112 protein-coding genes, 2 pseudogenes and 1 riboswitch (2 of these 115 running past the window's edge) are annotated in these 110,499 nt (G+C 67.7%); of the genes and pseudogenes, 56 read left to right on the top strand and 58 right to left on the bottom strand.

What is annotated here, in order from left to right; all coding sequences use genetic code 11:
• Positions 1–2,277 carry the 3' portion of a M20/M25/M40 family metallo-hydrolase gene (locus ACW17V_RS01905; protein WP_492107211.1) on the top strand. Its footprint begins 141 nt before the window's first position, so the window shows 2,277 of its 2,418 coding nt (coding positions 142–2,418); its start codon lies beyond the left edge, outside the window; it ends in the stop codon at positions 2,275–2,277.
• A 3-nt stretch (positions 2,278–2,280) separates the two neighbouring features.
• Here the strand turns inward: ACW17V_RS01905 and ACW17V_RS01900 are convergent, their stop codons facing one another.
• Positions 2,281–4,149, bottom strand: coding sequence for an AMP-binding protein (locus ACW17V_RS01900; RefSeq protein ID WP_492107210.1), 1,869 nt, complete (start codon positions 4,147–4,149; stop codon positions 2,281–2,283).
• 243 nt (positions 4,150–4,392) lie between these two features.
• Here ACW17V_RS01900 and ACW17V_RS01895 point away from each other — a divergent pair, with 243 nt between their 5' ends.
• The 3 genes from ACW17V_RS01895 (at position 4,393) to ACW17V_RS01885 (ending at position 7,313) form a co-directional block, all read left to right on the top strand.
• Positions 4,393–5,325 (top strand): CPBP family intramembrane glutamic endopeptidase, encoded by a 933-nt coding sequence (locus tag ACW17V_RS01895; protein ID WP_492107209.1) that lies wholly within the window; start codon positions 4,393–4,395, stop codon positions 5,323–5,325.
• A gap of 239 nt (positions 5,326–5,564) precedes the next feature.
• Positions 5,565–6,035, top strand: coding sequence for a GNAT family N-acetyltransferase (locus ACW17V_RS01890; RefSeq protein ID WP_492107208.1), 471 nt, complete (start codon positions 5,565–5,567; stop codon positions 6,033–6,035).
• 372 nt (positions 6,036–6,407) lie between these two features.
• Positions 6,408–7,313 carry a hypothetical protein gene (locus ACW17V_RS01885; RefSeq protein WP_492107207.1) on the top strand — a complete coding sequence of 302 codons (906 nt, stop codon included), beginning with the start codon at positions 6,408–6,410 and terminating at the stop codon, positions 7,311–7,313.
• Between the two features lie 63 nt (positions 7,314–7,376).
• Here the strand turns inward: ACW17V_RS01885 and ACW17V_RS01880 are convergent, their stop codons facing one another.
• Together ACW17V_RS01880 and ACW17V_RS01875 are read right to left on the bottom strand one after the other, a co-directional pair.
• A complete protein-coding gene (locus ACW17V_RS01880; RefSeq protein WP_492107206.1) occupies positions 7,377–8,831 on the bottom strand; it encodes an aldehyde dehydrogenase family protein in 1,455 nt (484 codons plus the stop codon).
• 104 nt (positions 8,832–8,935) lie between these two features.
• On the bottom strand, positions 8,936–9,406 hold the full coding sequence (locus tag ACW17V_RS01875) for an NUDIX domain-containing protein (protein ID WP_492107205.1): 471 nt from the start codon (positions 9,404–9,406) through the stop codon (positions 8,936–8,938).
• A 176-nt stretch (positions 9,407–9,582) separates the two neighbouring features.
• On the opposite strand from ACW17V_RS01875, the gene ACW17V_RS01870 reads away from it, so the two are divergent.
• The 12 genes from ACW17V_RS01870 to ACW17V_RS01815 all read left to right on the top strand — a co-directional run bounded on the left by ACW17V_RS01870 (position 9,583) and on the right by ACW17V_RS01815 (position 21,617).
• Positions 9,583–10,335 carry an SDR family oxidoreductase gene (locus ACW17V_RS01870; RefSeq protein ID WP_492107204.1) on the top strand — a complete coding sequence of 251 codons (753 nt, stop codon included), beginning with the start codon at positions 9,583–9,585 and terminating at the stop codon, positions 10,333–10,335.
• 13 nt (positions 10,336–10,348) lie between these two features.
• Positions 10,349–10,756, top strand: a complete 408-nt coding sequence (gene folB, locus ACW17V_RS01865) for a dihydroneopterin aldolase (protein WP_492107203.1) — start codon at positions 10,349–10,351, stop codon at positions 10,754–10,756.
• Between the two features lies 1 nt (position 10,757).
• Positions 10,758–11,309 (top strand): hypothetical protein, encoded by a 552-nt coding sequence (locus tag ACW17V_RS01860; protein WP_492107202.1) that lies wholly within the window; start codon positions 10,758–10,760, stop codon positions 11,307–11,309.
• 440 nt (positions 11,310–11,749) lie between these two features.
• Complete coding sequence (locus tag ACW17V_RS01855; RefSeq protein ID WP_492107201.1) at positions 11,750–12,280, top strand: hypothetical protein; 531 nt, start codon at positions 11,750–11,752, stop codon at positions 12,278–12,280.
• A gap of 26 nt (positions 12,281–12,306) precedes the next feature.
• Positions 12,307–14,319 (top strand): TonB-dependent receptor plug domain-containing protein, encoded by a 2,013-nt coding sequence (locus ACW17V_RS01850; protein ID WP_492107200.1) that lies wholly within the window; start codon positions 12,307–12,309, stop codon positions 14,317–14,319.
• A 146-nt stretch (positions 14,320–14,465) separates the two neighbouring features.
• Complete coding sequence (locus ACW17V_RS01845; RefSeq protein WP_492107199.1) at positions 14,466–14,831, top strand: DUF4870 family protein; 366 nt, start codon at positions 14,466–14,468, stop codon at positions 14,829–14,831.
• Between the two features lie 3 nt (positions 14,832–14,834).
• Positions 14,835–15,251, top strand: a complete 417-nt coding sequence (locus ACW17V_RS01840; RefSeq protein ID WP_492107198.1) for a DUF4870 family protein — start codon at positions 14,835–14,837, stop codon at positions 15,249–15,251.
• Between the two features lie 139 nt (positions 15,252–15,390).
• Entirely contained in the window at positions 15,391–16,386 is a 996-nt protein-coding gene (locus ACW17V_RS01835) for a tetratricopeptide repeat protein (protein WP_492107197.1), read from the top strand.
• A gap of 396 nt (positions 16,387–16,782) precedes the next feature.
• Positions 16,783–18,831 carry a TonB-dependent receptor plug domain-containing protein gene (locus ACW17V_RS01830; RefSeq protein WP_492107196.1) on the top strand — a complete coding sequence of 683 codons (2,049 nt, stop codon included), beginning with the start codon at positions 16,783–16,785 and terminating at the stop codon, positions 18,829–18,831.
• A gap of 241 nt (positions 18,832–19,072) precedes the next feature.
• Positions 19,073–19,579, top strand: coding sequence for a MarR family winged helix-turn-helix transcriptional regulator (locus ACW17V_RS01825; protein ID WP_492108721.1), 507 nt, complete (start codon positions 19,073–19,075; stop codon positions 19,577–19,579).
• Positions 19,576–20,277 carry a response regulator gene (locus ACW17V_RS01820; protein ID WP_492107195.1) on the top strand — a complete coding sequence of 234 codons (702 nt, stop codon included), beginning with the start codon at positions 19,576–19,578 and terminating at the stop codon, positions 20,275–20,277. The genes ACW17V_RS01825 and ACW17V_RS01820 overlap by 4 nt, the downstream gene beginning before the upstream one ends.
• A complete protein-coding gene (locus ACW17V_RS01815) occupies positions 20,277–21,617 on the top strand; it encodes an ATP-binding protein (RefSeq protein ID WP_492107194.1) in 1,341 nt (446 codons plus the stop codon). The genes ACW17V_RS01820 and ACW17V_RS01815 overlap by 1 nt, the downstream gene beginning before the upstream one ends.
• Positions 21,618–21,801: 184 nt before the next feature.
• Here the strand turns inward: ACW17V_RS01815 and ACW17V_RS01810 are convergent, their stop codons facing one another.
• From ACW17V_RS01810 to ACW17V_RS01795, 4 genes are all read right to left on the bottom strand, one after another.
• Complete coding sequence (locus ACW17V_RS01810; protein WP_492107193.1) at positions 21,802–22,344, bottom strand: TetR family transcriptional regulator; 543 nt, start codon at positions 22,342–22,344, stop codon at positions 21,802–21,804.
• Positions 22,345–22,410: 66 nt separating this feature from the next.
• Complete coding sequence (proC, locus tag ACW17V_RS01805) at positions 22,411–23,193, bottom strand: pyrroline-5-carboxylate reductase (protein ID WP_492107192.1); 783 nt, start codon at positions 23,191–23,193, stop codon at positions 22,411–22,413.
• 127 nt (positions 23,194–23,320) lie between these two features.
• Complete coding sequence (locus ACW17V_RS01800; protein ID WP_492107191.1) at positions 23,321–23,827, bottom strand: type III secretion system chaperone family protein; 507 nt, start codon at positions 23,825–23,827, stop codon at positions 23,321–23,323.
• Between the two features lie 131 nt (positions 23,828–23,958).
• Positions 23,959–24,225, bottom strand: a complete 267-nt coding sequence (locus ACW17V_RS01795) for an accessory factor UbiK family protein (protein WP_492107190.1) — start codon at positions 24,223–24,225, stop codon at positions 23,959–23,961.
• A 115-nt stretch (positions 24,226–24,340) separates the two neighbouring features.
• Here ACW17V_RS01795 and lgt point away from each other — a divergent pair, with 115 nt between their 5' ends.
• The 3 genes from lgt to pgeF are packed head-to-tail and all read left to right on the top strand — an operon-like array spanning position 24,341 to position 27,195.
• Positions 24,341–25,237, top strand: coding sequence for a prolipoprotein diacylglyceryl transferase (lgt, locus tag ACW17V_RS01790; protein WP_492107189.1), 897 nt, complete (start codon positions 24,341–24,343; stop codon positions 25,235–25,237).
• A complete protein-coding gene (locus ACW17V_RS01785; RefSeq protein ID WP_492107188.1) occupies positions 25,224–26,408 on the top strand; it encodes a class I SAM-dependent methyltransferase in 1,185 nt (394 codons plus the stop codon). Before lgt ends, ACW17V_RS01785 begins: the two co-directional genes overlap by 14 nt.
• Before the next feature lies 1 nt (position 26,409).
• Positions 26,410–27,195, top strand: a complete 786-nt coding sequence (gene pgeF / locus ACW17V_RS01780) for a peptidoglycan editing factor PgeF (RefSeq protein ID WP_492107187.1) — start codon at positions 26,410–26,412, stop codon at positions 27,193–27,195.
• Between the two features lie 82 nt (positions 27,196–27,277).
• Here the strand turns inward: pgeF and ACW17V_RS01775 are convergent, their stop codons facing one another.
• On the bottom strand, positions 27,278–27,916 hold the full coding sequence (locus tag ACW17V_RS01775; protein WP_492107186.1) for a glutathione S-transferase family protein: 639 nt from the start codon (positions 27,914–27,916) through the stop codon (positions 27,278–27,280).
• 266 nt (positions 27,917–28,182) lie between these two features.
• On the opposite strand from ACW17V_RS01775, the gene ACW17V_RS01770 reads away from it, so the two are divergent.
• The 6 genes from ACW17V_RS01770 (at position 28,183) to pth (ending at position 32,481) form a co-directional block, all read left to right on the top strand.
• On the top strand, positions 28,183–28,479 hold the full coding sequence (locus tag ACW17V_RS01770) for a BrnT family toxin (protein ID WP_492108720.1): 297 nt from the start codon (positions 28,183–28,185) through the stop codon (positions 28,477–28,479).
• Complete coding sequence (locus ACW17V_RS01765) at positions 28,460–28,711, top strand: CopG family antitoxin (RefSeq protein WP_492107185.1); 252 nt, start codon at positions 28,460–28,462, stop codon at positions 28,709–28,711. The genes ACW17V_RS01770 and ACW17V_RS01765 overlap by 20 nt, the downstream gene beginning before the upstream one ends.
• Before the next feature lie 140 nt (positions 28,712–28,851).
• On the top strand, positions 28,852–29,790 hold the full coding sequence (locus tag ACW17V_RS01760; RefSeq protein ID WP_062143447.1) for a ribose-phosphate pyrophosphokinase: 939 nt from the start codon (positions 28,852–28,854) through the stop codon (positions 29,788–29,790).
• 172 nt (positions 29,791–29,962) lie between these two features.
• A complete protein-coding gene (locus tag ACW17V_RS01755) occupies positions 29,963–31,015 on the top strand; it encodes a hypothetical protein (RefSeq protein WP_492107184.1) in 1,053 nt (350 codons plus the stop codon).
• 154 nt (positions 31,016–31,169) lie between these two features.
• Positions 31,170–31,766: a 50S ribosomal protein L25/general stress protein Ctc gene (locus ACW17V_RS01750; RefSeq protein ID WP_492107183.1), complete on the top strand. Its 597-nt coding sequence runs from the start codon at positions 31,170–31,172 to the stop codon at positions 31,764–31,766.
• 94 nt (positions 31,767–31,860) lie between these two features.
• Positions 31,861–32,481, top strand: coding sequence for an aminoacyl-tRNA hydrolase (gene pth, locus ACW17V_RS01745; protein WP_492107182.1), 621 nt, complete (start codon positions 31,861–31,863; stop codon positions 32,479–32,481).
• Between the two features lie 3 nt (positions 32,482–32,484).
• Here pth and ACW17V_RS01740 read toward each other — a convergent pair whose 3' ends face one another.
• The 4 genes from ACW17V_RS01740 to ACW17V_RS01725 form a co-directional block, all read right to left on the bottom strand.
• Entirely contained in the window at positions 32,485–33,657 is a 1,173-nt protein-coding gene (locus ACW17V_RS01740) for a carboxynorspermidine decarboxylase (protein ID WP_492107181.1), read from the bottom strand.
• A gap of 2 nt (positions 33,658–33,659) precedes the next feature.
• The gene (locus tag ACW17V_RS01735; RefSeq protein WP_492107180.1) at positions 33,660–34,865 is read right to left on the bottom strand and encodes a saccharopine dehydrogenase family protein; all 1,206 of its coding nucleotides are present in this window, start codon (positions 34,863–34,865) and stop codon (positions 33,660–33,662) included.
• 124 nt (positions 34,866–34,989) lie between these two features.
• The gene (locus ACW17V_RS01730; protein WP_492107179.1) at positions 34,990–36,897 is read right to left on the bottom strand and encodes a glycoside hydrolase family 2 protein; all 1,908 of its coding nucleotides are present in this window, start codon (positions 36,895–36,897) and stop codon (positions 34,990–34,992) included.
• Between the two features lie 67 nt (positions 36,898–36,964).
• A complete protein-coding gene (locus ACW17V_RS01725) occupies positions 36,965–37,795 on the bottom strand; it encodes a pirin family protein (RefSeq protein WP_492107178.1) in 831 nt (276 codons plus the stop codon).
• A gap of 119 nt (positions 37,796–37,914) precedes the next feature.
• Here ACW17V_RS01725 and ychF point away from each other — a divergent pair, with 119 nt between their 5' ends.
• The 3 genes from ychF to ACW17V_RS01710 all read left to right on the top strand — a co-directional run bounded on the left by ychF (position 37,915) and on the right by ACW17V_RS01710 (position 40,442).
• On the top strand, positions 37,915–39,015 hold the full coding sequence (gene ychF / locus ACW17V_RS01720) for a redox-regulated ATPase YchF (protein ID WP_492107177.1): 1,101 nt from the start codon (positions 37,915–37,917) through the stop codon (positions 39,013–39,015).
• A 66-nt stretch (positions 39,016–39,081) separates the two neighbouring features.
• On the top strand, positions 39,082–39,765 hold the full coding sequence (locus ACW17V_RS01715; protein ID WP_492108719.1) for a dienelactone hydrolase family protein: 684 nt from the start codon (positions 39,082–39,084) through the stop codon (positions 39,763–39,765).
• Positions 39,765–40,442 (top strand): dienelactone hydrolase family protein, encoded by a 678-nt coding sequence (locus ACW17V_RS01710; RefSeq protein ID WP_492107176.1) that lies wholly within the window; start codon positions 39,765–39,767, stop codon positions 40,440–40,442. The genes ACW17V_RS01715 and ACW17V_RS01710 overlap by 1 nt, the downstream gene beginning before the upstream one ends.
• Before the next feature lie 58 nt (positions 40,443–40,500).
• Here ACW17V_RS01710 and ACW17V_RS01705 read toward each other — a convergent pair.
• From ACW17V_RS01705 to ACW17V_RS01695, 3 genes and pseudogenes are all read right to left on the bottom strand, one after another.
• Positions 40,501–41,838: pseudogene (locus ACW17V_RS01705) on the bottom strand (methyl-accepting chemotaxis protein); the annotation flags it as partial.
• Positions 41,839–41,955: 117 nt separating this feature from the next.
• A pseudogene (locus ACW17V_RS01700) lies at positions 41,956–42,381 on the bottom strand (MCP four helix bundle domain-containing protein); the annotation flags it as partial.
• Positions 42,382–42,806: 425 nt separating this feature from the next.
• Complete coding sequence (locus tag ACW17V_RS01695) at positions 42,807–43,385, bottom strand: DUF1579 domain-containing protein (protein ID WP_492107175.1); 579 nt, start codon at positions 43,383–43,385, stop codon at positions 42,807–42,809.
• 160 nt (positions 43,386–43,545) lie between these two features.
• On the opposite strand from ACW17V_RS01695, the gene ACW17V_RS01690 reads away from it, so the two are divergent.
• A complete protein-coding gene (locus ACW17V_RS01690; RefSeq protein WP_492107174.1) occupies positions 43,546–44,343 on the top strand; it encodes a hypothetical protein in 798 nt (265 codons plus the stop codon).
• A 22-nt stretch (positions 44,344–44,365) separates the two neighbouring features.
• On the opposite strand, the gene ACW17V_RS01685 is transcribed toward ACW17V_RS01690, so the two are convergent.
• The 3 genes from ACW17V_RS01685 to petA are packed head-to-tail and all read right to left on the bottom strand — an operon-like array spanning position 44,366 to position 47,051.
• Positions 44,366–45,211 carry a cytochrome c1 gene (locus ACW17V_RS01685; RefSeq protein ID WP_492107173.1) on the bottom strand — a complete coding sequence of 282 codons (846 nt, stop codon included), beginning with the start codon at positions 45,209–45,211 and terminating at the stop codon, positions 44,366–44,368.
• A gap of 5 nt (positions 45,212–45,216) precedes the next feature.
• Positions 45,217–46,494: a cytochrome b gene (locus ACW17V_RS01680; RefSeq protein WP_492107172.1), complete on the bottom strand. Its 1,278-nt coding sequence runs from the start codon at positions 46,492–46,494 to the stop codon at positions 45,217–45,219.
• Positions 46,495–46,499: 5 nt separating this feature from the next.
• On the bottom strand, positions 46,500–47,051 hold the full coding sequence (petA, locus tag ACW17V_RS01675; RefSeq protein WP_492107171.1) for a ubiquinol-cytochrome c reductase iron-sulfur subunit: 552 nt from the start codon (positions 47,049–47,051) through the stop codon (positions 46,500–46,502).
• 201 nt (positions 47,052–47,252) lie between these two features.
• Here petA and ACW17V_RS01670 point away from each other — a divergent pair, with 201 nt between their 5' ends.
• Together ACW17V_RS01670 and hemF are read left to right on the top strand one after the other, a co-directional pair.
• Positions 47,253–47,714, top strand: a complete 462-nt coding sequence (locus tag ACW17V_RS01670; protein ID WP_492107170.1) for a tRNA (cytidine(34)-2'-O)-methyltransferase — start codon at positions 47,253–47,255, stop codon at positions 47,712–47,714.
• 58 nt (positions 47,715–47,772) lie between these two features.
• Positions 47,773–48,645, top strand: coding sequence for an oxygen-dependent coproporphyrinogen oxidase (gene hemF / locus ACW17V_RS01665; protein ID WP_492107169.1), 873 nt, complete (start codon positions 47,773–47,775; stop codon positions 48,643–48,645).
• 7 nt (positions 48,646–48,652) lie between these two features.
• Here the strand turns inward: hemF and ACW17V_RS01660 are convergent, their stop codons facing one another.
• The 6 genes from ACW17V_RS01660 to ACW17V_RS01635 all read right to left on the bottom strand — a co-directional run bounded on the left by ACW17V_RS01660 (position 48,653) and on the right by ACW17V_RS01635 (position 53,202).
• Positions 48,653–49,294, bottom strand: coding sequence for an Isoquinoline 1-oxidoreductase subunit (locus ACW17V_RS01660; RefSeq protein WP_492107168.1), 642 nt, complete (start codon positions 49,292–49,294; stop codon positions 48,653–48,655).
• Between the two features lie 33 nt (positions 49,295–49,327).
• Positions 49,328–50,059, bottom strand: coding sequence for a type 1 glutamine amidotransferase (locus tag ACW17V_RS01655; RefSeq protein ID WP_492107167.1), 732 nt, complete (start codon positions 50,057–50,059; stop codon positions 49,328–49,330).
• Positions 50,059–51,312 carry a CCA tRNA nucleotidyltransferase gene (locus ACW17V_RS01650; protein WP_492107166.1) on the bottom strand — a complete coding sequence of 418 codons (1,254 nt, stop codon included), beginning with the start codon at positions 51,310–51,312 and terminating at the stop codon, positions 50,059–50,061. Before ACW17V_RS01650 ends, ACW17V_RS01655 begins: the two co-directional genes overlap by 1 nt.
• Before the next feature lie 94 nt (positions 51,313–51,406).
• The gene (locus tag ACW17V_RS01645) at positions 51,407–52,057 is read right to left on the bottom strand and encodes a CoA pyrophosphatase (protein ID WP_492107165.1); all 651 of its coding nucleotides are present in this window, start codon (positions 52,055–52,057) and stop codon (positions 51,407–51,409) included.
• Positions 52,054–52,629, bottom strand: a complete 576-nt coding sequence (locus tag ACW17V_RS01640; protein ID WP_492108718.1) for a DUF1285 domain-containing protein — start codon at positions 52,627–52,629, stop codon at positions 52,054–52,056. Before ACW17V_RS01640 ends, ACW17V_RS01645 begins: the two co-directional genes overlap by 4 nt.
• Before the next feature lie 48 nt (positions 52,630–52,677).
• Entirely contained in the window at positions 52,678–53,202 is a 525-nt protein-coding gene (locus ACW17V_RS01635; RefSeq protein WP_492107164.1) for a GNAT family N-acetyltransferase, read from the bottom strand.
• A 197-nt stretch (positions 53,203–53,399) separates the two neighbouring features.
• Here ACW17V_RS01635 and ACW17V_RS01630 point away from each other — a divergent pair, with 197 nt between their 5' ends.
• A complete protein-coding gene (locus ACW17V_RS01630) occupies positions 53,400–54,668 on the top strand; it encodes an MFS transporter (protein WP_492107163.1) in 1,269 nt (422 codons plus the stop codon).
• On the opposite strand, the gene ACW17V_RS01625 is transcribed toward ACW17V_RS01630, so the two are convergent.
• From ACW17V_RS01625 to ACW17V_RS01590, 8 genes are read right to left on the bottom strand one after another with little or no spacing between them, the layout of a single operon-like run.
• Entirely contained in the window at positions 54,665–55,144 is a 480-nt protein-coding gene (locus ACW17V_RS01625) for a GNAT family N-acetyltransferase (RefSeq protein ID WP_492107162.1), read from the bottom strand. The two genes, ACW17V_RS01630 and ACW17V_RS01625, sit on opposite strands and share 4 nt — an antisense overlap.
• A 52-nt stretch (positions 55,145–55,196) precedes the next feature.
• Positions 55,197–56,054 carry an SDR family oxidoreductase gene (locus ACW17V_RS01620; protein ID WP_492107161.1) on the bottom strand — a complete coding sequence of 286 codons (858 nt, stop codon included), beginning with the start codon at positions 56,052–56,054 and terminating at the stop codon, positions 55,197–55,199.
• Positions 56,051–56,569, bottom strand: a complete 519-nt coding sequence (locus tag ACW17V_RS01615; protein WP_492107160.1) for a hypothetical protein — start codon at positions 56,567–56,569, stop codon at positions 56,051–56,053. Before ACW17V_RS01615 ends, ACW17V_RS01620 begins: the two co-directional genes overlap by 4 nt.
• Complete coding sequence (locus ACW17V_RS01610) at positions 56,569–57,540, bottom strand: SDR family NAD(P)-dependent oxidoreductase (RefSeq protein WP_492107159.1); 972 nt, start codon at positions 57,538–57,540, stop codon at positions 56,569–56,571. The genes ACW17V_RS01615 and ACW17V_RS01610 overlap by 1 nt, the downstream gene beginning before the upstream one ends.
• A 37-nt stretch (positions 57,541–57,577) precedes the next feature.
• Complete coding sequence (locus ACW17V_RS01605; RefSeq protein ID WP_492107158.1) at positions 57,578–57,994, bottom strand: DUF3995 domain-containing protein; 417 nt, start codon at positions 57,992–57,994, stop codon at positions 57,578–57,580.
• 4 nt (positions 57,995–57,998) lie between these two features.
• A complete protein-coding gene (locus ACW17V_RS01600) occupies positions 57,999–58,769 on the bottom strand; it encodes an enoyl-CoA hydratase (protein ID WP_492108717.1) in 771 nt (256 codons plus the stop codon).
• 8 nt (positions 58,770–58,777) lie between these two features.
• Positions 58,778–59,221, bottom strand: coding sequence for a MarR family winged helix-turn-helix transcriptional regulator (locus tag ACW17V_RS01595; RefSeq protein ID WP_492107157.1), 444 nt, complete (start codon positions 59,219–59,221; stop codon positions 58,778–58,780).
• A 31-nt stretch (positions 59,222–59,252) separates the two neighbouring features.
• Positions 59,253–60,344 (bottom strand): MBL fold metallo-hydrolase, encoded by a 1,092-nt coding sequence (locus tag ACW17V_RS01590; RefSeq protein ID WP_492107156.1) that lies wholly within the window; start codon positions 60,342–60,344, stop codon positions 59,253–59,255.
• A 108-nt stretch (positions 60,345–60,452) separates the two neighbouring features.
• Here ACW17V_RS01590 and ACW17V_RS01585 point away from each other — a divergent pair, with 108 nt between their 5' ends.
• Positions 60,453–61,796, top strand: coding sequence for a hypothetical protein (locus ACW17V_RS01585; RefSeq protein ID WP_492107155.1), 1,344 nt, complete (start codon positions 60,453–60,455; stop codon positions 61,794–61,796).
• Between the two features lie 82 nt (positions 61,797–61,878).
• Here the strand turns inward: ACW17V_RS01585 and ACW17V_RS01580 are convergent, their stop codons facing one another.
• A complete protein-coding gene (locus tag ACW17V_RS01580) occupies positions 61,879–62,556 on the bottom strand; it encodes a nitroreductase family protein (RefSeq protein ID WP_492107154.1) in 678 nt (225 codons plus the stop codon).
• 6 nt (positions 62,557–62,562) lie between these two features.
• A complete protein-coding gene (locus ACW17V_RS01575) occupies positions 62,563–64,104 on the bottom strand; it encodes an acetolactate synthase large subunit (protein WP_492107153.1) in 1,542 nt (513 codons plus the stop codon).
• A 138-nt stretch (positions 64,105–64,242) separates the two neighbouring features.
• On the opposite strand from ACW17V_RS01575, the gene ACW17V_RS01570 reads away from it, so the two are divergent.
• Positions 64,243–64,932 (top strand): lysoplasmalogenase, encoded by a 690-nt coding sequence (locus ACW17V_RS01570; RefSeq protein WP_492107152.1) that lies wholly within the window; start codon positions 64,243–64,245, stop codon positions 64,930–64,932.
• A 121-nt stretch (positions 64,933–65,053) separates the two neighbouring features.
• Here ACW17V_RS01570 and ACW17V_RS01565 read toward each other — a convergent pair whose 3' ends face one another.
• Genes ACW17V_RS01565 through ACW17V_RS01555 form a run of 3 tightly spaced genes read right to left on the bottom strand, consistent with a single transcriptional unit; the run spans position 65,054 to position 68,465 of the window.
• Complete coding sequence (locus tag ACW17V_RS01565; RefSeq protein WP_492107151.1) at positions 65,054–66,850, bottom strand: feruloyl-CoA synthase; 1,797 nt, start codon at positions 66,848–66,850, stop codon at positions 65,054–65,056.
• A 32-nt stretch (positions 66,851–66,882) separates the two neighbouring features.
• Entirely contained in the window at positions 66,883–68,115 is a 1,233-nt protein-coding gene (locus tag ACW17V_RS01560; RefSeq protein ID WP_492107150.1) for an RNA polymerase sigma factor, read from the bottom strand.
• A 5-nt stretch (positions 68,116–68,120) separates the two neighbouring features.
• Entirely contained in the window at positions 68,121–68,465 is a 345-nt protein-coding gene (locus tag ACW17V_RS01555) for a YciI family protein (RefSeq protein WP_492107149.1), read from the bottom strand.
• A gap of 180 nt (positions 68,466–68,645) precedes the next feature.
• Between ACW17V_RS01555 and ACW17V_RS01550 the strand changes: the two genes are divergently transcribed.
• Positions 68,646–70,115 carry a T6SS phospholipase effector Tle1-like catalytic domain-containing protein gene (locus ACW17V_RS01550; RefSeq protein WP_492107148.1) on the top strand — a complete coding sequence of 490 codons (1,470 nt, stop codon included), beginning with the start codon at positions 68,646–68,648 and terminating at the stop codon, positions 70,113–70,115.
• Here ACW17V_RS01550 and ACW17V_RS01545 read toward each other — a convergent pair.
• Together ACW17V_RS01545 and ACW17V_RS01540 are read right to left on the bottom strand one after the other, a co-directional pair.
• A complete protein-coding gene (locus tag ACW17V_RS01545) occupies positions 70,112–71,446 on the bottom strand; it encodes a dihydroorotase (RefSeq protein WP_492107147.1) in 1,335 nt (444 codons plus the stop codon). The genes ACW17V_RS01550 and ACW17V_RS01545 overlap by 4 nt on opposite strands.
• Before the next feature lie 65 nt (positions 71,447–71,511).
• A complete protein-coding gene (locus tag ACW17V_RS01540; RefSeq protein ID WP_492107146.1) occupies positions 71,512–72,654 on the bottom strand; it encodes a glycosyltransferase family 9 protein in 1,143 nt (380 codons plus the stop codon).
• 109 nt (positions 72,655–72,763) lie between these two features.
• Between ACW17V_RS01540 and ygfZ the strand changes: the two genes are divergently transcribed.
• From ygfZ to ACW17V_RS01520, 4 genes are all read left to right on the top strand, one after another.
• Positions 72,764–73,573, top strand: coding sequence for a CAF17-like 4Fe-4S cluster assembly/insertion protein YgfZ (gene ygfZ, locus ACW17V_RS01535; protein ID WP_492108716.1), 810 nt, complete (start codon positions 72,764–72,766; stop codon positions 73,571–73,573).
• Positions 73,574–73,681: 108 nt separating this feature from the next.
• A complete protein-coding gene (locus ACW17V_RS01530) occupies positions 73,682–74,272 on the top strand; it encodes a DNA-3-methyladenine glycosylase I (RefSeq protein ID WP_492107145.1) in 591 nt (196 codons plus the stop codon).
• 37 nt (positions 74,273–74,309) lie between these two features.
• Positions 74,310–74,543, top strand: coding sequence for a ribbon-helix-helix domain-containing protein (locus ACW17V_RS01525; protein ID WP_492107144.1), 234 nt, complete (start codon positions 74,310–74,312; stop codon positions 74,541–74,543).
• On the top strand, positions 74,540–74,866 hold the full coding sequence (locus tag ACW17V_RS01520; RefSeq protein ID WP_492107143.1) for a type II toxin-antitoxin system RelE/ParE family toxin: 327 nt from the start codon (positions 74,540–74,542) through the stop codon (positions 74,864–74,866). Before ACW17V_RS01525 ends, ACW17V_RS01520 begins: the two co-directional genes overlap by 4 nt.
• 572 nt (positions 74,867–75,438) lie before the next feature.
• Here ACW17V_RS01520 and ACW17V_RS01515 read toward each other — a convergent pair.
• Complete coding sequence (locus ACW17V_RS01515; RefSeq protein WP_492107142.1) at positions 75,439–76,797, bottom strand: MFS transporter; 1,359 nt, start codon at positions 76,795–76,797, stop codon at positions 75,439–75,441.
• 801 nt (positions 76,798–77,598) lie between these two features.
• A complete protein-coding gene (locus ACW17V_RS01510) occupies positions 77,599–78,504 on the bottom strand; it encodes a glycoside hydrolase family 16 protein (RefSeq protein ID WP_492107141.1) in 906 nt (301 codons plus the stop codon).
• Positions 78,505–78,589: 85 nt separating this feature from the next.
• On the opposite strand from ACW17V_RS01510, the gene rnhB reads away from it, so the two are divergent.
• Both rnhB and ACW17V_RS01500 read left to right on the top strand, forming a co-directional pair.
• Positions 78,590–79,237 carry a ribonuclease HII gene (gene rnhB, locus ACW17V_RS01505; protein WP_492107140.1) on the top strand — a complete coding sequence of 216 codons (648 nt, stop codon included), beginning with the start codon at positions 78,590–78,592 and terminating at the stop codon, positions 79,235–79,237.
• A 127-nt stretch (positions 79,238–79,364) separates the two neighbouring features.
• The gene (locus ACW17V_RS01500) at positions 79,365–80,441 is read left to right on the top strand and encodes a site-specific DNA-methyltransferase (protein ID WP_492107139.1); all 1,077 of its coding nucleotides are present in this window, start codon (positions 79,365–79,367) and stop codon (positions 80,439–80,441) included.
• Positions 80,442–80,445: 4 nt separating this feature from the next.
• Here the strand turns inward: ACW17V_RS01500 and ACW17V_RS01495 are convergent, their stop codons facing one another.
• Both ACW17V_RS01495 and mutY read right to left on the bottom strand, forming a co-directional pair.
• Positions 80,446–81,048, bottom strand: coding sequence for a hypothetical protein (locus ACW17V_RS01495; protein WP_492107138.1), 603 nt, complete (start codon positions 81,046–81,048; stop codon positions 80,446–80,448).
• Between the two features lie 59 nt (positions 81,049–81,107).
• The gene (gene mutY / locus ACW17V_RS01490; RefSeq protein WP_492107137.1) at positions 81,108–82,172 is read right to left on the bottom strand and encodes an A/G-specific adenine glycosylase; all 1,065 of its coding nucleotides are present in this window, start codon (positions 82,170–82,172) and stop codon (positions 81,108–81,110) included.
• Positions 82,173–82,229: 57 nt separating this feature from the next.
• Between mutY and ACW17V_RS01485 the strand changes: the two genes are divergently transcribed.
• The 4 genes from ACW17V_RS01485 to smc all read left to right on the top strand — a co-directional run bounded on the left by ACW17V_RS01485 (position 82,230) and on the right by smc (position 87,610).
• The gene (locus ACW17V_RS01485; RefSeq protein ID WP_492107136.1) at positions 82,230–82,775 is read left to right on the top strand and encodes a DUF721 domain-containing protein; all 546 of its coding nucleotides are present in this window, start codon (positions 82,230–82,232) and stop codon (positions 82,773–82,775) included.
• A gap of 120 nt (positions 82,776–82,895) precedes the next feature.
• Positions 82,896–83,522 carry a DsbA family protein gene (locus ACW17V_RS01480; protein WP_492107135.1) on the top strand — a complete coding sequence of 209 codons (627 nt, stop codon included), beginning with the start codon at positions 82,896–82,898 and terminating at the stop codon, positions 83,520–83,522.
• A 10-nt stretch (positions 83,523–83,532) separates the two neighbouring features.
• Positions 83,533–84,144, top strand: a complete 612-nt coding sequence (locus ACW17V_RS01475) for a thioredoxin domain-containing protein (protein WP_492107134.1) — start codon at positions 83,533–83,535, stop codon at positions 84,142–84,144.
• A gap of 19 nt (positions 84,145–84,163) precedes the next feature.
• Positions 84,164–87,610, top strand: a complete 3,447-nt coding sequence (gene smc / locus ACW17V_RS01470) for a chromosome segregation protein SMC (RefSeq protein WP_492107133.1) — start codon at positions 84,164–84,166, stop codon at positions 87,608–87,610.
• 4 nt (positions 87,611–87,614) lie between these two features.
• Here the strand turns inward: smc and ACW17V_RS01465 are convergent, their stop codons facing one another.
• Together ACW17V_RS01465 and ACW17V_RS01460 are read right to left on the bottom strand one after the other, a co-directional pair.
• Positions 87,615–88,412 carry a TSUP family transporter gene (locus tag ACW17V_RS01465; protein WP_492107132.1) on the bottom strand — a complete coding sequence of 266 codons (798 nt, stop codon included), beginning with the start codon at positions 88,410–88,412 and terminating at the stop codon, positions 87,615–87,617.
• A gap of 100 nt (positions 88,413–88,512) precedes the next feature.
• Entirely contained in the window at positions 88,513–88,896 is a 384-nt protein-coding gene (locus tag ACW17V_RS01460; protein ID WP_492107131.1) for a DUF6481 family protein, read from the bottom strand.
• Positions 88,897–89,291: 395 nt separating this feature from the next.
• Here ACW17V_RS01460 and ACW17V_RS01455 point away from each other — a divergent pair, with 395 nt between their 5' ends.
• From ACW17V_RS01455 to ACW17V_RS01435, 5 genes are all read left to right on the top strand, one after another.
• On the top strand, positions 89,292–89,675 hold the full coding sequence (locus tag ACW17V_RS01455) for an AtpZ/AtpI family protein (RefSeq protein WP_492107130.1): 384 nt from the start codon (positions 89,292–89,294) through the stop codon (positions 89,673–89,675).
• A gap of 5 nt (positions 89,676–89,680) precedes the next feature.
• A complete protein-coding gene (locus tag ACW17V_RS01450; protein WP_492107129.1) occupies positions 89,681–90,442 on the top strand; it encodes a F0F1 ATP synthase subunit A in 762 nt (253 codons plus the stop codon).
• Between the two features lie 45 nt (positions 90,443–90,487).
• The gene (locus ACW17V_RS01445; RefSeq protein WP_108505567.1) at positions 90,488–90,712 is read left to right on the top strand and encodes a F0F1 ATP synthase subunit C; all 225 of its coding nucleotides are present in this window, start codon (positions 90,488–90,490) and stop codon (positions 90,710–90,712) included.
• A gap of 76 nt (positions 90,713–90,788) precedes the next feature.
• Positions 90,789–91,325 (top strand): F0F1 ATP synthase subunit B family protein, encoded by a 537-nt coding sequence (locus ACW17V_RS01440; protein ID WP_492107128.1) that lies wholly within the window; start codon positions 90,789–90,791, stop codon positions 91,323–91,325.
• Between the two features lie 13 nt (positions 91,326–91,338).
• Positions 91,339–91,848: a F0F1 ATP synthase subunit B gene (locus tag ACW17V_RS01435; RefSeq protein ID WP_492107127.1), complete on the top strand. Its 510-nt coding sequence runs from the start codon at positions 91,339–91,341 to the stop codon at positions 91,846–91,848.
• 37 nt (positions 91,849–91,885) lie between these two features.
• On the opposite strand, the gene ACW17V_RS01430 is transcribed toward ACW17V_RS01435, so the two are convergent.
• From ACW17V_RS01430 to gcvT, 6 genes are all read right to left on the bottom strand, one after another.
• Positions 91,886–92,332 carry a hypothetical protein gene (locus ACW17V_RS01430; protein WP_492107126.1) on the bottom strand — a complete coding sequence of 149 codons (447 nt, stop codon included), beginning with the start codon at positions 92,330–92,332 and terminating at the stop codon, positions 91,886–91,888.
• Complete coding sequence (locus ACW17V_RS01425; RefSeq protein ID WP_492107125.1) at positions 92,329–92,739, bottom strand: hypothetical protein; 411 nt, start codon at positions 92,737–92,739, stop codon at positions 92,329–92,331. Before ACW17V_RS01425 ends, ACW17V_RS01430 begins: the two co-directional genes overlap by 4 nt.
• A 133-nt stretch (positions 92,740–92,872) precedes the next feature.
• On the bottom strand, positions 92,873–94,450 hold the full coding sequence (gcvPB, locus tag ACW17V_RS01420; protein ID WP_492107124.1) for an aminomethyl-transferring glycine dehydrogenase subunit GcvPB: 1,578 nt from the start codon (positions 94,448–94,450) through the stop codon (positions 92,873–92,875).
• Positions 94,447–95,793, bottom strand: a complete 1,347-nt coding sequence (gcvPA, locus tag ACW17V_RS01415; protein WP_492107123.1) for an aminomethyl-transferring glycine dehydrogenase subunit GcvPA — start codon at positions 95,791–95,793, stop codon at positions 94,447–94,449. The genes gcvPB and gcvPA overlap by 4 nt, the downstream gene beginning before the upstream one ends.
• A 65-nt stretch (positions 95,794–95,858) precedes the next feature.
• On the bottom strand, positions 95,859–96,224 hold the full coding sequence (gene gcvH / locus ACW17V_RS01410) for a glycine cleavage system protein GcvH (RefSeq protein WP_492107122.1): 366 nt from the start codon (positions 96,222–96,224) through the stop codon (positions 95,859–95,861).
• Between the two features lie 72 nt (positions 96,225–96,296).
• Positions 96,297–97,346 (bottom strand): glycine cleavage system aminomethyltransferase GcvT, encoded by a 1,050-nt coding sequence (gene gcvT, locus ACW17V_RS01405; RefSeq protein ID WP_492108715.1) that lies wholly within the window; start codon positions 97,344–97,346, stop codon positions 96,297–96,299.
• Between the two features lie 217 nt (positions 97,347–97,563).
• A riboswitch (glycine riboswitch) is annotated at positions 97,564–97,655 on the bottom strand.
• A gap of 183 nt (positions 97,656–97,838) precedes the next feature.
• Between gcvT and ACW17V_RS01400 the strand changes: the two genes are divergently transcribed.
• The gene (locus tag ACW17V_RS01400) at positions 97,839–99,638 is read left to right on the top strand and encodes a methyl-accepting chemotaxis protein (RefSeq protein WP_492107121.1); all 1,800 of its coding nucleotides are present in this window, start codon (positions 97,839–97,841) and stop codon (positions 99,636–99,638) included.
• A gap of 46 nt (positions 99,639–99,684) precedes the next feature.
• Here the strand turns inward: ACW17V_RS01400 and ACW17V_RS01395 are convergent, their stop codons facing one another.
• The 3 genes from ACW17V_RS01395 to ACW17V_RS01385 all read right to left on the bottom strand — a co-directional run bounded on the left by ACW17V_RS01395 (position 99,685) and on the right by ACW17V_RS01385 (position 104,054).
• Entirely contained in the window at positions 99,685–101,220 is a 1,536-nt protein-coding gene (locus tag ACW17V_RS01395; protein WP_492107120.1) for an ATP-binding protein, read from the bottom strand.
• Between the two features lie 339 nt (positions 101,221–101,559).
• Positions 101,560–103,362: an arginine--tRNA ligase gene (gene argS, locus ACW17V_RS01390; protein ID WP_492107119.1), complete on the bottom strand. Its 1,803-nt coding sequence runs from the start codon at positions 103,360–103,362 to the stop codon at positions 101,560–101,562.
• Positions 103,359–104,054 carry a Tat pathway signal sequence domain protein gene (locus ACW17V_RS01385; RefSeq protein ID WP_492107118.1) on the bottom strand — a complete coding sequence of 232 codons (696 nt, stop codon included), beginning with the start codon at positions 104,052–104,054 and terminating at the stop codon, positions 103,359–103,361. Before ACW17V_RS01385 ends, argS begins: the two co-directional genes overlap by 4 nt.
• Positions 104,055–104,217: 163 nt before the next feature.
• On the opposite strand from ACW17V_RS01385, the gene ispH reads away from it, so the two are divergent.
• From ispH to ACW17V_RS01360, 5 genes are all read left to right on the top strand, one after another.
• On the top strand, positions 104,218–105,177 hold the full coding sequence (gene ispH, locus ACW17V_RS01380; protein ID WP_492107117.1) for a 4-hydroxy-3-methylbut-2-enyl diphosphate reductase: 960 nt from the start codon (positions 104,218–104,220) through the stop codon (positions 105,175–105,177).
• Between the two features lie 43 nt (positions 105,178–105,220).
• A complete protein-coding gene (thrB, locus tag ACW17V_RS01375; RefSeq protein WP_492107116.1) occupies positions 105,221–106,183 on the top strand; it encodes a homoserine kinase in 963 nt (320 codons plus the stop codon).
• Positions 106,180–106,620, top strand: coding sequence for a ribonuclease HI (gene rnhA, locus ACW17V_RS01370; protein ID WP_492107115.1), 441 nt, complete (start codon positions 106,180–106,182; stop codon positions 106,618–106,620). The genes thrB and rnhA overlap by 4 nt, the downstream gene beginning before the upstream one ends.
• Positions 106,621–106,659: 39 nt before the next feature.
• On the top strand, positions 106,660–107,154 hold the full coding sequence (locus ACW17V_RS01365) for a nuclear transport factor 2 family protein (protein ID WP_492107114.1): 495 nt from the start codon (positions 106,660–106,662) through the stop codon (positions 107,152–107,154).
• A gap of 74 nt (positions 107,155–107,228) precedes the next feature.
• The gene (locus ACW17V_RS01360; protein ID WP_492107113.1) at positions 107,229–107,654 is read left to right on the top strand and encodes a recombinase family protein; all 426 of its coding nucleotides are present in this window, start codon (positions 107,229–107,231) and stop codon (positions 107,652–107,654) included.
• A 12-nt stretch (positions 107,655–107,666) separates the two neighbouring features.
• Here the strand turns inward: ACW17V_RS01360 and ACW17V_RS01355 are convergent, their stop codons facing one another.
• The 4 genes from ACW17V_RS01355 to ACW17V_RS01340 form a co-directional block, all read right to left on the bottom strand.
• On the bottom strand, positions 107,667–108,428 hold the full coding sequence (locus tag ACW17V_RS01355; RefSeq protein WP_492107112.1) for an ABC transporter permease: 762 nt from the start codon (positions 108,426–108,428) through the stop codon (positions 107,667–107,669).
• The gene (locus ACW17V_RS01350; RefSeq protein ID WP_492108714.1) at positions 108,425–109,378 is read right to left on the bottom strand and encodes an ABC transporter ATP-binding protein; all 954 of its coding nucleotides are present in this window, start codon (positions 109,376–109,378) and stop codon (positions 108,425–108,427) included. Before ACW17V_RS01350 ends, ACW17V_RS01355 begins: the two co-directional genes overlap by 4 nt.
• A 70-nt stretch (positions 109,379–109,448) precedes the next feature.
• Positions 109,449–109,904 (bottom strand): NfeD family protein, encoded by a 456-nt coding sequence (locus tag ACW17V_RS01345; RefSeq protein ID WP_492107111.1) that lies wholly within the window; start codon positions 109,902–109,904, stop codon positions 109,449–109,451.
• Between the two features lie 4 nt (positions 109,905–109,908).
• Positions 109,909–110,499, bottom strand: the 3' portion of a protein-coding gene (locus tag ACW17V_RS01340) for an SPFH domain-containing protein (protein ID WP_492108713.1). Its footprint extends 366 nt past the window's final position; only the last 591 of its 957 coding nucleotides appear in the window; its start codon lies off the right edge, out of view; it ends in the stop codon at positions 109,909–109,911.

The raw sequence follows: 110,499 nt of genomic DNA, 5'->3' as shown, positions 1-110,499 counted from the left end.
GTGCGGGCCATCGCCCAGCGTCCCCACCCGACCGGCTCGGCCGACATCGTGCGGGTTCGCGATCATCTGCTGACCCGGATCGGCGAGCTGGGCCTGGAGGTTTCGGTCCGGCCCGGCGAGGGCTTCCGCCCCTATTCCAGGAACGGCCGGTCGCTGGGCGTGGCGGCGGTGCAGAACGTGATCGGCGTCCTGCCCGGAGAGGACCGCGACCTGCCCGCCGTGCTGGTGATGAGCCACTATGATTCCGTCCACAATTCGCCCGGCGCCGCCGACGACGCCCTGGGCGCGGCCGCCGCCCTGGAAATCGCTCGCGCGCTGAAGGCAGGCCCGCCGCCGGCCCGCGACGTGATCTTCCTGTTCACCGACGGCGAAGAGGCGGGCCTGCTCGGCGCCGACGCCTTTTTCGCCCGCGACCCCACCGCCAAGCGGGTCGGGGTGGTGCTGAACATGGAGGCCCGCGGCGACGCCGGCCGCGCAGCCATGTTCCAGACCGGACCCGAGAACGGCGCCCTGCTGGCCGTGATGGCGCGCGAGGCCCTGCGCCCTTCAGCCAATTCCCTGGCCTCGACCGTCTATGAGCGCATGCCCAACGACACCGATTTCACCCATGCGGTGAAGGCCGGACTGCCGGGGCTGAACTTCGCCCTGATCGACAATCAGCTGGCCTATCACACGCCGCTGTCGACGCCCGAGCGGCTGGACCAGGGCAGCCTGCAGCACATCGGCGACCAGGTGCTGCCCATCGCCCGGGCGCTGGCCAGCGGCCAGACACTCCCAGCCAAGACTCCCAATGTGATCTATTCCGACGTGCTGGGCCTGATCCTGATTAGCTATTCGACGGCCATCGGCTGGGTGCTGCTGGCCCTGGCCGCCGCCATGATCGGCTTCGTGGCCTGGCGCGCTCTCGCCGGCGGGGGAACCTCGCCGCTCGAGATCATCCGGGGCGTGGCCGGGGCGGTGCTGCTGCTGCTGGCCAGCGCCCTGACGCTGCACCTGCTGGGCCGACTGCTGAACGTCGGCGACGGGCAGAGGCTGTATGACCTGCTGGGCCGCTTTGACCTGCTGCTGCTGGGCGCGGGCGCCCTGGGCGTCGGAGCCGGACTGCTGGTGATCACGGCTCAGGCGCGGGGCGCGCGGCGGATCTGGCCCAGCCTGGCCGCCATCGTCTTGGGCGGCGCCTGCAGCCTGGTCGGCGGGTTTGATCCCGTGGGCCTGGGCCTGGGCGGCGCGGTCGGGGTGCTGTGCTGGGCGGCGCTGGGCGGCCGGGTCGGGGTGCTGGGCGTCTGGATCGGCGGGCTGGTCACCCTGCTGCTGCTGTCGCTGACCGCCCAGATCCTGGCCCCCGGCGCAACGGTGATGCTGGTCTGGCCGCTGCTGCTGGCCGCCCTGGGCGCGACCCTGGCCATGGCGCTGGGCGGCACCCGCGACCGCCGCGTGGCCCTGGCCATGACCCTGGCGATGGGCGTTCTGGCCACCGCCACCATCGCCCAGCTGACCGCCTGGGGCGCCTGGACCTTCGCCGGGATCGGCCTGATGGAGCCCGCTGTCCTGGCGGTGTTCGTGCTGTTGGCCACCCCGGCCCTGGTGCCAATCACCTTCGACTTCGCAGAGTCCCGCTGGGGCTGGCGCGGCGTGGTCGTGCTGGTCGTGACGGGACTGGGCCTGGTGATCGCCGCCGCCGTCCCCGGAGCCTCGGCCGATCGACCCAACCTGACCGAGGCCCATCACCTGGCCGATCCCTCGACGGGCAAGGCCTGGCGGGTGTCATCGATGCCGCAGCTGGACGACTGGACCCGCGCCACCCTGATCGCCGACGGCGGGGTCGACCTGAAGATGCAGGCCCTGCCCCCGTTCCACGCCGATCCGATCTGGACGGCCCAGACTCGCGCCGTCGAGGTAGCCCCGCCGATCCTGACCGCCGAACGCTCGGGCGAGCGGCTGATCGTCCGGGTCATCCCCGGCCCCGGCGCCGAGGTGCTGAGCCTGAAGATCCGCGCCTCGACCGCCCTGCACGACCCGCGCCTGAACGGCCGGCCGATCATCCTGGCCAGCCAGCCGGGCGCCTGGTCGACCGTGACCTATCACGCCCCCGACCCCAACGGCGTCACGCTCAGCTTCACCTCCGAGGCGATGGGCCGGGTCGAGGCCACCGTGATGGAGATGCGCGACGGCTGGCCGATGGACGCCGCCCCGCCCGCCGCCAAGCCGCCCGAGCTGATGGCCACCGGCATGTCGGACAAGACCGCCGTCCTGGCCCATGCCCGGTTGGCCTGGTAGGGCCTAGACCGCCACCACGCCCTCCGGCGGCGGATTGACGTACAGCGCCTCGACCAGGGCCGCGCGGCGCTCCAGCGTGGCGCGCTGGTTCACATAGCCCTTGTCGGTGATCTCGCCGGCGTCGATCGAGGGTGGCTCGGTCATCACGGTGAAGCGGGCGACGCGGCGCGACGAGCCGCCGGCCCCGGCGTTGAACGCCGCCAGCCGCTCGCGCAGGAACGCGGTCAGCTTCTCCATCGGCGTGCCCGGCCCCGGATCGGCGACCAGGGCCATCAGCCCCGAGGGCGAGGGCCAGAACAGCGCGCCGATGAAGCCCTTGTCCTGACCACAGATCACCGCGTCGGCGATATAGGGACTGCAGGCGGCCACCAGGTCGGGGCGCAGCACCCCGACGCTGACCCAGGTGCCGCTGTCCAGCTTGAAGTCCTCGGTCACCCGGCCGTCGAACACCAGGCCCTTGGCCGGGTCTTCGGGATCGACGAACCGCGCCGCGTCCCCCAGCCGATAGAAGCCCTCCTCGTCGAAGGCCGCCGCCGTCTTCTCGGGATCCTTGTGATAGCCCGCCGCCACGGTGGGCCCCTTGACCCGCACCTCGAACTTGGAGCCGCTGGGGGCCAGTTTCAGCTGGATGCCCGGCAGGGGCAGACCGACCAGCCCCACCCGCTCGGTGATCCAGTGGGTGACGGTGATGCCTTGGGTTTCGGTTGCGCCGTACATGGTGGTCAGCGGGATGCGCTGGCCCGTCTCGGCCACGGCCAGGGCCTGGATGCGGGTATAGACGTCGTTGGACAGCGTCGCCCCGCCATAGCCCATATAGCGCAGGTTCTTGAAGAACGACTTGCGCAGCACCGGGTCGTTTTCCATCGCCTCGGCCAGCATGGAAAAGGCGATCGGGGCCGAGCCGAACACCACGGGCGAGACCTCGTAGAGGTTCTTGATCGTGGTCTCGAACATGCCCGGCAGGGGCTTCCCCTCATCGATATGCAGGGTGCCGCCGGCCCAGAGCAGGCCGTTGAAGCTGATATTGCCGGCCGAGATATGGCTCCACGGCATCCATTCCAGGCCCTGCGAGACTTCGCCGTCGTCGGGCTCGTCCAGCTTCAGCCCATCCTGGCCGGCGATCACCCCGGCCATCATGCCGTGGGTCTGGGGCACGGCCTTGGGCATGCCGGTCGAGCCGGAGGTGAACAGGTACTTGGCCACCGTCGCCGGGCCCAGGGTCTCGCGCGAGGCCTCCACCGCGAGGGTCGGGATCGTGGCGGCGACCTCGGCGAAGCTCACCGCGCCGTCACCCGTCCCGTCGGCGGTGACCACCAACACGGTCGGGTCGATGGCCTTCAGGGTCTCCAGCGCCTTGGCGAACAGCGCCCCGCTTTGGGCGAAGACCACGCGCGGCGCCACCTTGTCGAAACAGTGCTTCAGCTTGGCGTGGTCGGTCGAGATCAGACTGTAGGCCGGGCTGATCGGCGCGGCCGGAACCCCGGCGGTATAGGCGCCCAGGGTCATCAGGGCGTGCTCGATCGAATTGCCCGACAGGATCATGACGCTGTCGTCGCTGGTCAGGCCCTGGTCCAGCAGCCACTGGGCGATGCCCTCGACCGCGCGAAAGGCCTCGCCATAGGTCGTCATCCGCCAGGGCCCGTGGCCGGGCTCGCGCTGCTTCAGGTAAGGCCGCTGCGGATGCTCGCCGGCCTTCTGGGCCAGCAAATGGGCGATGGAGCGCGGGCCTTCGCCGGGGGCGTGGTTGGAGGTGATGACCAGCGAGCCGTCGGGCCGATAGTCGACGCTGACGTCGGGTCCCTTCATAGGCAGGGGCTTGAAAGGAACCTCGCTGACGTCGCGCACGGGCGACGCGCCATCGGACGGCGTCATGGTTTCTCTCCCGGGTAGGTTATCGTTGTTCTGTTGGGCCGTGACGTTAACGGAACCTGCGCCGACGGCAAGGATGACGCTGGGGGAGCTTGGAGGAAGGCCCGCCGCGCCACGCCCATTAATGAAAACGGCCAAAACGTGACAAAGATTTAAATACAAATCCCCGCAGATACGCCGCTAATACAGACAACAGTCACCCATCATGACAGATCGGTAAGGCGAGCCGCTCGCCTGTATTATTCCATGACAAAAATCGAACTCTACGCGCCGCGCACGTCGCGCCATCGCCGCACCTGGACGGCGGCCGCGATCCCGATGATCTTGCTGTTCCTGATCGCCGGCCAGATGCTGACGATCTTCGGCATTCTCAAGCCGATGGGCTTTCACTCGGCCGACCTGGCCACCCAGTGGCAGCCCATGGCCATCCAGCTTGTGGGCTTTGGCTTCACGACCCTGCTGATCCTGGCCTGGGCCTGGCTGTTCGAGCGCCGCTCTCCCGCCACCCTCGGCCTGAACGGCGACGCCCTGTTGCGCTATGGCCGCGGCCTGCTGGTCGGCGCCGGCTTCCTGTTTGCCTCGATCGGCCTGGCCTGGGCCCTGGGAGCCTATCGCATCGAGGGGATCGGCGTCTGGAGCGCGCCCAGCCCGGCCCTGTTCATCCCCATCCTGTGCCTGTTCGGCGGCTTCATGATCCAGGGCGCGACCGAGGAGATCATGTTCCGCGGCTGGCTGATGCAGCTGATCGCCTCGCGCCACGGCCTGATCGCCGCCATCGCCATCAACTCGGTCATCTTCGCCCTGCTGCACGGGGGGAATATCAAGCCGTCGATCGAACTGGCCTTCGCCATGGTCAATCTGGTGCTGTTCGCCGTGATGATCAGCCTCTACGCGATCAAGGAAGGCTCGCTGTGGGGCGTCTGCGCCTGGCACAGCGCCTGGAACACCCTGCTGGGCGTGGGCTTCGGCCTGGACGTCAGCGGCGGCAAAATCGCCGTCCAGAGCCTGGTCGTCGACCTCGCCCCGGCCCAGGGCGCCCCCTGGTGGCTGACCGGCGGCGCCTTCGGCCCGGAAGCCAGCGTGGCCACCAGCGTCGTGCTGCTGGCCGGCGTGATCTATTTCCTGGCCACCGGCGCGCTGCGTCAGGGGCAGCGGTATTCGGCGCCGGGGCTGGGGTAGCCCCTTCCCTCCCCCTCCCGCCCAAACCTCCCGTCATTCCCGCCCTCGTGGCGGGAACCTCTGGTTCAGCTGACACGTGAAGCGCCAGCGAAGTGCGCGCGCACTTCGCCCCTCCCGCCCCTGCGGCGGATAGAGGGGTTCCCGCCACAAGGGCATGTGTAGTCCGAAACCGACGAGTGCTGGCGGTGGGGGACCCGCGCCCCGTAGCGAACAGTCCTTTGCTCTGCCATGATCAGAATATGGCTTCGTCAACATTGAGCATCAGGCCCGCATTGCGTGAAGACATCGCAACGCTTCTGGATTTGTATCAGCATCTTACGCCGGGCGATGAGAGGCCTAGCCTCGACCACGCTGCGGAGGTCCTCGAACGCTTCATGTCCTACTATGGAAGCGCGATCTTTCTTGGCGAGGCGGATGGACGGCTAGTTTCGTCTTGTACCCTTGTCGTCATTCCAAATCTTACGCGCGCGGCACGCCCCTATGGCCTGGTGGAAAATGTTGTCACCCATAGCAACTATAGGCACCAGGGTTTTGGAAAGCAGATGTTGGACGCAGCTTCAGACGCCGCCTGGGTGGCGGGCTGCTACAAGATCATGCTGATGACTGGGTCAAAGAAGCCAGAAACGCAGGCCTTCTATCTCCGCGCAGGCTTCGAACAGTCAAAGACCGGCTTTCAGAAACGGCGCATTCCCATCCGCTTCGAAAACTGAGCACCGGCCGCTTTTTACGATGCTGCCGTAGCCGCAATGTCCACGATTCACCCCGAACGGGCGATCACCATGTCCGCTTCCGGGCGCGGCGGCCGACCTTCGCCAGTGTCGGTGCATCCCCTCATTTCGGGGCGGGAATGACGGTGTTTTATACGAGAGCGGCTTGCCGCCCCTTCGCGCCGAAGGGAGCCAACCCTTCATCTCACGGCGAGACGATCGCCGGTCTGGACAGGTCACTCAAGGCCGACGCTTCGCGTCGCCGCGAAGCGGTCGCCAGAGGCGAGCCTTGACTGACCTGCCCAGACCGGCACGCTGCAGCCTCCAAGAGATGAAGGGCTTGGTGGGACGCGCGAGGCGTCGCAAGGAACCTCAATGACGTTGGTCTATGGCCTTTGCCGCGACGGAGAAGGCGTACTTATCGCTGATACCGCAACCATCATCCCACTGACAAAGCAGTCACAAAACCCTTTCCTCGAACCCGTTTTGAAGGTTCTCACAATCGGGGAAACTGTGCTGGGCTACGCGGGCGACACATCCTTTCTATCTGGACTTCTGGCCGACGCTCCACGTGAATTTCCGGCGTTTATGGAGAGAGTTCTCAAATGCCACCTCTCCTCCCACGGTAGAATCGACTTCATTGCGCTCAAGCGCGACGGCCGAGAAATGAACATCGTCCAGGCTGGAGAAATTAGACAGTGCGCGCGCGGCTACATTGGCTCTCAACCAGCCTTTCAAGCCTTTAGGCAGCGGCTCCCTCAGAACCCACCTGACAATTTTTTCGAAGAGCTAACCGCCGTGCGGGACGCTTTCCGAGAGGTCGTTCGAGCCCCTACAGACGGGGTAGCGGGTTTACCGATCTCTTGCACTGTCGGCGGCGCAGCGGTGGGGTACGAGACATCCATTTCACATGTCTGGAGTTGGAAAGAAGTCCGATCACTCACCGTCGAGGAAGAAGGGTGGCAAAGCGTTCCACTGATCGACCAATATGGCGGACAGTTCACAGCCATACTCACGGGGTTAGGGCACGATGGCGTCTGCCTTGGATACCCCCAGATAGGCGTAGGCTTTCTATTTTCCGCAAGTGACCCTGAACCCCTCGTGAAGATGCGGGTTCCCGAGGTCAGCTATCGGAACCTGGGTCGATATGATCTTGGCATTATGGCCGCGGCTCTCGACGCTAGTGCTATTCAGATCGGCCTTCCTGACAGCTACGACGTAGCCCGAACTTTGGCGATTTTCCTTCGGGAAGAAGCGCAATCAGGCCTTCGAGCGGGCTGACGAAAAAAGGGCGGAGCCTTTCGACCCCGCCCCTCCAAACCCGTCTAACTCAGCAGGTAACCCCTACTCCGCCGCCACCTTCGGCGCGTAGCCGAGGATCGCCTTGGTCTCGAGGAACTCGCCGAACGCGTGGTCGCCCCATTCGCGGCCGTTGCCGCTCATCTTGTAGCCGCCGAACGGGGCCATCATGTCGGGGCTGGCGCCGTTGAGGTTCACCTGGCCGGCGCGGAGGCGCGAGGCCACCTTGCGGACGTTGTCCTGGTCGCCGCCCGAGATATAGGCCGCCAGGCCATATTCGGTGTCGTTGCCGACCTTCACGGCTTCATCGACCGTGTCGTAGCCGAGGATGGCGACGACCGGGCCGAAGATCTCTTCCTTGGCGATGGTCATCTCGTTGGTGACATTGGCGAAGACGGTGGGCTTGACGTAATAGCCCTTGTCCAGGCCCTCGGGACGGCCGACGCCGCCGCTGACCAGGGTGGCGCCTTCGTCGATGCCCTTCTGGATCAGGCCCTGGATCTTGTTCCACTGCACGTCGGAGACGACGGGGCCCATCTTGGAATTGCCGTTGGGGTCGCCCACCGTATGGGACTCGGCGGCGGCGCGGGCGATGGCGATGACCTCGTCCATCTTCTTGCCCGGCACCAGCATGCGGGTGGGGGCGTTGCACGACTGGCCCGAGTTCATCATCACCGAGGCGATGCCGCCGGTGACGGCGCGCTGGAAGTCGGCGTCTTCGAGGATGATGTTGGGGCTCTTGCCGCCCAGCTCCTGGTGCACGCGCTTGACGGTCGGGGCGGCGTTCTTGGCCACCTCGATGCCGGCCCGGGTCGAGCCGGTGAACGACACCATGTCGACTTCAGGATGGCTGGACAGGGCCGCGCCGACCGTGGGGCCGTCGCCATTGACCAGGTTGAACACGCCGTGCGGCACGCCGGCGGCGTGCAGGATCTCGGTCCAGATATAGCCGCTGAACGGCGCGATTTCCGACGGCTTGAGCACCATGGTGCAGCCGGTGGCCAGGGCGGGCGCGACCTTGCAGGCGATCTGGTTGACCGGCCAGTTCCACGGCGTGATGAACGCGCAGACGCCGATCGGCTCCTTGACGATGCGGGTGGTGCCGCGATCTTCCTCGAACTTGTAGTCCTTCAGAACGGCGATGGCGGTCTGAACGTGGCCGATGCCCATGGCGGCCTGGGCGCGCTGGGCCAGCCAGGCGGGGGCGCCCATCTCTTCGGTGATGGCCTTGGCCATGTCCTCGAAGCGCTTCATGTATTCGGCGACGATGCGTTCCAGCAGGTCGACGCGCTCTTCGCGGCTGGTCAGGCTGAAGGTCTCGAACGCCCGGCGGGCGGCCATGACCGCCTTGTCGACGTCGGCGACGCCGCCCATCGAGATCTTGCCGCAGACCTCTTCATTGGCCGGGTTGATCACGTCCAGCGTCTTGCCATTGCCTTGGGGGGGCGCGACCGGATCGACCCAGGCCCCGTCGATATAGAACTTGGTGTAGTCGCGCATGCCGTGCTCCTGCCCTTGATGCGATTGTGGTCCGCTCTGACGTGGTGTGCGGCGGGCCTTGTTCAAACAACCATTTTAATGATCGGCGTTCATGTGGGAAGCCCTCACCACATCACATCGCTGTCGACGCCGTCCAGAGCTTCGCTGATCCGGCGTCGCGTGCCGGGGCTGATGTCGTTTGGCAGGGCGTCGGGGGCGAACCAGTCGACGGCGTGGATCTCGCCCTGGGCCGAGGCGTCGCAGGGCTCCCAGGCGTCGACGCGATAGACCAGCACGTGGTCGCCGGGGTGGCGCGGCTCGTTGGAATGGGCCGACAGCAGCACCGGCCGGCCCAGCACGCGGATGCCGGCCTCTTCCTGCAGTTCGCGGCAGAGCGCCAGCTGCGCCGTCTCGCCCCGCTCGACCCCGCCGCCGGGCAGGTACCAGCCGGGGATATAGGTGTGCTGGATCAGCAGCACCCTGCCTTCGCCGTCGGTGACCAGCCCGCGCACCCCCAGCGTCAGGCCGCGTTTCCAGCGGAACCAAGCATAGACCAGGGGGCGGGTGAACGGTTCGATGCGACGGCGCCAGAGCATGGCGGGCAGGATAGCCGTCCTTGGTCTTGCGGTCAGGCCCTCGCCTCGCTAAAGCCGCAGGACCCTTGGTCTTCAACGGAGCCGCGTCATGATCGCGATCCTCGTCATCGCCGGTTTTCTCGGCGTCTTCTTTGCCCTGAACATGATCGAGTTCGGCCGTCCCGACTAAGCCAGCCATGAGCTCGCGCGGCGCCGCCCTGGTCACCGGCGCGGGGCGTCGGATCGGCCAGGCCCTGGCGCTGGAAGCCGCGCGCGCCGGCTATGACGTGGCCGTGCATCATCGCGGCTCGCCGGACGAAGCGCAGGACACCGTGGCCGCCGTCCTGGCCCTGGGCCGCCGGGCCATCGCGGTCGCGGCCGAGCTGTCGGACGAGGCCCAGGTCGCGGGCCTGATCGCGCAGGCCGCGCCTCTGGGTCCGCTGACCCTGCTGGTCAACAGCGCCTCCAGCTTTCAGGACGACCGGGTCGGATCCTTGGACCGCGCCCTGTGGGACAGCCACATCGAGACCAATCTGCGCGCGCCGATCGTGCTGGCGGAAGCCTTCGCGGCCGCCCTGCCGGACGACGCCGAGGGGTTGATCGTCAATATCGTCGACCAGCGCGTCTGGCGGCCCAATCCGCAGTTCTTCAGCTACAGCCTCAGCAAGGCGGGCCTGTGGTGGGCGACCCAGACCATGGCCCAGGCCCTGGCCCCGCGCATCCGCGTCAATGCGATAGGGCCTGGCCCGACCCTGCCCAATGTCCATCAGGCCCCTGGCGAGTTCGAGGCCGAGGCCGCCGGCACCCTGTTGCAGCGCCGCGCCACCCCCGACGACGTCACCGCCGCCCTGCGCTATCTGATTGACGCAAGGGCGGTCACGGGCCAGATGATCGCCGTGGACGCCGGGCAGCATCTAGCCTGGCGCACGCCCGACATCGTCGCACCCTAAGAAAGGGCGCCGCTTGGCCGCCTCTCCCCTCGCCGAAAACACCGCCGATTCGGCTCCGGTCGCCCGCGTGATCGTGACCAAGGTCTTCGTCCGCGCGCTCAAGGTGGAAGCCTGGATCGGGGTCTATGACCACGAGCACGGCCGCCGCCAGCCGCTGGTCATCGATGTCGAGCTGGACGTGGCCGCCAGCCACTGCGAGCGCCTGGGCGACACCGTCAATTACGAGACCATCGGAGAGGCCGCCCGGTCGATCGCCGACGAGGGCCATATCGATCTGGTCGAGACCTTCGCCGAGCGCCTGGCCCAGGCCTGCTTCGCCGACAGCCGCGTCACCCGCGCGCGGGTGCGGGTCGAAAAGCCCCTGGCCCTGGCCCCGCACGCCGCCGCCGCCGGCGTGGAAATCACCGCCGTCCGCGCCTGACATGTCCCACACCCACAGCGCCCGCCTCGCGCCGTTCCAGCCTGAAACGGTCTGGACGCTGAAGGACGGGACGCTGGTCGAGACGCGCGGCGTTCGCGTGCGCGGCTTTCCCCTGAGCGCCCTGACCCGCTTTCGCCTGGCGGCCGCGCCCAAGGGCGGCCATCGCCGGGTGCTGCAGCTGAGCTTTGGCCGCGCCAAGATGGTCATCATCGCCCAGAGCTATGCCGGCCCCGGCCATGTCGAGGACCGGCTGGAAAGCTTCTCGGCCTTCGTGCGCGCCCTGTCGCGCCAGGCCGCCGACGCCGCCCCCGCCGCCCGCTTCGACCTGGCCCGCATCGAGGCCCGGCCGGCCCTGACCTGGGTCGCCGGCTTCCTGGCCATCGGCGTCGTCGCCCTGCTGGTCTCGTCGCTCAGCGCCGGCATGGCCGGGGTCGGGATCGACATGGCCGCGCGCATGAGCTTCGTGCTGATCCTGCTGCTGGCCGCCCTGCCCTGGCTGTCGCGCGGTGACGGCTTCGATCCGAGGGATCCGCCGCGCGACCTGCTGCCCTAGGGCTTCATTCGACCGTGGACGGATCGAAAGCGCGCCCGTCGCATACCCAAAACGGGGACAGAACCCGGCCGATCGCGCCCCTGCGACAAAATGCCCGACTCAAGACCGAGGCGCCGGAAACAGCGATTTCAGATCAAGCCTGAACCTACTCTGCTTCCGGTTTCGCAATCAAAATACACCCGGACTTATAGATCGGCCAAATCTGAATCATCCCAGATACCACTCCGGCGCTTAATACGTATTTATCAATGTCTGATATCGATGAATACATTCAAATAATGATAATTGTAATCTATTCATGAAAATCTACATCTACTGAATTGTTATGGATGGAATATGGCGAACGCCGATATCCCATCTTCGATTACCTTTCCTTCACCGTTCCCCGCCCACTTCGCGAAAAGTGAAAGCCCGAAAAATCCGGGCAGGGGATCAATAGAATGTTGAAGAAGACCAAGTCCGGCGCTCTGGCGCTGTGCGCCATGGCGCTTGTCGCCGCGCCGATCAGCGCTCACGCCGACGCCGCCAAGGACCTGCAGGTCGCGGGCCGGGCGCTCACCTTCCTCGAAAACGGCCCGACCGGCAAAGCCACGCTGGGCGTCGTCTTCGACCCGTCCAAGCCGGCCTCCGTCGCCGAAAAGAACGCCGTCATGGCCGCCATCGGCGCGGGCCTCAGCGCCGGCGCCCTGACCCTGGTCGGCAAGCCTGTCGAAGCCGACGACGTCGCCGGCGTGTCGGGCGTCGCGGCCCTCTACATCACCACTGGCGTCAACGCCGGCCCGGTCGGCGCCGCCGCCAAGGGCAAGAAGATCATCACCATCGGTTCGGACATGTCCTGCGTCACCAGCGGCGCCTGCGTCATGAGCGTCTCGGCCGACCCCAAGGTGGAAATCGTGGTCAGCCGCGCGGCGGCCGCCGCGGTCGGCGCGGTCTTCAAGGCCGCCTTCCGCATGATGATCCGCGAAGTCTGACCCCAGCGAACGAACGAGACAAAACCATGAAAACGACTCTCTTCGCCGGCGCTTCGGTCGGCCTGATCATCCTGGCTTCGGCCACTGCCGCTTCCGCCCAGTCGATCGACTACGGCGCCATGGAGCAGCTGTTCAACGAACCCGTCACCACCAGCGCCACCGGTTCGCCCCAGCGCTCGACCGAAGCGCCGGTCGCGATGGAGATCATCTCCGCCGCCGACATCAAGCGCTCGGGCGCGACCGACCTGCCCACCATCCTCAGCCGCGTCGCCGGCCTCGACGTTCTGAACGCCGGCGCCGCCGGTTCGGACATCAGCGTGCGCGGCTATGACAAGGCGATGTCGCCGCGCCTGCTGGTTCTGATCAACGGCCGCCAGGTCTATCTCGACCACTACGGTTACACCGCCTGGGCGACCCTGCCGGTGCAGCTGGAAGAGATCCGCCAGATCGAGGTGGTCAAGGGCCCCAACAGCGCTCTGTTCGGCTTCAACGCCGTGTCGGGCGTCGTCAACATCATCACCTTCAACCCCAAGTTCGACAATGTCGGCTCGGTCACCGTCCGCGCGGGCGTCGGCGGTCACGCCGAGGTCTCCGCCGTCAAGACCGTGAAGCTGGGCGAGCGGTTCTCGGCCCGCCTGTCGGCCGGCGCCGTCCAGATGGACGAGTGGAAGAACACTGCCGGGATCGCCCAAAACCTGCTGACCGATCCGGCCCGGGTTTCCGCCAATCTCGACACCGTGACCCAGCTGAACGACAAGACCGAGCTGCGTGTCGAGGGCTCGTGGTCCAACGTCCAGATCAGCGAAATCGTCTCCAGCAACAGCTATTCGCCGACCAAATACGTGACCAGCTCGGTGAAGGGCGCCCTGGCGTCTGAAACCCGGTTCGGCACGCTGGAACTGTCGGCCTATCGCAACATGCTGTCGGCCAAGCACCTGATCGTCGGCCAGGCGACCAAGTTCGACAACGAGATCACCGTGATCAGCGCCCAGGACCTGTTCAAGGTCGGCGCCAAGCACACCTTCCGCGTCGGCGCGGAATATCGCCACAACGAGGTCAACACTGCGCCGCTCGCTGGCGGCCAGCTGTCCTATGACGTCTATGCGGCGTCGGGCATGTGGACCTGGGCGATCACCGACAAGCTGTCGACGACGGCGGCCGTGCGCTTCGACCGGCTGGAACTGGAGCGTTCGGGCACGTTCCCGGCCGGCTACCCGCTGGTGAGCAACGCCTACTGGGACCGTGCGATCGAAGAGACCAGCTACAATCTGGGCCTGGTCTATCGTCCGACCGGCTTTGACTCGATCCGCGCCACCGTCGCCAAGGGTGTCCAGGTTCCGACCCTGGTCGATCTCGGCGCCGTGCAACTGAAGGTCGTCCAGGGCCCGTTCACGATCGGCGTCATCGGCAACCCGACCCTGCGGCCGTCGATCGTCACCAACTACGAGATCGGCTACGACCGCGCCCTGCCGTCGCTGAACGCCAAGATCGGCGCTTCGGTGTTCGTGCAGAAGACCGAGGACGTGAAGGGCCAGCCGTCGACGACGCAACTGGACATCGCGCCCACCGCCGTCAGCCTGCCGATCATCAGCTATGTCAACATCGGCGATTCCGAGATGAAGGGCGTCGAACTGAAGGCCTCGGGCAATGTCGAAGGCGGCTATCACTGGAGCGCCGACTACACCTGGACCGACGTCGACGATAAGCCCCTGGCCCGCTACTCGCCGGTGGGCCGCATCGCGGCCTACGAGCGCACCACCCCGGCCTATCGCGGCAACGTCGCCCTGGGTTGGGCGGACGCCAAGTGGGCCGCTGACGGCTATGTCCGCTATGTCGGCGGCTTCGACGCCTACAACGCGGCCTCGGCCCTGGTCCCGGTCGAGGGCTACGCCTCGGTTGGCGGCCGCGTGGCCTACCAGTTCGAGCAGGGCTTCACCCTGGCGCTCAGCGGTCAGAACCTGATCGAGAAGAGCCAGCGTCAGACGGCCGGCCTCGAAGCCGAACGCCGCGCCTACCTGACCCTGACCAAGAGCTGGTAAGCGTCATCTAGCGCTGAAGCGCGAGGGGCCCCGCCGCAAGGCGGGGCCCCTTTTGCATGCGCCCGGGTTACGGGACCTTCATTTGCATCGATCGCCGATAAGGACGATCCTTGGGACACCATCGTTTTCCAAGGTTCAACGTCACCGTGACCGATCTCGACCCCGCCGTCCCGCCGGCCCTGCAGGATGACAAGACCCTGCCGATCGTCGTCTACGCCCTCACCCTGGCGGGACTGATCACCGGGGGCGTCACCTCGGTGATCGCCGTGATCCTGGCCTATGTCAGCCGCAAGGGCGCGCCCGACTGGCTGCAGAGCCACTACACCTTCGCCATCCGCACCTTCTGGCTGTCGCTGCTGTTCGGCATCATCGGCGGGGCGCTGACGGTGATCGGGATCGGCATCTTCCTGCTGGCCGCCCTGGGCGTGTGGATCGCCGTGCGCAGCATCATCGGCCTGTCCTTCCTGCTGAAGGGCCAGGCCTACCCCACCCCCACCAACTGGATGCTCTGAGCCATGACCGACGTCTCCGCTCCCGCCCAACCGCCGACAGTCCGCGCCGAAGAGGACAAGGTCCTGCCGGCCGTCGTCTACGGCCTGTACGTGCTGGGCTTCGCCAGCTGCGCGGCCACCACCATCGTCGGCCTGATCGTGGCCTACGCCAACCGTTCGACGGCGGGACCGATCAACGCGAGCCACTACACCTTCGCCATCCGCAGTTTCTGGCTGACCATCGGCTGGTTCCTGATCGGCCTGGTGCTGTTCATCCTGGGCCTGCCGCTGTCGATCCTGCTGGTCGGCATCCCGGTGGTGGCCGCCGGCGCCATGATCATGGGCCTGGTCGGCGTGTGGTTCGCGGTCCGCTGCGGCGTCGGGATCTATTACCTGGCGCGCGGCGAATCCTATCCAAGACCCCGGACATGGCTGATTTAGAGGCGCCTTTCGCGGCCGGCGCCCTTGGGAGCGTCGTCTTTCGGCACGCACTTCCCCTGCCAGTTGAGACGGCTCGACGGCGGGGGCGCTGTCGGCTGACCTGTCGCTCCTGGCGAATGGACGTCTTGGAGGGGGCGGCATGCTGGCTCGCATCGTAGGGATCATCTTGGGGACGATCCTGGCGACGTCGGGATACGTGGTCGCGGGCTGGGGGCAGCTGGGAAGCTGGGCCGCGAACCTGGATCTTGGACCGTTTGAGCCGCATCGACCATTAGCCGGCGCGGCGGCGGCGATACTCGGGGGAGTACTCGTCGTCGCCGCCCTGACCCCTCGGCCAAAGCCCAAGCCGCGCAGAAAGGGGCCTGTCGCCCTCGATCTCGAAAGTGGTCTGGAAGCCGCGCCCGTCGTCGCGCCGGCCCAGGACTTCGCGCCCATCGCCACGCCAGTGCTCGATGTCGCGCGTGCGCCGGAGCCGGCGCCCGCCGCCGCGCCCCGTCCGGCCCCGGTGGCCCAGCCGGCCAGGCCCGCGCCGACCACCGGCGACTCCTTCGCCCAGATGCGCGAGCGCATGGTCGCCCTGACCCGGGCCGAATCCTGGTCCGAAGCGGCCCGGATGCTGATCGCCATGAAGGCCGCCGCCCGCGGCGACCGCGAACTGGCCACCGTCTATCGCGACCTGGGCGACTTCGCCCGCGGCCAGGGCCAGATGGACGACGCCGCCGAGGCCTATGACACCGCCGTCTCTCATGCCCGCGACGCCCTGCGCGCCGCGCCCAGCGACCTGAACGCCATGGAGCTGCTGGCCGGGACCCTGGCCGGGGTAGGCGATGTGGCCGAGACCGAGGGCCGCCTGGACGACGCCCTGTCGGCCTTCGAGGAATCCCTGGCCCTGCGCCGGTCCAGCGGCGGCCGCGAGGCCCAGGACCCGCATGCCCAGCGCGCGCTGTCGGTATCGCTGGAGCGCCTGGCCGACCTGCGCGAGGATCGCGGCCACCGCATGCGGGCGCTGGACCTGTATCGCGAGAGCTATGACGTCGCCGCGCGCCTGGCCGCCGCCGATCCGGCGCGGTTCGGCTCGGACCTGGCCCTGACCCGCCAGCGGCTGGCCGAGCTGGAAGCCAAGGTCTCGACCTGACCTCGCCTTTTCCCGCTTGAGAAACCCATAGCGCCGGGAAACGCCCGATGACCGGCGAGACGCCCTGGCGGCTGCCGGGCGAACGCCTGTGAGCCGCCGTGGCGCTGAACACGACGCCCAAGCCCAGGCGCGAGAGCTAAAGGCAAGCGTCGGTCAGTGAAACTCAGAAAGCCGATCGCGATGGGCGCCGGCGAACGCTGACCAGATATAGGCATTGCAGGACACGAACAGATCAATCATCTCTCAAATACAATATCTGTTAACTCTCTGATCTGAATGTTCGAAACATGAACTCCGTGTAATGATTACAGAGAAATAAAAACCTTTCGCCCTTGTAACTTGAGATAAACGCACCAGCCCGGCAGACCTCTCTTTGTAAGTTCGAGGGGGAAATCGATGACCAGAACCATTCTGCTGGCCACCACAGCGCTTGTCCTGACCGCCGGCTCGGCCTTCGCGGCCCAGACGGCCGAAACGCCGGCTCCGGCCAGCGCGGTCGCGGACGACGCCAGCCAGCGCGGGGTTCTGGTCTTCCAGCCCGACTTCTTCGCCGCCCAGCGCCCCAACACCGCCCTGGACATGATCAACCGCGTGCCGGGCTTCTCGGTCAATGACGGCTCGGGCGCGCGCGGCTTCGAGGGCGCGGTCGGCAACATCCTGATCAACGGCAACCGCCCGGCCTCCAAGAACGACACCGGCTCCAGCGTGATGTCGCGCACCCCCGCCAACCAGGTCGAGCGCATCGAGCTGATCCGTGGCGGCGCGGCCGGCGTCGACATGCAGGGCTATTCGGTGATCGTGAACGTGATCCTGAAGACCACCGCCAGCCGCCAGTCGATCCTGACGATGAACGCCATGCTGTTCGACGGCGGCCACGACGTCTTTGGCGGCTCCTACCAGTTCACCGCCCGCGATGGCGACCGTAGCTGGGGCGTGACCTTGTCGGACGGCATGGGCACCAGCGACTCCAACGGCCCGGGCCGCACGATCCGCCGCGACGGCGCCGGCGCGGTGACCCGCGATGAATTCTACCAGAACGACGGTTGGGGCGGCGGCCACGGAATCCGGGGTAACTTCAACGGCCCCTTCGCCGGCGGCAAGCTGGACGCCACCGCCCGCTACGGCGACGGCGACTGGAACGAATGGAGCCGTCAGCGTTCGGGCGCGGCGCAGCGCGACAGCGACTTCGCCAACAAGGAAAAGGACGGCGAACTCGGCCTGACCTACAGCCGCCCGCTCGCGCCGCGCTGGTCGCTGGAGACCCGGGCGATGCACGAGTTCGAGACCTTTGACGACGTGTCGACCAGCAACGAAATCCTGGGCGGCGTCGCCCGGCCTGAACAGCGGTTCAGCGCCGAAGGCGAGTCCTCCGAATCCATTTTCCGCGCCCTGGTGCGCAACGAGCGCTCGGCGTCCCTGACCCTCGAGGCCGGTGGCGAGATCGCCTACAACATGCTGGAGGTCACCCAGGCCTTCACCCAGGGCGGCGTGGCCGTGCCCCTGCCCTCGGCCTCGGTCAAGGTGGAGGAAACACGCGGCGAGGCCTTCTCGAAGGCCACCTGGCGGGTGAACCCCAAGCTGAGCCTGGAAGGCGGCCTGCGGCTGGAAACCTCGACCATCAAGCAGTCGGGCGACGCCGATCAGGAAAAGAGCTTCTTCTTCGCCAAGCCGCGCCTGCTGGCCACCTGGACGCCCGCCGACAAGAACCAGGTCCGCTTCCGCTTCGAGCGCGAACTGGGTCAGCTGGACTTCGGCGACTTCGCCGCCTCGGCCGAGCTGGACGACGAGACCGTCTATGGCGGCAATGTCGATCTGGAGCCGGAACAGCGCTGGATCGCCGAACTGACCTATGAGCGCCGGTTCTGGGGCGAGGGCATCGTCTCGATCGGCTATCGCCACGACGAGATCATCGGCGTCATCGACCGCCTGCCCCTGCCGGGCGGCCTGTCGGCGACCGGCAATATCGGCGACGGCACGCTGGACAAGCTGTCGGTCAACATCGTCGTGCCGGTCGACAGGCTGGGCATCCCGGGCGGACGCTTCACCTTCAAGAACGACTGGAACGAGACCCACGTCACCGATCCGACCACGGGCAAGGACCGGCCGATCTCGCAGGTGCGCCCCACCCAGGCCAATCTGGGCTTCCAGCAGGACCTGGTCCGCTACAAGACCCAATGGGGGATCAACTGGCTGCCTCTGCTGGGCCAGGGCACCTATGATCCGGACCAGACCAGCACCTGGCGCGGCGCCCAGTATTACGAGGCCTTCGTCGAATACAAGCCGACCCCGACCCTGGCGATCCGCGCCCAGCTGAACCTGTGGGACGACTTCACCCAACAGCGCATCGTCTATGCCAACCGCGAGACCCGCGCGGTGGCCTTCATCGAGGACCGCGCCATCGACCCCAACACCTTCGTCTCGCTGCGTCTGCGCAAGACCTTCTGAGGTCGGGCCTCAGGCAAGAGCCTCCACGAGCCGTCCGGGAGCGATCCCGGACGGCTTGGTCGTTCAGGGCCGCGCCGCTGAAACACCGCTCATCGCCCTGTCGCGGCGGGTGATCGAGCACGCAGAACGGCCGCTGCGCCTGTTCTGGGTCGTGCTCGCCTTGCGGGCCTCGTCGATCTCGGCCACCGTGCGCCATAGACCTCCCGACATTCCGACCGACAGACAAGTGGACTTAACGGCGATGATAGCCCCCCTGCAGCAAGGCGCGGCCGATCCCCGGCTCATCCTGCGCGAGGAGGAGCTGGACAGCGGCCTGGAGCTGATCCTGCTGGCCGAGGCGGCCCTATGGGCGGCGGTCGATGCGGCGCTGGAAGCCGAGACGCTTGGCCTGGGCCGGTCGCACTGGCGCGCCGCCTTCCTGCTGCGCCGCCGGCCGGGCATCGGCGTGCAGGACCTGTCGAAACTGACCAGTCTTTCCAAACAGGCCGCCAGCCGCACCCTGGCCGACCTGACCAAGGCCGGGCTGGTCGAGCGCGGATCGGGCGACCTGGACGGCCGCCGCAAGCCCGCCGTGCTGACGCCCGAGGGCGTGGCCTTCGAGGCCCGCACCGCCGATCGCCTCCGCACCCTGCTGGCCAAGGCCTATCGCACCGGCGGGCTGGACGGGGTGGCGGGCACGCGCCGCATCCTGGCGGCGCTGGCCGGGCCGAGACAGGGCGTGGGTCCGACGCGTAGAGTGGTGGCATGACGCCCGAGGAACGCCGCGAACGCCACCTGCTGGTCGTCGATGACGACGACCGCATCCGCAAGCTGTTGAAGGAGTTCCTGGTCCGGGCCGGCTTTCGCGTCAGCACCGCCGCCGACGCCGCCGGCGCAGACCGCCTGTGCGGCTCGCTGGACTTTGACCTGATGGTGCTGGACGTGATGATGCCGGGCGAGGACGGCATGGCCTTCACCAGGCGCCTGCGGGCCATGGGCGGCGAGACCGGCAAGACCCCGATCCTGATGCTGACGGCCCGCGACCAGACCCAGGACCGCATCGAAGGCCTGAGCCACGGGGTCGACGACTATCTGGGCAAGCCCTTCGAACCGCAGGAACTGTTGCTGCGCATCGAGGCCATCCTGCGTCGCACCAGCGCCCGTCCCACCGGCCCGCGTGAGCTGTCGCTGGGCCGCTGCGCGTTCGAGCCCGAGCGCGGCGAACTGACCTGCGACGGCCAGCCCGTGCGCCTGACCGAGGCCGAGGTCGCCCTGATGCGCCGCCTGGCCCGCTCGGCCCACGAGCCCGTCGACCGCCTGGAACTGGCCCGCGACACCGCCGACGCCACCGGCCGCGCCATCGACGTCCAGGTCACCCGCCTGCGCCGCAAGATCGAGCCGGATCCGAAGAACCCCCGCTATCTGCAGACGGTTCGGGGCATTGGGTATCGGCTGGCGCCGGATTGATGCGCCTGCGCGCCAAGCTCTACATCCCGCGCCAGATCAAGCGCTGGCTGCCGACCTCCCTGTTCGGGCGCAGCCTGCTGATCATCGTCCTGCCGGTGGCGGTGATGCAGATCGCCGTGACCTGGGCCTTTTTCGACGCCCACTGGCAAACGGTGAACAGCCGGCTGTCGGAGGGCCTGGCCGGCGACGTCGCCTGGGCCGTGGCCGGCTATCAGGATGATCCCAGCCCCGCCGCCGTGGCCAGGCTGGCCGACCGGGCCGAGGAATCGTTGGCCCTCTCCATCGCCTTCCAGAAGGGCAAGAAACTGCCGACCGGGCGGCGTCCCTCGCTGCTGCCGGCGCTGGACCGTTCGCTGCAGGTGGCCCTGGCCGACCGGCTGAACGTGCCCTTCTGGTTCGATACCACCCGCTACACCGCCTATATCGACATCCGCGTGCAGGTGGACGGCGGGGTGCTGCAGATCTACGCCCTGCGCGACCGGGCCTTCGCCACCCAGGGCCATATCTTCATCGTCTGGATGGTGGTGGCGACCCTGCTGCTGACGGCTGTGGCCATCCTGTTCATCCGCAATCAGGTGCGAGCCATCGAGCGTCTGGCCGACGCGGCCGACGCCTTCGGGCGCGGCGGCGATATCGACTTCAAGCCGCACGGCGCCCGCGAGGTGCGCCAGGCGGCCCAGGCCTTCCTGGCCATGAAGGCCCGCATCCAGCGCCATATCGAACAGCGCACCGCCCTGCTGGCCAGTGTCAGCCACGACCTGCGCACGCCCCTGACCCGCCTGAAGCTGGAAATGGCCCTGGCCGAGCCGTGCGAGCGGATGGACGCCATGAAGGGCGATCTGGCCGAGATGGAGCACATGATCGACGAGTACCTGGCCTTTGCCCGCGGCGAGGGCGGCGAGGCGCCCCAGACCGTCGACCTGACCGACCTGATCGGCGGCGTGGTGGCGGCGGCGCTCCGGGCCGGAGCTACGGTCGCGTGTGAGGCGCCGCCCGGACTGACCGTCGAACTGCGCCCCAACGCCTTCCGGCGCGCCCTGGCCAACCTGATCGACAACGCCGCCGCCCATGGCGACCACGTGCGCGTCACCGCCGCCGCGCGGATCATCGGCGGGGTCGAGATCGTCGTCGAGGACGACGGTCCGGGCATTCCCGAGGATCGCTACGAAGAGGCCTTCAAGCCCTTCAACCGCCTGGATGAGTCGCGAAACCAGAACGAGAAGGGCGTCGGCCTGGGCTTGGCCATCGCCCGCGACATGGCGCGCGGGCTGGGCGGCGACCTGGTGCTGGAGCGGTCGGTCATGGGCGGACTGCGGGCGGTGATGCGGTTGCCGGGCTAGCCGCGCGCAAGCCACGCTTGCCGCAAGTCAGTGAGACTGACCAAAGCATCGTCGTAGCCAAACTGGGTTTCGCAGCCAGGACATATCTCCTGATACCAAGCGTCCTGGCCGTTGGCGTAGGGCGGAGCGTCGGGGTCAGCATAGTCACAGACCGGGCACAGAAAGCCTCTGACCCCTTTCGTCACTAGAACCCCGCCCCGATCTTCCCCAGCCGCTCGGCCATCTGCTTCAACCGCTTGTCGAGCTCGGCCATCGTCCGGTTCAGCGCGCCCTCATCGTCGCGCCAGACCTGGACCGTGCGCGCCCAGACCGCCGTCATCGCCGCCAGCCGTACGGGCGTGGCTTCCACGCCGCCGGCCTCGAGGATGGCCCGCGCCGTCTTGGGGAACCGTAGGGCTGACACCACCACGCCCTCGGAGCTGGCGATGGCGATCAGCGCCGCGCGATGCGGCTCCATCGCTTCCAGCCGCGCCATGGCGGCGTCGAACAGGCGGTCGTGCGGCGTGGCCTCGTCGGCGGAAACGGTGCCCAGCGCGGCGCGATCGAAACGCGTCGACAGATGGGCCAGCACCGCGCCCTTGCCCGAGGCCAGGGCGTACAGCTCGGCGAACGGGATCTCGGCCTTCAGGGCGATGTCGCGCAGGGCGATGAAATGCCAGGGCTTGTCGGACGCCAGGGCCAAAGCGGCGGCGGCGGCGCGGTCGAGGATGTCTTCTGCGGCGGTCATGAGGACTCAGATGGCGCTCAAACGCGGCTCTGACAAGGCGGCGCGCGTTGTGCGCGAGCGCCTGCCCTAACCGCCCAGTTCCTTCGACCGCGCGATCGCCGCGTCCAGCGCCCGGGGCAGCAGGTCGCCAAAGCCGCCTTCGCCCATCAGCACCGAGAGCGCCGCCGCCGTGGTGCCGCCGGGCGAGGTGACCTGTTTGCGCAGCTCGGACGGTTCTTCGCCCCCAACCTCCATCAGGGCCGCCGCGCCGATGATTGTGGCGCGGGCCAGTTTCGCCGACGCCGCCGGGTCGAGACCCGCTCCCGCGCCGGCCGCCTCCAGCGCCTCGACGAAGGCGTAGAGATAGGCCGGGGCCGAGCCCGAGACGGCGGTGGCGGCGTGGAGCAGTTCTTCGTCGTCCAGATCCACTACCGTGGCGACCGGCGCGAACAGGGCGTGGGCGACGGCGCGCGCCTGTGTCGTGTCGGCATAGACGCTGGCCGTGCCCCGGCCGATGGCGACGGCCGTGGTCGGCATCACCCGGGCCACGGCGCGACCGCCGAAGGCTTCGGAGATGTCGGCGGCGCGAACGCCGGCGGCGATGGAGACAATCACTGCGTCGGGGGCGAGATGAGGGACCACGTCCCCGATCGCCTCGCGCCAGATCTGCGGCTTGACGGCCAATAGGACGGTCCTGGCGGCGGCCAGGGCGTCCAGCGGCGGATTGACCAGAGCGCCCGCGAAGGCAGCGGCGTCGACGTTGGGATCCCGGACGATCAGGTCGGTGGCGGCGAAGGCTCCGGCTTCGCGCCAGCCCTGGATCAGCGCGCCGCCCATGCGACCGGCGCCGAGGAGGAGGATGGGGGTCATGCGAAACTCCTAGCTGTCATCCCGGACGGCCTGAAAGGCCGATCCGGGACCGCCGGAAGCTCAGCGTCTGTCGCGGTCCCGGCTCTTCAGCCCGCGATGCGGGCTTTCGGCCGGGATGACAAGCTGATTATGCTTGGCCGACGGTCTCGAACATGCAGGCGGCCATGGCCTCGTCCGGGGTCTTGGCGCCCTGCAGCAGGAAGTCGAAAGCCGGATAGAAGCGGTCGGCGGCTTCGACGGCGGCGTCGATCATCGAGGCGGCCTGGGCCATGGTCGGGCGCTCGCCCGAGGGCAGGGCCAGGGCGTGGCGGAACACCACCTCGCCGTCGTCGGTCCAGACCTCGAAATGGCCCAGCCAGACGCGCTGGTTGATCATGGCCAGCAGCTCATAGGCGCTGGCGCGCTTGGTCTTGGGCGCGCGCAGGTCCAGCGACAGGCACAGCTGCAGGCAGTCGGCCTCGGGCCGCCAGGCGAACCACAGCTCGTAGTCCTTCCAGTCGCCGGTCAGGGCGAAGGCCAGGTCGCCGTCTTCGGTGCGGTCAAAGGTCAGGTTTTCGGCCGAAAGCACGTGCTCGACCACTTCGAGGGGATCGAGAGCCATCAGGACGTCGTCGTCTTCCGGTTGGGTGTCCATGGGAATCCTGCGCGTCCCGTGAGCGATGGCGGGCGTGAGACCCCCCATGAATCGCTTACGTCGCGGTGAGTCTAATCTGCTTCGCGAGCGGCGTAACAGCCCCTTCACGTCGAGGGCGAGCGGCGAGGAGGCTATTCGCCTGTTCCCGGCGCCTTCTTGTCGGCCTTGGGGGCGGCGGGCTTCTTGGCCTTCAGGCTGGCGACCTCTTCGCGCAGCGCCGCGACCTCGGCCTTCAGCGCCTCGAAATCATCGCGACGGATCAGGTCGAACTCGGCCGCCAGACGATCAGCCTGAGCCCGCATGGCGGTCTTGGCTTCCTCGCCGGCGGTCTGGGCGATGCCCATGGCCGCCTGGGTCAGCTTGGCGAATTCGTCGAGGAAGGGGTTCTGGCTGTGCATCGGAATTCCAGGTGCGGGCGTCGGTGTCCGCACCCCTTATATGGGAAGCGGGGGGTGAAAGCGAAGGCCGAACCGGCTATGCCTGCGACGATCTGTCCGGAACGGAGCCTGCCGCGTGATCTTCCCCGATATCGACCCGGTCGTGCACCTGGGCCCGCTGGCCCTGCAATGGGGCCCGCTGGCCATCCGCTGGTACGCCCTGGCCTATGTGGCCGGCATCCTGCTGGGCTGGCGCTATGCGGTGCGGCTGGTCAACACCGAGCGTCTGTGGAGCGGCCGCGCGCCGACAGCGACGCCGCTGCAGATCGACGACCTGGTGCTGTGGATCACTCTGGGCATCATCCTGGGCGGGCGGCTGGGCTACATCTTCTTTTACATGCTGATCAATCCCGACCAGCGGGCCGGGCTGATGGCCCACCCGCTGGAGGCCTTCAAGATCTGGGAAGGCGGCATGTCGTTCCACGGCGGCTTCCTGGGCGTCTGCGCGGCGATCCTGCTGTTCGCCCGCCAGCAGAAGATCGACGTGCTGAAGCTGGGCGACCTGATCGCGCCGGTCGCGCCGATCGGCCTGTTCTTCGGACGGGTGGCCAACTACATCAATGGCGAGCTGTGGGGCCGGGTCACCGACCATCCGTTCGGGGTGATCTTCTGCAACCAGACCATCCAGGCGGCCAATGGCGGCCGTTGCCCCGCCGGCCCCGATCCGCGCCATCCCAGCCAGCTGTACGAGGCAGCGCTGGAAGGCGTGGTGCTGTTCGCCATCCTGTGGGTGGCGACCCATCATCTGAAGTGGCTGCAGCGCCGGGGCGCCCTGACCGGGACCTTCCTGATCGGCTATGGCCTGTTCCGCGCCCTGCTGGAGAATGTCCGCAATCCCGACCACGGCATGCCCGACTTCCCGTTCGGCCTGACCATGGGGATGATCCTGTCGATCCCGATGCTGCTGGTCGGGGTCTGGCTGCTGTGGAAGGCCCTGCGCGAACCGGCCGACGAGGCTCATGAGCCTGCTTGATCGCCTGAAGGCGCAGATCGCTCAGGACGGACCGATCGGCGTCGCCGAATATTTCACCCGCTGCCTGCACGACCCGCGCGACGGCTATTACGCCACGCGGCCTGATCTGGGGGCCGGCGGCGACTTCATCACCGCCCCGCTGGTCAGCCAGATGTTCGGCGAGCTGATCGGCCTGTGGGCGGTGGAAACCTGGACCCGCATGGGTCGGCCCTCGCCGTTCCGGCTGGTCGAGATGGGGCCGGGCGACGGAACCCTGATCAGCGACCTGCTGCGCGCCGCGCGGCTGGCGCCGGACTTTCTCGCCGCCGCCGACCTGTGGCTGGTCGAGGTGTCGCCGCCGCTGCGGGCCTTGCAGGCGCAGCGGCTGGCCGGCGCGATGCTGAGCCCGCAATGGGCGGACCGGCTTGAGGCCGTGCCCGCCGGCGCGCCGATGATCCTGGTCGCCAATGAGGTGCTGGATTGCCTGCCGGCCCGGCAGTTCATCCGCACCGAAAAGGGCTGGGCCGAGCGGGTCATAGGGCTGGATGAGGCGGGTGAGTTGGCGTTCGGGTTGAAGGCCATCTCAAGAGAACCCTTCCCCCTTGATGGGGGAAGGGCAGGGATGGGGGTGACTACGGCGGTGGGTGACGGACGCCGTCGCCAAGCCGCAACCGCCGGGGTCACCCCCATCCCCAACCCTTCCCCCATCAAGGGGGAAGGGGGCTATCCATTGGGCGCTGTCCTCGAATCATCCCCCGCCCAGCAAGCCCTCGGCGCCGAGATCGGCCACCGGGTCGCCACCGACGGCGGCGCGGCGCTGCTGATCGACTATGGCCGCGACACAGCCGGCCCCGGCGACACGCTGCAGGCCCTGCAGGACCACCGCAAGGTCGATCCGCTGGAAAGCCCCGGCCGGGCCGACCTGACCGTCTGGGCCGACTTCCCCGCCGTGCTGGCGGCCGGTGTCGAGGCGGGCGCGAAGGCCGGGCCGATCCTGCAGCAGGCGGTGTTCCTGGCGATGCTGGGCATCGAGGCCCGCGCGCAGGCCCTGGCCGCCGCCCGCCCCGATCGCGCCGACCCGATCGCAAGACAGCTTGATCGCCTGACCGGTCAGGCGCAGATGGGCGCGTTGTTCAAGGCCGTGTGCCTTCATGCGCCCGGTTTCACGCCGCCTGCCTTCGAGGTCGCCTGACATGCCGCACAGCACCCTGCCCACGATCCAGTCGCCGCTACTGGCCGCCGTGCCGGGCGTCCGCCACGCCTTCTTCACGCGCCAGGGCGGGGTCTCGACCGGGATCTATGACAGCCTGAACGTCGGGCGGGGCAGCAAGGACGATCCGGCCGACGTGGTCGAGAACCGGGCCCGCGCCGCGCGCTGGTTCGGGGTCGCGCCCGAAGACCTCAACACCTGCTACCAGATCCATTCGACCATCGCGATCAAGGCCGACGGCTCGTGGGGCGACGTGCGGCCCGAGGGCGACGCCGTCGTCACCAGGACCCCGGGCGTGGTCTGCGGCGCCCTGTCGGCCGACTGCGCGCCGGTGCTGATCGTCGATCCCGAGGCCCGGATCGTGGCCTCGGCCCACGCCGGCTGGCGCGGGGCCCTGGACGGCGTGGTGCAGGCCGCCGTCGACGCCATGGTCGAGCTGGGCGGCGACCCGGCACGGATGGTGGCGGCCGTCGGCCCCTGCATCGGGCCAGACTCCTACGAGGTGGGTGTCGATTTCCTGCACCGCTTCGAGGCCGATTGCCCCGGCTCGGGCCACTTCTTCCGGCCCGGTGTCAGCGACGACAAGCGCTTCTTCGACCTGCCCGCCTTCGTACTGGACCGCCTGCGCACCGCCGGGATCGAGCAACGCGAATGGGTGGGCCGCGACACCCGCGCCGAGGAAGCCCTGTTCTTCTCCAACCGCCGCGCCGTCCTGAACGGCGAGGGCGACTATGGCCGGCTGCTGTCGGCGATCGCGCTAGAAGGGTAGCGCGGCAGAGCCTGGACGAGACGTCAGGCCGTCCGGGGCGACGGACGGCCTGACAGTCCCTGGAAGTCGCTTGCCTCCCGGTTCAGGACGTCGGCTGCGCTTCGGTCTGGATGAGGGCGTTGTCGATCTCGTTGGCGCGCTCAGCGGCGGGGCGCTGCACGTGGCGCGCCACATAGGTCTCGAACGCCGGGCGCTTTTCGATCGTGCCGAAGTTCATCCCCCAGGACAGGTGAGAGGCGAGGTAGAGGTCGGCGGCCGTGAAGCGGTCTCCCACGAGATAGGCTCGGTCTTTGACCGCCGTCTCGACGGCGCCCAGCACGTCCTCGATGCAGCCGAAACCCAGCGAGCGGCGTTGCTCAATCGTCGGCTCCAGGTTCACCGCCTTGGAGGCCACGGCCTGCTCGATGGGGCCCGCCCCGAAGAACAGCCAGCGATAGTAGGGGCCGCGTAGCGGACTGTGCGCGGGAGGAGCCAGACCGGCCTCTGGGAAGACGTCAGCAAGGTAGGCGCAGATGGCGGCGCATTCGGTCACGACGACCCCGTCGTGGACGATGGCCGGCACCTTGCCCATGGGATTGATGGCGAGGTAGTCGGCAGCCTTCGCGTCTCCAGTCTCCCAGCGCAGAATTCTGGTCTCATAGGGCTGACCGACCTCTTCAAGCATCCAGCGGACGATGCGGCCGCGCGACATGGGGTTGGTGTAGAAGACGAGGTCGGACATGGTGGCTCCAGTTGTTTGCGACACCCTATCCCGAGGCTGCTGACAGCTGTCTGGCAGCAGCCGCTCTCGGCTGACGACCCTGGGTATGAACCGGGGCGAGATCTACGATCCCGCTGGACGAGTCCCCCGCCGGAAAAGCCCTCCAACCGCCGAGCCTTCCTGAACGGCGAGGGCGACTATGGCCCCCTGCTGTCGGTGATCACGCGGGAGGCTCAAAAAGTGCGCGGGGTTGAAATTTGTACACACAAATGTCAACCTACCGCTTGATGCTGCTGGCCGAGGATTTCGACTGGGACGATGGCAACCGAGAGAAATGCCAGAAGCACGGCGTTTCGATCGCGGAGATTGAAGCCGTTCTTCTCGGCGATCCCCTGGTCGCGCCGGACCTCGCCCATTCCGATGTCGAGGATCGGCGGATCGCGGTGGGCAAGACGCCCGAAGGTCGGGCGATGTTCATCGCGTTCACGCTCAGGGCGAAGGATGGAAAACTTCATCTGCGTCCAGTCAGCGCCCGTTACATGCACGCCAAGGAGGCGCGCCGTTATGACCAAAGCCGTTCCTAAGCTGACCACCGATGACGACGCCGAGGCTTTCCTGACTCAGGACCTGTCGGATCTGGACTTCTCGCAGTTCAAGCCTATGCGCTTCGAACTTGAGAAGAAGGAGGCGCGTGTGAACATGCGCCTGCCCGAACCCCTGCTTGAGGCCGTCAAGAAACGCGCATCGGCGCGTGGCATCCCCTATCAGCGGTTCATTCGCGAAGCCCTCGAAACTGCGCTGGCCGAGCGGAAGTAGGCCTTCGCTGTGGAGGCCCAGACCCAACCCGAAAGCCACAAAGCGTCGCTGATCCGTCATACGGGCCGTTAAGGTCTTGCTCCGGGGCCGATCACTGCTAGAAGCCCCGCAACGCGACACCCCCTGCTCCGAGCGCCCCCATGAAGCTGCTGTCCGGCAACTCGAACCGCCCGCTGTCCCAGTCGATTGCGGAGTATCTCGACATGCCGCTGACCCGCGCCCAGGTGCGCCGGTTCGCCGACCTGGAGGTGTTCGTCACCATCGACGAGAATGTGCGCGGCGAGGATGTGTTCGTCCTGCAGTCGACCAGCTATCCGGCCAACGACAACCTGATGGAGCTGCTGATCTGCATCGACGCCCTGAAGCGCGCGTCGGGCAAGCGGATCACCGCCGTCCTCCCCTATTTCGGCTATGCCCGCCAAGACCGCAAAACCGGCGGCCGCACGCCGATCTCGGCCAAGCTGGTCGCCAACCTGATCACCCGCTCGGGCGCCGACCGCGTCCTGACGATGGATCTGCACGCCGGCCAGATCCAGGGCTTCTTCGACATTCCGACCGATAACCTGCTGCCCTCGCGCCTGCTGGCCGACGACATCATCCGCAACTATTCGATCGGCGACGACCTGATGGTGGTCTCGCCCGACGTCGGCGGCGTGGTGCGCGCCCGGGCCCTGGCCAAGCGTCTGAACGACGCCGACCTGGCCATCGTCGACAAGCGCCGCTCGGGCCCCGGCCAGTCTGAGGTGATGAACATCATCGGCGACGTTTCGGGCCGCCGCTGCATCCTGTTCGACGACATCGCCGACTCGGCCGGCACCCTGTGCAACGCCGCCGCCGCGCTGGTCGCCCAGGGCGCGGTCTCGGTCAGCGCCTATGTCACCCACGGGGTGCTGTCGGGCGCGGCCGCCGAGCGGGTCGCCAATTCGGTCCTGACCGAGCTGGTGGTCACCGACTCCATCGAGGCGTCGGACACCGTCAAGGCCTGCCCCAAGATCCGCTATGTGTCGTGCGCCCCGCTGATCGGCGAGGCAATCCGACGGATCGCCAACGAAGAGTCGGTCTCCAAGCTGTTCGACTGATCTCCCCGATCTTCTCACCCTTTGGGCGAAGCCGCTTGCGGCCACGCTTGTCAAAGGCTGGTTAACGGGCTGAGTGTCACAATATCGCCCGTCGCGGATGCTATTCGCGAAAATCAGACCCATGGGGAAGTTGCCCGCAATGCACATCTTTTCGCGTGCGCGCGCCGTATTGATGACGGCCGCCGTCGCGCTGACCACTGTCGTGGCCGGCTGCGAAACCCCGCCTCCCCCGCCGCCGCCCGTGGTCGTCGCACCGCCCGCGCCGCCGCCGATCACCCTGTCCAATGTGCTGGTCGAGCGCGCCAGCGCCTATCGCGGCTACATGGCCCGGGCCGGCGCGATCGACCCCAAGTTCCAGAACGGCGAACAGATCCAGTCCTCGCTCAAGGTGGGCGTGGCCTATGAGCCCAAGCAGCTGCTGTCGGGCGTCATCGCCTATGCCGCCGTCATCGCCCTGCAGGATCCGGCCTATGTCGGCGCCGTGCGCAGCTTCGCTGTCGATCCGGTCCAGCGCCAGCAGGTGATCGCCCAGCTGGTCGCCGATCCGGCCTATGCCGTCGGCTTCAAGGGCAGCGACACCGCCGCCGGCCTGATCATGGACACCCTCGGCGCCGAGGGCCTGAAGGTCTTCGTCGCCGGCAAGGCCGTCAAACAGGCCGCCTATGACGTGCAGCACTCGTCCTGGTCCAAGGCCTCGGTGCCGGACCGCGACGCCCGCCTGGCCTATGCCAAGACCATGTCGGCGATCCCGGCCCTGGGCGACACCAGCGACGTCGCCGCCCTGCAACAGGCCTCGGTCGGCGCCCAGCCCCTGGCCCTGACCCCGCGCTCGGCCTCGGCGCCCTATTCGCCGGCGGTCATTCGCGGCCTGGCCGTGGCCGCCCTGGCGGCGCTGGGCGCGGCCGGCGACGAGAACCTGGCCACCATCGAGGCGGTGATGGCCGAACCCAATTCGGCCATGTGCCTGAACATGGGCAAGCTGAACCTGTACCAGTGCCTGGCCGTGTCCAAGCCGCACTACGAAGACGTCTTCTGCCTGGGCCAGCACGTCCTGATGGACACCGGCCAGTGCGTGATCAAGGCTTCGGGGACCCCGATGCCGGTCGAGCCGCCGCCCCCGCCGCGCGCCCTGCCGGAAAAGACCTCGATCGCCCAGGGCGGCGGGGCCGGCCGCAATTCCAAGAAGGCCAAGGCCAGCGTCAAGAAGCCGGCCGCCAAGAACTAGGCGTTCTCCAGAAAACCCTGGAAGGGCCGGACGTTGCATCGTCCGGCCCTTCTGTGTATGTAGCCCCACCCTAAAAACGTCGACCGAGCGGGACAATCCAGTCCTGTGCGGCGATTTCGCATTTCGAGAGCACCGGCTCTCCAGAGAGAACACCATGGCTGACATCATTCTGAACGTTGAACTCCGCGACCGCGCCGGCACCGGCGGCGCTCGCGAAACCCGCCGCAGCGGCAAGGTCCCCGGCGTCCTGTACGGCGGCGGCAAGGCTCCCGTGAACATCGCGGTCAAGAGCAACGAATTCCGCAAGGCGCTCTACACCGGCAAGCTGCTGGGCCACCTGGTCACGCTGCAGTACGGCGAAGAGAAGCAGTCGGTCATCGCCAAGGCCGTGCAATTCCACGCCGTCACCGACGAGCCGGTCCACTTCGACCTGTATCGCGTCGACGAGCACCAGCTGATCAAGATCGAAGTTCCGGTTCACTTCAAGAACCACGAAACCTCGGTCGGCCTGAAGAAGGGCGGCACGCTGGAAATCATCCGTCACACCGTCGAGCTGGCCTGCCCGGCCGACAAGATCCCCGAAGAACTGGTCATCGACCTGGCCGGCCACGACATCGGCGACGTCATCCGCATCTCGGAAGTGAAGCTGCCGGAAGGCGTCAAGACCGCCATGGACCGCGACTTCGTCATCGCCAACGTCAAGGCCTCGGCCGCGTCGCAATCGGGCGAAGGCGACACCACCGAAGGCTAAAGGCCTTTGGTCGGGTCTCCGATCTGATATCGAGACGGGCGGACTTTCGGGTCCGCCCGTTTTTCGTTTCCGCTTGCCGCTTTGGATTGAAACGATGCTGATCCTGGCCGGTCTCGGCAATCCCGAGGCCAAGTACGAGAAGAACCGGCACAATGTCGGCTTCATGGCGGTGGACGCCCTGGCCCGGCGCTGGGGCACGGGGCCGTGGCGCGCGCGCTTCCAGGGCCTGGCCTGCGAAGGCTCGGTCTCGACCCCGAACGGCCCGGTCAAGCTGCTGCTGCTGAAGCCCAAGACCTATTACAACGAGAGCGGCCGCGCCGTGGGCGAGGCGATGAAGTTCTTCAAGCTGACGCCGGCCGACGTGATCGTCTTCCACGACGAGATCGACATGGCCCCGGGCCGCTTCCGGATGAAGGCCGGCGGCGGGGCGGCGGGCAATAACGGCATCCGTTCGGTGACCAGCCAGGTCGGCGACGCCTTCCGGCGCGGCCGCATCGGCGTGGGCCATCCCGGCGACAAGGCCATGGTCATGCACTACGTGCTGGGCGACTTCCACAAGGTCGAGCACCAGTGGCTGGACCCGCTGCTGGACGCGATCTGCGACGCCCTGCCCTTCGCCGCGGCCGGCGACGACGAGCGCTATCAGGCCGAGGTGCTGCGCCTGGCGCCCGCGCCCAAGGCCGATCCCAGGAAGCCCATCAAGTCGGAAGGCTGACCCTCAGGACAGCCGGTCGCGGAACTCGGCATAGTCGAACTCGCGCACTAGCTTCAGGGCGTCGGTGTCGCTGTTCCACAGGGCGATAGCCGGCAGGGGCACGCCGTTGAAGGTATTGGTCTTGACCATCGAATAGTGCGCCTGGTCCAGGAAGGCGATGCGCTGGCCCGGGACCGGCCGCGTCGCAAAGCCGTAGTCGCCGATGATGTCGCCGGCCAGGCAGGACGGGCCGCCGATCCGCACAGTCACGCCGCCCTCAACCTCGCCCAGCATCGCCGGCCGATAGGGCGCCTCGATGACGTCGGGCATGTGGCAGGTGGCCGAGATGTCGGTGATGGCCACCGGCACGCTGTTGTCGAAGGTGTCGAGGATCTCGCCGACCAGTATGCCCGCATCGAGCGCGATGGCCTCGCCCGGCTCGATATAGACCTGCAGCCCGTGGCGCTGGCCAATGCCTGCCAGGAAGGCGATCAGGTCGGCGGTCTGGTAGTCGGCGCGGGTGACGTGGTGGCCGCCACCCAGGTTCAGCCATTTCAGCTGGCCCAGCATGCCTTCCAGCCTCGGCTCGACCGACTCCCAGATCCGGCGCAGCGGCTCGAAGTCCTGCTCGCACAAGGCATGGATGTGCAGGCCGTCGACGCCCTCGAGATGCTCCGGACGCAGCTGCGAGACGGGGAAGCCCAGGCGCGAACCCCGCTGGCAGGGATCGTACTTGGCGACCTCGGCCTCGCTGTGCTCGGGGTTCAGGCGCAGGCCGATGTCGAACACATCGCCCGCCGCTCGCGCCGCGGCGATCAGATCGGCAAACCGCGCGATCTGGTCGGGCGTGTTGAAGATCACCGAGTCGGAGATCCGCAGGATCGCGGGCAGGTCCTCGCGCTTGTAGGCCGGCGAGTAGGTGGTCAGGTGGCCGCTATAGAACTCGCGGGCCAGCCGCGCCTCCCACAGGCCCGAGGCGCAGACGCCGTCCAGATATTCGCCGACCACGCCGGCCAGCGACCACATCGAGAACGCCTTCAGCGCCAGCAGCACCCGGGCTCCGGAGCCGTCGCCCACGGCCTTGAGCATGGCCAAGTTGCGCCGCACCGCGACCTCGTCGACCACGAAACAGGGCGACGGGACGCGGGTCAGGTCAAAGCGGGCGAAAGCGCCGGGGCCAGCGGCCTTGGTTTCCATGTCTAGAACGCCAGCGGGGCCGCCAGGTCCTGGACCTTCCAGGGCAGGCCATGCCTGTTCAGCATGTCCATGAACGGGTCGGGATCCAGCTGTTCCATGTTGAAGACGCCCGCGCCCTTCCACTGGCCGGTCAGCATCAGGGCCGCGCCGATCATGGCGGGGACACCCGTGGTGTAGCTGACCGCCTGGTTGTTGGTCTCGGCGTAGGCTTCTTCGTGGTCGCAGATGTTGTTGATGTAGACGGTGCGGGCCTTGCCGTCCTTCATCCCCGTGGCGATGGTGCCGATATTGGTCTTGCCCTTGGTGATCGGGCCCAGCGACGACGGCTCGGGCAGCAGGGCCTTGAGGAACTCGATCGGGATGATCTCCCGACCCTGGAACATCATCGGCTCGATGCTGATCATGCCGATATTGCCCAGAACTTCCAGGTGCTTGAGATACGAGTCGCCGAAGGTCATCCAGAAGCGGATGCGCTTGATCTCCGGGTAGAACTTCACAAGGGACTCAAGCTCCTCGTGGTACATCAGGTACATGTTCTTGGGGCCGACCGCCTCGAAGTCGAACACCTGCTTGTGGCTCAGCGCCGGGCCTTCGACCCACTGGCCGTTTTCCCAGTGCCGCGACGGCGCGGTCACTTCGCGCAGATTGATCTCGGGATTGAAGTTGGTGGCGAACGGCAGGCCGGTGTCGCCGCCGTTGCAGTCCAGGATGTCGAGCGTGTCGATCCGGTCCAGCAGGTGCTTCTTGGTGTAGGTGGCGAACACCGAGGTCACGCCGGGGTCAAAGCCGCTGCCCAGCAGCGCCATCAGGCCGGCTTCCCGGAAGCGCTCCTGATAGGCCCACTGCCAGCTATATTCGAACTTGGCCTCGTCGCGCGGCTCGTAATTGGCCGTGTCGAGATAGTTCACCCCGGCCGCCAGACAGGCGTCCATGATGTTCAGGTCCTGGTACGGAAGCGCCAGATTGACCACGAGCGCCGGTTTGACCGCCTTGATCATCGCCGTGGTGGCGGCGACGTCGTCGGCGTCCAGCGCGGCCGTGTCGATGGTCACGCCGGTGCGCGACTTCACCGACTCCGCGATGGCGTCGCATTTCGACTTCGTGCGGCTGGCCAGCGTGATGTGCGAAAACACATCCGCGTTCATCGCCATCTTGTGGACAGCGACCGAACCAACACCGCCAGCACCGATAACCAGCACCCTGCTCATTTGGGCTTCTCCTAACGCGCCTATAGCCTCTGACAGTCTGAACGCCTGCGAGAGGGGGGCGGGGGTCTTATCACGAGGACAACGAGTCCGCTAACACCCCTTAAGCAGAAGCTGCGACGGTTCTCTACCTTCCCTGGCCCTTCACCGGCGCCGACGCGCGGTCTCCCTTCATTTTCAGATAGAAGTTCGACAGCACCGCGAAGGCCGGCTTGCGACGGCCCGTGGGCGAGACCAGGCCCTTGCGGTTCCAGCCCTGCTGATAGATCGGGTGCTGGCGGCGGGGAGCGCGGAAGTCCTTGAGGATCCAGGGCGACATGCCGCGCAGCGACGGGACCTTCGCGGCCATTTCCAGGGTCTTTTCGTAGTACTTCTTCTGGAAGTCCTCGCTGAACTTGCGCATCAGCCCGGGGTCCTCGAACCCGGCCAGGGCGTCGGCGCCGAACTCCGAGAACATCATCGGCTTGTCGGTCTTCTTCCAGGCGATGGCCGGCAGGTCGTCCAGGGCGTCGGGCGAGTACCAGCCGCTGTAGGTGTTGACCGCCAGCACATCCAGCTTCTCGGCCAGCGGATCGGCGACACCCATCTGCGGGTGGCCATCCACGGTCTTGCGCTCCGACAGCAGGGCGGCGGTGACCAGGCGCGTGTCGTCCAGGGCCCGCACATCGTCGATCAGCTGGTACAGGAAGGCGTTGCGGGCCTCGCCCACCGGCGTCTCGTTGGCCACGCTCCAGAACACGATCGAGGCGCGGTTGCGGTCGCGCCGGATAGTGTCGGCCAGCATGCCGCGGGCCAGCGACAGGGTGCGCGGATTGGCGAAGTCGATCAGCCAGTAGACGGGGATCTCGCTCCAGACCAGCAGGCCCATCTCGTCGGCCAGGCGGGTGGTGATCTCCGCGTGCGGATAGTGGGCCAGGCGCACGAAATTGGCGTTCAGGCCGTCGCGGGCCTCGGTCAGCAGGGCGCGGGCGCCGGCCTCGGTGATCGTGCGGGCGGGATTTTCGCCGAACTCCTCCTCGTGGAGGCTGATCCCGCGCAGATAGATCGGCTTGCCGTTCAGCAGGATCTGGTCGCCCCGCGTCTCGATGGTGCGAAAGCCGACCCGGTCGGCCATGCGGTCCTCGCCGGCCTCGACGACAATGTCATAGAGCCGGGGCGTCTCGGTCGACCAGCGGACCAGGCCCCGGGGCGCGGCGGCCGACAGCTGGGCGACGCCGTCGGCGCCGGCCTTGCCCGAGAGCACCAGGCCCAGCTCCGGCGCGCGCACCCGCACCGCCTGGCCCGCCGCCTGTGCGCCGTCCAGCTTCACGGTGGCGGCGATGCGGCCGTCCTTGCCCAGGCGCACCCAGGCCTCGTCGACGAAGGTGGCCGGCGTGATCACCAGCCGCATCGGCCGGGTGACGCCGCCATAGTTCTCCCAGTCGGTGACCGGCGGCGGCACGCCATCGGCACGGGCGGTCGAGTCGACGCCCAGCGTCACCTGGTTGGCGCCGTCGCGCAGCAGGTCCGTGACCTCCAGCGAAAACGGCGTAAAGCCGCCCTCATGCTCGCCGGCCAGCTTGCCGTTCACATAGACCCGGGCGGTGTAGTTGACGGCCTCGAAGCGCAGGAAGGCCCGCTGGCCCGGCTTGAACGCCGCCTCGAAGCGCCGCTGGTACCACATCAGCCCCTGATAGTGCCGCAGGCCGGGATCATGGGCCAGCCAGGCCTGGGGGAGGGTCGCGGTGGGCGACCGGTCCATGTCGTATTCGTACAGCGCGTTGGGATTGGCGCGCGTGAAGGCGTCGACATCGGTGTCGTCATAGCGCCGATGGCCCTCGCCCGCCGCGCCGCGATGGAAGCCCAGCAGGCCGTCACGATACGGATCGATCGAGTAATGCCAGGCCCCCGACAGGTCCTTGCCGGCGCGCAGATCGGCGCGGGTCAGGGTCGGGGTCGAGGCCAGGGCGCTTATGGGCGCGATCAGGGGACCAATCATGCTGACGGCGCAAACCACCAGCGCCCGGCGCACCCGCGCCGCGAGCCCCTTGACCATAACGTTCCTCCCGGCCTTCAAAGTGGCCTTACCACTTTGAAGCACAGGTCAGACGTATGGGTACAGCCTAGAACTTGCCGCTCTGGAAATCCTGGAACGCCTGCACGATCTCGTCGCGGGAGTTCATCACGAACGGCCCGTGCCAGAACACCGGCTCGCCGATGGGCCGGCCGGCCAGCAGCAGCACGCGGGCGTCGGTGACGGCCTCGACCACCACGTGATCGCCCGCGCCCAGGAACACGCCCGACAGAGCGTCGATCTTGCCGCCCGCCACACGGACCTGACCTTCATAGACCGCGACCATCGCGTTGCGATCGGCGCCCACCGGCTCCTCGAAGCGGCTCCCGGCCGGCAGCACCACGTCGAAATAGAGCGCGTCGACCGCCCCGCCGCCGATCGGGCCGGCCGTGCCGCCCTCCGTGACGCCGGAGATCACCTTGACCGAGACGCCACCCTCGCGCGCCTCAACCGGAATGGCGTCGCTCTCGAACTCGCTATAGCCCGGCGCGCTCATCTTCAGCTTCGCGGGCAGGTTCACCCACAGCTGGAAGCCGCGCATCCGGCCTTCGCTCTGCTCGGGCATTTCGGAATGGACGATGCCCTTGCCGGCCCGCATCCACTGGATGCCGCCGGGACCGATCACGCCCTCGCGACCGGTGTTGTCGCGGTGCCGCATCCGGCCTTCCAGCATGTAGGTCACGGTCTCGAAGCCGCGATGCGGATGGTCGGGGAAGCCGCCCATATAGTCGGACGCCTGGTCGTTGTCGAAACAGTCCAGCATCAGGAACGGGTCAAACATCTGGGCCTCCGCCGTGCCCAGCATCCGGGTCAGGCGCACGCCGTCGCCGTCCGAGGCGGGAACGCCCTTCACGATCTTCACGACGGGTCGAATGGTCATCTGACGGCTCCTTTTTGCGCCTTTGATATCGGATGCGGTTACAGTTGGTTCAAGGCCCGCCACTTCGTCTTCCCGATCATCCGTGCTAGGTCGCGGCCAACGAAATTCACGAGAGATCCATGGCCCTTAAAGTCGCCATCGTCGGCCTGCCCAATGTCGGCAAGTCCACCCTGTTCAACGCCCTGACCCAGACGGCGTCGGCCCAGGCCGCCAACTATCCGTTCTGCACGATCGAGCCCAATACCGGCGAGGTCGCGGTGCCCGAGCCGCGCCTGGACGCCCTGGCCAAGATCAGCGGCTCCAAGGAAATCATCCCGGCCCGCATCACCTTCGTCGACATCGCCGGCCTGGTGCGCGGCGCGTCCAAGGGCGAGGGCCTGGGCAACCAGTTCCTGGCCAATATCCGCGACTGCGACGCCGTGGCCTTCGTGGCCCGCTGCTTCGAGGACGGCGACATTGTCCACGTCGAGGGCCGCATCGACCCGATCAGCGATCTCGAGATCATCGAGATGGAGCTGATGCTGGCCGACCTGGAAAGCCTGGAAAAGCGCGTCCCCGCCCTGGAAAAGCGCGCCAAGGTCGGCGCCGACAAGGAAAGCGCCAACACCCTGCGCCTGGCCAATATCGCCCTGGCCCTGCTGCGCGAAGGCCGCCCGGCCCGCGCCGCCAAGATCGACGCCGATGACGAGAAGGCGTGGCACATGCTGCAGCTGCTGACCTCGCTGCCGGCGCTCTATGTCTGCAATGTCGACGAAGGCAGCGCCGACAAGGGCAACAAATTCTCCGACCTCGTCGCCGAACGCGCCGCCAAGGACAATGCCAAGAGCGTCGTCATCTCGGCCCAGATCGAGAGCGAGATCGCCCTGCTGGACGCCGAGGAGCGCGCCGAGTTCCTGGAAACCCTGGGCTTGGAAGAGCCGGGCCTGAACCGCCTGATCCGCGAGGCCTACAAGCTTCTGGACCTGCAGACCTATTTCACGGTCGGCCCCAAGGAAGCCCGCGCCTGGACCATCCACGTCGGCGACACCGGCCCGCAGGCGGCCGGCGTCATCCATACCGACTTCGAAAAGGGCTATATCCGCGCCGAGACCATCGCCTTTGACGACTTCATCAAGCTGGGCGGCGAAAACGGCGCCAAGGAAGCCGGCAAGATGCGGGCCGAAGGCAAGGAATACGTCGTCAAGGACGGCGACGTGATGCACTTCCGGTTCAACGTCTAGAACACCTCGAAACGGCCGGTGCGGAAACGTCCCGGCCGTTTTCATATCGGCAAGGAACGCACGCGGATGACCACCGACCGGCTGACCCTGACCGCCGTCCATGACGGCTTCGTCTTCACCGCCGCTCACGAGCACCCGCAGGGCGCGCGCAAGGGCGGGGTAATCGTGATCCAGGAGATCTTCGGCCTCGACCAGTACGTCCAGGCCGACGTGGCGCGCTGGGCCGAGCTCGGCTTCGAGGTGGTCGCGCCCGCGATGTTCGATCGTCAGGAACTGGGCTTCGTCGCCGACCACGATCCGGCCGGGTTCGAGGCCGGCGTGAAATACGCCAAGGCCAACGGTCCCGAAAACGCCATGGGCGACATCCAGGCCTGTATCGACTTCCTGGCCCCGCGCGGCCCGGTGTTCATCGTCGGCTACTGCTACGGCGGCACCATGGCCTGGCTGGCGGCGTCGCGCTGCAAGGGCCTGTCGGCCGCCGCCAGCTACTATGGCGGCCAGGTGGCGGGCATGGCGAAGTTCGCCCTCTCCTGCCCGGTCATCGTCCATCTGGGCCGCAAGGATCCGCATATCCCCGCCGACGAGGTGAAGGCCGCGATCGCCGCCGCCCACCCCGAGGTGGCGGTGCATATCTACGAGGCCAGCGGTCATGGCTTCAACAATGACGGTCGGCCCGACTCCGACCTCGCCGACGCGCAGGCGGCGCGCCAGCGGACCCTGGACCTGTTCCTGGCTCACGGCGCGGCCTGATGGGCGAGCGCATCGCCCTGGCCACGCGCGACGGCGCGCCGTTCAGCGCCTGGCATGCGCCGCATCAGGACGCCCGGCGCGGCGGCCTGGTCATCCTGCACGCCATCTGGGGCGTGACGCCCCACATCCGCGAGCTGTCCGACACGTTAGCCCAGCAGGGCTATGAGGTGATCGCCCCGGCCCTGTTCGACGCCGCCGACGCGCCCTTTCCGGAGGCCAATACCGAGCCGGCGATCCTGGACCAGCGCATGGCGATGGGGCGGGCCACCGGCTGGGGCCTGAGCGCCCTGCCCCGCGTTCAGGCCTGTATCGGGGCCCTGGAGGGTCCGGTGTTCGCCATGGGCTTCTGCTATGGCGGCACGACCGCCTGGCTGGCCGCCGCCCGCTGCGAAGGTCTGTCGGGCGTATCCAGTTTTTACGGCGGCGACGTCGTACAGTTTATCGGGGAGGTTCCGGCCGTCCCCACCGCCCTGCATTTCGGCAAGACCGACCCGATGATCCCGATGACCGATGTCGAGACCATCCGGGCCGCCCACCCCGACCTGCCGGTCTGGCTGTACGACGCCGGCCACGCCTTCGTGGCCCCTAACGGCTACCACGCCGACAGCGCGCGGCTGGCCATGCTGCGCACCCTGCAGCTGTTCCAGCGCGGCGGCGGCAACCGCGGCGAGGCCTGAGCGAAGCGGCCGGCTCGATCGAGCCGACCCGATTGACGCCCTCAGCGCAGCAGGCGCTCTAGAACTCTTTCCAGCTGTCGGCGCCGGCGTGCGCCATCGGCGCGGTCTTGCGCGCGGCGCCGCCGAAGCCCGTGGTCTTCATGACCGATATGGGAGCTGAAGCGCGCGAGGGCTTCCGGGCGGCGCCCCTGTGGGCCGGGGAGTCCTGGCCGACCTCGAAGCGGCCAACGACGCGCGCCAGTCCTTCGGCTTCCTGCGACATGCTGAGGCTGGCGGCGGTGGCCTCCTCAACCATGGCCGCGTTCTGCTGGGTCACCTGATCCATGTGGTTGATGGACGAATTGACCTCGTTCAGGGCGGTGGCCTGCTCCAGGGCGGACGCGGCGATCACGACGACGATGTCATTGATCTCGCCCACCTGAACCACGATCCGGCTCAAGGCCTTGCCGGTCTCACCGACCAGTTCCACGCCGGCCTTCACCTGCTGGTCCGAGTTGGAGATCAGTGTCTTGATCTCCCTGGCCGCGCCGGCCGACCGCTGGGCCAGGGCCCGGACTTCCTGGGCGACAACGGCGAAGCCGCGACCGGCCTCGCCGGCTCTCGCCGCTTCAACGCCGGCGTTCAGGGCCAGGAGGTTGGTCTGGAAAGCGATCTCGTCGATCACGCCGACGATCTGGCTGATCTCTTGGGAGGATTTTTCGATCCCGCCCATGGCGGCGACCGCGTTCTGGACCACGTCGCCGGAGTGTTCGGCGGCGGACTTGGCCAGGCCGACCACGGTGCGAGCGTGTTCTGAACCTTGGGCGGTCTTACGCACGGTGGCGGTGATCTGATCCAGCGCCGCGGCGGTCTCTTCCAGACTGGCCGCCTGCTGCTCGGTCCGGCGCGACAGGTCTTGTGACGCTGCGGAGATCTCGGCAGCGCCCGCCTGGATGGTGGCGGTATTGCCGGACACGATCTTCATGGTGTCCTGCAGGGTCGTCATCGCGGCGTTGAAATCGGCGCGCAGCTTCTCGTACTCAGGCGCGAAGCTGGCGGTCAGGCGATAGACAAGGTTGCCGGCGGAGAGTTGCTCCAGGCCCGACGCGACAGCCTCGACGACCAAGGCCTGTGTCCGGGCCACTTCAGCGTCGGCCTTCTGGCGGGCCGCGCGTTCACTTTCGGTCATCTGACGCGCATCAGCATTGTCCTGCTCCAGGCGAATGGTCCTGGCGCCGGCCTCTTTGAAGACCTGCACGGCCCTGGCCATCTCGCCGACCTCGTCCTTGCCTCCCAGGGACGGGACGGAGACAGACAGGTCGCCCGAGGCGAGCTTGCCCATCACCGTTGTCAGGGCGCCGAGCGGCTTGACGGCGCGGACGGACCACGCCGCGACGGCGACGCCCAGGATCAACGCCCCGCCGCAGATCGCGATGTTCAGCCAAACGAAGCCGGCCGACATGTCGTGGACTTCGGACCCGATCTGCTTGTTCTTCGCCTCTTGCAGGTCGATGAACTGATTGATCTGTTTGAGCCAGACCATGAACATGGGCCTTGCGCCCTGCATCAGAAGCGCTTTGGCGGCGTCAGGTTCACCGGCTTTCTGTAGTCGGATCACTTCCGAGATCAGCGGCAGGCCCTTGGCCTGCGTGGCCTTGATGCTGTCCAGGATGGCGGTCTCATCGGGGGTCACGCCAACGCCCTTGGCCATGAGCTCATCGAGCGGACCGGCCGATTTGTCATAGGCCGCCTCAAGGCGCTCTATGGTGGCGATGGCCGCGTCAAGCTCGCCAGCGTCGCTGACCAGGATGACGTCGCGCAGGCTGATGGCGCGGTCATGCACGCTGCCGCGGAAATTGATGGCGAACCGCTGTTTGGCGCTGTTGACGTCGTTGATCGTTGTGAGGCTGCGGTCGATCGCATTGACGCGGGTCTGAGCGACCAGGCCAATGCCAGCCATCATCAGGAGGATCATGCCGAAGCCGATGACGAGCCGCTCGCCTATCTTCAGGTTCGACAACATGATGGCTCTTTTCTTTACAGGAACGCGTGATGCGACCAGTGCTCGCTGAGCTCCTAACGTCTTCCTAATTTCTAATAATCAGAGACCCTCATCCCAGTTATAGAGACCTGATTATGATCATTTCCGGCTCCCGCGTGACGATCCGTCGCGTATAGGAAAGCAATTTCATTACAACTTTGCCGGCTCATAATCGGAGATATACATGAATTTTATCTCCATTATTTAAATTTACATCCGCTCAGATTGAGCATTTACCATCGTTATAAATAATCTAGAACAGTGATATTTCGTCGCGCGCTCACGGCGTTCACGCCATGGCGATTGCCGGTCGTCGATCGTCGATCGTCGGGCCCAGGCTCACGCTATCTGGGCGGTATCGCCCCGGCGGTCGGCCAGGCGCTGTCGCCGACCCGCTTGAGGTTCATCTCGAAGAACTGCGCCGGTGGACGGCCCGGCATGATCTGCTCGCCGATCTCGCGCCAGGCGTCGCCCTTGATGACGGCGGTGTAGCGAATGACCATCGGTCCGGCCGGAATCTCCCACACATAGCCGTCCGCCGTGGGCTTCAAACTGAAGTCGCCCTTCTGGCTCATGGCGTAGGAGTGCAGGGTGAAGGCTTCGGTCGAGGGCTCATAGGAGATGACGGCCAGGGCGTTGAAGCCCGTCGCGCCGTCAGCCATGTAGCCGCGCCCTTCCAGCACCTTCACCGTGCCGTCCAGCAGCGGGCCGATGCGCTCGGTCTGGGTGATCTCGTGCCTGCCGCCGTCGGCGCGGGTGGTCCAGGCCGGACCGCGCCAGACTCCGTCCATCATGGCCAGCCTGCCCATCGCCTGTTTCTGGGCGGCCAGGCGCGGCGCGGGGTCGGGCGGCATCTGGGCCAAGGCCGGAACGGCCGCCGTCAGGATCAAGGCGGCGAGGCAGGCGGCGAAGGGACGGGACATCAGCGATCTCCGGGATGGAATTCACTAACTTTGATATTCAAAGTCCTTTTTGTCAATGCCGACGGAACGGAGCGACCGCCATCAGGCATTTCAGCGCAATCGGGACTGGCGCATGCTCACGCCGGTCGCCGAGCGCGCAAGGCTTGGCTAGGATCACCGCATGCGCCGCTCCGCCACCGCCCTGCTGTTGATCCTGTCGCTGGCGGCGGCAGGCCCCGCCGTGGCCGGCGAGACGGCGTGCTGGTTCGAGAACGGGGCGGTCGTCGCCCCGGCCGCCATCGCCGACATGACCGGCGACTTCGTGATCGACCTGTCGGCGCCGCGCACCCTGCTGCACAACACCAAGGCCCAGATGAGCGGCTATGCCGAGCTCGACCTCACCCTGCCGGTGCGGCTGGCCGGACAGAGGGTCGAGGCCGCGCCGATCCTGGTCAGCGACCTCGACTATCGCGGCGTCGGCTTCATCGCGCCCATCGCCGGGGTGATCGGGGCCGATATCCTGGACCGCTATGTGGTGGTCATCGACTTCGCGCCCTGCCGTCTGCGGTTGGAGGCCCCGGGTTCGCCCCAGGGGCCCGACGGACGCGCCCTGCCCGTGACCCTGGTGGGCGGCGTGCCGACGGTGCAGGCCACGGCCTCGGACGGATTTTCCAGCCTGACCGGGGCCTTCGCCCTCGATACGGCCTCGAACGGCGGGGTGCGGGCGCGCGGCGACGCCGATGGGCCGCGCCAGAAGCCCGCCGGCGTGCTGGCCGGCCTGTCGCTGGACGGCCGCCTGCGCCAGCGCGTCGCCGCCGTGCGGGCCGGCGACCTGCCGCCCGGTGTGGCCGGGGCGGTCGGCGTGGCGATCCTGTCGGACTATCGCCTGCGCCTCGACGCCCAGGCCGGCCGGCTGTGGCTGACGCCCGCCCGGCTTGAGCCCAAAGAAAAAGGGCCCGGCGTCACCGCCAGGCCCTGATCTTTTCGGCAGCTCCGAACGGTCAGTGCGACTCGTTCTTCCAGACCTTGCGGTAGCTGGCGTAGAGCAGGCCCGAGAACAGCAGCAGATAGAGGATGACCACGAAGCCCATCTTCTTGCGCTCTTCCAGCTTGGGCTCGGCAGCCCACATCAGGAAGGCCGAGACGTCCTTGGCCTGCTGGTCGACGGTCGACTTGGTGCCGTCGTCGAAGGTGACTAGACCGTCCTTCAGGGGCGCGGCCATGGCGATGAAGCCACCAGCCGGAACCTTGTCGTGCGGACCCGACCAGGCGGCGGTCAGATCGCCGGCCATGTAGGGGTTGTAGTGCTGGCCAGCGCCGACCTTCAGACCCTTCGGGGGTTCCTCATAGCCGGTCAGCAGCGAGTAGATGTAGTCCGGACCACCGGTGCGGGCCTTGGCCAGCAGCGACATGTCCGGCGGCAGGGCGCCGCCGTTGTTGGCGCGAGCGGCCGCCTCGTTGGCGAACGGCGAGGGGAAGCGGTCGGCGCTGGTGGCCGGACGCTTGATCGCATCGCCGGTTTCCGAGTCGATATCGGCGACCTCGTAGTCCTTGGCGATCGCCTTGACCCACGGGTTGTCGTTCGGGTTCGTGTGCTCGGCGCTCCAGAACGGGCCGCCCTTGTCGCCGAGGTTACGGAAGCTGACCAGGTGCATCGCGTGGCAGGCCGAGCAGACCTCGCGATAGACCTTGTAGCCGCGTTGCAGCTGGGCCTGATCAAAGGTGCCGAACGGACCGTTGAAGGACCAGGCGACGGTCTTGGGCGCGTGGGGGTGACCGGCCGCCAGGGCCTGGCCGCCGACCATCAGACCCGCGACGGCTGCGATGATGGAGAGTTTGCGCAGCATCTGGATCAGCCCTTCTCAGCAGGCGACAGCGCCGGGGACGCGATCGAGTCCGGCACCGGCAGAGGCGTTTCCTTCAGACCCAGGATCGGCAGGATCACCAGGAAGAAGGCGAAGTAGTAGAGCGCCGAAACGCGGCTCAGCCACACGAAGCTGTTCAGGTCGGCATCGATGAACTTGAACGTCGTCAGGTGCGGAATGACCTGATCGTCCGGCAGCTTGGCGCCGCAGAGGCCCAGGATGCAGCACGCCACGACGAAGATCAGGAAATAGAGCTTCGCGGTCGGGCGGTAGCGCATCGAGCGCACCTTGGAGGTGTCCAGCCAAGGCAGGGCGAACAGGCAGGCGATGGCGCCGAACATGGCCAGCACGCCCATCAGCTTGTCCGGCACGGCGCGCAGGATCGCGTAGAACGGCAGGAAGTACCATTCCGGAACGATGTGCGCGGGCGTCACCAGCGGGTTGGCCGGGATGTAGTTGTCGGCGTGGCCCAGGGCGTTGGGCATGTAGAAGACGAAGAAGGCGAAGAGGATCAGGAAGACGCTCATCGCGAACCCGTCCTTCACCGTCGCGTACGGGGTGAAGGGAAGGGTGTCGGCTTTCGACTTCGGATCCACGCCCGTCGGGTTGTTCTGGCCGACCACGTGCAGCGCCCAGATGTGCAGGATCACGACGCCCGCGATCATGAAGGGCAGCAGATAGTGCAGCGAGAAGAAGCGGTTCAGGGTCGGCGTGTCGACGGCGAAGCCGCCCCACAGCCAGGTGGTGATCGCCGGACCCACGATCGGCAGGGCGCCGAACAGGTTGGTGATCACGACGGCGCCGTGGAAGGACATCTGACCCCAGGGCAGGACGTAGCCCATGAAGGCGGTGGCCATCATCAGCAGGTAGATCACGCAACCCAGGATCCACAGCACTTCGCGGGGAGCCTTGTAGGATCCGTAATAGAGGCCGCGGAACATGTGGATGTAGACGGCGATGAAGAACATCGACGCCCCGTTGGCGTGCATGTAGCGGATCAGCCAGCCGTAGCTGACGTCGCGCATGATGTGCTCGACGCTGTTGAAGGCGTCGCCCACATTGTAGTGCATCACCAGGATGATGCCGGTGATCAGCTGCGAGGCCAGGCACAGCGACAGAATGCCGCCGAACGTGTACCAATAGTTGAGGTTACGCGGCGTCGGGTAGTCGACGAAGCTGTCGTAGCCGAGGCGCACGATGGGCAGACGGGCGTCGAGCCAGCGCTCGAAACCGGTCTTCGGTTGATAGGTCGAATGTCCGCTCATCTCGCTTAACCGATCTTGACCTTGGTGTCGGTGAGGAACTCGTACTCCGGAACCGCGAGGTTCAGGGGCGCGGGACCCTTACGGATCCGGCCCGAGGTGTCGTAGTGCGAGCCATGGCAGGGGCAGAACCAGCCGCCGTAGTCGCCGCCGCCGAAGGTGGGCACGCAACCCAGGTGCGTGCACGAACCGATCAGCACCAGCCACTGGGCCTTGCCCGGCTTGACCCGCTCGGCGTCGGTCTGCGGATCCTTCAGCGCCGCCGTGTCGTCCTTAACCGCCGCGGCGATCTCGGCCTTCGTGCGGTTGCGCACGAACAACGGCTTGCCGCGCCACTTGAGCGTGACCTGCTGACCGTCGGCGACCTTGGTCAGGTCGAATTCGGTCGAGGCCAGCGCCAGCGTATCGGCTGACGGGTTCATCTGATCGACGAACGGCCACACGAGCGAAGCGCCGGCGCCTGCGGCGGCCGCGATCGTCGCGATGTAAATGAAGTCGCGCCGGCTGGGGTCAGCCCCATGCTCCGGCTCGGTCGTTGCGCCCAACGCGGTGTCGGCCACCTAAGTCACCCTTCGATTCCGCCGCGCCGGGAAGCCGGCCGGCCAGGAGAAGCACCTTTCGGCGCCGTATCTTTCTCGACCCGCGAACGGATCTCCGCCACAAGGCGACGGTTGGATCGTCCTATCGGACGCGCGGACCGAGTCCGCAAGCCCTTTCGATTCGCAGGAATGTCCCTGCTAGCCTTGTGGTGTTCGCTTAGAATGCGTCTCGCGCTTTTTCAACCAGGCATTCCTCAAAACGTCGGCGCCGCGATCCGCCTCGCCGCCTGTTTTGGCGCCGGTCTGGATGTGATCGAGCCATGCAGCTTTCCCCTGGATGACAAAAGTCTCAAGCGGGCGGCGCTGGACTATGGCCCTTTGGCCCATATGAAACGGCACATTTCGTGGGATGCCTTCCTCGCCGCGCCCGAAAGAACCCAGGGTCGGCTGCTGCTGTTCACCACCCGGGGCGCGACACCCTTTCACCAATTTGAGTTTCAGCCCGGCGACACGCTTTTATTTGGCAATGAGAGCCGGGGCGCGCCCGACGAGGTCCATGCCGCCGCCGAAGGCCGCCTGGTGATCCCGCTGCGGCCCGAGGCCAGGTCGATGAATCTGGCGACGACCGCCGCCATGGCGCTGGGCGAGGCGCTGCGGCAGACGAACGGCTTCTTCGAGGCGTGAGCGCCTTACGCAGAACCCCGGATTTGCACCGCGCGCGCCAAGCGCTTAATCGGCTGCCATGACCGACGTTTCCGATCTCGACGACAAGAAGACCCGCGCCCGCGGCTGGTTTGAAACCCTGCGCGACCAGATCTGCGCGGAATTCGAGCGCCTGGAAGACGAGGCTCCGGCCGACCTCTATCCGGGCCAGCCGGGCCGCTTCGAGCGCAAGCCGTGGGATCGCGCGGCCGGCGGCGGCGGCGTCATGTCGATGATGCACGGCCGCCTGTTCGAAAAGGTCGGCGTCCACTGCTCGACGGTGTTTGGGACCTTCACGCCGGAAATGGCCAAGTCGATGCCGGGCGCGGACGACGACCCCCGATTTTTCGCCACGGGGATCAGCCTGATCGCCCACATGACCAATCCGCGCGTGCCGGCGGTGCACATGAACACCCGCTTCATCGCCACGACCAAGAGCTGGTTTGGCGGCGGCGGCGATCTGACACCCCTGCTCGGCTATCAGCGCCAGCAGGACTTTCCCGACGCCATCGACTTCCACGCCGCCTATCAGCGGGCCTGCGACGCGCACCACCCCGACTGGCACGCCAAGTACAAGGCCTGGTGCGACGAGTACTTCTTCCTGCCCCACCGCAACGAGCCGCGCGGCATCGGCGGGATCTTCTACGACCATCACGACAGCGGCGATTGGTCGCGGGACTTCGCCTTCACCCAGGACGTCGGCAAGGCCTTCCTGGACATCTATCCGCAGCTGGTGCGCCGGCGCATGGGCGAGGCCTGGACGGCGGACGAGCGCGAGCAGCAGCTGGTGCAGCGCGGGCGGTATGTGGAGTTCAACCTGCTCTACGACCGGGGCACGATGTTTGGCCTGAAAACCGGCGGCAACGTTGAGTCGATCCTCAGCTCGATGCCGCCGACGGTGAAGTGGCCGTAAGGCTAAATCACGCCTTCGGGCACTTGGCCCCGGTGTCGATCCAGGCCCGAATGATCTCGCCGAACTGAGCCTGGGTCCCGGGCGCCGGGGTGCGGCCCGCGCCCGGATTCCAGCCCCAGCCGACCAGATGGTCCTCCGCCATGTGATGGTGGATCTGGTCCAGGGTCTTGCCGCCGTTGCGGGCGGGATCCTTGATCTGGGCGCAGATCTGGCCCAGCGACTTGCCCTGCCAGGCCATCTCGACCGGGGCCAGCGCCCATTTCGGATCGCCGGGAATGCTCTGGATCTTCTCGCCCCAGGTCGGGACATTGGCGACGCCGTGGCATGACAGACACGGCAGGCCGGGAACGCCGTGACCGCTCTGGCCGCCCGCCACCGGCGGATTGTGCGGGTGCATGTCGTCGCCCTGGGTCGGGCGGCGGTCCACCGGGTGGCAGTTCATGCAGCGCGGGCTCTGGATGACCTTGCCGGCTTCCTGGAACAGGGCCACCGACCGGGCCGCGGGGTCCTTGATCGAGACAAAGGTGGCGGCGGCCCTCAGCGACGCCGGCGCGGGCCCTGCGGTCTCCGGCGCGGCGTTGACGGCGGTGATGACGGCGCCGCCCGCGAGGGCGAGGCCAAGGACGGCGATGACGGTGGCGGCGCGCATGACAGGGTCTCCCTCACTGCAGCAACGCTCAAGCTAGCGCCCGGTTGCCTCGCCCCCGGCGGCCTGGCGAAGGAAGGCCCCGATCCAGCCGCCCACGCGCGAGCGGTCGTTGGGCGCGGCCAGCGTGGCGATCGCGGCGTCGGCTTGCGCGTCGGTATAGCGGGTCCCGCGCCGGGCCTCGATCAGGGCCGCCGCATAGGCCGGGTCGAACTCGGGGTGGAACTGCATCGAGATCGCCCCCTTTTTCCGCCCGGGCGCATCATCATACGACAGCAGGCCATAGGGCGTGAAGGCGCTGCCGCCGATCACGGTGGCCGAGGGCGGAAGGGTCACCACCTGATCCTGGTGCGAGGCGGGGATGGCGACGCTCGCCGCATCTGTCCAGCTCTGCGGCCGCTCGACGGCGTAGCGGTGCAGGCCTACGCCCCAGCCCTTGTCGGACTTGACCACCTGACCGCCGAACGCCTGGGCCATGATCTGATGGCCGAAACACACGCCCACCAGCGGGACCTGCCCCCGGGCGGCGCGCAGAAAGTCCGACAGCGGCGCGATCCACGGCAGGTCTTCATAGACCCCCGCCGACGAACCGGTGATGAGATAGGCGTCGTTCTGGTCCGGCGCGCCGGGCAGCTGGCCGGCCTGGACGTCATAGGTCGTGTAGGCGTGATCAGGGCCCAGCAGGGTCTGGAACATGCCGCCATAGCGGCCAAAGGCCGGCTGAAGCGACTCCGGCGGCGCGCCGGTCTCCAGCAGGCCGATCCGCATCAGTAGGCCATGCCCTGGGCCACCGCCTTCAGGCGTTCGATGGCGCTGAACTTGTCCTCGATGAAGTCCTGGTCGATCCACCAGATCTCGATCTCGCGCATGACGTCGCCCACCATCGGGCCCTTGGGCACGCCGGCCTGCATCACCTCGTCGCCCGACAGCGGGAAGGGCGGCGGGGTCCAGGTCTCGGCCATGGCCAGCAGGCCCCGCCACTGCGGCGCGGTGACCGGACGGCCAGAGCCCGCCCAGGCCAGCTTGATCCGGTCGCAGAAGGTGCGCACGCCCAGGGCGTAGATCGACCGGCGGGCCTCGCGCGGGCTCATCCAGCTGACGATGCGCGGGTTCTTGCCCACCGCGTCGACCAGACGGTCCCTGACGTTGTTGGGCAGGCGCAGGCGCTCGGACATCTGCTCGGCGACCTGGGGGTCGTCGGGGATCAGCGAGGCCAGCCGCAGATCGGGATCGTTCTCGAACAGTTGCTCGGTCTCGATGGCCAGCAGGCTGTCGAAGCGGGCCAGGGATTTGACGAACGGCAGGATCGAGCCCAGCACGCCGGTCGCCGCCATCAGCCGCAGGGCCGGACGCGGATCGTCAGACGCCAGAAGCTTCATCAGCTCCTTCTGGGTGCGCTCGGCGGCGCGGCCCGAGACCATGCCCTTCAGCGCCTTGCAGGCGGCCAGGGCCTTCTGGTCGGCCTCGCCCTTGCCGTACCAGGCATAGAACCGGAAGAAGCGCAGGATGCGCAGATAGTCTTCGCGGATGCGGGTCATGGGATCGCCCACGAACACCACCCGGCCTTCGCGCGCGTCGTTCACGCCCTCGCCGGTCGGGTCGTACAGCCGGCCCTCGGGATCGACATACAGGGCGTTGAAGCGGAAATCGCGGCGCTCGGCGTCCTGGCCCCAGTCCTGGCTGAACGCCACCGTGGCGCGGCGGCCGTCGGTGGTGACGTCGCGACGCAGGGTGGTGATCTCATAGGGACGGCCGTTCGAGATGGCCGTGACGGTGCCATGGTCCACGCCCGTCGGGATCGCTCGCAGGCCGGCATGGGCCAGGGCGTCGATCACCTGGTCGGGGGTCAGGGTGGTGGCGATGTCGATATCGTCGATGGGCTTGCCCATCAGGGTGTTGCGCACGCAGCCGCCCACGAATCGCGCGCAGCCGACGAAGCCGCGCTCTTCCAGCGCCGCGATCACGGCCTTGGTCTCCGGCAGCGCCATCCAGGGCGTGATGCCTATCGATTCAGTGTTCAAAGCCGGGAACTCCTACGCACCCAAAACGCCCCCCCAAAGAGCAAGGGCGGCATTGTTAGGCAGGAAGCGTGACGGCCGCTACGGGCGATAGGCCCTAAACAGGGGTTTGATCTGTGGATTCATCGTGCAGGCGCTCATACAGGGCCCGCAGCATCCCGGCCGTCGCACCCCAGATGAAGCGATCGTTCCACGGCATGGCGTAGAAGTTGCGCCGCTCGCCGGTGGGCGTCACGCGGTGCTGGCGCTCGTGATTGGCCGGGTTCATCAGGAAGTCGAACGGCGTCTCGAAGACGTCGGCCACCTCTTCGGGGCTGGCGACGAACTCGGCGGCCGGATCGATGAAACCGACCACCGGCGTGACATGAAATCCGGTCACCGTCTGATAGCCGTGCAGCAGGCCCGACAGGGTGACGAATTTCGGATCCAGCCCCACCTCTTCCTGGGCCTCGCGCAGGGCGGTGACCCACGGCGTCTCGCCCGGATCGCAGCGCCCGCCGGGAAAGGCGATCTGGCCGGTATGGCTGCGCATCGTATCGGACCGGCGGGTCAGCAGCACGGTCAGACCCTCCTCGCGCTCGATGAGCCCCACCAGCACGGCGGCGGGACGCAGGGCGTGGGGGTTGTCGAACGTCAGGCCGGGATTGAGGTCGAAGTCCGAGCGCACCGGATCGGCCAGGCTGGGATTATAGTGCTCGACCGGGTCCAGACGGCTGGTGATCCAGTCACGGCGCTGTTGCGGCGTCATGCGGCGACCGTTCCGGCCGGCGCGATCGGGAACCAGGCGCCGTTGGAGGTGATCCCGAACACCGCGCCGTCCGCCGTCTCGCGCGGCGTCGCCATCTCGGCCAGCTCATAGAACACCGGCCGGGCGATCAGGGCCTCCAGCCCGCGCCGGACGTGCAGATAGGGCCGGGGCTCGCCTGTAGCCGGATCGATCTCGACACGGATGATGTTGTCGGGGCCTGCCTCGACCACGTCGCCGACATTGGTCTCGAAGCGCAGGGTGTCGCCCACTCGGTCCACACGGACGGCGATGAAGGGCGCATCCTCGACCGTGATCTTCATCTTCTCGACGGGCGTGACCAGGTGATAGCCGTCGGGATCCAGCCGCAGCACGGTGGAAAACAGCCGCACCAGCGCCTCGCGGCCGATCGGCGTGCCCTCGTGGAACCACACCCCGTCCTTGCGGATGCGGATGTCGATTTCGCCGCAATGAGCGGGATGCCACAGATGCACGGGCGGCAGGCCGCGCTCGCCCGCAGCCTTGGCGGCCGCGGCGACGCCCTCTAGCCCGGCTTTGGGAGGATCGGCGGTCATGGCTTTCAGGTAGGCCATGCCGCCGCCCGGCTCAAGCGGCGGAACGTCTCAGGCGACCGCCACCATACCCGAAAGGCCCTGGTCGCCGCCCTCGATCAGGGGCTTGAGCAGCACGCGACGCTGATCGACGGGCCCCGGCATGGCGACACCCGCAGTATGCGCCGCCGAAAAGCCCGCGCGGGTGAAATAGGGCGCGTCGCCGACCAGCAGCACGGCTTTCCAGCCGGCCGCCCGCGCGGCCCCGCAGGCGCTCTCGACCAGGGTCTGGCCAAGACCGACGCTGCGCTCGTCGGGATCGACGGCCAGAGGGCCCAGGAACGCGACGGACTCGCCGCCGATCGTCACCGGCCACATGCGCACACAGCCGACGGGCTTGCCGTCGCGCATCGCGACGAACGAGCAATCGGCCAGCAGGCGGTTGCCCTCGCGCAGGCGCTCGGAAACCTTGGCGAAGCGGCCAGGGCCGAACACCCGGTCGATCAGGGCGGTGACGGCGGCTTCCATCGCGGGCGTCTCGAGGACGAGCGGCGGGGTGGAAACCGAAGCATTGGAAACAGGGGAAATGGCGGTCATCAGCCTTCGGAATGCGAAAGGTCGTCGGGGGCTCCCGACGCGAAGGCGCGGGAGGGCTTCAGATCGTGGCGCGTTCGCGCGTCATTCGTCGCTGGCGCATGGCCGGACCTCTCGACAACTCGCGGGCGCTGTAGGGCCAAGCCTCCGTCAGGTCAATAACGTTGCGACGCCGGCAAGCGCCAGTATGGTGCGCGCCAATGTCCGAACTCCCCTCCCCGACCGACGAACCCGCTCCCGACACCTCTACCCGCGCCCTGTTGCGGGAACGTGACTTCATGCTGTTCTGGGTCGAGCGGTTCATCTCGACCCTGGGCGTGCAGATCCAGTCGGTTGCCCTGGGCTGGCAGGTCTACGCCATCGCCCGCCTGACCCGGTCGGTCGGCGAGTCGGCCTTTCTGGTCAGCATGATCGGCCTGGCCCAGTTCCTGCCGCTGCTGGCCCTGACCCTGATCGCCGGCGAGACCGCCGACCGCCGCACCCGCAAGCTGATCGTCGCCGTCAGCCTGGCGGTGGACGCCGTCAGCGCGGGCGTCCTGCTGTTCCTGGCCCTGACCGGATCGCACGCCCTGTGGCCGGTGTTCGCCGTCTCGGTGATGTTCGGGGCCAGTCGCGCCTTTCTGTCGCCGGCCAGCAGCGCCCTGGGGCCCATGCTGGTGCCGCGCGCCCTGCTGCCCCGCGCCATCGCCTGGAACTCGCTGGCCTGGCAGAGCGCCTCGATCATCGGCCCGGCCATCGGCGGCCTGCTGCTGATCCATTCCCCGTCCCTGGCCTTCGGCGCGGCGCTGGTCCTCTATCTGGCCGCCGCGATCATGGCCCTGATGATCCGCCAGAACACCAAGCCCGAAACCCAGCCCGGCTCGCGCCTGGAGCTGATCAAGGAGGGGCTGTCCTATGTCTGGAACAACAAGATCGTCTTCGGCTCGATCTCGCTGGACCTGTTCGCGGTGATCCTGGGCGGGGCGACCGCCCTGCTGCCGGTCTTCGCCAAGGATGTGTTGCACGTCGGCCCCGGCGGCTTTGGCCTGCTGCGCGCCGCCCCCGCCGTCGGCGCGACCCTTGTGGCGATCTATCTGGCCAGCAACCCGATCCGCAGCAAGGCCGGCCCGATCATGTTCGCCGGCGTGGCGGTGTTCGGCGCGGCCACGGTGGTCTTTGGCCTCTCGCAGGTCATGTGGCTTTCGGTCGGCGCCCTGGCCCTGCTGGGCGGGGCCGACATGCTCAGCGTCTATGTCCGCCAGACCCTGGTGCAGATCGTCACCCCCGACGCCATGCGCGGCCGCGTCGCCGCCGTCTCGGGCGTGTTCATCAGCGCCTCCAACGAACTGGGCGAGGCCGAAAGCGGCGTGGCGGCCTGGTTCATGGGTCCGGTCGGCGCGGCGGTGTTCGGCGGCCTCGGCGCGCTGGGCGTCACGGGCCTTTGGGCCTGGCTGTTCCCGGAGTTGCGCAAGGCCGACCGGCTGGACTAGACCCCCGCCAGCTTGCGCAGGGCGTCGCCGGTCATCCGCCGGATGATCCATTCGTCCAGCGCCGCGGCGCCCAGGCTGTCATAGAAGGCGATGGACGGCGCGTTCCAGTCCAGCACCGACCATTCCAGCCGGCCCAGGTTCTCGTCCACGCAACGCCGGGCCAGATTGGCCAGCAGGGCCTTGCCCGCGCCGCTGCCCCGCGCCTCCGGCCGCACGAACAGATCCTCCAGATAGATCCCGTGCCGGCCGACAAACGTCGAGAAATTGTAGAACCACAGCGCAAAGCCGACAGGCGCGCCATCGATCTCGGCGATGTCGGCAAAGGCCCGGGGATTGTCGCCGAACAGCGCCACCGTCACGTGGCCTTCCGTCGCCTCCACCGAATCCAGCAGCTTTTCATACTCGGCCAGATCGCGAATGAACTGCAGGATCAGCGCGCTGTCGGCGGCGACGGCCGGGCGGATGGTGACGGGCATGAGGCGGTCTCTGTGCGGGGCCCCTCTTCCTGCGGCAAAGGCCCGATTCAGGCTAGCCGATCTTCACCCCAGGCGGCGGGACGCTGTCCTCCGGCACGAAGAAGTCCGGCATCAGGGTGGCGGTCGGGTCGACGGCGTAGGGGGTGAAGTCGGTGACGCCCTGCGCGTACAGGAAGCTGTCGTCGATCAGGAAATTGCCCGAGAACTCCCGCGACGGCTTGCCGAAGATCGCGTGAGCGGCGTCGGCCATGATCTCCGGCGTGCGGCAGTGACGCAGGCCTTCCTCGCCGGTCAGGGCGAACTGGATGGCGGCGGTGGCGATGCCGGTGCGCGGCCACAGGGCGTTGAAGGCGATGCCGTCGGACGCGAACTCCTGCGCCATGCCCAGCACGCACAAGCTCATATTGTACTTGGCCATCGAATAGGCGACGTGCGGCGCGAACCAGCGGGGCTTCATGTCCAGCGGCGGCGACAGCATCAGGACGTGCGGATTCTCGGCCTTCTTCAGGTGCGGGATACAGGCCTTCGAGGTCAGGAACGTGCCCCGCCCGTTGACCTGGTGCATCAGGTCGTAGCGCTTCATCTCGGTCGACAGGGTGCCGGTGATCGAGATGGCCGAGGCGTTGTTGACGCAGATGTCGATGCCGCCGAACGTGGCGACAGCCTTTTCGACGGCCTCATAGACGGAAGCTTCCTCGCGCACGTCGACGATCAGCGGCAGGGCCTTGCCGCCTGCGGCCTCGATCTCGGCGGCGGCCGAATAGATCGTGCCCGGCAGCTTGGGATGGGCCTCGGCGGTCTTGGCGGCGATGACGATATTGGCGCCGTCGCGGGCGGCGCGCAGGGCGATGGCCAGGCCGATGCCGCGCGAGGCCCCGGTGACGAACAGGGTCTTGTTCTTGAGACTCATTGGGGTTCTCCACGGGCTTTGAGCAGATCGACGGCGGCGGCGACGAAGCCAAGGATGAAGCTCATCTTGGCCACGTGCGCGACGGGACCGTGATCCTTCAGGGCCAGACCCGCAAGGCCGATGACGAGGGCGGCGATCCACAGGCCGGCGGCGATGCGGAACGGCCCCCGGGCGCGCAGCAGATCCACGCTCCAGAGGACCATGCCGATCGACCAGACGCTGGAGGCGATCATGTAGGACGCCTCGCCGAAGATGCTGGCCGACGAGGTCCGCACCAGCATCACGCCCAGCAGCGCCAGGATGAAGCCGGTCAGGGCGAGAGGCCCGGTCGACCGTCCGCTCACGGATCGAACGCCCAGCATCCCGCAGACCAGCAGCAGGTCAATCAGCACATAGACCAGATGCGGCCAGGGCTCGACGAGGCGCGGATAGATCACGAACGGCGCGGCGATATCGATGGCCGCCCCGACCAGGGTGGCGACAGCGGCCAGCCGCAGAACGGAGCGGCGCTCCATCAGGCCCCGGCCCCCGTCGTTTCCACCGACAGCGCCCACAGGCGCTCGGCCGCCTCGGGGTCGAGGGCGTGGGGAAGGACGCCGGCCCAGGGCTTTTCCTTGGTCCAGGGCTCGGCCTGAGCCAGGTCTTCCAGATAGAGCCCGCCGACACCTTCCAGCTCGTCGCCCACGGCGGCCCAGACGCTGGTCGAGGCGCCCTCTTCCGTCGTCTTGAAGCCGTCGCGAACCTTGCCGTGCTCATCGATCCAGCCCAGGGCGATCTGCTCCTCGATCGGCAGGTGGCGCTGCAGCGGGGTCATGATCCCGCCGGGCATCACCGCGTTGGCGGTGACGCCCTGGTCCTTGAAGCGCTTGTTGAAGCCGACCGCGAACAGCGCATTGGCGCTCTTGGCCTGGCCGTAGCTTTCCCACTTGTCGTAGGCGCGGGTCCTGTAGTGCGGATCGTCGAAATTGACGCCCGAGCGGCGGTGGCCGATCGACGACAGCGACACCAGCCGCGAGGTCTTGCCCGACTGTTTCGCGCCGGCGATCAGGTTCGGGGCCAGCAGCACCGACAGCAGGAAGTGGCCAAAGTGGTTGGTGCCGATCTGCATCTCCAGCCCGTCCTCGGTATAGGCCAGAGGGCAGGCCATGACGGCGGCGTTGTTGATCAGGATGTTCAGCGGCCGGTCGCCCCAGCGCTCGGCGAAGGCGCGGATCGACTTGAAGCTGGACAGGTCCAGCATCGACCACGACGCCTTGGGACCTTTGGCGGTCTTGTTGATCTCGGCGACGGCGGCTTCGGCCAGATCCGGCTTGCGGACGGCGATGATCACCTCGGCGCCGGCCTCGGCCAGGGCGCGGGCGGTCTCGACGCCGATGCCGGTGGCGGCGCCGGTGACGATGGCGACCTTGCCGGTCAGGTCATGGCCGGCGACCACGTCGCGGGCCGGGTTATAGGGGCTGAAGCCCGAGGTGATACGGTCGGCCATGTCGTTCTCTCCCGATGATTTTTTGGTGTTCGGAACGCTACAATTGCAGGGCCAGCAGCCCCAGGGCGATCGCCAGACACAGCGGACCATAGGCGCGGCGGTTGAGGCGGGCGAAGGGCGTGCCCTCGGCGTAGCGGAAGACCGGCGGCGCATAGGTCGCCAGACCCCGCAGGGCGAAGACGGCGAATAACGGCCATCGCGCGAGCCACAGCCAGAAACTCAGCGGCGACGGCGGAGCCAGCGCGGCGAGGGCCAGCAGGCCGCCTCCCGCCAGGGCGGCCGCGACGGCGGCGCTGGCCAGAGGTCCTGGCGCGCGCATGCCGGCCGTGCGGCCCACGACATGCTCGACCAGCGAGGCCTCATCATGACCCGGCCAGCGGCCGCCGAACGCCCAGTAAAGATGGACGCCGGCCAGGGCGAACAGAGTCGCCGCCAGGATCACGGCCAACAGCACGGCGTCAGGCCACCTTGCTGAAGTCGGCCGGCCGCCGCTCGGCGAAGGCCATGAAGGCCTCGCGGGCTTCGGCGGTCTGCAGGCGCTCGGCGAACAGGGCGCCTTCGGTGTCCATCAGGGCGGCGATCTTCTCGGCGTCGCGCATCAGGCGCTTGGTGGTGGTCAGGGCCCCCAGCGGACGTTTGGCCAGCTGGTCGGCCGAGGCGCGGGCCCGGGCGCGAAGCTCGTCCAGCGGAACCACCGCGTTCGACAGGCCCCAAGCGGCGGCGGTCGTGCCGTCCACCGCTTCGCCCAGCGCGAACATCGCATAGGCGCGAGCGTGGCCGATGCGGGCCGGCAGCAGCCAGCTGGAGGCGGCTTCCGGCACCAGGGCCAGGTTGACGAAGGGCGTGGTCAGGCGGGCGTCGGGGCTGGTGAACACCAGGTCACAGTGCAGCAGCATGGTCGTGCCCACGCCGACGGCCTGGCCATGCACGGCAGCGACCAGCGGCCGGGTGGCGTTGGCCAGGGCCTTCAGGAACCGTCCCACATGCCGCTCGCCGCTGAAGGCGCCGGTGGCCTGGGCGGTGAAGTCGGCCAGGTCGTTGCCGGCGGTGAAGGCGTCGCCATCGGCCTGGAACACCACCACCCGCACGGCGGGATCGGTCTCGGCCTGCTCCAGGCTGTCGGCCAGCACGCCGTACATGGCGTTGGACAGGGCGTTCTTCTTTTCCGGACGCGCCAGGGTGATGGTCATCACACCGGCGTCGATCGCAACTTTCACGTGATCGGGCACATGCTCGGTCATGCGGCGTCTCCTTTGGGGAACTTGGTTTGCAGGCTCATCAGCCAGCGGGCGACCACGGCGATCTCGTCATCCGAGAAGCCCGCGGTCAGGTTGGCGTTGATGCTGTCGAGGCCGCCCTTGGCGTATTCGCGCGCCGCGCGGCCCTTGTCGGTCAGATACAGCCGCATGGCGCGGCCGTCGGCGGGGTCGGAGCGACGCTCGACCAGATCCACCCTGGTCATGCGGTCGATCAGGCCGGTCATGGCCGAGGGGGCCAGGTCCAGGGCCTCGGCCGCCTCGCCGATCAGGGCGCCGTCGCGCTGGCCCAGAAAGAACAGCACGCCCGAATGGGCCGCCGTCAGCCCGCCCTTGGCCGCCATCGCCGCCTCGATCCAGCGCTGAACGCGCCGGTTGCCGGCGTTGAGCAGGAAGACGAGACGGCGATCGGGCGGCACGGGCATGAGACGACGCTAATACTTCGCGCGCGAAATATCAAACGGTTGTTTCGACCCTTTCGACAGCGCCGTACCAGGCCACCCCCTCGGCGTCGGTCCGCCGCGTCACCACGCCCCGGCCGATCAGGCAGTTCAGGTGAGCCAGGGCCTCGCCGGTGGCCATGCCCAGAAGGTCGGGACCGATGGGACGGGCGAACAGGGCCCCGAAGGTGTCGACCGCCCGCCGGGGTTCGGCCAGCTTCTTTTCCAGCCGCGCCAGCCCCCGCTCATGCCCGGCGATCAGGTTGTCTATCCGCGCATGCAGGCCATGGAACGGATCATTGTGGGCCGGCAACACCAGCACGCTGTCGGGAACCACCGCCTTGACCTTGGCCAGCGAGCGAAGCCAGTCGCTCAAGGGATCGGCCTCGGGCTCGGTCGGAAACACCGAGACATTGGACGAGATGCGCGGCAGCACCTGGTCGCCACTGATCAGCACGTCCAGCTCCGGGCACCACAGACAAGCGTGGTCGGGCGAATGGCCCTGCCCCGTCACGACGCGCCAGGTCTTGCCGCCGATGTCGAAATCCTCGCCATCCGAAAGCCGGCGATAGCTGTCGGGCAGGGCGTAGATCGCCTTTCCGAAGCCGCCGAAGCGGGCCTTGTAGTTTTCGATGGCGTCCTCGTCCCAGCCGGCGGCCTTGAAGAACCGCACCCCGTCCTCGGGCGCCTCGCGGCCGGTGTCGGCCACCAGCATCCGGCACTGGAAATATTCCAGCCGCGTCATCCACAGCCGGCAGTCGAACTTGCGCACGATCCAGCCGGCCAGGCCGATATGATCGGGATGCAGGTGAGTGACGATCACCCGGGTGATCGGCTTGCCGCCCAGGGCGTCGGCGAAGGCGGCGCGCCAGGCCTGGCTGGTCTCCTTGGTCTGGACGCCCGTGTCCACGATCGCCCAGCCCTCGCCGTCGGCTATGGCCCAGACATTGATGAACTGCAGCGACCCGCCCAGGGGCTGTCGCAGCCACAGGACGCCCGGCGCGACCTCGACAGCCTGGCCCGATCCCTGCTCCGGCGCGGTCTCGAACGGATAGACCAACTTGGGCCTGCGCGGTTCGGTCGCATCGTCTTCCAGTCCGTCGCGCATGTCTCGTCCCTTCCCGCCATGTTTTCGCTCACGTGGGAGGACATCTTGACCCCCAACGCAAGGGCGCGCTTATGTCCGCGCGAGGAATCCACCCAGGAGATGTTTCCCATGAGGCCATTCGCGATCGGCTTGGTTGCCGCCCTCGCGCTCGGTGCGCTCGTGCCGGCCGCCGTCATTTCGGCGCCGAAAGAGAGCAAGGACAAGCCAAAGATTGACGCCAAGGCGCGTGAAGCGGGCATGAAGGACGCCCCCGCGCTCATGCAGGCCGTCAATACCGGCTGCACCGTCACCGACGCCCGCCTGATCGGCGCGGACAAGAAAACCGCCAGCACCTATTACGAGGTGGCCTGCCAGGACAGCATCGGCTTCGCGCTGATCGCCAAGAAGGACACCCCGCCGCAGGTGTTTACCTGCCTGGAAGCCAATGCTCCGGCCGCCGACGGCAATCCCAGCGCCCTGGCCTGCCTGCTGCCGGGCAACGCCGACCCCAAGGCTGGCCTGAAGCCGTTCGTGACCAAGGCCGCCGTGGCCTGCGACATCGAAAACGCCCGCGCCATCGGCTCGGGCGCCAAGAAGTCGTACTTCGAAATCGCCTGTAAAGGCGGCACTGGCTACGTCCTGCAGACCAGCGCCCCCGCCAACGTGGCCGACGAAGTCGTCGCCAGCAGCTGCCTGCTGTACGAAGACGGCGCCAATGTCAGCTGCAAGCTGACCGACAAGGCCGCCCAGCTGGCCATCGTCGACACCCTGACCGCCGCGTCGGGCAAGACCTGCCAGGTCAAGGACAAGCGCTACGTCCTCAGCACCAAGACCGACAACTACTTCGAAGTCGCCTGCGCCGACGGCAAGGGCTACATGCTGCAGCAGACGGCGGCCGGCGGGGCTCTGGCCCGCACCATCGACTGCGCCCAGGCCGCCTTCGTCGGCGGCGGCTGCACCCTGACCGATTCGGTCGCGGCCCAGACCGAACAGGCCGGCCTCTACAGCAAGCTGTCCACCAAGGGCGGCTTCAACTGCGATGTCGAAAAGTACGGCATGCTGCCCAGCGCCGACCCCAAGAAGGAAATCGTCGAGCTGAAGTGCAAGAACCGTCCGGACGGTGCGATCGCGATCTTCTCGACCGGTCCGGCGGTGATCTATGACTGCCTGTTCGCCGAGATGAACGGCTATCGCTGCAGCTTCTCCAAGCAGGACACGCTATTCCCGCGCCTGTCGGCCGATCTGAAGGCCTATGGCAAGGGTTCGTGCGAAGTCTCCGGCGTCCGCCTGGTCGGCCGCAACGAGACGGAAGGCTATTTCGAAGTCGCCTGCTCGGACGGTCTGCCCGGCTGGGTGATGAGCTATCCGATCAACACGCCCGCGCCGAAGTCCAAGGAGATCCTCTCCTGCTCACAGGCCAAGGGCATCGGCGGCGGCTGCAAGCTGCCGACCAACGCCACCAAGAAGGGCTGATCAGGCCGCAAGCCTGAAACAGCAAGCCCGCCGGGAGCGATCCCGGCGGGCTTTTTTGTGGTCCGGCGATGCCGGCGCCGCCTCAGCGAAGGCTCATCACCTCGTCCAGGGGCAGCTTGAGCTTGGCGTGCGCCGGCACGGTCGCGCCCTCCGCAGGGTGGCCCACCACCAGCAGGATGTAGGGCTTTTCGTGCTCCGGCCGTCCCAGGGCGGTATTGAGGAAGCCCATGGGGCTGGGCGTGTGGGTCAAGGTCGCCAGGCCCGCCTCGTTCAGCGCCGCGATCAGGAAGCCCGTCGCGATGCCCACCGATTCGGGCACGTAGTAGTGCTTGATCTTGCCGCCGCCGGCGTCGACGCCATGCCGCTGGCCGAATATGGCGATCAGCCAGGGGGCCGTCTCGAGGAAGGGCTTGTCGGCGTCGGTGCCCAGCGGCGCCAGGGCGCCGAGCCAGGCCTCGCCCGCCCGGCCCGCGTAGAATTCCCGCTCCTCGGCCTCGGCCGCCTCGCGAAGCGCCGCGCGCAGCGGGCCCGGACCGATCAGCACGAAGCGCCAGGGCTGCTGGTTGGCCCCGCTGGGCGCGGTGGCCGCCGCCGCGATGCAACGCTCGACCACCGCCCGCGGCACGGGGCGGTCGCTGAAGTCGCGGACGGTATGGCGGCGACGCAGACGGGCAAGGGCCGCGTCCGCGCGATCCAGCATCTGCTGGTCGGTCAGGTCCCAGCGGTCCGGCAGGGGCAGGTGGGAAGGCTCAGCAGTCATGATCGACTATCGCATCGCCGCTTCGATGAAATGCGGCCCCGGCGTCGTCATCGCCCGCGCCATGGCCGCATCGAAGGCCTCGGCCGTCTCGACGCGCTCGGCGGGCATGCCCAGGCCGCCGGCCAGCGCCACCCAGTCGATCTTCGGATCGCCCAGGTCCAGCAGCCGCGAGGCCTTGGGCCCCGGCTCGCCGCCGCCAGTGCGGCCCATCTCGATGCCCAGGATGCGATAGGCGCCGTTGGCGAAGATCACCACGGTGACGTCCAGCTTCTCGCGGGCGATCGTCCACAGGCCCTGCACCGTGTACATGCCGGCGCCGTCGCCATTGAGGCTCAGCACCTTGCGGTCGGGACAGGCCACGGCCGCGCCGATGGCCACCGGAATGCCCTGGCCGATCGCGCCGCCGGTCAGGCTCAGCCAGTCATGAGCCCGGGCGTTGCGGGTCTGGGTGAAGATCGGCAGGCCGGCGGTCACCGCATCGTCCGAGATGATCCCGCCCTTAGGCATGTGCCGGGCGATCGAGGCCCCCATGGCCCAGGCGTCGAACTTGGGTCCGGGCGCGGCCGGCTCGGTATAGGCCTCGACCGTCCCCACGGCGGGCGCGCCCAGCGCATCGGCCAGGGCGTTCAGGGCGGCCGGCGCGTCGACCTCGCGACCGCACAGGGTCTGCAGGTCACAGCCCTCGGGAACCAGCACGCTGGGCCGGTCAGGATAGGCGAAGAAGGCCACTGGCTGGCTGGTCCCGGCCAGGACGATCAGATCAACACCGGTCAGGTCCTTCAGCGCCTGCTCGCCGAAATACATCATCTTGTCGGGCCGGAAGCGCCCCTCGCCGCGCGACTGGCGGGCGGTGAAGGTGTCGGTCAGCACACGGACGCCCACGGCGGCCAGGCGGCCGGCGGCGGCGATGCCCGCCTCGCCACAGGCGCTGGAGCCCAGCAGGATGGTTGGCTTGTCCGCCGCCCGGATCGCGGCGGCCACGGCGGCCACGGACGAGGCGTCGGGCGCGGCCGGACGCGGCGTCTCGATCACCGGCCCGGCGGCGTTGGTCTCGTTCCAGGCGCTGTCGGCCGGCAGGATCAGGCAGGCGTTGCCGCCCGGCGCGCCGAAGCTGGCGGCTACGGCCTCGGCGGCCAGGGCGCCGACCTGATCGGCGGACTCGGCCGACTTGACCCAGATCGAGTTGGGCGCGGCCAGGGCGGCGATGTCGGAATTGAGCGGCGCATCATACTGGCGGTGATCGGTGGCGTGGTCGCCGATCACATTGACCACGGGCGTATAGGCCCGCCGCGCATTGTGCAGATTGGCCGCGCCATTGGCGTAGCCGGGACCCAGGTGCAGCAGGGTGCAGGCGGGCTTGCCGGTCATGCGACCATAGCCGTCGGCGGCGCCGGTCGCCACGCCCTCGAACAGGCACAGGATCGAGCGCATGCGCGGCTCGCGGTCCAGGGCCGCGACGAACTGCATCTCGCTGGTGCCGGGATTGGCGAAACAGGCGGTGACGCCGTTGTCGGCCAAGGTGGTGATCAGGGCGTCCGCGCCGTTCATGGTCTTCTCCGTACCGTGCGCCCCTTCCATCCAACATTTCGGGCGGCGCGCCAACGGTGGTTGCGTTGTCTGTACAAGCTGAAGCAGTCTGGACCCGCCGAAGCCTCGTCGAAGAACGAGCCGGCGGGGGAGAAAGCCATGACGCAAACCAACACCCTGGCCCGTTGGGTTCTGATCGCCTCGGTCATCGCCGGGGTCAGCTATGTCGCCGCCTGGAACCTGGACCTGCCCAAGGCCGCCGAGCTGACCTGGAAGGGCCTGGGCGTCAGCCTGCTGGCCGTCTATGCGGCCCTGAAGGCGCGGGATCTGGACGGCTGGCTGCTGGTCGCGGTGATGGCGTTCGGCGCGCTGGGCGACGTGCTGCTGGGCGCGGCCGGGCTGACCGTGGGCGCCATCGCCTTTCTGGCCGGACACCTTGTCGCCATCGGCCTCTATTGGCGCAACCGGCGCGCGGCCCTGTCACGCAGCCAGCTGGCCCTGGCCATCGTGCTGGTCCCGGCCACCGTCACCATCGCCTTCCTTCTGCCCGCCGACCGGGCCGGCGCGCCGGGCGTGGCGTTCTACGCCCTAGGCCTGTCGCTGATGGCGGCCACAGCCTGGACCAGCCGCTTTCATCGCTTTCGCGTTGGGATCGGGGCGGTGATGTTCGTGGTCTCCGACCTGCTGATCTTCGCGCGGTCGGGGCCGCTGCCGGACAATTTCCTGACCGGGCTGGGCGTGTGGGGGCTGTATTATTTCGGGCAGCTGCTGATCTGCGTGGGGGTGGTTCAGGGGCTGAACCAACACTCCGCTCTCCCCGGCGAAGGCCGGGGCCCAGATTCAGCCTGAGCCTTTGGGGATGACGCGCTCAACGGCCTCGTTAAAACGCTAGACGCTCTGGGTTCGATCTGGGCCCCGGCGTTGGCTTCGCCGCCCTTCGGGTCGCCGGGGAGAGCGGCATTTTATGGGTTCAGCGAAACACCATCACCCCGTCATCCGGCGCCTCGGCGAACAACCGCTCCAGCTCGGCGGGACGGCGGTCCCGGGCCAGGGCCTGGTTGATATAGCCCTTGTCGGTCAGCTCGCCCGAGGCGGCGTCCGGCGCGCCGTCCAGGATCAGGGCGCGGGCCACCTTGCCGCCGCCCTTGGCCGTGGCGTTCAGGCGCGTGAGCCCCTCAATGATCGCGGATCGCACCGCCGAGGCGTCACCCAGCCGCGCGGCGGCGGTGGGATCGACGAACAGCATCAGCCCCACCCCGTCGCGTCCCTCGCCGCAGACCAGGGCGTCGGAGACCACCCCGCCGATGGCCGACACCGCCGCCACCCGCAGGGCGCCGGCCGCCACGAACGTGCCGCTGGCCAGCTTGAAGTTCTCGACCAGCCGGCCGTCGAAGACGAGGCCCGCCGCCGGGTCTTCCGGATCGGCCAGCCGCGCCGCGTCGCCCAGGCGGTAGAAGCCGTCTTCGTCGAAGGCGTCGCGGGTGGCTTCGGGCTGATCCAGATAGCCAGGCGAGACCTGGGGGCCTTTCACGCGGATCTCGAACTTGTCGCCGGCCGGAACCAGTTTCACCCCGGTGCCGGGCGTGGGCAGGCCGACCATGCCCGAGCGGGCGTTCAGCCAGTGGATGTTGCAGGCCGTGGGGCCGGTCTCGGTCGCGCCATAGCCGGCCGCGAAGGTCACCCGCTCGCCGATGGTGCGCACCGCCACGGACTGGATGCGGTCGAGGATCGACTGGGCCATCGAGGCCCCGCCATATTGCAGCACCCGGACCTTCTCGAAGAACTTCGCCGCCAGGGCCGCATCACGCTCCAGCTCGCCCACCAGCAGGCCCCAGCCGGCCGGGACCATGTTGTGATAGGTCGGCGAGACCTCGCGCAGATTGCGGATCGTCTCGGCGAAGCGCGCGGGCGTGGGTTGGCCGGCGTCGATATACAGCGTGCCGCCCCGGTGCAGCACCATGTGCAGGATGGCGTTGGCCCCCAGGCTGTGGCTCCACGGCGCGGAATTGACCAGCACCGGCGGCTCGGGATCGGCGTAGCAGGCTTCGATCTGGGCGGCGTTCAGCGCGATATTGGCGTGGGTGCAGACCACGGCTTTCGGCTTGCCGGTCGAGCCGGAGGTCAGCAGCAGCTTGGCCACGTCGGACGGCTGGCAGAGCGGCGCCACCGGCGGGGCGTCCAGCAGATCGGCGAACGGGATGTGGTGGCCAGCCGGATTGAGACTGGCGATCACCGGCAACCCCGCCAGGAACGGCGCCTCCAGCGCGCCCGCGAAGGCCACGGCGTCGTCGGCATAGACCGCGGCCGGCTTCAGCCGCTCGACGGCAAAAGCCAGCCGCGACAGGTCCGCGCCCGCCAGACCGTACTGCGGCGACACCGGCGAGATCGGCGCGCCCAGGCTCATGGCGGCATAGCCGATCAGGGCGTGGTCGATGGTGTTGCGGGCCAGGATCAGCAGCGGCTTGCCCGGACCCAGGCCCAGCGCCTTCAACCCGCCGGCCAGGGCTTCGATCTTCGTCCTGGCGTCGGCATAGGTCACGGTCCGCCAGCCCTCGCCCCCGCCCCCATTGGCCCGCTCCGCCAGCCAGACCCGGTCGGGCGCTTCGACGGACCAGCGGGCCAGGGGCGCGGTCACGGTCTGGACAGCCTCGGAATAGGGCATGGGATTGCGCAGGATCAGCGTGTCGCCGCGCTGTTCGAACTCAAGGGCGCGCGGCGCATAGCGGGCGTCGCGAAAGGGGGCCGTAGCGGGAGATGATCCGTCCATGGGCGCTGTTATCCCGCGCCTCATACGGTTGTTCAATCCGTTGCGAGCGCGGTGCGGCGACGCTGCAGCCACAGACGCTCGGCGGGACCCGGATCCAGCGCAAGGGCGCTGTCATAGGCCTCGCGCGCCGCGCCGGGCCGGCCCAGCCGGGCCAGCAGGTCGGCGCGGACGGCATGGAAGGGCCCAAACGCCGTCAGCCCGGCCGGATCCAGCCCCTCGACCTGGGCCAGGGCCGCCGCAGGACCGGCCACCTCGGCCAAGGCGACGGCCCGGTTCAGCCGCACCACCGCATCGTCGCGCCAGACCAGCAGGGCGTCATAGAGGCGCAGCACGGCGGCCCAGCGCGGCGGCTCGGCCAGGCTCTTGCGGCCGCACCAGACGGCATGGATCGCCGCCTGAAGCTGGCGGGGGCCGGGACGGTCCAGATCAGCGGCGCGGCGCAGCAGGCGCTCGGCCTCGACGATCAGGGGCCTGCGCCACAGGGTCGGGTCCTGCTCCGACAGGGGCGCCATGGCGCCGGTCTCGTCCAGACGGGCTGGGCGCCGCGCCTCGGCGTAGCGGACGAGGGCCGCCAGCCCCAGGCATTCGGGTTCGTCCGGCAGGAGCTCGACCAGCACCGCCGTCAGGTCCAGCATCTCGCGGGCGTAGCCGGCGTGAGGCCCCGCCCCGGCCGCGTCGCCGTGGGCCCGCGCATAGGCCACTTCCAGGGTCGAGAGCACGGCCGACAGCCGTTCGGGCCAGGCTTCCGGACCGGGCACCTCGAAGGCGACACCGGCCTGGGCGATCTTCTTCTTGGCGCGGGTCAGGCGCTGGAACAGGGCCGGCTCCGACACCAGGAAGGCCCGGGCGATCTCCTGTACGCTCAACCCGCAGACCAGCCGCAGGGTCAGGGCGGCGCGGGCTTCGGGCGCCACGGCCGGATGGCAACAGACAAAGATCAGCTTCAGCCGCTCGTCGGGGATCAGGGCGTCATCGGACGCCAGCATGTCTTCGGCCGAGCGCTGGGGCGCGGGCGGGTCAGGCGCCAGCCTCTCGCGAACCGTTCGCCTACGGATCATGTCCAGGGCGTGACGCCGGGCGGTGGCGTAGAGCCAGGCGGCCGGATCGCGCGGCTCGGCCTGCGCCCACGCCGTAACGGCCCGGGCGCAGGCCTCGGCGAAGGCCTCTTCGGCCAGGTCCAGATCGCGGAAGCCGGCGGCCAGATAGGCGATGATCCGCCCGCCGCTCTCGCGCGCGACCTGTTCGAGGCGCCCCGATCCGGACACGCCGTCTAGCAGTTCGGTCCGGTCGGCCGGACCTCGACCTTGCCGCCGGGCGACAGCGGGATCTTGCGCGCCCAGCCGACGGCCGCCTCGCGGTCGGCCACATCGACCATGTAGTAGCCGCCCAGCTGCTCGTGGGTCTCGGCGAACGGCCCGTCATGGACCACGCCGTCCTTGGCCACGGTGGCGGCGGTGAAGGTCGGGGCCAGTTCCGAGCCGCTCCAGTCGATGCCCGAGGCGATCAGCTCTTCGGTGAAGGCGTGGTGTCCGGCGATGATGTCCGTGAGCAGCTTTTCGCCTGCCTCGCCGGCGTAGTGGATCTCGTTCTCATAGATCAGCAGCATGTACTTCATGACGGTCTCCCAGCAGACGAGCGCACGCCGCGCCGCCTTCAGGGCACAGACGCGCGAGGTCGGCAGGATTCGACAGGGCGGCGGCGAAAATGTCGAGAGCGCGCCTTGCCGGAAACGCCGTCGTTTACCCTGGCGATTATTTGTGGTTGATTTTCCCCCAGGTTGCGGCGGGGGGCGGCGATGGTCAAGCTGGCGATATTTTGCGACGGCACCTGGAACGGCTTGCGCATGCCGGAGCTGACCAATGTCGCCCGGCTGGCGCGGTCGGTAAAACAGCAATCCGACCCGCAGGATGGCAAGCCTGCCGTGCCGCAGATCGTCTTCTATGACGAAGGCGTGGGGGTGACGACGGGGGTCAGCCGCACCAACGACCGGTTGGAAAGCATCCTCGGCGGGGCCTTCGGCGCCGGCCTCGATCGCAAGATCGAAGAGGCCTACCGCTTCATCGTCCTCAACTACCGACCGCTGGACGACGAGATCTATGTCTTCGGCTTCAGTCGCGGAGCCTACACGGCCCGCAGCCTGTGCGGCCTCATCCGGAAATGCGGAATTCTCCGGCGCGAATGTCTCGACAGGATCCCCGAAGCGATCCGTCTGTATCGCGACCGCACGCTTCACCCGTCGGGTCCCGAATGCCAGGAATTCCGGCGGCGCTACGGCTATCCCGATGAAGCCACGGGCTCGGAGGACTTCAATCCCGCCAAGAGCAAGCAGGAGAACAAGCGCGGCCTCATCGGCATCAAATATGTGGGCCTTTGGGACACCGTAGGCTCGATGGGGGTTCCCGACCGCTTCTTCTGGCTCAGCGGCCTGAACCGCCGGTATCGCTTCCACGACACCAACGCCTCCAGCCTGATCGAGAGCCTTCGGCACGCCATCGCCGCCGACGAGGATCGCCGCGTCTTCGGCGCCACGCCCTTCGCCAATATCCGCCAGCTCAATATCGACGCGGCGACCAAGGCCCTGGCCGACGGCGGGCCCGTCGTGCCGGTCGAAGGCTCGCCGGTGGCCGCCGAAGACAGGCGCCCCTATCAGCAGAAGTGGTTTCCCGGCGACCATGGCTCGGTCGGCGGCGGCAACCCCCAGCTGGGTCTCTCCAGCGCGGCCCTACTCTGGGTGGCGGACGGCGCGATGAAGGCCGGACTGGCGCTGCACGACCACCCGGTGACGGATCGGGGTAAGGACCTGGGCGTCGCCCGCAACGCCGCCTTGGCGACGGCGGACTGGCGGGTGGGCAAGACGGCGGGAAGCAGCAAGCCAGCCTGGGCCTGCGACTTTCTGGGCCTGATCGGCGGCTATCGCGCCCGCGCCTTCACGATCACCGACCAGGAGATCCACGACTCGGCCCGGGAACGCTGGAAAGCCTTGCCGGACTACGGACCCAAGGTATTCGAACCCCACGCCCATCGGCTGGTCACGCCCCTGCATCGCAAGGTCGAGCTGTTCATTGGTCCGCCGTTCCGGCTGCTATTGCTGCTAGCCATGGCGCTGGCCACCGTGGTGGTCGTGTGGCTCGCTACCCTGCTGGCGATCGACCTGCTGAGCCTGATCCCCTGGCCGGTCACCCAGGACGCGGCGATAGGACTTCAGGCCGTGCTGGATAGTGTAGGCCGTTGGCTTCAGCACGTGTTCGCCGCCTCGAAGCCCTAACCCGCCAGCGTCTCCAGGAAGCGCACCGGCTCGCCGCGACCCTCGGCCACGATCTCGTCGTCGCGCATCACCACGATGCCCCGCACGATGGTCGCCATCGGCCAGGCCTTGGCTTCGAAGCCGTCGAAGGGGGTCCAGCCAGAGCGGGTGGCCATCCAGTCGTGGGTAATGACGCGCTTGGCCTTCATGTCGACGATGGTGAAGTCGGCGTCGAAGCCCTCGGCGATGCGACCCTTGTCGGCCAGGCCGAACACACGGTTGACGCCGTGGCTGGTCAGGTCGACGAAGCGCTCCAGCGACAGACGGCCGTCGACCACATGGGTCAGCATGATCGGCACCAGGGTCTGGACGCCCGGCATGCCCGAGGGCGAGGCCGGATAGGGCCGGGCCTTTTCTTCGCGGGTGTGGGGGGCGTGGTCGGAACCGAGCACATCGGCGATGCCGGTCTCGATGCCGCGCCAGACGCCGGCCACATGGTCGGCCGAGCGGATCGGCGGGTTCATCTGGGCAAAGCCCTTCAGCCGCTCATAGGCTTCCGGCGCCACCAGGGTCAGGTGCTGGGGCGTGACCTCGACGGAGGCGACGTCCTTGTTCTGGGCCAGGAAGTCGATCTCTTCCTTGGTGGTCACGTGCAGCACGTGGATGCGCTTGCCCAGCGACTTGGCGATGCGCACCAGCCGGTGGGTTGACTGCAGGGCGGCCTGGGCGTCGCGCACCTCGGGGTGGCTGGTCCAGTCGCCGGGGCGGGCCAGATGGCGGCGGTCGGCCAGGCGGTATTCGTCCTCGGAGTGGAAGGCGGCGCGGCGGTTCACATGCCGCAGCACGTTCTCGACGCCCTCGTCGTCCTGCACCAGCAGGCTGCCCGTCGAGGCGCCCATGAACACCTTGATGCCGCAGCAGCCGGGCAGGCGCTCCAGCTCGCCCAGGAAGGTCGCGTTCTCGTGGGTGCCGCCGACATAGAAGGCGTGGTCGGTGTGCATGCGGTTCTTGGCGCGCGAGAGCTTGTCGGCCAGGGCGTCGGGATCGGTGGTGGTCGGCTCGGTGTTGGGCATCTCGAACACAGCGACCACGCCGCCCAGGGCCGCGCCGCGCGAGCCGCTTTCCAGATCTTCCTTCCACTCCAGTCCCGGCTCGCGGAAGTGGACCTGGCTGTCGATCACGCCCGGCAGGACGGTCAGGCCGGTGGCGTCGAACACCTCGCCGGCGCTGGCCTGCGACAGGTCGCCGATGGCGACGATCTTGCCGCCTCGCACGCCGATGTCGGTAAAGCCGCGTCCCGCGTGGTTGACCACCTCGCCGCCACGCACGATCAGGTCGAAGGTCTGGGTCATGGGGCGGCTCCGATGAGGGCGTTTGGGCTGTGACGCGGTCTATGACCGCGACCTTCCGCGATCAACTAACTTTGTTCAGGCCGGGCTTGCGGCTCGGCGTCCTCGACCTCGGTCTCCACCGGACGCGCGGCGGGCAGGATGATCTCCGGCTCGAAAGCCTCGGGCGCGGCGTCCGCTTCGACCGCCTCGGGCGGGGCCTCGACCGCGACAGGCGCCTCTCGCGCCGCTTTGGCCTCGAGCAGCAGGCTCTTGGCCGCCTTGACCACCTTGGCCACCGGCAGGTCGCTCATGTGGCGGATGGCCTGGGAGAGGTCCGGATCCACGGCCAGGAACTGCTCGAACTCGCGCGGGCCCCGCACGGCGCGGGTCAGGGGCCCCCAGGGGGCGTAGCGACGCTCGTCCGAGGGGCCAAACAGGCCAATGGTCGGCGCGCCGGCGGCGGCGGCGATGTGCATCAGGCCGCTGTCATTGCCGATGAACAGGTCGGCGCGCTTCAGGCAGGCATAGGCGGTCAGCAGATCGACCTTGCCGGTCAGGTCCACGCAGCGGCCGCGCGCAGAGGCCATCCGCAACTCCTCGACCATGCGGGTGTCCTCGGGGCCGCCCAGGATCAGCAGGCGACCGCCGGCCATCGGGCCGTCGGGGCCCAGCAGCTGGCCGGCCGTCTGGGCGAAGCGCTCGATCGGCCAGACCTTGCCCACCCAGTTGGCGGCGGGGCCCATGGCCAGCAGGGGTCCGGCGATTTCGCCTTTCCGGGGGGCCAGCATCTGGTCGGCCAGGGCCTGGACCTCGGGGGTGATGTAGAGATGCGGAGCCGGCGGCGCGCCTTCCAGCTTCAGCACCCGGGCCGCGTCGATCACCTTGTGGACGACCTCGCCGGGGACCTTCTTCCAGATCGCCCGCTTGTCGCGGCGCAGGAAAAGGGCCGTGCCGCTGCCGCGCAGGTCGACGATCAGGCTCCACTTCCTGTGGCGCACCTGGTTCCACAGCTTGAACCAGTGGCCCTTGCCCTTGCCCTTTTCCATGACGATCACCCGGTCCAGACCCGGCACATGGGCAAACAGCGGCGCGGCCAGGGGGCCGGCGACGATCGTGAAGCGGGCGCCCGGAATTTCGTCCGCCAGCATGCGGATCAGGCCGGACGACAGCACGGCGTCGCCGATCCGCGTGGCGGTGATGAAGAGAATCGGGAAGGCCCGCTGTGTCATCGGCGCATGTATAGGGCCAACGGCCGGATGGCGCATCCTGCTATAACGGCTCAGCTTTCCAAATGAGTCAGGGGTGGCGCCGGCGTCGCAGCGGCGCCACATCTGGGCCATGACCACGCCCAGCCTCGCCCCCCTCACCTCCCGCGCCGTGATCGCCGTCAGCGGTCCCGACTGGCGATCCTTCCTGCAGGGCCTGATCACCCAGGATGTCGAGACCCTGGCCGTCGGCGAGCTGCGGCTGGGCGCCATCCTCACCCCGCAGGGCCGGCTGCTGTACGACCTGTTCATCGCCGGAACGCAAGGCGGCGCCCTGCTGGACGTGGCCGCCCGGCACCGCGAGGCGATCATCCAGCGCCTGACGATGTATCGCCTGCGGGCCAAGGTCGAGATCACGGCCAGCGATCTGACCGTCACCGCCGTCTTCCCGGCCGACGAGACCCAGAAGGCCGATGAAGGCCTTTACCGCGACCCGCGCCTGCCGCAGCTCGGCGCCCGCGCCTATGGCCTCGCGGTCGATCCGAACGCGGATGAAGACGCCTATGACGCCCACCGCCTGGCCCTGGGCGTCCCAGGTCCCGCCGACTGGCTCAGCGACAAGACCTATCCCATCGAGGCCAATTTCGACCTGCTGAACGGCATCGACTTCAAGAAGGGCTGTTTCGTCGGCCAGGAAACCACCAGCCGCATGAAGCGGCGCGGGACGATCAAGACCCGCATGGCCCCGATCACGTTCGACGGCCCGCCGCCGGCCTTCGGCGCCGAGATCCTGGCGGGCGAGCTTCGCGCCGGCGAGGTGCTGTCAGGCCGCGACGGCCGCGCCATGGCCGCCCTGCGGCTGGACCGGATCGAGGCGGGCGGGCTGACGGTCGAGGGACGACCGGTGACGGTCGCCCCCCCTGCCTGGTGGCCTGAAACCTAGCGGCAGCGGCCGTAGCGGTCGGGCGAAGCGCCGGGACCGCCCCCGCCGATCCGTCGCGTTCACGAAAAGTTCTGGAAATCACCGCGCGCTTGCGCCAAGCTCAACCGCATGACCGAGCTGATACGCTGCACCACCTGGAAGGGCATGGCGGGCGACCCCGTCTATGAGGCCTATCACGACACCGAATGGGGCGTGCCGGAGTACGACTCCCGCGCCCTTTGGGAGAAGCTGGTGCTGGACGGCTTCCAGGCCGGCCTGTCGTGGATCACCATCCTGCGCAAGCGCGACGCCTTCCGCGCCGCCTTCGCCGATTTCGACCCCGAGATCGTCGCGCGCTTTGGCGAGGCCGACCGCGCGCGCCTGATGAGCGATGCCGGCATCATCCGCTCCAACGCCAAGATCGACGCCGCCATCGCCGGGGCGCGCATCTATCTCGACATGCGCGAGCGCGGCGAGGATCTCAGCGACCTGCTCTGGGGCATGGTCGGCGGCGTGCCGGTGCAGGGCGTCTGGACGGCGGAAACCGGCGTCCCCGCCCGCACGCCCCTGGGCGACGAAATGGCCAAGGCGCTGAAGGCCAAGGGCTTCAAGTTCTGCGGACCGGTGATCGTGTACGCGTTCATGCAGGCGACGGGGCTGGTCAATGACCACCTGACGACGTGTTTCCGGCATGAGGAATGCCGGGCGATGGGGCGGTAGTCTTGCCAATTTTTGCCAAGAGCGCCATTCTCGGAGCATGACGACGATGAACATCTCGCTGCCGGAAGCTCTCAAGATTTTTGTCGATGAACAGGTGTCTGGTCGCGGCTACGGGACCAGCAGCGAGTATGTGCGCGAGCTGATCCGCAAGGATCAGGATCGTCAGCGTCTGCGCAACCTGCTGCTGGACGGCGCGGCTTCCGCGCCGGGCGCCAAGGCCGACGCGGACTATTTCGACGCGCTCAGGGCGCGCGTGCTCAGCCGCTCGTGACGGCCAGGAGCGTCGTCCCACGGGCGCAGGCCGAGCAGGACGTCAACGATGCGCTCGATTTCTATCTCGGCGTAGCGGGCCAGAAGGTGGCGCTGGGTTTCATTGATGCGCTCGAACGCGCCTATCGACTGATCAGCGAGCGCCTTGGCGCGGGATCAGGCCGCTATGCTCACGAGCTTGACCTGCCGGGCCTGCGAAGCTGGCCTTTGCGAGGCTATCCATATGTCGTGTTCTACATGCCGCGCGAAGACTACATCGATGTCTGGCGGGTGCTGCACGGGGCCAACGACATTCCGGCTTGGCTGAGCGAGGAAGGTGCCTGAGCCGAGCGTCGATAGTTTGCCTGATGCGATTCAAGTTATCTGGTCGTGATGTCTGCTGAGGGTGGTTGTCAGACCCTCGTTTAGCTATAATTGAAGCACAGATTTCGGGACTTAGCCGCATGTTGTCTTTCGCCCCCTCCGCCGTGTTTGGAGTACTCTGGCTTGTTGGACTTGTGACCGGTTCGGTCTTGTTCGGTGGATCCCCCACTAGAATCAGGTTCATCCGTCGCCGAGAAAACCCAGTTGGATATATTGCGGTGATGTTCCTGCTTGGCGTGGTCGCTCTTTTAACCCTCGCGAGCGGCATAGAGGCGCTGAACTAAAGCGACGATCATGTCCGCTTGGGGTCGAAGCCGGGCCCACCCCAGCCCTCCCCCAAACCCATGGTGGAACGGTGCGCCGGCGACCGGCTTGGTCAAGGACGGCCTCGCCAGAGGTCGCCGCGCAGCGGACGCCGGAGGCGGTCCTTGAGGAAGGCGGGCGGCGGAGCCAGACTCGCCGCCGGGGTTTCGGGGTGCTGCCGCACCAAAAGCATAGCAGCCGTCATCCCGGGTCTCGTTTGAGCGAGGGGGTCAGGCCGTCTCCCCGCCCCGCGCATAAGCCGCCGACAACTGCCGGTAATACCGCGAGTTAAACGCCAGCACCGTCGCCGCCACGCCGACCATCCCCGCCAGGGTGAACACCAGCGCGATCCCCCGCGCCGGTCCCCGGCCAAACCAGTCGCCGATGGTCGCCGCCCCCGCGCCGTCGGTCATGAACGGGATGACGATGAACTGGGTCAGGGGGCCGATCAGGAAGGCGGTCAGGGGCGAGGCGGCCTGTTCCACCGACTGGGCGAAGCCGAACACCCGGCCCTGGCGCTCCAGCGGCACCACCTTCTGCAGGGTGGTCTGCTCGGCCGCCTCGGCATAGGGGCCCAGCAGCATCCAGACAAAGCACCCGGCCGCCAGCAGCACGATCGACGGCTGCAGGGTGAAGACGCAGCACACCGACCAGGTGATCAGATTGACCAGCAGCAGGGTGCGCAAGGGGCTGGCGCCCAGGCCGGTCTTCGAGATCACGATGCCGCTGACAATGAAGGCCGTCGACAGGACGCCAAACAGCAGGCCCCAGGTCTGGACCGAGACCAGCGACAGGCCATAGGCGTCCAGCAGGGCCATGAAGATGCCGCCCAGGAAATTGTTGAAACAGGCAAACAGGATCAGGGCGAACAGGCCCGGCACGCCGGCGACGACCTTGATCGTGCCTCCGATATCCACGCGCCTGGGCGGCGCATCGGCCGCCGGCTGGGCGCGCGGCTCGTCCACCCGCACCAGCAGCAGGTGGATCAGGGCCAGCACGGTCAGGGCCAGGGCCAGCACCAGAGTGTAGCGCATCCCGCCCCAGGCCACGAGGAAGCCGCTGATCACCGAGGTGGTCAGAAAGCCCACCCCGCTGACCATGCCCACCAGGCCATTGGCCTTGTCGCGCCGGTCTTCCGGGATCAGCATCGTCACCAGGGTAGGCAGGGCGATGCTGCGGATATTGCCGGCGATCACGCCCAGCATGGTCAAGCCGATGAACAGCCACAGGAACGGCGCGGCCACATCGGCCATCGACCCCTTCGGCGACAGTTCGTGCGCGGCCAGCGCCGCCGCATACAGGGCCATCGACGCCAGGCTGGAGCCCTGCATGACGATCGTCTTGCGGTGATGGTCCACCAGACTGCCGAACCAGAAGCCCGAAGCGGCGGTCAGCACCAGATAGACACCCGCCACCATGCCGGTGGCGAACACCGACCGGGTTTCCAGATAGACCCAGAAGGTCAGGGCGAACCAGACCGTGAAATTGGTGATGTTGGCGACCAGGTTGTTGCCCAGCAGGTGATGAAACACCGCATCGGCGCGGCGCGAACCGGCCTGGCTATCGGGATCGGAGGGCGCGCTCGACATCGGTCAAGCTTGCCAGCCGATCCCGGCCGGCGCAACGCGCGGTGGCGGAGCCATCCTCCCCTTGGCGGGCAGGGGGAGGACTGGCGGCCAGCACGGGGATAGAGGGCGCTCAATCCCCGTAGTTTCCGAAATCGAGCTCAACGAAATCAACGGCTTGTAAAATAGTTGATCGCGCCAATCCTCGGAGCTCAAACCGCCCGTATTCTTGGTGCTGTCCCCGTCGCAGGGGGAGGCGCCTGGATCCGGCCCAACAGCGGCGATGGGGATGGAGCTGAGCGGGGCCGCGCGGTCACGCGGCGAGGACGAAGGTGGTCTGTTCGTTGGATAGATCCGGGACCACCGGAAGGCTCGTCGGAGAGACAGCGTGGAGCGACAGGGCGAGGGATCGTAAACCCGCCTATCGCGCATCGTCGGGGGTTGAGACGGTTAGCCGATCGACCTTGGTGCGCGCCCGTACGGGGGCTCTTGGGTATCAGAGCTGAAAGACGCTCGCTTGGCCCGATCCTCACGCAAGAACAGCTTCTGCGAAGCGGACAGGTCGAGCCGAAACGCACAAAACTCATCACGGTCATCCGGGGTCGTCCCGGCCGCTTCGCGCCTCCCCGACCCCTTCAGTGGCTGATGCCGCGTGAGGCTGAAAAGCCGTGTCTTCTCCCTTCCCCTTGGATGGGGGAAGGGCGGGGATGGGGGTGACACCGCCGGACGATTTCAAACAGGCCGAGCCGCACCCCGACAGTCTTTCACCCCCATCCCCAACCCTTCCCCCATCAAGGGGGAAGGGGGTCAGAGGTCCAGAAGGCCCTACCGCTGACTCACCCGCACCCAGTCCACCTCCATCGTCGCCGGCAGGGCCGCCTCGTCCACACCCCTGGCACCCTCGCCCTCCGGCCACACGCCGCCAAAGGCGAGGTTGAGGATCAGGTGGAAGGGCTGATCGAACGGGGCCGGGCTCGCCGCGCCGTCGACGGGCTTCCAGTCCTGCGCCGTCGCCCGGAAATAGCGGACGCCGTCCACGAACCAGTCGATCTGGCCCGGCGACCACTCCACCGCATAGACGTGAAAGCCGTCGGCCGAGGGCGGCATGGGAAAGGGGCCGCTGTGCTGACGATGATCCGCGCCGGGGCCCTTGCCGAAATGGATCGTGCCGAAGATCCGGTTCTCGCGCCCGCCCTCGCAGGCCGCGCACGGGGCGCCCAGATTGATGGTCTCCAGGATGTCGATCTCGCCCGAGCGCGGCCAGCCGCCGTAGGTATTGGCCTCGGGCATCATCCAGATGGCCGGCCACACGCCCTGGCCGCCGGGAACCCGGGCCCGGGCCTCGATCCGGCCATAGCGCCAGCTGGCCTTGCCCTGGCTGACGATCTTGCCCGAGGCGTAGTCGCCGGTCTTCATCGGCCCGGTGGGTCCGGCCCACGGATTGGCCAGGCCCCGCGTTTTGCGCTTGATCGCCGTCAGCCGCAGCAGGCCGTCGCGAACCGACACCGTGTCCTGGCTGACGACATAGCACTGCCGCTCATTGTTGCCGCCTCCGCCGCAGTCGGCGGCGTGGGTCCAGCGGCTCTCGTCCAGCCGGTCGCCGTCGAACTCCTCGGCCCAGACCAGCCGCCAGGGCTGTTCTTGCGCCGCGACGCCGGGCGAAGCGGCCAGCAGGGCGGCGCCAAGGGCGGCCCCAAGAGCGGCGGGGACGAGATGTTTGCGCGGAGCCATGGCGGGCCTCATCAACAGGACGGAGCCCAGCCTAGGCGCCGCTGCGGCATTCACAACCCCGGCAAATCTGCCTATGCATCGCCCCATGCCTCCCGGTCCCGACATGATGCTGGAACTGGCCTGCGGACCCGGACCGGTCTGCGGGGTGGACGAGGCCGGCCGTGGCCCGTGGGCCGGGCCGGTCAGCGCCGGGGCGGTGATCCTGGATCCCGCCCGCATTCCCAAGGGGCTCAACGACTCCAAGAAGCTGTCGGCGAAAGCCCGCGCGGCCCTGGAGATCGAGATCAAGGACACGGCCATCGCCTGGGGCGTGGGCCTGGCCAGCATCGAGGAAATCGAGGAACTCAACATCCTGCACGCAGCGGGCCTAGCCATGTGCCGAGCCATCGAGGCTCTGTCGGTGACGCCAGCCTTCGCTTTGGTCGATGGAAACTACGCCTTCAAGCTGCCCTGCCCGATCAAGACCGTGATCAAGGGCGACAGCCTGTCATGCTCGATCGCCGCGGCCTCGATCCTGGCCAAGGAGGCCCGCGACCGGATCATGGTCGAGATGGACGACCTCTATCCCGGCTACGGCTTCGCCGGGCACAAAGGCTATCACGCGGCCATCCATGTCGAGGGCCTGCGGAAACTGGGCCCCTCGCCGATTCACCGGATGAGCTGGGCGCCGGTGAAAGCCGCTCTGGCGGGCGAGCTGACCCGCAACAGGGCGGGCGACGACCTAGAGGTCTGATCGCCCACAGGATTATGAGTCCAATCAGACTCAAAACACAGGGTTAACGGCTCGCTAACCACGCTTCTACACACCGCTTTTACCAACAAGACTCATGATTCCGCTGACTGTTTTACAGGAAGCGGACATGACCTTCGGGCCTGAAACCATCATTCAAGGCGACTGCATCGAGGCGATGAACGCCCTGCCCGAGAAGTCGGTCGACCTGATCTTCGCAGATCCGCCCTACAATCTGCAGCTGGGCGGCGACCTGCTGCGTCCAGACAATTCCAAGGTCGACGCGGTCGACGACCACTGGGACCAGTTCGAGAGCTTCGCGGCCTACGACAAGTTCACCCGCGAATGGCTGAAGGCCGCCCGCCGGGTGCTCAAGGACGACGGCGCGATCTGGGTGATCGGCAGCTATCACAACATCTTCCGCGTCGGCGTAGCCGTGCAGGACCTGGGCTTCTGGATCCTCAACGACGTCATCTGGCGCAAGTCCAACCCGATGCCCAACTTCAAGGGCACCCGCTTCGCCAACGCCCACGAGACCCTGATCTGGGCCTCCAAGAGCCAGGCCGCCAAGCGCTACACGTTCAACTACGACGCCCTGAAGATGGCCAATGACGAAGTGCAGATGCGCTCTGACTGGACCATCCCGCTGTGCACCGGCGAGGAGCGCATCAAGGGCGCCGACGGCAACAAGGCCCACCCGACCCAGAAGCCGGAAGCCCTCCTCTATCGGGTGATCATGTCGACCACCAAGCCGGGCGACGTGATCCTGGATCCGTTCTTCGGCGTCGGCACCACCGGCGCGGCCGCCAAGCGCCTGGGCCGCCGCTTCGTCGGCATCGAGCGCGAGGCCGAATACATCGCCCACGCCAAGGCCCGCATCGCCAAGGTCATCCCGATCGCGCCGGAAGACCTGGACGTGATGGGCTCCAAGCGCAGCGAGCCGCGCGTGCCGTTCGGCACCATCGTGGAGAGCGGCCTGCTCAGCCCCGGCGACACCCTGTTCTGCTCCAAGGGCGCCCATGCGGCCAAGGTGCGGGCCGATGGCTCGATCACCGTGGGCGACCTGTCCGGCTCGATCCACAAGATCGGCGCCCTGGTGCAGTCGGCCCCGGCCTGCAACGGCTGGACCTACTGGCACTTCAAGACGGATGCGGGTCTTGCGCCGATCGACGTGCTCCGGGCCCAGGTCCGGGCGGGGATGAACTGAGGCGCTAGTGCGCCGTCTCACCACGCAAGTTGTCGAACTCGGACGCCAGGCCGGATAGGGGCTTGGCGTCGGATGGCGAACCGGCCTCGAAGCTGACCGTACCGACGCCCGTCATCACGTCATATTCTCCGAGCGCCTGATCTAGCATCAGGAAGCCAACCATCAGCCGCTCGCGCTCAGTGAAATCGCCGTTGAGGAAGAGCACGAGGTTCAGCTTCTCACCGTCAAATTCGGAGTGATACCGGACATCCTCACTCGCAATCCGACGGTTCAGTATCTCAAGCCCCGGAATCGGATCGGGCCAGCGGGTTCGGAATGCCGTGATAAGAAAGCCGGGCAAACTCGGCGCGGCTCGCGCCAGGGCGACAACCGCCGGCAAAACGTCCTTGATCCCATCGGCTGAGAGGATCAATTCGACGGTATTCTCGTCTGGCTTTCCGATCTCATGAACGATCCCGGGATCCACCTTTGAGAGCTTGTCACCAAGCTTTTTGATGATGAGCTCATGATCCTGATGCTCAACGCCCGCTCTGATCTTTTTGCCATTGGCCTCGAACCATCGCCAAAAGTCCGCGACTTTGTCCTTAGGACGAAACAAATTCAGCATGCGAAATCCACCCAAGGCTGAGCGCTAAGCAAAGCACGCCTTTCACCGAGCAGACAACGCTACAATAGCCGCTCACCGGCCAACGCCGCCTTCAGGAATACACTGGGCAGAGCCCCAAAACCCTCACGGGGCGTCCAGACGAAATCGCCGTCGTTGACGTCCTCGGCAGCGAACACCCGCAGCGTCAGCGAGAAGTGCGTGAAGACGTGCTCGACCGCGCCCCGGTCGCGCCAGACGGCGGCCACAGGCGCGGCGGCGGCGGCCTCGTCATCCGACCACGGCGTCCCCCGCCAGTCGCTGGTCGGCAGGCCCAGCATGCCGCCCAGCAAGCCCCTGGGCGGACGCCGGACCAGGGCGACCTCATCACCCCGGGTCAGCAGCCAGGCCACGCCATGGCGACGGGGTCGGTCGGCCTTCTTCGTCTTGCGCGGATAGGTCTCCGGCGCGCCGGTCTTGCGGCCCTCGCACCATTGCGAGATCGGGCAGACGTCGCACAACGGACTTCTGGGCCGGCAGACCGTAGCGCCCAGGTCCATCAGCGCCTGGGCCCAGTCGCCGGACCGGTCGGCCGTGACCAGATCGCCCGCCAACGCCTTCAGTTCCGGCTTGGCGTCGGGCACGGGAGTCTCGACGGCGAACAGCCGCGCCATCACCCGCTCGACATTGCCGTCGACCACATTGGCCTCACGGTCAAAGGCGATGGCGGCCACGGCGGCCGCCGTATAGGCCCCGACGCCCGGCAGGGCCCGCAGGCCGTCCTCCGTATCCGGAAACACCCCGCCATGCTGGCCTGCCACGGCCCGGGCGCAGGCCAGGAGATTGCGGGCCCGGGCGTAATAGCCAAGCCCCGCCCAGGCGGCCATCAGGTCGCCGTCCTCCACGGCCGCCAGATCCGAAACGGTCGGCCAGCGCTCCGTAAAGCTCAGGAAATAGGGCGTGGCGTGCGGCACGGTGGTCTGCTGCAGCATCACCTCTGACAGCCACACCCGGTAGGGATCGCTGCGCACCCCGCCGCGCCGGTCGGCGGGGCCGACACGCCAGGCCAGGTCGCGAGCCTGGACGTCGTACCAGGCCAGCAGGCTTGAGCGGAGGGCGTCCCGAAATGGGTGGGGGCGATCTTTCATGCCCTTGGCCTACCGCAAACCTCGCCTGAGGCGAAGGCCGCGTGCTAGCTTGCAGCCATGGCCCGCCGCCCCCTGCCCACCGCCGAAGAGGCCCTCGCGATCCTGCGCCAGCGCCGCACCCGGCCGCAGATCCGGCCGCCGCCGCCGGCCGGCAAGAACCTCGCGCCGCTGCTGAAGGCGCTGGAGGAAAAATACGGTCAGGGCCCGGCCGCCCTGAAGACCCGCTGGAAGGAAATCGTCGGCGAGACCCTGGCGCGGCGCACCGAACCGGTCCGCATCATCAAAGGCCGCAACGGCGCGGGCGGAGCGCTGGAACTGCGGGTCGATGGTCCCGTGGCGTCGCTGATCCAGCATCAGGCGCCGCAGATCACCGCCCGTCTCGACATGCTGCTGGGCCGGGGAACCGTCACCCGGCTGCGCATCGTTCAGGGCCCGCTGAGCGCGCCGGCGGCGGCGCCCGTCCAGCGTCCTCGCCGCAAGCCGCCGCTGGACGCCGCCCTGGAACGCCAGCTGACCGACAGCCTCGCCGACCAGCCCGACGGCGGCCTGAAGGACGCGCTGATGAAACTGGGGCGCGGGGTGCTGCGCAATGACCCTGGCTAAAGCCGACGCATTGACAACCCCGCCGCGATTGCGCTCATGCCAAGGCCTTATCCGCGCCGTTTTCGCACGCCTAAAGAATCGCGCTTAACTCCACCGTTCTCGCCTCAAGGAAGATCGATCATGCGTCCGCTGACCCGCCGGCTCCTGACCGCCGTCGCACTCACCGCCTCGCTGGGCGCTGGCCTTTCCGCCTGTTCGAAGTCAGACGGCGTGTCGGCCGACGACATGAGCCAGGGCAACGCCCAAGCCAAGGTCACGGTGATCGAATACGCCTCGGCCTCGTGCAGCCACTGCGCGCGCTGGAACGAGGAGGTCTATCCGGCCTTCAAGGCCAAATATATCGACACCGGCAAGGTCAACTACGTCTATCGCGAGATGCTGACCCCGCCCGCCCAGGTGGCCGCCGCCTCGTTCCTGATGGCCCGCTGCGCCGGCAAGGACAAGTATTTCGAGGTCGTCGACTCGGTCTACCGCGCCCAGGAAGAGATGTTCACGACCGGCCAGTTCCGCGAGGTGCTGCTGCGCATCGGCCAGTCGGCCGGCCTGGACGAAGCCAAGTTCAACGCCTGCGTCACCGACGAAAAGGCGCTGAAGGCCCTGAACGATCGCGTCGAGAAGAACGCCAAGGCCTTCAACGTCCAGGGCACCCCGACCTTCGTCGTCAATGGCAAGGTCGTCGGCGACGCCGCCGGCGGTGAACGCAGCCTGGCCGAGCTGGACGCGGCCATCGCCGCCGCCTCCAAGTAGGGACGCCGCCTTGCCCCTCGACCGTCGCGCGCTGATCGCCTCCAGCCTGGTCCTCGCGGCCGGGCCGGCGATGGCGCGCGCCGCGCCGCTGCCGGCCGCCCCCGGCGACATGGTGATGGGCTCGCCGACGGCCCCGACCCAGCTGGTGGTCTTCGCCTCGCCCAGCTGCCCCCATTGCGGTCACTGGTGGAACGACGACCTGCCCGCCATCCGCAAGGCCTATATCGACACCGGCAAGGTGCGGCTTGTGTTTCGCGAGTTCCTGACCGGGCCCGTCGAGTTCGCCGCCGCCGCCTTCCTGCTGGCCCGTCGCGTGGGCGCGCCCCGCTATTTCGCCGTGCTGGACACCGTGTTCGCCAAGCAGTCCGCCATCCTCCAGAGCGGCGAGCTCTGGGAGGGTCTGCTGGCCATCGGCAAGGACTTTGGCCTGACCGAAGCCCAGTTCACCGCCGCCCTGCAGGATCAGCAGGCCCTGGCCGCGCTCAATGAACGTGTCGAGATCGCCGGCGTCCGCGACAAGGTCCAGGTGACGCCCACCTTCATCCTCGACGGCCGCAAGGTCCCCGGCGAAGTGACCGCCGACAGCCTCAAGGCCACCCTGGCCTCGTCGGCCAAGGACTGAGGCGGAGGGAGCCGCCTCCGTGCAGTTCCAGCGCCTGCGCCTTTCGGGCTTCAAGTCCTTCGTCGAACCGACCGAATTCCGGATCGAGCCCGGCCTGACCGGCATTGTCGGGCCCAATGGCTGCGGCAAGTCCAACCTGCTGGAAGCCTTGCGCTGGGTGATGGGCGCCAACTCGGCCAAGGCCATGCGGGCCGGCGGCATGGACGACGTGATCTTCGCCGGCAGCGGCGCGCGCCCGGCCCGCAACCACGCCGACGTCACCCTCACCATCGACAACGCCGACCGCACGGCGCCGGCCCAGTTCAATGACGACCCGGTGCTGGAAGTCGTCCGCCGCATCGATCGGGGCGAGGGCTCGACCTATCGCATCAACGGCCGCGAGGTGCGGGCCCGCGATGTGCAGCTGCTGTTCGCCGACGCCTCGACCGGGGCCAATTCGCCGGCCCTCGTGCGCCAGGGCCAGATCAGCGAGCTGATCGGCGCCAAGCCGCAGAACCGCCGCCGCATTCTGGAAGAGGCCGCCGGCGTCTCGGGCCTGCACACCCGTCGCCACGAGGCCGAGCTGCGCCTGCGGGCCGCCGAGACCAATCTCTCGCGGCTGGAGGACGTGGCCCGCGAGCTTGAGACGGCGCTGAACCGCTTGCGCCGCGAAGCCCGCCAGGCCGAGAAGTACAAGCGCCTGTCGTCCGAGATCCGGGCCGTGCAGGGCGCTGTGCTGTTCGCCCGCTGGAGCGAGGCGCGCGACACCCTGCATCGCACCCAGACCGAGGCCACCCAGGCCGCCCGCGATGTAGAAGACACCGCCCGCGCCTCGGCCGCCACCCAGGTCGAGATCACCCGCGCCGAGGCCGCCATGCCGCCCCTGCGCGAGGAGGCGACCATCGCCCAGGCCGTGCTGGGCCAGCTGGCGATCCAGAAAGACCGCGCCGAGCGCGAGGCCGAGGCCGCCGCCGCCGAGTTCCAGCGCCTGTCGGCCGATCTGGCCCGTATCGATGACGACCGGTCGCGCGAGGCGCAGACCCAGCAGGACGCCGTCCAGGCTCTTGCCCGGCTCGACGCCGAGCTGTCCGAGGTTCGAGCCCTCGTCGCCGCCGCACCCGAGCGCGGCCCCGAACTGGCCGCCGCCGCCAAGGCCGCCGAAGAGGCCCGCGCCGACGCCGAGGCCGTGGTCGAGCAGTTGGCCGCCCGCGCCGCCGCTGAGGAGGCCCGCGCCCGCGCCGCCGCCGCACGGCTGGCCGACGCAGAGGGTCGCCTGGCCCGCACGGTCCGCGCCCTCGATCAGGCCAAGGCCGAACGCGGCGCTTTGGGTCCGGAAACCGACCCGGCCGCCGCCGACGCCCGCCAGCGTTTCGACAATGCTCAGGCCGCCCTGAGCGCCGCCCGCACCGCTCTGGAAACCGCAGAGGCCGACCGCGCCAGGGCCGCCGAGCAGGAGGCCATGGCCCGCCAGCTGGCGCGCAGCCTGGAAGACCAGCTTGGCCGTCTTCGCACCGAGGCCCGGGGCCTGGCTCAGCTGACCGCGCCCCGCAGCAAGAGCGGTCACGCCCCCGCCCTCGACGCTGTCTCGCCCGACAAGGGCTATGGCGCGGCCCTGGCCGCCGCCTTGGGCGATGATCTGGACGCGGCGCTGGACGCTCGCGCCCCATCCTATTGGGGCGGGGCCGAGGCGCCGTCGCCCTCGTGGCCGGACGGGGCCCAGGCCCTGGCTCCGCTGGTCAAGGCCCCGCCGGAGCTGGCCGCGCGCCTGGCCCTGACTGCGGTCGTCGAACGCGCCGACGGCGAGCGACTGCAGAAAACCCTGACTCCGGGCATGCGACTGGTCTCCCGCGAGGGCGACCTGTGGCGCTGGGACGGCTTCGTCGCCCGCGCCGACGCCCCCAAACCCGCCGCCGTGCGATTGGAACAACGCACCCGCCTCGCCGAGGTGGAGGCCGAGATCGATCTGCAGGCGCCGCGCGCCGAGGCCACCGCCGCCGCGCTCAAGACCGCTTCGGACGCTTTGCGCATCGCCGAAGAGACCCTGCGCGACCGGCGCCGGGGACCGCCGGACGCCGAGCGCCTGCTGGCCGGCGCCCGCGACGCTGTCGCCCAGTTCGAGCGTCAGGCCGCGCTTCGCGCCGCAAGGGCGCAATCGCTGGACGAGACCATCGCCCGCTTCGAGTCCGAACACGCCGAGGCCGAGACAGCCCTGACCGCCGTGCGGGCCGAGCACGCCGGCGCGACGGGCGCCGCCGATCTGGCGCCGCAGCTCGCTCAGGCCCGGCAGACCGCCGCCGCCGCCCGGGAAGCCGCCTCGACCGCCCGCGCCGCTCTGGATGTCGAGACCCGCGAACGGGCCGGCCGTCAGCGCCGGCAGGAAAGCCTGGAGCGCGATCACGGCGACTGGGCGCGCCGGGCCGAGGCGGCCGGCAAGCGCACCGCCGCGCTGGACGCCGACCGCCTCAAGGCCGCCGCCGCCCTGGAAGCCGCCCGCGAAGCGCCAGCCGTCCTGAAAGAAAGACTGCTGGTCTTGCTGGACGAGTTCGGCGCCGCGGAAGCCCGCCGCGCCAGAGCCACCGACGCCCTGGAAGAGGCCGAGACCGCCCGCCTGACCGCCGATCGCGCTGCGCGCGCCGCCGATCAGGCCGCAGGCGAGGCCCGGGAACGTCGCGCCGCCCTTGTGGCGCACCTTGACGGCGCGCGCGGCCGCTTCGCCGAGATCGCCGGCAACATCCGCGAAGCGGTGCGGATGGAACCCGAAGAGCTGGGGCGCCATGTCGCCGGAGAGGCCGTGGCGATTCCCAAGGACGCGGCGGGCGTTGAGGCTCACCTGTTCGCGCTCGAGAGAGAGCGCGACGCCATCGGCCCGGTGAACCTGCGGGCCGAGGAAGAGGCCCAGGAATATGCCGCGCGCCTGGAGACCATGCGCACCGAGCGGGCCGACCTGTCAGGCGCCGTCGGCAAGCTGCGGGCCGGCATCGAGGAGCTGAACGCCGAGGGGCGCGAGCGCCTGCTGGCCGCCTTCGAGGTGATCAACGGCCACTTCCAGACCCTCTTCCAGGCCCTGTTCGGCGGCGGTCAGGCCGAGTTGCGGCTGATAGAAAGCGACGATCCGCTGGAAGCCGGTCTGGAAATCTACGCCTGCCCGCCCGGCAAGCGCATGGCCAGCATGAGCCTGATGAGCGGCGGCGAGCAGGCCCTGACCGCCAGCGCCCTGATCTTCGGCGTGTTCCTGGCCAATCCGGCTCCGATCTGCGTGCTGGACGAAGTCGACGCGCCGCTCGATGACGCCAATGTCGACCGTTACTGCAACATGCTCGACGAGATGCGCCGCCGCACCCAGACGCGCTTCATCGCCATCACCCACAACCCGGTGACCATGAGCCGGATGGATCGCCTGTTTGGCGTGACCATGGGCGAGCGCGGCGTCAGTCAGCTGGTCAGCGTCGACCTGTCGACGGCCGAGCAGCTGGTGGCGGCGCAGTAGGCTTTCAGCCGCCGATCAGGTGCGACAGCGCCTGCCGCAGCGGGTTCTGCGGATCGGCCAGCAGCTTCACCGCCATGGCGCAGGACATCGTCACCAGCAGCGGCCGGATCAGCCTGGCCCCGAACCGCATGGCGAGCCGCGAGCCGACCTGGGCGCCGAGGAAGGCGCCGGCGGCCATGGCCAGGCCGATCGGCCAGATCACCGCGCCCTTGAGAATGAACAGCGTCAGGCTGCCCAGATTGCTGGCGGCGTTGGCCAGCTTGGTGTGGGCCGTGGCCTTGAGCGCGCCGTAGCCCAGCAGGGTCACGATCGCGACCATGTAGAAGGCGCCCGCGCCGGGTCCGAAGATGCCGTCATAGAAGCCGACCAGCGGCGCGACGAAGCCGGCGAACACCGGCAGGGTCAGCCTGGCGCGGCCGTCCTCGGCCTTCAGGGCCTTGGAGAGCGCGAAGTACAGCGCGATGACGATCAGCAGGATCGGCACCAGGGCCTTGAGAAAGGTCGGTGACAGGAGGCTGGCGCACAGGGCGCCGCACAGGCCCGCCAGGCCGGCGGCGAGGGCGACCGGCAGGGCGGTCTTCCAGTCGATCAGGCCGCGACGCGCGAAGGCGGTCGTCGAAGACACCGAGCCGAAGGAGCCCTGCAGCTTGTTGGTGGCCAGCGCCGCGACGGGATCAAGACCCGCCAGCAGAAGCGCCGGCAGCGTGAGGAGTCCTCCGCCGCCGGCTATGGCGTCGAAAGCTCCGGCCAGCGCGGCCACGGCGAACATCGTCGCTAGCAGTTCAGGTTGGACAAGGTCCATGGGCCGGCCCTCCCGCATGGCAGGCTTGAGAGCCTGGACCATGCGGTCGAGTCGCGGCTCGGGAGGAAGGGGAAAGGGCGACTGGCCCCTTCCCGTCTGATCAACCGATCAGATTGCCCCACTCGTGAGCGCGGGCGCTCTTGGTGTTGCGTCCCAGGGAGCGAAGCTGCTCGCGCTGGGCGGCCTTCTCTTCCTTCCGCATCCGCTGCTCGGCGGCGGCGTCGGTCTTGCGTTCCTTACGCTCGGCGCGCTTGGCCGCGAGGATCGCTTCCTGCTTGGCCAACTGCTCGAGGCGAACAACCTCGCGGGCTGCGGCGCGCGCAGCGCGCACGGCTTCCAGTTCGGCGGCGCGAAGCTCTTCGCGCTTGTCGAAATCAGGATCCGTGACGGTGGGCTTTGGCTTCATTTTCGCCAGCATGGCCTTCTTGGCCTCGGCGGCGGCGGAGATACGATCGGAGAAACCGGTGTTCTTCAGATGCGACATGAATCTTCTGGCTAAGGGAAAGACGCGGCTCTCAAACCTCAGAATGCCGCAAAAAGCAATCCGTCATCCCGCGCGCGCGTAGAGCCGGCAGCCGGATGCGGCCTATATGTCGCGGATCGGCGGCCGTACAAGACGCTGGAGCCTTTTCCTTGCTCGCGGGCGGACCCGTCGCGCGGGTTTCTTGCCTTGTGCGCCTGACGCGACGGCGACGCCGCAAGGATTTGCCCGCCGACGGGCGCCGTAGCGTAAAACGCCTTATTATACAGATGCTTGCAACACCGCCGGCCAACCTTGACGCACCGCAGCGAGGTCTATAGGTTCCGCCGCGATCAAGCCGGCCGGAAATACGCCTCTTCTAGGCGTATCCGCAGGCGTTTTCGGACCTGACCGCTCCCATGCCCAAGGCCGACGACCCGAACGACAAGGCTCTTCAAAGCCTCGACGCTCGGCTCGGCGCATTTGAGGCCAAGAAGGCGGCGGAGCAGCCGGTGCGCGCGGAGCACGAGAAATCGTCCCAGGACGGCTATCGTCTTCTGGCGGATCTGATCGGCGGCGTCCTGGTGGGCCTCGGCTTCGGCTGGCTGCTCGACCAGTTCGCCCACACGGCGCCCTGGGGCATGGTTGGCGGTCTGCTGATCGGCATGGGGGCGTCTATCTTCTCCGTCGTCCGCAAGGCGACGAAACTGAGCGCGCAGGCGTCGGCCACTCCTCATACGTCCGAGGGCGCCGGCGAAGACACGGGAGGCGGGTCTACCGCCCCCAAGCAGAAGAGAGACTAGGGCCAATGGCCGATCCGATGCACCAGTTCCAGATCAGCAAGATCGTGGAACTGCCGACCGTGACCGTGTTCGGCCAAGCGATCGACCTGTCGATCACCAATTCCGTGGCCGCCATGATGCTGGCCGCGACCCTGGTCATCGTGTTCTACGCCCTGGCCTCGGCCAAGGCCGCCGTGGTGCCGGGCCGCCTGCAGACCGTGGGCGAGATGCTCTACGGACTGGTCAACGGCCTGACCGAGTCGATCATCGGCCACGATGGCAAGAAGTACCTGCCGTTTGTCTTCACCCTGTTCATCTTCGTGCTGTTCGCCAACATCCAGGGGATGTTCCTGGTGTTCACCGCGACCTCCCAGATCGCCGTGACCCTGACGCTGGGCCTGATGGTCATCCTGACCGTGGTCGCCGTCGGCGTCTCCAAGAACGGCATCAAGTTCTTCAAGCTGTTCGCCCCGTCGGGCGTGCCGTGGCCGCTCTACATCCTGCTGGTGCCGATCGAGATCCTGTCGTTCCTGATCCGCCCCATCACCCTGGCCCTTCGTCTGTTCGGCAACATGCTGGGCGGCCACGTGGTGCTGAAGATCTTTGCCGGCTTCGTCGTCGCCCTGGGCGGCATGGGCGTGCTCGGCTGGGCCGGCGCGGCGCTGGCCCTGTCCTCCGTCGTCGCTCTGACGGCTCTAGAGTTCATGGTGGCCTTCCTTCAGGCCTTCGTGTTCGCGGTGCTCACCTGCGTCTATCTGAACGACGTCGTGCACCTCGACAGCCACTGATCACCTTTTTTCCTTTCCAACCTTTCGATCTTTAGGAGTCTCACAATGGAAGCTGAAGCCGCGAAGTACATCGGCGCTGGTCTGGCGATGCTGGGCATGATCGGCGCGGGCATCGGCCTGGGCGTGATGTTCGGTAACTATTTCCAAGGCGCTCTGCGCAACCCGACCGCCGCCGCTCAAGAGCGTCCGATGCTGTTCCTGGGCATGGCCCTGACGGAAGCCCTGGGCATCTTCGCCCTGGTCATCGCCTTCCTGATCCTCTTCTCCTAAACCCCGGCGCGAGCCGCTTCCCCCGGAAGCAGCTCGCTCCGAGTCCTTGTTTTTTATCTAAGAGGCCTCTTCGCCCATGGCGACGGAAACTCACGGCACGGTCGAAACGACTGGCGCGCCCGAGGCTCACGGCGGCGGCGGACTTCCGCAGCTGCAGTTCGAGCACTGGGGCGGCCAGATCGTCTGGCTGTTGCTCATCTTCGCCGTTCTCTACGTGGTGCTGTCCAAGGGCCTGCTGCCCCGGGTCAGCGGCGCGATCGAGACGCGCGGCGCCAAGATCGCCGGCGACATCGCCGACGCCCGTCGTCTGAAGGACGAAGCCGAGGTCCAGGCCCGCGCGGCCGCGGCCGAGGTCGCCGAAGCTCGCGCCTCGGCACAACGGACTGCGGCGGACGCCAAGGCCAAGGCTTCGGCCTCGGCCGCCGAGCGTCAGGCGCAAGAAGAAGCGGTGCTGGCTGAAAAGCTGGCCGCCGCCGAGGCCGGCATCCAGGCCGCGCGCGACCAGGCCATGAGCCATGTCGCCGCCGTGGCTTCGGAAACGGCCAGCGCCATCGTCGAGAAGCTGACGGGCAAGGCGGCCACGGCCGCCGAGCTCAAGGCCGCCACCGCGTAAGGAGAGACCGACGATGGAACACGAGTCCCTGTTCAGCCTCTCTAACCCCGAGTTCTGGGTTCTGGTCGCGCTGGTCCTGTTCTTCGGCCTGCTGGTCGTGCTCAAGGTCCTGCCGGGCGCCCTGTTCGGGGCGCTCGACGGCTACGCGGCCAAGATCAAGGCCGAACTCGACGAAGCCCAGCAACTGCGTGAAGAGGCCCAGGCCCTGCTCGCGGACGTGAAGGCCCAGCGCGAAGAAGCCGAGCGCCAGGCCGCTGGCATGATCGAGGCCGCCAAGGCCGACGCCAAGCGTCTGGCCGAGGAAGCCAAGGAAAAGCTCGAGGAGCAGATCAAGCGCCGCGCCGAGATGGCCGAACGCAAGATCGCCCAGGCCGAGGCCCAGGCCACCGCGGACGTCAAGGCCGCGGCTGTCGACCTCGCCGCCCACGCCGCCGAAGCCGTGCTGACCGCGCGACTGTCGGGCCTGAAGAGCGATCCGCTGGTCGATGCGGCCATCAGCCAGATGGGCGCCAAGCTGCAATAGCGGCCGACGAGCGGACTAAACGATCAAGGGCGCGGCCTTACGGCTGCGCCCTTTTTCTTTGGTTCCACATCCGGCGGGCGTGCTTGCGTCCCCGCTTCAGCACCCGCCACCGCGCCTTGCGCAGGATCATCTTCTCGGTGCGCAGCAACTGCTGCCAGAAGACCAGCAGCACTTCCGGCTCACGCCGCATCAGGCGGCGGATGGGAAACACCAGCTTGGGATGGCGGCGCTGCAGGCGGATGAACTGCTTGCGGGCCTGGAACGAGTAGCGCAGCACGATCATCAGGCCGATGACCAGCATGGGAAGGCCGACATGGCCTGGCAGCGGCGTCAGGATCGCCCCGGCCAGGATCACCACGCCGCCCAGGGTGATCGCCGCGATGCGATAGGCGCGGGCCGCCGATTCACGCAGCAGCAAGGCCAACCGGGCTCGCCGGCGGACCTTGTGCTTGATTTCGATAGCGGCGGATGAAGCGGTCGTCACCGACGACGGCGCTTGATCGACTTGCGCCAGCGGACGGCCACGCGCCAGCGGCGCGGAATGATCAGGCGTTCGATCCGCAGGGCCTGCTGCCAGGCCACCAGGATCACCTCGGGCTCACGGCGCAGCAGCCTGCGGATCGGGAAGATCAGCTTGGGGTGAGCATGCTGGAAGCGCACGAACTGCTTGCGAGCCTTGAACGAGTTGCGGAGCACCAGCATCAGGCCGACGACCGTCAGCGGCAGGCCCAGCGGGCCGGGCAGCGGCGCGATCAGCGCGCCGCCTGCGATCAGCAACAGGCCAAGCACCACCAGGATGACGCGCAGGAAGCGCGCCACAATCTCGCGGGCGAGATCATCGGCGGGGGAAAAGCGTGCGCGAGGCATGGCGAGGGCGACTGAGACATTCATGAGGGGGGCTAACGGACTTCACGCTCCGTTTGCTCCCTGGAAAATCCAATCAGCCCGACGCGCGAGCCTGATATGTGGATCGATAAGGGCGCCGTAAAGGCGCCCTTTCGACGCGTCTTCAAATACTGTCGTTCTATTCGGCGGCCAGTGGCGCTTCCGCCACAGGTTTCCACCTCAACCGGGGCTTGCGGGCCGCCAGGGTCTCGTCGAGGCGGCGCATGGGGGCATGGAAGGGCGCGCCCTTGAAGCGATCCACGTCGCCTGCCTTCGCCGCGCCGGCCAGAGCGCGCAGCGCGACCACGAAGCGGTCGAGCTCCTGCTTGGACTCGGTTTCCGTCGGCTCGATCAGCATCGCGCCGTGGACGACCAGGGGGAAATACATGGTCATCGGGTGGAAGCCCTCGTCGATCATCGCCTTGGCGAAGTCGAGCGTGGTCACGCCAGTGCCTTCCAGCCAGCTGTCGTCGAACAGGGCCTCGTGCATGCACGGGCCGTCCGGGAAAGCCGGGCTCATCACGTCCGACAGGCGGGCCTTGAGATAGTTGGCGTTGAGGACGGCGTCCTCGGCCACCTGGCGCAGACCGTCAGCCCCGTGGCTCAGCATGTAGGCATAGGCTCGGGTGTACATGCCCATCTGGCCATGGAAGGCGCTCATCCGGCCAAAGGCAGTTTCCGCACCCTCTTCGCCGGCATGTTCGACCAGGGCGAAGCCATCATCGCCGTGGACGAGCCAGGGGGTGGGCGCGAAGGGCGCGAGCGCCTCGCTGAGGACCACGGGCCCCGCGCCCGGACCGCCGCCGCCGTGGGGCGTGGAGAAGGTCTTGTGCAGGTTGATGTGCATGGCGTCGACGCCCAGGTCGCCCGGGCGCACCCGGCCGACGATGGCGTTGAAGTTGGCGCCGTCGCAGTAGAAGTACGCGCCGGCCGCATGGGTCAGGCGGGCGATCTCCACGACATCGCGCTCGAACAGACCGCAGGTGTTTGGGTTGGTGACCATGATGGCCGCCACGTGGTCGCCGAGCTTGGACGAGAGGTCCGCCAGGTCGACCCGGCCGTCCTCGGTCTGGGCGATCTCGACCACGGTGTAGCCGACGAAGGCCGCCGTGGCGGGGTTGGTGCCATGGGCGCTGGTGGGCGCCAGGACGGTCTTGCGGTGGCCCTGGCCGTTGGCCTCATGAGCGGCGCGGATGGCCAGCATCCCGCACATCTCGCCATGGGCGCCGGCCTTCGGCGTCAGGGCCACGGCGGGCATGCCGGTCAGGGTCTTCAGCCAGTGGGCCAGGCGGTCCATCAACTGCAGGGCGCCCTGCACGGTCGACTGCGGCTGCAGCGGGTGAATGTCGGAGAAGCCCGGCAGACGGGCCATCTTCTCGTTCAGGCGCGGGTTGTGCTTCATCGTGCACGAGCCCAGCGGATACAGCGCCAGGTCGATGGCGTGGTTCTTCTGGGAGAGGCGCACATAGTGGCGCACGGTTTCCGGCTCGGAGAGGCCCGGCAAGCCGATCGGCGCGGTCCGGAGCAGGCCGCCCAGGTCGTCGGCGGGGGCCGAGGCTTCCGGCAGATCGACGCCGGTCTTGTTCCAGCCGCCCAGCTCGAAGATCAGGGCTTCGTCCTGCAGCAGGCCGCGTGCCCCGGTCAGGGTCTGGTGGCTGTCCACGGTGTCATTGGCGATTTCGGGACGGGTCGGCCGTCCGACGCTGTTCATGCTCATTGGGCGATGACCTTGGCCAGAACCTTGGCGAAGAAGGTGATGTCGATATCGAGAGTGGTTTCGGTGGCGGCCACAAGCAGCACGTCGTCGAGGCCGGCCTTGGCGTCGAGGCGCGAGAACGGCACCCCGGCGATGATGCCGTGACCGGCCAGGGTCTCGACGACCTCGGCGGCCTTGCCGGGCACGCGGATGGCGAATTCGTTGAAGAACCGCGAGGTCAGGATCTCGACGCCCGGCACGGCGGCCAGGGCGTCACGCAGGGCGCGGGCCTTCTCGTGATTGATCGCCGCCAGCTGGCGCAGGCCCACCTCGCCCAGCAGGCTCATATGGATGCTGAAGGCCAGGGCGCACAGGCCGCTGTTGGTGCAGATGTTGGATGTGGCCTTGTCGCGGCGGATGTGCTGCTCGCGGGTCGACAGGGTGAGCACGAAGCCGCGACGGCCGTCGGCGTCGACGGTCTCGCCGCACAGCCGGCCCGGGGCCTGGCGGATGTATTTTTCCTTGCAGGCGAACAGACCGACATAGGGACCGCCGAAGTTCAGGCCGTTGCCGATCGACTGGCCCTCGGCCACGACGATATCGGCGCCCATCTCGCCGGGCGACTTCAGCAGGCCCAGCGAAACGACCTCGGTGGTGACCACGATCAGCAGCGCGCCGGCGGCCTGGGCGGCGGCGGCGATCTTGCTGACATCGGTGGCCGTGCCGAACACGTTGGGGGTCTGGACGACGACACAGGCGGTGTCGGCGTCGATGGCGGCGATCACCGCGTCCTCGGCGTCGATCGCGACGGCCAGGCGCTGGGTGGCGACGCCGGCCGCGTGGGCCAGGGTGTCGATGGTCTCGACATAGTGCGGGTGGACGCCGCCCGACATCACCGCCTTGTTGCGGCGGGTGACGCGGGTGGCCATCATCACCGCCTCGGCGGCGGCGGTCGAACCGTCATAGAGCGAGGCGTTGGCCACTTCCATGCCGGTCAGGGCCGCGACCTGGGTCTGGAACTCGAACAGCACCTGAAGCGTGCCTTGCGCGATTTCAGGCTGGTAGGGCGTGTAGCTGGTCAGGAATTCCGACCGCTGAATGATGTGGTCGACCGTGGCCGGCACATGGTGGCGATAGGCCCCGGCGCCGCAGAAGAAGGGTCCCTCCCCCGCCGAACGGTTGCGCTTGGCCAGGGCCGACATTTCGCGCTCGACCTCCAGCTCGCCGGCGTGCAGCGGCAGGTCGACGGTTCCGGAACGCTGGGCGGAGGCGGGCACGTCGACAAACAGGGCGTCGATCGAGTCCACGCCGATGACGCCAAGCATCTCGGCGCGATCTTCGGGGGTGAGAGGCAGGTAACGCATGGGGAGGAGCGCCTGGGTCTGGGGCGGCCCGAGCGCTCGTCAGGAGCGCTCGGTCAACGCGTCAATCAGAGGGTCGAGAGGAAGGCTTCGTAGGCGTCGCGGTCCATCAGGGCCTCGACTTCCGACGGGTTCGACAGCTTCAGCTTGGCGAACCAGCCGCCCGTTTCCGGCACGGCGTTGACGGTTTCCGGCGCGTCGCCGAGCGCTGCGTTGGCCTCGACGACCTCGCCCGACACCGGGGCATAGACGTCCGAGGCGGCCTTGACGCTCTCAACCACGGCCAGACCTTCGCCCTGCTTCACGGTCTTGCCGACTTCGGGAACCTCGACGAACACCACGTCGCCCAGTTGCTCGGCGGCGTAGGCGGTGATGCCGACGGTGGCGATGTCGCCTTCGACGGCGACCCATTCATGGTCTTTGGTAAAGCGCATTGGTCTGGGCCCTTTTCTGTTTGCTGTCGCGCGACGGACGCCAAAACCGGCATCCACTTCTGGCTGTCGCGCTTAGATCTTGCGGACGTAACGATTGGGAACGAACGGCGAGGCCACGACCTCGGCCGCCTGCGGCTTGCCGCGAACGATGACCTTCAGCTTCGTGCCGATAGCGGCCAGGGCCGGGGGCGCGAAGCCGATGGCGATGGCGCCGCCGACGCTGGGGCCAAAACCGCCGCTGGTGACGACACCGACCACGGCGCCGGTCTCGTCGGCGATCTCGGCGCCCTCGCGGGCCGGGGCGCCTTCCAGAACGCGCAGATTGACCCGCACGCGCTTCAGCTCGCCGGCCAGTTCCTTGCCAATGCGATCAACGCCCAGGTAGTCGCCAGCCTCGCGGCGGCTCTTGCCGATGGCGAAGTTCATGCCGGCCTCGATCGGCGAGACGGTCTCGTCCATGTCGTGACCATAGAGCGGCAGGCCGGCTTCCAGGCGAAGGCTATCGCGGGCGCCCAGGCCGATGGCCTTCACGCGCTCGTCTTCCAGCAGGGTGTTCCAGATGCGGGTCGCCTCGGAGGCCGGCACCGAGATCTCGTAGCCGTCCTCACCGGTATAGCCCGAGCGGGAGATGATGGCGTCGACGCCAAAGGCGGTCAGGGCGGCGGTGTCCATGAACACCATGTTCGCCGCTTCAGGAACATGGGCGGCCAGCACCGCGGCGGCCTCGGGACCCTGCAGCGCCAGCAGCGCGCGGTCTTCCAGACGCTCGACGGTTGCTTCGCCCTTCAGAGCTTCGGCGATGATGGCGTAGTCGTTGTCCTTGCAGGCGCCGTTGACCACGATGAACAGACCGTCGTCGTCCGGGCGAGCCGTCATCAGGTCGTCGATCACGCCACCTTCGGCGTTCAGCAGCACCGCATAGCGCTGCTTGCCGGGCTTGAGGCCCTGGTAGTCGGCCGAGACCAGCTTCTCGAAGCTCTTGGCCGGGTTCTCGCCGCGAAGTCGGGCCTGGCCCATGTGGGAGACGTCGAAGAGGCCGGCGTGCTCGCGGGTCCAGAGATGCTCCTTGAGCACCCCGTCCCTGTACTGCACCGGCATGTAATAGCCCGCGAACGGCACCATGCGGGCGCCTGCGGCGACATGCGCGTCGTACAGGGGCGTCTTCTTGAGATCTTGGTCGGACACGCGGGGACTCCAAACGGCGACGGCGCTGCTAGCCCGGCTTTCACCAGACGATCGCGCCCCCGCTGTCCCTTTGACCTGAGAGATTCCGGCCCTGAATAGAGGACCTTGCTCCTTCGGCGGGCAATCCTTTCGGACTGCCTCTTTCCAGCGTTCCTAAACCCGCGCGGTCCTTTTGCCTGAGCGTTTCCGGGGCGGTTGCGCCTTCGGCCTCGGGACGCGAATCCCGATGTCTCCCGCGTGGGTCATCGGCTCAATGCTGGAGGGGGCGCCGGGAGTCAAGCGCGAGACCAAACGACGACCCGTTTTCGAAACACTCAAAACGGGTATTTGAGGCCTGACTATCGCCTGAGACACATGGCCGCAGCAAGGGTTTCTAGCGCGTTAACCATCCCAAGCTGAACTGTGAGCGCGATCAACGCGGACCCGACCATGACCCTCAGAATTCGAGACGCCCTGAACCTCTTTGCGGGTGCGCTGTTGCTGGGCTTCATCCTGGCCACGACCACCGCTGTGGTCTCCTTGCTGGAACTGCGGGTGGGAGGGCCACTGTCGCAGAAGCAGACCCAGTCCTACGAACTGCTGGCCGATATTCTCCCTCCGCCCCTCTACCTGGTCGAGGCGATGCTGATCGTGCATCACGGCGCCGAGGACACCAGCCAGGCCGCAGCCACGCTGGCGAGCTTGAAAGCGCTGCAAAGTCAGGATGGTCAGCGCCGAGCCTATTGGCGAAACGCGCGGCTGACAGAGGAAACCCGAACGGCGCTTGAACGCTCGGAAGCCGAGATGGACGCTTTCTGGGCGCTGGTGGACAAGCAATATGCCCCCGCGCTTCAGGCTGGCGACATCATCGCGATCAATACAACCATCGCCAAGCTTGAGCCGGTCTATGCGCGACACCGCAAGATCATCGACAGCCTGGCGGTGATGGCCAACAAGGCCGCGAGCGACTCGGTCCGCGAGGCCGAACGCACCACGCAGATCGTCTTTGCACTGCTCGCCGTGGCCACGCTGCTGACCTTGGCCGTCGTGGTGATCGGGACCGGCGCCTTGCGCACCTTCGTGGTGTCGCCGCTCGCCAAGGTCTCGGCCTATATGGGCCGGCTGGCGGCCGGGGACTTCACACACGAGGTGCCGCTTCAGGAGCGCTCCGACGAGGTTGGCGACATGGCAAGGTCTGTCGCGGCCTTCCGGCTGGCCTCGCTTGAGCGCCAGGCCGCCACCAGGGCCCACAGCGAACAGGAAGCCCTAGCCCGCACCCGAAGCGCCGAAGAGGCGCGACTTGAGGAGCGCAGCCTGCGTCAGCGGGTGGTCGACAGCCTGGGCGAGGGATTGCAGCGGCTGGCGGCGGGCGATCTGTCCCAGCGCATCAACCAGTCCTTCCCCGAGGATTTCGAACGTCTGCGCCAGGACTTCAACAGTTCCATGGACACCCTGGAGCAAGCCATCAGCCAGGTCATTGTCAGCACCGGCGCGGTCGATGGCGGGTCGCGTGAGATTTCTTCGGCTTCCGACGACCTGGCCCGCCGCACCGAACAGCAGGCCGCCAGCCTGGAGGAGACGGCGGCGGCGCTTGGTGAGGTCACCGCCACGATCCGGCAGACGGCCGAGAACGCCTCGGAAGCCCAGAAGGCCGCGGCGGTCAGCCGCGCCATGGTTGGCCAATCCAGCGCGGTCGCCACCGAGGCCATGACGGCCATGGAACGCATCGACACCTCGTCCCAGAAGATCGGCCAGATCATTACGGTGATCGACGAGATCGCCTTCCAGACCAATCTTCTGGCCCTGAACGCCGGGGTCGAGGCGGCGCGAGCCGGCGAGGCCGGTCGCGGCTTCGCCGTCGTCGCCCAGGAAGTGCGGGCCCTGGCCCAGCGATCCGCTGACGCGGCCAAGGAGATCAAGACCCTGGTCACAGAGTCCTCGGACAGCGTTCAAAACGGCGTTGGGCTGGTGGTCCGGGTGGGCGAGGAGCTGGCCGGCGTCGTCGATCACTTCGGCAGGATCGAGGATCTGGTGAGCAGCATCGCTTCGGCGGCCCGGCAACAGGCGACCGGCCTGGCCGAGGTCAATACCGCCGTGGGGCAGATGGATCACGTCACCCAGCAAAACGCCGCCATGGTCGAAGAAACCACCGCGGCCAGCCACAGCCTGACCCGGGAAGCCGGAGAGCTGGGAGCCCTGGTCAAGCGCTTCACCGTGAGCCAGAAAGCCGCCGCCGGCCGGGCGGCTTGACGGACAAAGCTCCAGGACGCCGACCTGACGCCGTCAGGATCGCGCTCTAGACAAAGCGCTCCATGGTGGTCAACAGCGTGACCATCTCGATGGGTTTTTCGATGATGGCGTTCACGCCGGCCAGACGCGCCGCTTCATGCTCATCGGGCATCAGACCCGCCGTGAGGCAAATGATCGGGAGATGGGCGTATCGGGCGTCAGCCCGCACATGGCGGCTGAGGTCCAGTCCTCCCATGACCGGCATGTTGAAGTCGATCAGCAACATGTCAAAGGAGGCGCGAGCCAGGATCTCCAGCGCCTGTTGGCCGTTTTCCGCCTCGACGATCTCGCAGCCCAGCGGCGCCAGCATCATGGCGATGACCTTGCGATTGACCGGATAGTCGTCGACGACCAGGACGCGCAGCGACCGCAAACGCGCATTGCGCACCCCCTCGCCCAGCGTCGGGATTTCACACACGAAGGAAAACGTGAAGGTAGAGCCCTTGCTCTCCACGCTTCTGGCGGTCACCGAACCGCCCATCATGTGCGCCAGTCGGCGGGTAATATTGAGACCCAGCCCCGTTCCGCCGGTCCGGCGGGCCGTTTCCGCATGGGCCTGGGTGAACGGTGCGAACAGCATGGCCAGGGTGGCGGGACTCATGCCGATCCCCGTGTCGCTGACGACGATCTTGACCCTGACGAAACCCGCCTGGGCCAGAGGCTCGCTCGCCAGGCGCACCAAAATCTGCCCGCCCGAGGTGAACTTGACGGCATTGGACACCAGGTTCGACAGGCATTGCCGAACCCGCAGCGGATCGAAGACGAGCGAAGGTTGCAAGGTCTTGTCGACCTTGAGGGTGATCTCGGTGCCCTTGTCCCGGGCCAGGGGTGCGTTGAGCCGCACGACGCGGTCAGCGAGTTGGGCCAGGTCACCCGCGATCGGAGCGAGCTCCAGCTTGCCCGCCTCGATTTTGGCCAGGTCGAGCGCGTCATTGAGCAGGGCCATCAGGGTGCGCCCCGTCTCTTCCAGCAGTTCGACCTGTTCGCGTTGGCCGGCGGGTAGCGGCTCAAGGCTCAGGGCCTGGGCCAGACCCAGCATGCCGTTCAAAGGCGTCCGTATCTCATGGCTCATCAGGGCCAGGAACTCTGACTTGGCCACGCTGGCCGCCTCGGCTTGACCCTTGGCCGCCTCCAGCGCCCGTTCTTGCGACACATTGGTCAGAGCGGCCTTGGCGGAATAGGCGATGAGCATCACCGCAGCCCCGCAGAGCACCAGCCGCGGCCCCGGCCCCGGAGGGAAGTCATTGAAGACAGCGCAGAGGCTGAGAAGAAGGCCACCCGCGCCGCCGCCGACGATCAGAAGCACGACTTTCGAGTGACCCGCAAAGGCCTGGGCGTGGACCAACAGCGCGAAAAGCAAACACAGGGCCGATAGCCGCATGGGTTGCGTATCCAGGACCCAAAGCTGAACCACCAGGGCCCACCACACGAGGTTCATCCACACCAGGCATGCGACATAGGCCCAGCGTTCACCCGGCGTCGTTGGGCGCGCGGTGCGTTGCGGCGCGCTGGTGATCCAAAGCAGGACCTCGGCGGCGGCCATGGCCGCCGCCCATGCCCAACCTTTGAGGCCATCGACTTGCCAGATGAAGAGCGTCGCGCAGGCAGCGTCGATAAGCAGTCGCAGCCCAAGCGTGGGGAGGCTGCGCGCCGTGACAGCCGTAACCCCTTCTCCAAACCACCTAGACCAAGCCGTCGCGATTTTGAGGCTGGCCGATCCGGTCCGCCACCGGCGCTCTGAGTTCACTCTCTACCGTCCCGATCCCGGTGCGTAACAAGCTTGCCGGTCACGATCTGCACAGGCGCAGAGCCTTGAACAGGCTGATCGACGCCTGATGACTTGAGCCGGTGGGAGATCCGCGAGGCGCCTCGGCGCCCCGCGTCACATCCGGTCCGGCGCTTCGATGCCCAACAGCTCCAGCGCCTGCTCCAGTTGCCGCAGGGTCGTCTGGGCCAGGTTCAGGCGCGAGGCGCGGGTGGCCTCGTCATCGGCACTCATGATCGGGCAGGCCGCGTAGAACTTCGAGAAGGTCTGGGCCAGCTTGTAGGCGTGCTCGGCCACGAAGTTGGGAGCCTTCTTGTCATAGGCCTCGGTCAGGGCGCCCTCGAAGGCGTCCAGCAGCATGGCGAGGTCCCGCTCGGCAGGTTCGCCGATGACGATGCGACCAGGCTGAACACCGGCCTCTGCGGCCTTGCGCAGCACGCTCTTGATGCGCACCGACTGGTACAGCAGGTAGGGGCCGGTCTTGCCCTCGAAGCTGGTGAAGCGGTCGAGATCGAAGACATAGGACGTGCCGCGGAAGTTCTGCAGGTCGGCGAACTTCAGGGCCGCGATCCCCACCTTGTGGGCGGTGTCCTCGAAGGCCTCTTCCGACAGCTCGGCGCCGAGACCGGCTTCGCGCAGGCGTTCGCGGGCCTTTTCGCGGGCCATCTCGATCAGGTCATGCAGCTTCAGGACACCGCCGGCGCGGGTCTTGAACGGCTTGCCGTCGCTGCCGTTCATGGTGCCAAAGCCGATGTGCTCCAGCGTGCCCGGCTCGGCGTAGCCGGCCAGATAGGCGGCGCGGAACACCGTCTCGAAGTGGTCGGCCTGACGCTGATCGACGCAATACAGGATCAGATGCGGATCAAAGGTGCTGCGGCGATCCAGAATGGTCGCCAGGTCGGTCGTGCCGTACATGGCCGAGCCTTCCGACGAGACCACCAGAAGGGGGAGCACGTCGCGCTTGTCGCCTTCCTGGGAGACGCGAACGATGCGCGCGCCCTGGTCTTCGACCAGCAGGCCCTTGACCTCCAGCTGGCGCACCATCGGCGCGATCAGGTCCTGGACGTCGCTCTCGCCCTTCCAGAGGTCGAAGTCGACGCCGAGGGCGTGGAACTCGCGCTCAAGCGCCACGCGGCTGACATTGACGAAATGGCGCCACAGCAGGCGGTAGCCGAAGCGGCCGTTCTGCAGCTCGGCTGTCGCCCGGCGGGCGCGCTCCTTGTACTCGAGATCTTCCTTCTGGCGGGTCGAGGCCAGCGGATACAGGCGGTCCAGATCGGCCAGGGTGATCAGCGGAACAAACTCCGCCAGCACCTTGTCCTCGTCGGCCTTGGTGAAGCCACGCGGCGCTTCCGGCAGCTTTTCCATCAGCGCCTGGATAAAGGGATGCTCGTCCATCACCGCGACGATCAGCAGGCCCATCTGGAAGCCCCAGTCGCCGAAGTGGGCGTCGCCCACCACGTCGTCGCCGCGGAAGCGGTACAGGCGCTTGACCGACTCGCCGATGATCGAGGCGCGCAGGTGGCCCACATGCATCGGCTTGGCGACGTTGGGACCGGCATAGTCGATCAGGACGCGGCGCGGCTGTTCGACCAGGGCGGCGCCGACGCGGGGATCGGCGGCGATCTCCTTGGCGCGGGCCGACAGGGCCTCGGCGCTGACGCGCATGTTGATGAAGCCGACGCCGGCGATCTCGACCGAAGCCAGGCGCGGGTCACCCTTCAGGTGATCGACGACCTGCACGGCGATCTCGCGCGGATTGCGCTTGGCGCTCTTGGCGGCCGCGAGGGCGCCATTGCACTGGAAATCGGCAAGGTCGGGCCGGTCGGACGCCGTGACACGCCCGAACTCGGGAGATAGTCCGGCGGCCTCGAAGGCGGCCGCGGCCGCCTCGCTCAAGGACCGCTTCAAATCGCTCATTGCTTGGTGGTCGTCCCTGCCTGAACAGTCTGGCCGGCATTGACCCGGAAGCGTTTGCCCTCGCGGTTGAAGGCGGCCATTTCCGGGGTCACGTCGAAGCCGACCAGGACTTCGAAATTGCCGCCGCTGACCTTGGCGTCAGCGCGCGGGATGGTGATGGTCTGCAGTTGCTCGGTGGCGAACACGCGGTCCTGGCCCGCCGGGAAGGTGATCGGCAGATCGAAATATTCCTTGGCGATCACGGCCTGGTTCCGCTCGGTGACGGCGACCCAGTAGCGATAGGTGCGCTGCGCGTCAGAGGCCTGCGGGCCACGACCCAGCTGGAACAGCACCTCGACGCGAATGCTGATCGGATCATCGCTCTTGTAGGCGCAGCCGGAGGAAATTCCCTGGATCTCGCCGGTATAGGCCACGGCGGCGGGGCTCTCGCGACCGTCCTTGAACTCGACGAAGCGGCTGGCGTCGTAGAGCACCTTCACATAGGGGCACGGTCCGGCGTTGCGCAGCTGGGCCAGCGGAGCCTTGGACTGGTTCCACTCCTCGTCGCGCTTCTTCTTCTTGCTGGCCTGTTCCTCGTCCTGCTGGCCCTGGTCCTGGCCGCGACCGCGGGCCTGGGCATGAACGCTCGTCGCCGTGGCGGCGATCGAGACGGCCATCAGAGCACTGAGGGCGAGCGTGAAATGAGGGCGCATGAAACGTCCGGTCAGAAGTTAAAGAGCCTGAAGGAGCGCGTGCCCCAGTCGGCGTCATGCAGCCTGATAAAGGCATATGCGTGACGTCGCAATGTACTGCTTTGGACGCTGACTTGAGCGCCGGCGCTGGCGCAGGCGCTGTCGAACGCCTAGGTTCCCGTCCATGAACGCCCATGCCCCGGTCCGTCCGCCGCTCACCGTCGTGCTCGCCAGCCCCCGGGGCTTCTGCGCGGGCGTCGATCGCGCCATCCAGATCGTCGAGCGCGCCATCGAGAAATTCGGCGCGCCGGTCTATGTGCGGCACGAGATCGTGCACAATCGCCATGTCGTGGATCGCCTGAAGGCGCTGGGCGCGGTGTTCATCGAGGAACTATCCGAAGCCCCTGACGACCGCCCGATCGTGTTCTCGGCCCACGGCGTGCCCAAGTCGGTGCCGGCAGAGGCCAAGGCGCGGGAGATGATCTATCTGGACGCCACCTGCCCTCTGGTCTCCAAGGTGCATGTCGAGGCCCAGAAGCACTTCAATACCGGCCGCGAGATCGTGCTGATCGGCCATGCCGGCCATCCCGAAGTGGTCGGCACGATGGGCCAGTTGCCGGAAGGCAGCGTGACCCTGATCGAGAACATCGACGACGCCCGCGCCTGGATCCCCAAGGATGCGTCCAATGTGGCGTTCCTGACCCAGACCACCCTGTCGGTCGACGACACGGCCGACATGGTCGACCTGCTCAAGGCCCGCTTCCCCGGCATCGCCGCGCCGCACAAGGAAGACATCTGCTACGCCACCACCAATCGCCAGGATGCGGTCAAGACGCTGGCGACCAGCTCAGAGCTGATCCTGGTGGTCGGCTCGCGCAACTCGTCCAATTCGGTGCGTCTGGCCGAGGTCGGCCTGAAGGCCGGGGCCAAGGACGCCCGGCTGATCGATGACGCCAGCGGCCTGGATTGGTCATGGTTCGAAGGCGTTTCCCGCGTGGGCCTGACCGCCGGCGCCTCGGCCCCCGAAGATCTGGTGCAGGGCGTGATCGACGCCATCTCCGCCCGCTTCGACGTCACCATCGAGGACCTGATCGAGGCCCGAGAAACGGTGACCTTCAAGCTGCCGAGACTGCTGACGACCTAGGCGACCTCTTGACCGGCAGCGCCGGCTCCCGCATCCCCCGATCATGGCCGTCTATACCGACATCACCGACGAAGAACTCGCCGCCTTCCTGGCCGACTTCGACCTGGGGCAAGCCCTGGCGTTCAAGGGCATCGCCGAGGGCGTGGAGAACTCCAACTTCCTGCTGGAAACGGAGGCCGGGCGGTTCATCCTGACGGTCTATGAAAAGCGCGCCGCGCCGGAAGACCTGCCCTATTTCCTGAACCTGATGCGCTGGCTGGCCGACAAGGGCTTTCCCAGCGCCACGCCGATCGCCGATCGCGCCGGCCGCACGCTGAAGACCCTGCGCGGCAAACCCGCGGCCCTGGTGCAGTTCCTGACCGGCCTGTCAGTGCGTCGCCCCACAGTCGCCCACTGCCGCGAGGCCGGCGAAGGCCTGGCCCAGTTGCACCTGGCGGGCGAAGGCTATCCCGGTCGCCGGATCAACGATCTGGGCCAGCCCTACTGGGCGCCGCTGTTTTCAAAGCATCGCAAGGGCGCCGAGGACCTGAAGCCGGGCCTGGCCGCGACCATCGAAAAGGACCTGGCCGAGCTGGCCCTGGCCTGGCCCCGCGACCTGCCGTCGGGCGTGATCCACGCCGACTATTTCCCGGACAACGTCTTCTTCCGCCCGGACGGCAAGTTCGCCGCCGCCATCGACTTCTATTTCGCCTGTGATGACAGCTACGCCTATGACGTGGCGGTGACCCTGAACGCCTGGTGCTTCGAGCAGGACGGCAGTTTCAACGCCACCGCGGCGGCGGCCCTGCTGACCGGCTATCAGCGCCGACGGCCGCTAAGCCCCGCCGAAAAGCAGGCTCTGCCGATCCTGGCGCGTGGCGCGGCGATGCGGTTCTTCCTGACCCGTCTGGCCGACTGGAAGGCGACGCCCGCCGGCGCGCTGGTCAAGCCGCACGATCCCATGGAGTACGAGCGCAAGCTGGCCGTGCACCGCGAAGGCCTGACGCTGTTTGGAACCGCTGCATGACCCCCAAGGTGGTGGTCTATACGGACGGCGCCTGCAAAGGGAATCCCGGCCCGGGTGGCTGGGGCGCCATCATGCTGTATGGCGACAAGAAAAAGGAAATCTGCGGCGGCGAGGCCCATACGACGAACAATCGCATGGAGCTGATGGGCGCCATCCAGGCCCTGGAGACGCTGAACAAGCCCTGCAAGGTCGAGCTGCACACCGACAGCCAGTACGTGATGAAGGGCGTCACCCAGTGGATCCACGGCTGGAAGGCGCGTGGCTGGCGCACGGCCGACAAGAGCCCGGTCAAGAACGACGACCTGTGGAAACGCCTCGACGCCGCCCGCAACCGGCACGAAGTCGACTGGCGCTGGGTCAAGGGTCACGCGGGCCACCCCCTGAACGAACGGGCCGATGAACTGGCCAATCTGGGTCTGAGCAAGACCCGCGCCTGACAGGCCTCGGCAAGCGCGCGAACGATATCGGAGACATCCATGATCCTGGCCCTGTTCGCCGCCCTCGCTCTTGACGGCTCAGCCCTGCCGCCGGCCGCGTCGCCGACGATCATCGCGGAGACCGCGAACACCGCGCCACAGGCGCTCGACCCCGCGACCGTCAAGGCCATCGAGGCGACGGTCTATGACTATGTGGACGGCCAGCTGGAGGGGGATCCCGCACGGGTCCGCCGCGCCCTGCACCCCGACCTGGCCAAACGCGCGGTGCGCTCCAAGCCGGATCCGGACGAAGCCCTGGGCCTGCGGCGCATGAGCCGCGACGAACTGGTGGAGCTGACCCGGCAAGGGGTCCTGAAGACGCCTCGCGACAAATGGGACCGTAGCGTGCGGGTCCTCGACATCACCGAAAACGTGGCGGCGGCGCGCGTGGAGACTCCCTGGTTCATCGACTACTTTCATCTGGGTCGCTTTGGAGAGCGCTGGGTGATCGTCAACGCGCTCTGGTTCGCCAAACCCCCGCCGCCCGCGAAGTGATGGAAGTTGTGGGCGACCTACCGCCCGCGCCGGAAAGCCCTCGCCAACAGCCGGCCGGTTTGCAAAGTGCCGGTATGAACCTTGTCGGCTACTATCGCCTGCCGCCCGTGCGCGGGGTCTTCTTCAGTCCGCCCCAGGAAGAGCGGTTGCTGCTTCTGGGATGCGAGGAAGTCTTCAGCGACCGCTGCCTGGCCGGCGGCGTCGTGCGTCCTGGCCTGGAAAGAGCCCTGGCCGCGCTGGAGCCCGGCGGTGTCCTGGCCGTACCCAGTTTCCATGCCCTGGCCGGCGCCATGGTTGACCTGCTGGAGGTGATCCAGAGGCTGAGAGCGCTGGATCTGCACCTGATCGTCGTGCAGCCCGCGATCGACACCCGCACAGACCCCGGCCTGTTCGAGGCCTGGCAGACCCTGGCGACCTTCAACGGCGAGCGGAGCCTGATCCGCGCCGCCGAAGCCTCGATGGTCGCCAGGGGCCTCCCGCCGGGGGCGGCAGGGCTCTGACCTCGCGGGGTCTCAGCTCTTCAGCCGATACCCCGTCTTGAAGATCCACCATACCGCCGTCAGGCAGATGGCCAGGAACACGCAGGTCATGCCCAGGCTGATGCCCACGCCGACGTCGGAGACGCCGTAGAAGCTCCAGCGGAAGCCGCTGACCAGATAGACCACCGGGTTGAACAGGGTGATCTTCTGCCAGACCTCGGGCAGCATGTTGATCGAGTAGAAGCTGCCGCCCAGGAAGGTCAGGGGCGTGATGATCAGGGCCGGCACGATCTGCAGCTTCTGGAAGTTGTCCGACCAGACCCCGATCACGAAGCCGAACAGGCTGAAGGTCACCGCCGTCAGCACCAGGAACAGCGCCATCACGAACGGGTGGGCGATCTCGAACGGCACGAACAGTCGCGCGGTGGCCAGGATCAGCAGGCCCAGCAGCACCGACTTGGTGGCGGCCGCGCCGACATAGCCGATCACCGTCTCGACCCACGAGACGGGCGCCGACAGCAGCTCATAGATCGTGCCCGCCCATTTGGGCATGTAGATGCCGAAGGCGGCGTTGGAGATGCTCTCGCTGAGCAGCGACAGCATCACCAGGCCCGGGATGATGAAGGCGCCGTAGCTGACGCCGTCGATCGACTGCATCCGCGAGCCGATAGCCGAGCCGAACACCACGAAATAGAGCGAGGTCGAGATCACCGGCGCCAGGATGCTCTGGGCCAAGGTGCGGAACCACCGCGCCAGCTCGAAACGATAGATGGCCTTGATGGCGTGAAGGTTCATCGGGCGTGCACCAGGCTAACGAAGATGTCTTCCAGCGAGCTCTGGCTGGTGTGCAGATCCTTGAAATCGACGCCCTGTTCGCCAAGGCGGCGCAGGAGCTCGGCGATGCCGGTCTCCTCGGCCTGGGCGTCGAAGGTGTAGATCAGCTCATGGCCGTCGGCGGCCAGTTCGAGGCCATAGGCCGACAGGGCGGCCGGCACGGCGGTCAGCGGGGTCTGAAGCTGCAGGGTCAGCTGCTTCTTGCCCAGCTTGCGCATCAGCACATCCTTGTCCTCGACCAGGATGATCTCGCCCTTGCTGATCACCCCGATCCGGTCGGCCATCTCCTCGGCCTCCTCGATATAGTGGGTGGTCAGGATGATGGTCACGCCGCTGGCCCGCAGGGCGCGAACCATCTCCCACATGTCGCGCCGCAGCTCGACATCAACGCCGGCGGTGGGCTCGTCGAGGAACAGGATGGTCGGCTCATGGCTCAGGGCCTTGGCGATCATCACCCGACGCTTCATGCCGCCCGACAGCGTCATGATCTTGGCGTCCTTCTTGTCCCACAGGGACAGGTCGCGCAGGATCTTCTCGATATAGGCGTCGTTGGGCGCCTTGCCGAACAGACCCCGGCTGAACCGCGTCGTCGCCCAGACGGTCTCGAAGGCGTCGGTGTTCAGCTCCTGCGGCACCAGGCCGATCTTGGAGCGGGCGGCGCGATAGTCGCGCACCACGTCATGGCCGTCGGCCAGGATCGTCCCCGTGCTGGGATTGACGATGCCGCAGATGATGCTGATCAGGGTGGTCTTGCCGGCCCCGTTGGGACCCAGCAGCGCGAAGATCTCGCCCTGGCGAATGTCCAGATCCACTGCCTTCAGGGCCTGATGGCCTGAAGCATAGGTCTTTGTCAGACCTGATACCGATATGATGCCCGTCACGGGTCCCCCTGAAGAACCCGCGCGATGCAAGCGGCGGGGTAACGGCCAGATGGGGATGCGCCCGGCCCGGCGCCAGACGTCGTCCCTCATGCGGTCACGTTTAGTAGGCGCGCACCGTCAGGGTCGCGCCGTCGACGCCGACCACCTGGATGCGCTGTCCCGGCAGGGGCGGACCGCCATCCAGCCGCGCCTGCCATTCCTTGCCGTCGACAAACACCCGCCCCATGCCGGCCTCGAAGGTCGACAGCACCTCGCCGTCGCGGCCGATCAGACGCAGCAGCGGGTCGTTGAGATCGGGGGCGTCGCCCTCCAGCACCGGCCGCAGGAAGCGGCGGGCCAGGTAGGTGGTGGCGATGGTCAGGATCGCGAACAGGGCGATCTCGACCGGCAGGTTCATCGGCACGACCAGGGCCAGGACGCCGACCAGGGCCGAGGACGCGGCCGGCCAAAGCAGCCAGCCGCTGCCGGTTCCGACCTCGACGGCCAGGAAGATCGCGGCTACCGCCAGCCAGACCCAGGAGGGGTGCATCGCGTAGAAGCTCGCCAGGGCGTCCATCGGCTCAGACCTTCTTGGCGCCGCCGGTCGGCGTGTTGGTGCGTGGGACGGGCGGGGTAGGCGCGACGTTGCCGCCGCCGCCCAGCGTCTTGACCAGTTCGGCCACGCCCGCGACCGTGCCGGTCAGGCCGGCGAAGTCGGCTGGCACGATCACGGTCTTGGCGTTGGGCGAGCGGGCCAGGTCGCCGAAGGCTTCGACGTACTTCTGGGCGATGAAGTAGTTGATGGCGTTGACGTCACCCTTGGAGATGGCTTCCGACACGAAAGCCGTCGCCTTGGCCTCGGCCTCGGCTTCCCGCTCACGGGCTTCGGAGTCGCGGAAGGCGGCTTCCTTCCGGCCCTCGGCCTGCAGGATGGCGGCCTGCTTCTGGCCTTCGGCGCGGGCGATCTGTGCCTGCTTCTCGCCCTCGGCCTCGGTGATCACGGCGCGACGCTCGCGCTCGGCCTTCATCTGCCGGGCCATGGCGTTGGTGATGTCGGCCGGCGGGGTCAGGTCCTTGATCTCGATGCGGGCGATCTTGACGCCCCACGGCCCGGTGGCGTGGTCGATGGTCGACAGCAGCCGAGTGTTGATCTGGTCGCGCTGGCTGAGCAC

This window comes from Caulobacter sp. FV2ye17ST, assembly GCF_058680955.1.
This window is presented reverse-complemented; position numbering and strand designations above follow the sequence as displayed.

Bases quoted from the DNA above. Each gene is read 5' to 3' on its own strand.
- ACW17V_RS01480 (WP_492107135.1), top strand. From the start codon at position 82,896: ATGCGTCCGCTGACCCGCCGGCTCCTGACCGCCGTCGCACTCACCGCC.
- gcvPA (WP_492107123.1), bottom strand. From the start codon at position 95,793: ATGCGTTACCTGCCTCTCACCCCCGAAGATCGCGCCGAGATGCTTGGC.
- ACW17V_RS01760 (WP_062143447.1), top strand. From the start codon at position 28,852: ATGAAGCTGCTGTCCGGCAACTCGAACCGCCCGCTGTCCCAGTCGATT.
- proC (WP_492107192.1), bottom strand. From the start codon at position 23,193: ATGACCCCCATCCTCCTCCTCGGCGCCGGTCGCATGGGCGGCGCGCTG.
- ACW17V_RS01880 (WP_492107206.1), bottom strand. From the start codon at position 8,831: ATGCGCGACTACACCAAGTTCTATATCGACGGGGCCTGGGTCGATCCG.
- ACW17V_RS01565 (WP_492107151.1), bottom strand. From the start codon at position 66,850: ATGGACGGATCATCTCCCGCTACGGCCCCCTTTCGCGACGCCCGCTAT.
- ACW17V_RS01585 (WP_492107155.1), top strand. From the start codon at position 60,453: ATGAGGCCATTCGCGATCGGCTTGGTTGCCGCCCTCGCGCTCGGTGCG.
- ACW17V_RS01890 (WP_492107208.1), top strand. From the start codon at position 5,565: ATGGCTTCGTCAACATTGAGCATCAGGCCCGCATTGCGTGAAGACATC.
- mutY (WP_492107137.1), bottom strand. From the start codon at position 82,172: ATGAAAGATCGCCCCCACCCATTTCGGGACGCCCTCCGCTCAAGCCTG.
- ACW17V_RS01590 (WP_492107156.1), bottom strand. From the start codon at position 60,344: ATGCGCGACGGACTGGAAGACGATGCGACCGAACCGCGCAGGCCCAAG.
- ACW17V_RS01495 (WP_492107138.1), bottom strand. From the start codon at position 81,048: ATGCTGAATTTGTTTCGTCCTAAGGACAAAGTCGCGGACTTTTGGCGA.
- ACW17V_RS01875 (WP_492107205.1), bottom strand. From the start codon at position 9,406: ATGCTCTGGCGCCGTCGCATCGAACCGTTCACCCGCCCCCTGGTCTAT.
- ACW17V_RS01555 (WP_492107149.1), bottom strand. From the start codon at position 68,465: ATGAAGTACATGCTGCTGATCTATGAGAACGAGATCCACTACGCCGGC.
- ACW17V_RS01395 (WP_492107120.1), bottom strand. From the start codon at position 101,220: ATGGCCGCCGCCGAGGTCCTGCTTTGGATCACCAGCGCGCCGCAACGC.
- ACW17V_RS01735 (WP_492107180.1), bottom strand. From the start codon at position 34,865: ATGAGCAGGGTGCTGGTTATCGGTGCTGGCGGTGTTGGTTCGGTCGCT.
- ACW17V_RS01445 (WP_108505567.1), top strand. From the start codon at position 90,488: ATGGAAGCTGAAGCCGCGAAGTACATCGGCGCTGGTCTGGCGATGCTG.
- ACW17V_RS01630 (WP_492107163.1), top strand. From the start codon at position 53,400: ATGTCCGAACTCCCCTCCCCGACCGACGAACCCGCTCCCGACACCTCT.
- ACW17V_RS01695 (WP_492107175.1), bottom strand. From the start codon at position 43,385: ATGTCCCGTCCCTTCGCCGCCTGCCTCGCCGCCTTGATCCTGACGGCG.
- ACW17V_RS01715 (WP_492108719.1), top strand. From the start codon at position 39,082: ATGACCACCGACCGGCTGACCCTGACCGCCGTCCATGACGGCTTCGTC.
- ACW17V_RS01800 (WP_492107191.1), bottom strand. From the start codon at position 23,827: ATGGACACCCAACCGGAAGACGACGACGTCCTGATGGCTCTCGATCCC.
- ACW17V_RS01515 (WP_492107142.1), bottom strand. From the start codon at position 76,797: ATGTCGAGCGCGCCCTCCGATCCCGATAGCCAGGCCGGTTCGCGCCGC.
- ACW17V_RS01365 (WP_492107114.1), top strand. From the start codon at position 106,660: ATGATCCTGGCCCTGTTCGCCGCCCTCGCTCTTGACGGCTCAGCCCTG.
- ACW17V_RS01690 (WP_492107174.1), top strand. From the start codon at position 43,546: ATGCGCCGCTCCGCCACCGCCCTGCTGTTGATCCTGTCGCTGGCGGCG.
- ACW17V_RS01645 (WP_492107165.1), bottom strand. From the start codon at position 52,057: ATGACGCCGCAACAGCGCCGTGACTGGATCACCAGCCGTCTGGACCCG.
- ACW17V_RS01670 (WP_492107170.1), top strand. From the start codon at position 47,253: ATGCGTCTCGCGCTTTTTCAACCAGGCATTCCTCAAAACGTCGGCGCC.
- ACW17V_RS01660 (WP_492107168.1), bottom strand. From the start codon at position 49,294: ATGCGCGCCGCCACCGTCATCGCCGTCCTTGGCCTCGCCCTCGCGGGC.
- ACW17V_RS01620 (WP_492107161.1), bottom strand. From the start codon at position 56,054: ATGAGTCTCAAGAACAAGACCCTGTTCGTCACCGGGGCCTCGCGCGGC.
- ACW17V_RS01360 (WP_492107113.1), top strand. From the start codon at position 107,229: ATGAACCTTGTCGGCTACTATCGCCTGCCGCCCGTGCGCGGGGTCTTC.
- ACW17V_RS01580 (WP_492107154.1), bottom strand. From the start codon at position 62,556: ATGACTGCTGAGCCTTCCCACCTGCCCCTGCCGGACCGCTGGGACCTG.
- ACW17V_RS01840 (WP_492107198.1), top strand. From the start codon at position 14,835: ATGACCGACGTCTCCGCTCCCGCCCAACCGCCGACAGTCCGCGCCGAA.
- ACW17V_RS01770 (WP_492108720.1), top strand. From the start codon at position 28,183: ATGCTGCTGGCCGAGGATTTCGACTGGGACGATGGCAACCGAGAGAAA.
- ACW17V_RS01895 (WP_492107209.1), top strand. From the start codon at position 4,393: ATGACAAAAATCGAACTCTACGCGCCGCGCACGTCGCGCCATCGCCGC.
- ACW17V_RS01765 (WP_492107185.1), top strand. From the start codon at position 28,460: ATGACCAAAGCCGTTCCTAAGCTGACCACCGATGACGACGCCGAGGCT.
- ACW17V_RS01825 (WP_492108721.1), top strand. From the start codon at position 19,073: ATGATAGCCCCCCTGCAGCAAGGCGCGGCCGATCCCCGGCTCATCCTG.
- ACW17V_RS01900 (WP_492107210.1), bottom strand. From the start codon at position 4,149: ATGACGCCGTCCGATGGCGCGTCGCCCGTGCGCGACGTCAGCGAGGTT.
- ACW17V_RS01635 (WP_492107164.1), bottom strand. From the start codon at position 53,202: ATGACCGCCATTTCCCCTGTTTCCAATGCTTCGGTTTCCACCCCGCCG.
- ACW17V_RS01655 (WP_492107167.1), bottom strand. From the start codon at position 50,059: ATGCGGATCGGCCTGCTGGAGACCGGCGCGCCGCCGGAGTCGCTTCAG.
- ACW17V_RS01550 (WP_492107148.1), top strand. From the start codon at position 68,646: ATGGTCAAGCTGGCGATATTTTGCGACGGCACCTGGAACGGCTTGCGC.
- ACW17V_RS01860 (WP_492107202.1), top strand. From the start codon at position 10,758: ATGTCCCACACCCACAGCGCCCGCCTCGCGCCGTTCCAGCCTGAAACG.
- ACW17V_RS01820 (WP_492107195.1), top strand. From the start codon at position 19,576: ATGACGCCCGAGGAACGCCGCGAACGCCACCTGCTGGTCGTCGATGAC.
- ACW17V_RS01640 (WP_492108718.1), bottom strand. From the start codon at position 52,629: ATGACCGCCGATCCTCCCAAAGCCGGGCTAGAGGGCGTCGCCGCGGCC.
- ACW17V_RS01425 (WP_492107125.1), bottom strand. From the start codon at position 92,739: ATGAATGTCTCAGTCGCCCTCGCCATGCCTCGCGCACGCTTTTCCCCC.
- ACW17V_RS01615 (WP_492107160.1), bottom strand. From the start codon at position 56,569: ATGGAGCGCCGCTCCGTTCTGCGGCTGGCCGCTGTCGCCACCCTGGTC.
- rnhA (WP_492107115.1), top strand. From the start codon at position 106,180: ATGACCCCCAAGGTGGTGGTCTATACGGACGGCGCCTGCAAAGGGAAT.
- ACW17V_RS01500 (WP_492107139.1), top strand. From the start codon at position 79,365: ATGACCTTCGGGCCTGAAACCATCATTCAAGGCGACTGCATCGAGGCG.
- ACW17V_RS01625 (WP_492107162.1), bottom strand. From the start codon at position 55,144: ATGCCCGTCACCATCCGCCCGGCCGTCGCCGCCGACAGCGCGCTGATC.
- ACW17V_RS01775 (WP_492107186.1), bottom strand. From the start codon at position 27,916: ATGTCCGACCTCGTCTTCTACACCAACCCCATGTCGCGCGGCCGCATC.
- ACW17V_RS01575 (WP_492107153.1), bottom strand. From the start codon at position 64,104: ATGAACGGCGCGGACGCCCTGATCACCACCTTGGCCGACAACGGCGTC.
- ACW17V_RS01810 (WP_492107193.1), bottom strand. From the start codon at position 22,344: ATGACCGCCGCAGAAGACATCCTCGACCGCGCCGCCGCCGCCGCTTTG.
- ACW17V_RS01830 (WP_492107196.1), top strand. From the start codon at position 16,783: ATGACCAGAACCATTCTGCTGGCCACCACAGCGCTTGTCCTGACCGCC.
- ACW17V_RS01680 (WP_492107172.1), bottom strand. From the start codon at position 46,494: ATGAGCGGACATTCGACCTATCAACCGAAGACCGGTTTCGAGCGCTGG.
- ACW17V_RS01510 (WP_492107141.1), bottom strand. From the start codon at position 78,504: ATGGCTCCGCGCAAACATCTCGTCCCCGCCGCTCTTGGGGCCGCCCTT.
- ygfZ (WP_492108716.1), top strand. From the start codon at position 72,764: ATGACCACGCCCAGCCTCGCCCCCCTCACCTCCCGCGCCGTGATCGCC.
- ACW17V_RS01355 (WP_492107112.1), bottom strand. From the start codon at position 108,428: ATGAACCTTCACGCCATCAAGGCCATCTATCGTTTCGAGCTGGCGCGG.
- ACW17V_RS01730 (WP_492107179.1), bottom strand. From the start codon at position 36,897: ATGGTCAAGGGGCTCGCGGCGCGGGTGCGCCGGGCGCTGGTGGTTTGC.
- ACW17V_RS01855 (WP_492107201.1), top strand. From the start codon at position 11,750: ATGTTGAAGAAGACCAAGTCCGGCGCTCTGGCGCTGTGCGCCATGGCG.
- ACW17V_RS01460 (WP_492107131.1), bottom strand. From the start codon at position 88,896: ATGTCGCATCTGAAGAACACCGGTTTCTCCGATCGTATCTCCGCCGCC.
- ACW17V_RS01610 (WP_492107159.1), bottom strand. From the start codon at position 57,540: ATGGCCGACCGTATCACCTCGGGCTTCAGCCCCTATAACCCGGCCCGC.
- ispH (WP_492107117.1), top strand. From the start codon at position 104,218: ATGAACGCCCATGCCCCGGTCCGTCCGCCGCTCACCGTCGTGCTCGCC.
- gcvT (WP_492108715.1), bottom strand. From the start codon at position 97,346: ATGGTGCCGTTCGCGGGCTATTACATGCCGGTGCAGTACAGGGACGGG.
- ACW17V_RS01740 (WP_492107181.1), bottom strand. From the start codon at position 33,657: ATGGAAACCAAGGCCGCTGGCCCCGGCGCTTTCGCCCGCTTTGACCTG.
- ACW17V_RS01485 (WP_492107136.1), top strand. From the start codon at position 82,230: ATGGCCCGCCGCCCCCTGCCCACCGCCGAAGAGGCCCTCGCGATCCTG.
- rnhB (WP_492107140.1), top strand. From the start codon at position 78,590: ATGCCTCCCGGTCCCGACATGATGCTGGAACTGGCCTGCGGACCCGGA.
- ACW17V_RS01455 (WP_492107130.1), top strand. From the start codon at position 89,292: ATGCCCAAGGCCGACGACCCGAACGACAAGGCTCTTCAAAGCCTCGAC.
- ACW17V_RS01795 (WP_492107190.1), bottom strand. From the start codon at position 24,225: ATGCACAGCCAGAACCCCTTCCTCGACGAATTCGCCAAGCTGACCCAG.
- gcvH (WP_492107122.1), bottom strand. From the start codon at position 96,224: ATGCGCTTTACCAAAGACCATGAATGGGTCGCCGTCGAAGGCGACATC.
- ACW17V_RS01850 (WP_492107200.1), top strand. From the start codon at position 12,307: ATGAAAACGACTCTCTTCGCCGGCGCTTCGGTCGGCCTGATCATCCTG.
- ACW17V_RS01540 (WP_492107146.1), bottom strand. From the start codon at position 72,654: ATGACACAGCGGGCCTTCCCGATTCTCTTCATCACCGCCACGCGGATC.
- ACW17V_RS01385 (WP_492107118.1), bottom strand. From the start codon at position 104,054: ATGCGCCCTCATTTCACGCTCGCCCTCAGTGCTCTGATGGCCGTCTCG.
- ACW17V_RS01750 (WP_492107183.1), top strand. From the start codon at position 31,170: ATGGCTGACATCATTCTGAACGTTGAACTCCGCGACCGCGCCGGCACC.
- pgeF (WP_492107187.1), top strand. From the start codon at position 26,410: ATGCCGCACAGCACCCTGCCCACGATCCAGTCGCCGCTACTGGCCGCC.
- ACW17V_RS01755 (WP_492107184.1), top strand. From the start codon at position 29,963: ATGACGGCCGCCGTCGCGCTGACCACTGTCGTGGCCGGCTGCGAAACC.
- ACW17V_RS01465 (WP_492107132.1), bottom strand. From the start codon at position 88,412: ATGGACCTTGTCCAACCTGAACTGCTAGCGACGATGTTCGCCGTGGCC.
- ychF (WP_492107177.1), top strand. From the start codon at position 37,915: ATGGCCCTTAAAGTCGCCATCGTCGGCCTGCCCAATGTCGGCAAGTCC.
- ACW17V_RS01710 (WP_492107176.1), top strand. From the start codon at position 39,765: ATGGGCGAGCGCATCGCCCTGGCCACGCGCGACGGCGCGCCGTTCAGC.
- hemF (WP_492107169.1), top strand. From the start codon at position 47,773: ATGACCGACGTTTCCGATCTCGACGACAAGAAGACCCGCGCCCGCGGC.
- ACW17V_RS01885 (WP_492107207.1), top strand. From the start codon at position 6,408: ATGACGTTGGTCTATGGCCTTTGCCGCGACGGAGAAGGCGTACTTATC.
- ACW17V_RS01870 (WP_492107204.1), top strand. From the start codon at position 9,583: ATGAGCTCGCGCGGCGCCGCCCTGGTCACCGGCGCGGGGCGTCGGATC.
- thrB (WP_492107116.1), top strand. From the start codon at position 105,221: ATGGCCGTCTATACCGACATCACCGACGAAGAACTCGCCGCCTTCCTG.
- ACW17V_RS01440 (WP_492107128.1), top strand. From the start codon at position 90,789: ATGGCGACGGAAACTCACGGCACGGTCGAAACGACTGGCGCGCCCGAG.
- argS (WP_492107119.1), bottom strand. From the start codon at position 103,362: ATGAGCGATTTGAAGCGGTCCTTGAGCGAGGCGGCCGCGGCCGCCTTC.
- ACW17V_RS01525 (WP_492107144.1), top strand. From the start codon at position 74,310: ATGACGACGATGAACATCTCGCTGCCGGAAGCTCTCAAGATTTTTGTC.
- ACW17V_RS01545 (WP_492107147.1), bottom strand. From the start codon at position 71,446: ATGACCCAGACCTTCGACCTGATCGTGCGTGGCGGCGAGGTGGTCAAC.
- ACW17V_RS01570 (WP_492107152.1), top strand. From the start codon at position 64,243: ATGACGCAAACCAACACCCTGGCCCGTTGGGTTCTGATCGCCTCGGTC.
- ACW17V_RS01345 (WP_492107111.1), bottom strand. From the start codon at position 109,904: ATGGACGCCCTGGCGAGCTTCTACGCGATGCACCCCTCCTGGGTCTGG.
- pth (WP_492107182.1), top strand. From the start codon at position 31,861: ATGCTGATCCTGGCCGGTCTCGGCAATCCCGAGGCCAAGTACGAGAAG.
- ACW17V_RS01725 (WP_492107178.1), bottom strand. From the start codon at position 37,795: ATGACCATTCGACCCGTCGTGAAGATCGTGAAGGGCGTTCCCGCCTCG.
- ACW17V_RS01835 (WP_492107197.1), top strand. From the start codon at position 15,391: ATGCTGGCTCGCATCGTAGGGATCATCTTGGGGACGATCCTGGCGACG.
- ACW17V_RS01450 (WP_492107129.1), top strand. From the start codon at position 89,681: ATGGCCGATCCGATGCACCAGTTCCAGATCAGCAAGATCGTGGAACTG.
- gcvPB (WP_492107124.1), bottom strand. From the start codon at position 94,450: ATGAGCATGAACAGCGTCGGACGGCCGACCCGTCCCGAAATCGCCAAT.
- ACW17V_RS01435 (WP_492107127.1), top strand. From the start codon at position 91,339: ATGGAACACGAGTCCCTGTTCAGCCTCTCTAACCCCGAGTTCTGGGTT.
- ACW17V_RS01400 (WP_492107121.1), top strand. From the start codon at position 97,839: ATGACCCTCAGAATTCGAGACGCCCTGAACCTCTTTGCGGGTGCGCTG.
- ACW17V_RS01685 (WP_492107173.1), bottom strand. From the start codon at position 45,211: ATGCTGCGCAAACTCTCCATCATCGCAGCCGTCGCGGGTCTGATGGTC.
- ACW17V_RS01595 (WP_492107157.1), bottom strand. From the start codon at position 59,221: ATGCCCGTGCCGCCCGATCGCCGTCTCGTCTTCCTGCTCAACGCCGGC.
- ACW17V_RS01530 (WP_492107145.1), top strand. From the start codon at position 73,682: ATGACCGAGCTGATACGCTGCACCACCTGGAAGGGCATGGCGGGCGAC.
- ACW17V_RS01815 (WP_492107194.1), top strand. From the start codon at position 20,277: ATGCGCCTGCGCGCCAAGCTCTACATCCCGCGCCAGATCAAGCGCTGG.
- ACW17V_RS01785 (WP_492107188.1), top strand. From the start codon at position 25,224: ATGAGCCTGCTTGATCGCCTGAAGGCGCAGATCGCTCAGGACGGACCG.